General features: G+C 45.7%; 85 protein-coding genes, 2 tRNA genes and 3 pseudogenes (2 of these 90 only partly in view). 49 read left to right on the top strand and 41 right to left on the bottom strand.

The annotated features are described in order from the left end of the window. From ACYIA1_RS22680 to ACYIA1_RS22665, 4 genes are all read right to left on the bottom strand, one after another. Positions 1-1,170, bottom strand: partial view of a peptidase M26 gene (locus ACYIA1_RS22680; RefSeq protein WP_480336442.1) — the start only. Its footprint begins 1,698 nt before the window's first position; the window shows 1,170 of its 2,868 coding nt (coding positions 1-1,170); its start codon is at positions 1,168-1,170; the stop codon falls past the left edge of the window. 142 nt (positions 1,171-1,312) lie between these two features. After that, positions 1,313-4,276, bottom strand: a complete 2,964-nt coding sequence (locus ACYIA1_RS22675) for a M26 family metallopeptidase (RefSeq protein ID WP_480336440.1) — start codon at positions 4,274-4,276, stop codon at positions 1,313-1,315. A 60-nt stretch (positions 4,277-4,336) separates the two neighbouring features. Next, entirely contained in the window at positions 4,337-7,240 is a 2,904-nt protein-coding gene (locus ACYIA1_RS22670) for an autotransporter outer membrane beta-barrel domain-containing protein (protein WP_480336439.1), read from the bottom strand. A 119-nt stretch (positions 7,241-7,359) separates the two neighbouring features. Next, positions 7,360-9,069: a helix-turn-helix domain-containing protein gene (locus tag ACYIA1_RS22665; RefSeq protein ID WP_122382639.1), complete on the bottom strand. Its 1,710-nt coding sequence runs from the start codon at positions 9,067-9,069 to the stop codon at positions 7,360-7,362. A gap of 551 nt (positions 9,070-9,620) precedes the next feature. Here ACYIA1_RS22665 and ACYIA1_RS22660 point away from each other — a divergent pair. From ACYIA1_RS22660 to ACYIA1_RS22645, 4 genes and pseudogenes are all read left to right on the top strand, one after another. Next, complete coding sequence (locus tag ACYIA1_RS22660; RefSeq protein ID WP_005855923.1) at positions 9,621-11,264, top strand: diphosphate--fructose-6-phosphate 1-phosphotransferase; 1,644 nt, start codon at positions 9,621-9,623, stop codon at positions 11,262-11,264. 189 nt (positions 11,265-11,453) lie between these two features. Then, positions 11,454-11,864 (top strand): annotated as a pseudogene (locus ACYIA1_RS22655) (DUF302 domain-containing protein); the annotation flags it as partial. Between the two features lie 335 nt (positions 11,865-12,199). Next, positions 12,200-15,496, top strand: coding sequence for a SusC/RagA family TonB-linked outer membrane protein (locus tag ACYIA1_RS22650; RefSeq protein ID WP_048928306.1), 3,297 nt, complete (start codon positions 12,200-12,202; stop codon positions 15,494-15,496). A gap of 42 nt (positions 15,497-15,538) precedes the next feature. Next, positions 15,539-17,293 carry a RagB/SusD family nutrient uptake outer membrane protein gene (locus tag ACYIA1_RS22645; RefSeq protein WP_048928275.1) on the top strand — a complete coding sequence of 585 codons (1,755 nt, stop codon included), beginning with the start codon at positions 15,539-15,541 and terminating at the stop codon, positions 17,291-17,293. A gap of 574 nt (positions 17,294-17,867) precedes the next feature. Here the strand turns inward: ACYIA1_RS22645 and ACYIA1_RS22640 are convergent. Together ACYIA1_RS22640 and ACYIA1_RS22635 are read right to left on the bottom strand one after the other, a co-directional pair. Continuing rightward, positions 17,868-18,365 (bottom strand): glucosaminidase domain-containing protein, encoded by a 498-nt coding sequence (locus ACYIA1_RS22640; protein WP_008771789.1) that lies wholly within the window; start codon positions 18,363-18,365, stop codon positions 17,868-17,870. A gap of 55 nt (positions 18,366-18,420) precedes the next feature. Next, positions 18,421-18,873: an HU family DNA-binding protein gene (locus tag ACYIA1_RS22635; RefSeq protein ID WP_195600188.1), complete on the bottom strand. Its 453-nt coding sequence runs from the start codon at positions 18,871-18,873 to the stop codon at positions 18,421-18,423. Between the two features lie 141 nt (positions 18,874-19,014). Here ACYIA1_RS22635 and ACYIA1_RS22630 point away from each other — a divergent pair, with 141 nt between their 5' ends. Further along, the gene (locus ACYIA1_RS22630) at positions 19,015-19,236 is read left to right on the top strand and encodes a DUF4248 domain-containing protein (protein ID WP_034527414.1); all 222 of its coding nucleotides are present in this window, start codon (positions 19,015-19,017) and stop codon (positions 19,234-19,236) included. Between the two features lie 301 nt (positions 19,237-19,537). On the opposite strand, the gene ACYIA1_RS22625 is transcribed toward ACYIA1_RS22630, so the two are convergent. Next, complete coding sequence (locus tag ACYIA1_RS22625) at positions 19,538-21,694, bottom strand: virulence-associated E family protein (protein WP_480336435.1); 2,157 nt, start codon at positions 21,692-21,694, stop codon at positions 19,538-19,540. 119 nt (positions 21,695-21,813) lie between these two features. Beyond that, positions 21,814-22,158: a hypothetical protein gene (locus ACYIA1_RS22620; protein ID WP_048928278.1), complete on the bottom strand. Its 345-nt coding sequence runs from the start codon at positions 22,156-22,158 to the stop codon at positions 21,814-21,816. Positions 22,159-22,323: 165 nt separating this feature from the next. Between ACYIA1_RS22620 and ACYIA1_RS22615 the strand changes: the two genes are divergently transcribed. The 13 genes from ACYIA1_RS22615 (at position 22,324) to ACYIA1_RS22555 (ending at position 38,221) form a co-directional block, all read left to right on the top strand. Beyond that, on the top strand, positions 22,324-24,054 hold the full coding sequence (locus tag ACYIA1_RS22615) for an ATP-binding protein (protein ID WP_349194146.1): 1,731 nt from the start codon (positions 22,324-22,326) through the stop codon (positions 24,052-24,054). 38 nt (positions 24,055-24,092) lie between these two features. Continuing rightward, the gene (locus ACYIA1_RS22610) at positions 24,093-24,785 is read left to right on the top strand and encodes a hypothetical protein (RefSeq protein WP_427824777.1); all 693 of its coding nucleotides are present in this window, start codon (positions 24,093-24,095) and stop codon (positions 24,783-24,785) included. Further along, positions 24,782-27,535: a TonB-dependent receptor gene (locus tag ACYIA1_RS22605; RefSeq protein WP_480336432.1), complete on the top strand. Its 2,754-nt coding sequence runs from the start codon at positions 24,782-24,784 to the stop codon at positions 27,533-27,535. Before ACYIA1_RS22610 ends, ACYIA1_RS22605 begins: the two co-directional genes overlap by 4 nt. A gap of 12 nt (positions 27,536-27,547) precedes the next feature. Next, positions 27,548-28,708, top strand: a complete 1,161-nt coding sequence (locus ACYIA1_RS22600; RefSeq protein WP_480336430.1) for a DUF4249 domain-containing protein — start codon at positions 27,548-27,550, stop codon at positions 28,706-28,708. 10 nt (positions 28,709-28,718) lie between these two features. After that, on the top strand, positions 28,719-30,401 hold the full coding sequence (locus tag ACYIA1_RS22595; protein ID WP_122144637.1) for a hypothetical protein: 1,683 nt from the start codon (positions 28,719-28,721) through the stop codon (positions 30,399-30,401). A gap of 68 nt (positions 30,402-30,469) precedes the next feature. Next, a complete protein-coding gene (locus ACYIA1_RS22590) occupies positions 30,470-30,706 on the top strand; it encodes a hypothetical protein (RefSeq protein ID WP_005868073.1) in 237 nt (78 codons plus the stop codon). Between the two features lie 138 nt (positions 30,707-30,844). Next, the gene (locus ACYIA1_RS22585) at positions 30,845-31,003 is read left to right on the top strand and encodes a hypothetical protein (RefSeq protein ID WP_230327958.1); all 159 of its coding nucleotides are present in this window, start codon (positions 30,845-30,847) and stop codon (positions 31,001-31,003) included. A 76-nt stretch (positions 31,004-31,079) separates the two neighbouring features. Beyond that, positions 31,080-32,102 (top strand): threonine aldolase family protein, encoded by a 1,023-nt coding sequence (locus ACYIA1_RS22580; protein ID WP_005868076.1) that lies wholly within the window; start codon positions 31,080-31,082, stop codon positions 32,100-32,102. 14 nt (positions 32,103-32,116) lie between these two features. Next, on the top strand, positions 32,117-34,003 hold the full coding sequence (locus ACYIA1_RS22575; protein ID WP_480336428.1) for an endonuclease/exonuclease/phosphatase family protein: 1,887 nt from the start codon (positions 32,117-32,119) through the stop codon (positions 34,001-34,003). 8 nt (positions 34,004-34,011) lie between these two features. Next, complete coding sequence (locus ACYIA1_RS22570; RefSeq protein ID WP_347144209.1) at positions 34,012-35,337, top strand: nucleobase:cation symporter-2 family protein; 1,326 nt, start codon at positions 34,012-34,014, stop codon at positions 35,335-35,337. A 6-nt stretch (positions 35,338-35,343) separates the two neighbouring features. After that, positions 35,344-35,910, top strand: a complete 567-nt coding sequence (xpt, locus tag ACYIA1_RS22565) for a xanthine phosphoribosyltransferase (protein ID WP_005855972.1) — start codon at positions 35,344-35,346, stop codon at positions 35,908-35,910. A gap of 10 nt (positions 35,911-35,920) precedes the next feature. Continuing rightward, positions 35,921-36,334, top strand: a complete 414-nt coding sequence (locus ACYIA1_RS22560) for a PaaI family thioesterase (RefSeq protein ID WP_005855973.1) — start codon at positions 35,921-35,923, stop codon at positions 36,332-36,334. A 27-nt stretch (positions 36,335-36,361) separates the two neighbouring features. Further along, complete coding sequence (locus ACYIA1_RS22555) at positions 36,362-38,221, top strand: serine hydrolase domain-containing protein (RefSeq protein WP_158532790.1); 1,860 nt, start codon at positions 36,362-36,364, stop codon at positions 38,219-38,221. A gap of 196 nt (positions 38,222-38,417) precedes the next feature. Here ACYIA1_RS22555 and ACYIA1_RS22550 read toward each other — a convergent pair. Further along, positions 38,418-38,489 (bottom strand) — tRNA-Met (locus tag ACYIA1_RS22550). Positions 38,490-38,639: 150 nt separating this feature from the next. On the opposite strand from ACYIA1_RS22550, the gene ACYIA1_RS22545 reads away from it, so the two are divergent. From ACYIA1_RS22545 to ACYIA1_RS22515, 7 genes are all read left to right on the top strand, one after another. Continuing rightward, complete coding sequence (locus ACYIA1_RS22545) at positions 38,640-39,233, top strand: TetR/AcrR family transcriptional regulator (protein ID WP_005855975.1); 594 nt, start codon at positions 38,640-38,642, stop codon at positions 39,231-39,233. 17 nt (positions 39,234-39,250) lie between these two features. After that, positions 39,251-40,195, top strand: coding sequence for a 3-oxoacyl-ACP synthase III family protein (locus ACYIA1_RS22540; RefSeq protein ID WP_005868085.1), 945 nt, complete (start codon positions 39,251-39,253; stop codon positions 40,193-40,195). Between the two features lie 20 nt (positions 40,196-40,215). Next, complete coding sequence (gene fabG, locus ACYIA1_RS22535; protein WP_005855977.1) at positions 40,216-40,962, top strand: 3-oxoacyl-[acyl-carrier-protein] reductase; 747 nt, start codon at positions 40,216-40,218, stop codon at positions 40,960-40,962. Between the two features lies 1 nt (position 40,963). After that, complete coding sequence (locus ACYIA1_RS22530; protein ID WP_122144639.1) at positions 40,964-41,638, top strand: RluA family pseudouridine synthase; 675 nt, start codon at positions 40,964-40,966, stop codon at positions 41,636-41,638. A gap of 275 nt (positions 41,639-41,913) precedes the next feature. After that, positions 41,914-43,080: an efflux RND transporter periplasmic adaptor subunit gene (locus ACYIA1_RS22525; RefSeq protein ID WP_008778262.1), complete on the top strand. Its 1,167-nt coding sequence runs from the start codon at positions 41,914-41,916 to the stop codon at positions 43,078-43,080. After that, positions 43,077-46,241, top strand: coding sequence for an efflux RND transporter permease subunit (locus tag ACYIA1_RS22520; protein ID WP_480336423.1), 3,165 nt, complete (start codon positions 43,077-43,079; stop codon positions 46,239-46,241). Before ACYIA1_RS22525 ends, ACYIA1_RS22520 begins: the two co-directional genes overlap by 4 nt. Then, positions 46,238-47,617 carry an efflux transporter outer membrane subunit gene (locus tag ACYIA1_RS22515; protein WP_008778263.1) on the top strand — a complete coding sequence of 460 codons (1,380 nt, stop codon included), beginning with the start codon at positions 46,238-46,240 and terminating at the stop codon, positions 47,615-47,617. The genes ACYIA1_RS22520 and ACYIA1_RS22515 overlap by 4 nt, the downstream gene beginning before the upstream one ends. A 111-nt stretch (positions 47,618-47,728) precedes the next feature. Here ACYIA1_RS22515 and ACYIA1_RS22510 read toward each other — a convergent pair. The 4 genes and pseudogenes from ACYIA1_RS22510 to ACYIA1_RS22495 all read right to left on the bottom strand — a co-directional run. After that, positions 47,729-47,959, bottom strand: a pseudogene (locus ACYIA1_RS22510) (HepT-like ribonuclease domain-containing protein); the annotation flags it as partial. A 25-nt stretch (positions 47,960-47,984) separates the two neighbouring features. Further along, entirely contained in the window at positions 47,985-48,968 is a 984-nt protein-coding gene (locus tag ACYIA1_RS22505; RefSeq protein ID WP_016270043.1) for an ISAon1 family transposase, read from the bottom strand. Further along, the gene (locus tag ACYIA1_RS22500; RefSeq protein ID WP_016270338.1) at positions 48,934-49,314 is read right to left on the bottom strand and encodes an ISAon1 family transposase N-terminal region protein; all 381 of its coding nucleotides are present in this window, start codon (positions 49,312-49,314) and stop codon (positions 48,934-48,936) included. Before ACYIA1_RS22500 ends, ACYIA1_RS22505 begins: the two co-directional genes overlap by 35 nt. Positions 49,315-49,484: 170 nt before the next feature. Continuing rightward, positions 49,485-49,784, bottom strand: a complete 300-nt coding sequence (locus ACYIA1_RS22495; RefSeq protein ID WP_122144643.1) for a nucleotidyltransferase family protein — start codon at positions 49,782-49,784, stop codon at positions 49,485-49,487. A gap of 398 nt (positions 49,785-50,182) precedes the next feature. On the opposite strand from ACYIA1_RS22495, the pseudogene ACYIA1_RS22490 reads away from it, so the two are divergent. From ACYIA1_RS22490 to ACYIA1_RS22475, 4 genes and pseudogenes are all read left to right on the top strand, one after another. After that, a pseudogene (locus tag ACYIA1_RS22490) lies at positions 50,183-50,350 on the top strand (6-bladed beta-propeller); the annotation flags it as partial. Between the two features lie 50 nt (positions 50,351-50,400). After that, positions 50,401-51,333, top strand: a complete 933-nt coding sequence (gene metA, locus ACYIA1_RS22485) for a homoserine O-acetyltransferase MetA (RefSeq protein ID WP_005855991.1) — start codon at positions 50,401-50,403, stop codon at positions 51,331-51,333. Next, positions 51,334-53,178: a peptidase U32 family protein gene (locus ACYIA1_RS22480; protein ID WP_227804951.1), complete on the top strand. Its 1,845-nt coding sequence runs from the start codon at positions 51,334-51,336 to the stop codon at positions 53,176-53,178. 39 nt (positions 53,179-53,217) lie between these two features. Then, a complete protein-coding gene (locus ACYIA1_RS22475; protein WP_057326647.1) occupies positions 53,218-54,036 on the top strand; it encodes a peptidylprolyl isomerase in 819 nt (272 codons plus the stop codon). 153 nt (positions 54,037-54,189) lie between these two features. On the opposite strand, the gene ACYIA1_RS22470 is transcribed toward ACYIA1_RS22475, so the two are convergent. After that, positions 54,190-54,657 (bottom strand): WbuC family cupin fold metalloprotein, encoded by a 468-nt coding sequence (locus tag ACYIA1_RS22470; RefSeq protein WP_048928286.1) that lies wholly within the window; start codon positions 54,655-54,657, stop codon positions 54,190-54,192. A gap of 120 nt (positions 54,658-54,777) precedes the next feature. Here ACYIA1_RS22470 and ACYIA1_RS22465 point away from each other — a divergent pair, with 120 nt between their 5' ends. The 4 genes from ACYIA1_RS22465 (at position 54,778) to ACYIA1_RS22450 (ending at position 60,983) form a co-directional block, all read left to right on the top strand. Then, positions 54,778-56,235: an MBOAT family O-acyltransferase gene (locus ACYIA1_RS22465; protein ID WP_258919765.1), complete on the top strand. Its 1,458-nt coding sequence runs from the start codon at positions 54,778-54,780 to the stop codon at positions 56,233-56,235. A 5-nt stretch (positions 56,236-56,240) separates the two neighbouring features. Next, the gene (locus tag ACYIA1_RS22460; protein ID WP_121960867.1) at positions 56,241-57,149 is read left to right on the top strand and encodes a hypothetical protein; all 909 of its coding nucleotides are present in this window, start codon (positions 56,241-56,243) and stop codon (positions 57,147-57,149) included. Positions 57,150-57,193: 44 nt separating this feature from the next. Continuing rightward, positions 57,194-59,929 carry a hybrid sensor histidine kinase/response regulator transcription factor gene (locus tag ACYIA1_RS22455; RefSeq protein WP_121960866.1) on the top strand — a complete coding sequence of 912 codons (2,736 nt, stop codon included), beginning with the start codon at positions 57,194-57,196 and terminating at the stop codon, positions 59,927-59,929. A 175-nt stretch (positions 59,930-60,104) separates the two neighbouring features. Then, entirely contained in the window at positions 60,105-60,983 is an 879-nt protein-coding gene (locus ACYIA1_RS22450) for a carbohydrate kinase family protein (RefSeq protein ID WP_008771815.1), read from the top strand. Positions 60,984-61,275: 292 nt separating this feature from the next. On the opposite strand, the gene ACYIA1_RS22445 is transcribed toward ACYIA1_RS22450, so the two are convergent. After that, complete coding sequence (locus tag ACYIA1_RS22445) at positions 61,276-61,764, bottom strand: SPOR domain-containing protein (protein WP_005856008.1); 489 nt, start codon at positions 61,762-61,764, stop codon at positions 61,276-61,278. 85 nt (positions 61,765-61,849) lie between these two features. Between ACYIA1_RS22445 and dpp5 the strand changes: the two genes are divergently transcribed. Further along, entirely contained in the window at positions 61,850-63,961 is a 2,112-nt protein-coding gene (gene dpp5, locus ACYIA1_RS22440) for a dipeptidyl-peptidase Dpp5 (protein WP_172618155.1), read from the top strand. A 68-nt stretch (positions 63,962-64,029) separates the two neighbouring features. Here dpp5 and ACYIA1_RS22435 read toward each other — a convergent pair whose 3' ends face one another. Continuing rightward, positions 64,030-65,088 (bottom strand): class I fructose-bisphosphate aldolase, encoded by a 1,059-nt coding sequence (locus ACYIA1_RS22435; RefSeq protein WP_008771817.1) that lies wholly within the window; start codon positions 65,086-65,088, stop codon positions 64,030-64,032. Between the two features lie 155 nt (positions 65,089-65,243). Between ACYIA1_RS22435 and ACYIA1_RS22430 the strand changes: the two genes are divergently transcribed. Both ACYIA1_RS22430 and ACYIA1_RS22425 read left to right on the top strand, forming a co-directional pair. Next, the gene (locus ACYIA1_RS22430; protein WP_005856013.1) at positions 65,244-65,795 is read left to right on the top strand and encodes an NADH peroxidase; all 552 of its coding nucleotides are present in this window, start codon (positions 65,244-65,246) and stop codon (positions 65,793-65,795) included. A gap of 138 nt (positions 65,796-65,933) precedes the next feature. Continuing rightward, positions 65,934-66,020: transfer RNA gene (locus tag ACYIA1_RS22425), tRNA-Ser, on the top strand. A gap of 8 nt (positions 66,021-66,028) precedes the next feature. Here the strand turns inward: ACYIA1_RS22425 and ACYIA1_RS22420 are convergent. Further along, positions 66,029-66,550: a GNAT family N-acetyltransferase gene (locus tag ACYIA1_RS22420; protein WP_005868101.1), complete on the bottom strand. Its 522-nt coding sequence runs from the start codon at positions 66,548-66,550 to the stop codon at positions 66,029-66,031. A gap of 41 nt (positions 66,551-66,591) precedes the next feature. Continuing rightward, positions 66,592-68,790 (bottom strand): tetratricopeptide repeat protein, encoded by a 2,199-nt coding sequence (locus ACYIA1_RS22415; RefSeq protein ID WP_121960864.1) that lies wholly within the window; start codon positions 68,788-68,790, stop codon positions 66,592-66,594. A gap of 86 nt (positions 68,791-68,876) precedes the next feature. Between ACYIA1_RS22415 and lepA the strand changes: the two genes are divergently transcribed. Next, a complete protein-coding gene (gene lepA / locus ACYIA1_RS22410; protein ID WP_413639618.1) occupies positions 68,877-70,664 on the top strand; it encodes a translation elongation factor 4 in 1,788 nt (595 codons plus the stop codon). Between the two features lie 96 nt (positions 70,665-70,760). Here the strand turns inward: lepA and ACYIA1_RS22405 are convergent, their stop codons facing one another. Then, on the bottom strand, positions 70,761-71,600 hold the full coding sequence (locus tag ACYIA1_RS22405; protein ID WP_005856099.1) for a CvfB family protein: 840 nt from the start codon (positions 71,598-71,600) through the stop codon (positions 70,761-70,763). A gap of 196 nt (positions 71,601-71,796) precedes the next feature. Here ACYIA1_RS22405 and ACYIA1_RS22400 point away from each other — a divergent pair, with 196 nt between their 5' ends. The 5 genes from ACYIA1_RS22400 to ACYIA1_RS22380 are packed head-to-tail and all read left to right on the top strand — an operon-like array spanning position 71,797 to position 76,595. Then, positions 71,797-72,600, top strand: a complete 804-nt coding sequence (locus tag ACYIA1_RS22400; RefSeq protein WP_250788154.1) for a polysaccharide biosynthesis/export family protein — start codon at positions 71,797-71,799, stop codon at positions 72,598-72,600. Between the two features lie 7 nt (positions 72,601-72,607). Next, a complete protein-coding gene (locus ACYIA1_RS22395) occupies positions 72,608-74,218 on the top strand; it encodes a GumC family protein (protein WP_250788155.1) in 1,611 nt (536 codons plus the stop codon). A 12-nt stretch (positions 74,219-74,230) separates the two neighbouring features. Beyond that, a complete protein-coding gene (locus tag ACYIA1_RS22390; protein WP_250788156.1) occupies positions 74,231-74,833 on the top strand; it encodes an acyltransferase in 603 nt (200 codons plus the stop codon). Then, entirely contained in the window at positions 74,823-75,860 is a 1,038-nt protein-coding gene (locus ACYIA1_RS22385) for a glycosyltransferase family 4 protein (protein ID WP_250788157.1), read from the top strand. The genes ACYIA1_RS22390 and ACYIA1_RS22385 overlap by 11 nt, the downstream gene beginning before the upstream one ends. Then, complete coding sequence (locus ACYIA1_RS22380; protein WP_250788158.1) at positions 75,861-76,595, top strand: WecB/TagA/CpsF family glycosyltransferase; 735 nt, start codon at positions 75,861-75,863, stop codon at positions 76,593-76,595. A gap of 72 nt (positions 76,596-76,667) precedes the next feature. Here ACYIA1_RS22380 and ACYIA1_RS22375 read toward each other — a convergent pair whose 3' ends face one another. The 6 genes from ACYIA1_RS22375 to ACYIA1_RS22350 all read right to left on the bottom strand — a co-directional run bounded on the left by ACYIA1_RS22375 (position 76,668) and on the right by ACYIA1_RS22350 (position 86,067). Further along, positions 76,668-77,522 (bottom strand): LicD family protein, encoded by an 855-nt coding sequence (locus tag ACYIA1_RS22375; RefSeq protein ID WP_250788159.1) that lies wholly within the window; start codon positions 77,520-77,522, stop codon positions 76,668-76,670. Beyond that, a complete protein-coding gene (locus tag ACYIA1_RS22370) occupies positions 77,522-78,529 on the bottom strand; it encodes an O-antigen ligase domain-containing protein (RefSeq protein WP_413639621.1) in 1,008 nt (335 codons plus the stop codon). The genes ACYIA1_RS22375 and ACYIA1_RS22370 overlap by 1 nt, the downstream gene beginning before the upstream one ends. 686 nt (positions 78,530-79,215) lie before the next feature. Further along, positions 79,216-81,237: a glycoside hydrolase family 55 protein gene (locus tag ACYIA1_RS22365; protein WP_250788161.1), complete on the bottom strand. Its 2,022-nt coding sequence runs from the start codon at positions 81,235-81,237 to the stop codon at positions 79,216-79,218. A 639-nt stretch (positions 81,238-81,876) separates the two neighbouring features. After that, positions 81,877-83,139: an oligosaccharide flippase family protein gene (locus ACYIA1_RS22360; RefSeq protein ID WP_250788162.1), complete on the bottom strand. Its 1,263-nt coding sequence runs from the start codon at positions 83,137-83,139 to the stop codon at positions 81,877-81,879. A 17-nt stretch (positions 83,140-83,156) separates the two neighbouring features. Further along, positions 83,157-84,974, bottom strand: a complete 1,818-nt coding sequence (locus ACYIA1_RS22355) for an aminotransferase class I/II-fold pyridoxal phosphate-dependent enzyme (RefSeq protein ID WP_250788163.1) — start codon at positions 84,972-84,974, stop codon at positions 83,157-83,159. 145 nt (positions 84,975-85,119) lie between these two features. Continuing rightward, complete coding sequence (locus tag ACYIA1_RS22350) at positions 85,120-86,067, bottom strand: ornithine cyclodeaminase (protein WP_036629485.1); 948 nt, start codon at positions 86,065-86,067, stop codon at positions 85,120-85,122. 123 nt (positions 86,068-86,190) lie between these two features. Here ACYIA1_RS22350 and ACYIA1_RS22345 point away from each other — a divergent pair, with 123 nt between their 5' ends. After that, positions 86,191-87,507 (top strand): UDP-glucose dehydrogenase family protein, encoded by a 1,317-nt coding sequence (locus ACYIA1_RS22345; protein ID WP_250788164.1) that lies wholly within the window; start codon positions 86,191-86,193, stop codon positions 87,505-87,507. Between the two features lie 3 nt (positions 87,508-87,510). On the opposite strand, the gene ACYIA1_RS22340 is transcribed toward ACYIA1_RS22345, so the two are convergent. Genes ACYIA1_RS22340 through feoB form a run of 3 tightly spaced genes read right to left on the bottom strand, consistent with a single transcriptional unit; the run spans position 87,511 to position 91,495 of the window. Beyond that, positions 87,511-88,755, bottom strand: coding sequence for a metallophosphoesterase family protein (locus ACYIA1_RS22340; protein ID WP_250788165.1), 1,245 nt, complete (start codon positions 88,753-88,755; stop codon positions 87,511-87,513). A 44-nt stretch (positions 88,756-88,799) separates the two neighbouring features. Beyond that, the gene (locus tag ACYIA1_RS22335) at positions 88,800-88,955 is read right to left on the bottom strand and encodes a FeoB-associated Cys-rich membrane protein (protein WP_270616621.1); all 156 of its coding nucleotides are present in this window, start codon (positions 88,953-88,955) and stop codon (positions 88,800-88,802) included. A gap of 50 nt (positions 88,956-89,005) precedes the next feature. Beyond that, on the bottom strand, positions 89,006-91,495 hold the full coding sequence (feoB, locus tag ACYIA1_RS22330; RefSeq protein ID WP_480336417.1) for a ferrous iron transport protein B: 2,490 nt from the start codon (positions 91,493-91,495) through the stop codon (positions 89,006-89,008). 137 nt (positions 91,496-91,632) lie between these two features. On the opposite strand from feoB, the gene ACYIA1_RS22325 reads away from it, so the two are divergent. Next, complete coding sequence (locus ACYIA1_RS22325) at positions 91,633-92,118, top strand: hypothetical protein (protein WP_202194247.1); 486 nt, start codon at positions 91,633-91,635, stop codon at positions 92,116-92,118. Between the two features lie 16 nt (positions 92,119-92,134). Next, positions 92,135-92,545, top strand: a complete 411-nt coding sequence (locus tag ACYIA1_RS22320) for a 2-amino-4-hydroxy-6-hydroxymethyldihydropteridine diphosphokinase (RefSeq protein WP_121961291.1) — start codon at positions 92,135-92,137, stop codon at positions 92,543-92,545. Here the strand turns inward: ACYIA1_RS22320 and ACYIA1_RS22315 are convergent. From ACYIA1_RS22315 to ACYIA1_RS22275, 9 genes are read right to left on the bottom strand one after another with little or no spacing between them, the layout of a single operon-like run. Further along, positions 92,489-93,502 (bottom strand): class I SAM-dependent methyltransferase, encoded by a 1,014-nt coding sequence (locus ACYIA1_RS22315; protein WP_413639623.1) that lies wholly within the window; start codon positions 93,500-93,502, stop codon positions 92,489-92,491. The two genes, ACYIA1_RS22320 and ACYIA1_RS22315, sit on opposite strands and share 57 nt — an antisense overlap. Beyond that, positions 93,486-94,619: a glycosyltransferase family protein gene (locus ACYIA1_RS22310; protein WP_005868137.1), complete on the bottom strand. Its 1,134-nt coding sequence runs from the start codon at positions 94,617-94,619 to the stop codon at positions 93,486-93,488. The genes ACYIA1_RS22315 and ACYIA1_RS22310 overlap by 17 nt, the downstream gene beginning before the upstream one ends. 4 nt (positions 94,620-94,623) lie before the next feature. Further along, positions 94,624-95,859, bottom strand: coding sequence for a glycosyltransferase (locus ACYIA1_RS22305; protein ID WP_005868138.1), 1,236 nt, complete (start codon positions 95,857-95,859; stop codon positions 94,624-94,626). Positions 95,860-95,873: 14 nt separating this feature from the next. Then, positions 95,874-96,509 (bottom strand): PIG-L deacetylase family protein, encoded by a 636-nt coding sequence (locus ACYIA1_RS22300; protein WP_005868139.1) that lies wholly within the window; start codon positions 96,507-96,509, stop codon positions 95,874-95,876. A 38-nt stretch (positions 96,510-96,547) separates the two neighbouring features. Beyond that, a complete protein-coding gene (gene vimE, locus ACYIA1_RS22295; RefSeq protein ID WP_008771839.1) occupies positions 96,548-97,855 on the bottom strand; it encodes a UDP-2,3-diacetamido-2,3-dideoxy-alpha-D-glucuronate deacetylase VimE in 1,308 nt (435 codons plus the stop codon). Beyond that, a complete protein-coding gene (locus ACYIA1_RS22290; RefSeq protein ID WP_009017847.1) occupies positions 97,846-98,799 on the bottom strand; it encodes a GNAT family N-acetyltransferase in 954 nt (317 codons plus the stop codon). The genes vimE and ACYIA1_RS22290 overlap by 10 nt, the downstream gene beginning before the upstream one ends. A gap of 41 nt (positions 98,800-98,840) precedes the next feature. Next, positions 98,841-99,893 (bottom strand): recombinase RecA, encoded by a 1,053-nt coding sequence (gene recA, locus ACYIA1_RS22285; protein WP_008771841.1) that lies wholly within the window; start codon positions 99,891-99,893, stop codon positions 98,841-98,843. Between the two features lie 9 nt (positions 99,894-99,902). Beyond that, on the bottom strand, positions 99,903-100,361 hold the full coding sequence (gene bcp, locus ACYIA1_RS22280; protein ID WP_009017848.1) for a thioredoxin-dependent thiol peroxidase: 459 nt from the start codon (positions 100,359-100,361) through the stop codon (positions 99,903-99,905). Between the two features lies 1 nt (position 100,362). Further along, positions 100,363-101,556, bottom strand: a complete 1,194-nt coding sequence (locus ACYIA1_RS22275) for a saccharopine dehydrogenase family protein (RefSeq protein ID WP_005856184.1) — start codon at positions 101,554-101,556, stop codon at positions 100,363-100,365. A 195-nt stretch (positions 101,557-101,751) separates the two neighbouring features. Here ACYIA1_RS22275 and ACYIA1_RS22270 point away from each other — a divergent pair, with 195 nt between their 5' ends. Both ACYIA1_RS22270 and ACYIA1_RS22265 read left to right on the top strand, forming a co-directional pair. Beyond that, positions 101,752-104,037 carry a sensor histidine kinase gene (locus ACYIA1_RS22270; protein ID WP_048927486.1) on the top strand — a complete coding sequence of 762 codons (2,286 nt, stop codon included), beginning with the start codon at positions 101,752-101,754 and terminating at the stop codon, positions 104,035-104,037. Positions 104,038-104,043: 6 nt separating this feature from the next. After that, positions 104,044-105,231 (top strand): THUMP-like domain-containing protein, encoded by a 1,188-nt coding sequence (locus ACYIA1_RS22265; protein WP_270616620.1) that lies wholly within the window; start codon positions 104,044-104,046, stop codon positions 105,229-105,231. Between the two features lie 137 nt (positions 105,232-105,368). Here ACYIA1_RS22265 and ACYIA1_RS22260 read toward each other — a convergent pair whose 3' ends face one another. The 3 genes from ACYIA1_RS22260 to ACYIA1_RS22250 all read right to left on the bottom strand — a co-directional run bounded on the left by ACYIA1_RS22260 (position 105,369) and on the right by ACYIA1_RS22250 (position 110,906). Then, on the bottom strand, positions 105,369-106,199 hold the full coding sequence (locus ACYIA1_RS22260) for a hypothetical protein (protein ID WP_009276759.1): 831 nt from the start codon (positions 106,197-106,199) through the stop codon (positions 105,369-105,371). 34 nt (positions 106,200-106,233) lie between these two features. Next, positions 106,234-109,155 carry an ATP-binding cassette domain-containing protein gene (locus ACYIA1_RS22255; protein ID WP_122143721.1) on the bottom strand — a complete coding sequence of 974 codons (2,922 nt, stop codon included), beginning with the start codon at positions 109,153-109,155 and terminating at the stop codon, positions 106,234-106,236. 83 nt (positions 109,156-109,238) lie between these two features. Beyond that, positions 109,239-110,906 (bottom strand): putative transporter, encoded by a 1,668-nt coding sequence (locus tag ACYIA1_RS22250; protein ID WP_008771847.1) that lies wholly within the window; start codon positions 110,904-110,906, stop codon positions 109,239-109,241. A gap of 97 nt (positions 110,907-111,003) precedes the next feature. Between ACYIA1_RS22250 and ACYIA1_RS22245 the strand changes: the two genes are divergently transcribed. Together ACYIA1_RS22245 and ACYIA1_RS22240 are read left to right on the top strand one after the other, a co-directional pair. Continuing rightward, positions 111,004-111,357: a hypothetical protein gene (locus tag ACYIA1_RS22245; protein WP_044545916.1), complete on the top strand. Its 354-nt coding sequence runs from the start codon at positions 111,004-111,006 to the stop codon at positions 111,355-111,357. Between the two features lie 140 nt (positions 111,358-111,497). Then, entirely contained in the window at positions 111,498-113,804 is a 2,307-nt protein-coding gene (locus tag ACYIA1_RS22240; protein WP_250788169.1) for a TonB-dependent receptor, read from the top strand. Between the two features lie 23 nt (positions 113,805-113,827). Here ACYIA1_RS22240 and ACYIA1_RS22235 read toward each other — a convergent pair whose 3' ends face one another. Further along, positions 113,828-115,343: the 3' portion of a B12-binding domain-containing radical SAM protein gene (locus ACYIA1_RS22235; protein WP_250788170.1), read on the bottom strand. It continues 365 nt past the right edge of the window; 1,516 of the gene's 1,881 nt are visible here — the last part of the coding sequence; its start codon lies beyond the right edge, outside the window; it ends in the stop codon at positions 113,828-113,830.

Here is a 115,343-nt window from a genome sequence, read left to right as displayed (position 1 = left end):
GTGTGAGTGTGTGCCGCCTTTTACCTGCGATTTGTTCGTGCAGAGATAGACGTATAAGGAATCAGCGTAGCCGACAATTCCTCCTGCGTTCATGTAATATGCCTCTACCTTGCCTTTTTCGTTACTGGAGTTGGTGATTTGTGTTGTCGAAAGTACGTTGGCCCCGCCAAGAATACCGCCTACGGCTATAGCTCCTTGTACGGTATTATCGTCTACTTTGCATGAATCGATCCATAATTTAGTGTTTGGATCTACGGAACCTACAATTCCACCGATTCCCATACCGTCCCCTTGACTTTGGATGGTCGATGATTTTACCGTGCATCCCTTGATAAAGGTTGGATCTTGTCCGCTTCCCGATGTGACGATCGCTCCAGCTATGGCGGATACGGCACAATAGCCGGTGATGTCTGCGTTTTGGATTGTCAGGTCCATGATGACAGCCTTGTTTACGTATCCGAACAAGCTGGCGGCAATCTTGTTTGGATCTTTGAGGGTCATGTTCTTTATCGAGTATCCGTTCCCGTAATAATATCCGGTAAATGGATAAGTCGCGGATTGCCCGATCTGGTACCAATTTCCCTCCCAGCCGCATTTGTCGTTATAGCCGGTCATGTCAATATTGTTTTGTTGGGAATAACAAGTGGAAGAGGACACATATCGGTTGGATATTCCGGTTCTGATCTTATTCAAGTCATCATTTGATCCGATCAGATAAGGATCATCGGGGGTACCGGCTCCGTAAAGTTTCATATTGGAGTTATAGGTGCTTTCTATCCGGATACCATCCGGGGTTATGTTTATCTGGCAACATAATCCGAATTGGCGTTTCAGTCCGTCGATTTCCGGACAATCCGATTTCACGGTATATTCCATATAGAGTAATTGGTATTTACCCTCTTTCAGTCCCTTTTCCATGATGAAATGGGATATTCCAGAAATCCGTTGGTGCTTAGCCTTTCGTTCGATAATACTTCCGTCTGGTACCTTGATATAGAAAGCTAGTTCTCCATACGTGAAGTCCTCGGTTTCATTTGAAAACTTGATTTGATCATGAACCCCTTCATACGTATCGTTTGTATTTGGGGGTAATTCCGGTGTTATTTTATCATCCGAACATCCGGTAAGGATGATAAAGAAAAAGTATAGGAAAAAATAATTTGTCTTCATAATATAAATTTGTTTCTAGAATTATCATGCCATCCATAATATTTTCTCGGTACTTCTCAGAGAGACCTTGAAATTTACCAATCTTCCAGCTTTACGTTATAGCTATGGGAATGCTTGCTACCTTGTATAGTTTGTCAATCCTCTATGGGGCATATTTTGCGAATTGGAAATAACATTTTCCTGAATGCAAGTAGGGTAGCATTTTATTCTCCGAGTTATATGTGCCACCCAGAACCCAGACCGGTTGCCGGTTTGGATCATGATCTCCCGTGAAGTCGAATCCTTGGTAAATATTTTTATCTTCTCTGATTGGTAGAGGGATAGACGTTGCCCCAAAGTCTTTGCCTGTACCGGGCGAGATATAGATATGTGTCAGGTTCTTCTTGTTGCCGTATCCGACACCTGCGTTTCCAAAGCGGACATAGCCCCCGTTTACGGCCCGGTAACATCTCCCGTGGCTTCCGAGGTTTCCTACGATCCCTCCCCGGTAGTCGGTACCAAGCGTGCTGGTCGCTTTTTGCTGTCCGTTGATTTCTCCCATATTGTAGCAATCCAGTACGTAACTGTCGTCGTTATCGTTAGCCTTTTCTATGCTACCCACGATACCTCCAATGCCATGGCTGTCTTCTTTATCTTTCGGATAGTCTATATTTGCCCGGTTACAGCAGTAACGGACATGTGCTCCCCCTTGCTTCACATACCCCAAGATACCTCCTGCTCCATAATACTTGGCATTCCTGTTTATGGTGATATTTCCGTGGTTAACGGATTTATAAATTGTAATGGCATCCTCGGCGGCACCGGCTATACCGCCCACTCCGCATTCTTTATCTCCTGCGATACCTTGGATTACGCCGAAATTAGCTGCGTCATAAACCTCTATGTCTTTTCCTGAAGTTTTCCCTATGATACCGCCTACGTTATTTGTGGCTGATATCTTACCTAAATTCACGACTTTATTGATCTTTACGCTAGTTCCCGCTACCATACTCCCGAAAATGCCTCCGATATAATTGGATCCTGAGGAGATATTACTGTAATTTACTAGATTGGAAAACTCACAGTGGGATGAGCACGATGCTTGTCCGATAATTCCTCCTACCATAATGGCGCTATTATTCCCATTATTAAATGTTTCTGTTTTCACGCCGCAATCTGATATTTGAGTATCGCTCGCATATCCGATGATTCCTCCGACTGTACTTCTGCCGTAAATGGAAGGTTGCGTGAAGAGTCTTCTGAGGGTAGATTTATCTGCATATCCGACAATTCCTCCAACATAAGCGGCATTTTCGCGATAGGGTTTTTCCGAATTTATGTTACCCGGGAAAATCGGTCGTGGAATCTTGCTCACGATTACGTTTGCGGCATTGAATTCTGGCTTATAGGTCCCAGTCAACGTCCCATTATATAACGCTCCGATGATTCCTCCTGTGTTATTTCCTCCCTTTATTTTGATGTTGGGATTAATCACCAATATTTCCGGATCCAAAAGAATTTCTTTCCCCGGTTCTTGGTAAGATAAGGCTCCGGCTAAAGTGCCACAAATCCCTGAAGAAGCTTCAAGGGATTCATTATCCATATACAATCGTGAGGCCGGGGTAAATTGTATTTGGGTATCATCTAAAGAACCGAAAATACCTCCTATAACAGACTGCCCGGTTATCGAGGCATGAAATAAGGATTCCCTTTTAAGCTCTATCGTAAATGCATTAGCGTGTGTTTTGTGGGAATATCCGATCATTCCACCCACATAACTACCCCCTTGGATTTGAGACTGATTTGCCGGATTGGACAACTGGAAGTTCTCGATGGTGATGAGGGTACTGGTAGGGGCTTCCGACCGGATCTGACCGATTAACCCGCCGACATAGGAGCTACCTTTGATCGGCATGTCGATGGTTATGTCTTTGAAACTGGATGCCGCCTGTAAGAATGCCTCACCGATCAATCCGCCTACGTTCTGGTTACCGGATATCGGGAAATCGTTTAAGGAGGTATGTTGCAGCTTAATTTTTCTGGCATCGATTTGACCATATAATTTCCCGATCAGACCGGCCACATGATTATTCCCTCTCAAGTTTTTGAAAATCCCGTCGCTACTGATATCCTCCACTTGAATGGAAGCGTTCTCGGCCCAGCCGATCAACGCTCCGATATAAGAGCTGCCGGATTCCGAGAATGAGACGCCTAATCGCACATTCCGGATACTGATTTGTGCCAACGACTGGGCGTTGCCCTCGATATAGCCTATTAAACCGCCAACTTTATCCTTCGTGGACTTGATATTACCGTTTAAGGTTATATTCTCGATTCGTATATTCCCGTTAGCTACTCCCGCAAGCAATCCGCAGCAATTCCCCGGATACTCTATATCCGCTCCTTCTATATCAAGATTCCGGATCACTGCCCCGTCGTGTAAAATGGAGAAAAGCCCGATTGCGTCGCTTTGCTCTCCACCGTTCGTCCCGAGATAGGTTAGGTTTAGTATCTTATGGGAATCGCCGTCGTAGTTCCCCGCGAACGGGGCGCTTTTATAAGCGTTACCTTGATACAGGCAATTGGGGATAGGAGCTTTGATGTCGGCTATTTGCTTGAAGAATTGCCCGTATCCGTAATTACGGTCGTACGTGGCTAATTGAGACACGAGATAGGCGAAATCGTTGGTGGAAGTAATCAGATAAGGATTCTCTTCCGTACCTTCGCCATTCAGCATCTCGTAAATATATTTAGTATCACGTACCATACTGACCATCTTGTCACGGAATGTCAGATGATAGCTTAGTGGATAGACGCTGCCTTCTTCATCGAATTTTAACCAAAGTATATAGTCTCCATCTTCTAATACCAGATTATTGGGGATAAACATTTCACAGGAAAGAATCCCCGCGTTTTTCCGGATCTTACCTTCCATGAGCTGTATGGAGTTATCGCTCAGCGATCTCAACTGGAAAAAGATCTGTTCTCTCGTATCTTGTATGGGAGTTTTGCCTTCCGGCAAGGAGAACGTGCTTATTAGATGAGATTCTGTCTCTTGCAAGGTCGATCCGCAGTCGTTTCGTATGATGTCATCGTCCGCGCATCCGCCGAGCAAGATGATAAGCATGCATGCGCATATATTCCATATTGTTTTAGTGTATGTTTTCATGTTTGTTTGTTCGTTTATTTATAAATTAGGTTTATCAAATTGCATCTCGGATTTCTTAGGGATCGGAAAGCTACCTGTTTCGTTGGATGGTATTTCCCATTTTACATCAAAGTCCCATCCAGTAAAGGTCTTTTCCGACTTTAAGTCTTGTAAGCTGAATATGTTCATAATCACAGGATTCGGTTGCTCTACAGTGCCCAGCATGCAGTAATTCCCAAAATAAGAAACGGATGCGGGAGGTGCGAAAAGATACCAATTCTCTCCGACATTCAAATTTCTACTTACCGTTACGTTTTGATTGACAACTCCAATTATGGCATTGGCTCTTTTATTTGAGCGTCCCATATTTATACAATCGGAGATAAGGCAGCTTTGCTGAAGTTGGCCTACCAAGCCTCCGCTGCTATATTGGCCAATCTCTCCGGCGTTCAAGCATTGTGTGATAACGACGGAGTTTTCCACGAAATCATCAAGAGTGGCCGAAACCGAATTGCCGAAACTGACTAACGCTAGCGCACCTCCCATCAAGGCTACAGCGGGAACACCTTCGGGGAAAGTGATAACTGTAACAAAAAGCAAGGTTGAATTGACCGCGCAACAAACACCACTGACAACCGTATGTAGAACTTCTTCGTTTTTTTTGCTTTTAAGGATCTGTTTGGAGAGCAATCCTCTCTTATAATTCATCGCGTCACTATAAATCTGGTGGTTTGCCCCACTTTCAAACCATTCTGTTAATGCCTTTCGATTAGACATGAACCTATTTGTCATATCTTTGCTCCTCAGTTTGATGCTTGCGAACGATTGGTTATCTATTTTATTGGCCAGTTTCGTGTCCATGTCTGATTCCAACATGGCGATATCATGGGTAATGACACCTTTCAGCCTCTCTGTTTCTATAATCTCCGGATGACCGTGTGAAATAAGCCCGAATACGCTAAAACCTTCTGATAAAATATCGATATCATTTAAGACGAGGCTAAGTACTGTAAGGGCGCAGTTAACAAGGATTTCTCCGCTTTCTCCCACGATTTTAGCGAAAGGGACAAATCCGATAAGAGTAGACGCCAGCTCGAATGTGGCAAACCCCAAGGATACGCCATCCATGATCGTCCATTTCTTTGCGTCGCCTACCTCGCCGATCATACCACCGAGGTATGAGGAGCCTGATATCGGCGTGAAATTGGAACAATAGTTCATGGCAAGCGTATTCCCTGCCCTTCCTATCATACCACCGGCATATTCATGGTAGGAGGCTACTTCCCCCAGATTCGTGTTAATACCCAACGAGCCGGCAAGGATGGAACCGGCTATTCCTCCGCTATAAGAGGAGGCGATTACTTTATTGAAATTCGCCGTATTGGTGATGGAGGCCAAGGGAGCGAATCCTAAAATTCCACCAGCGAAGGATGAATTAGCCTCGATCATACCCTCATTATACGATTTATAAGCGCCAAGTTGCGCCTCACCGCATAATCCTCCTATATAACTGTCGCCGTTTATATTCCCCGAGTTCGAGCAAAAACCGATAAACGTGTTATTATAATAAGTTTTCGGCTGGGTAGTTACCAGTGTGCTTCCGATAATTCCCCCTACGCCCCTGCTTCCTTGCACCGTCCCGCTGTTTCGGCTGGAAATGATGGTGCTCAATCCGCTTCCTCCGGCGATCCCGCCCGTTCCTACATTATATATAGAATTGGCAGGAAGGTTTCCGGGAGGAGCGGTTGTGGATGCGGCACCTTTGATAGTGCCATTATTGCTACATGAATATACATAGAGCGTATCGGCGTACCCAACGATTCCTCCGGCACAATTGTAAGATGCGGTTACCTTGGTATTCCGGTTGTGGGAGTTCGTGATTTGTGTCATTGAGTACACTGTTCCTCCGCCAAGGATTCCTCCTACGGCAATCGCCCCGTTTATAGTGCAATCCTCTACCGAGCAGGAATCTATCCAGAGATTTACGTTCGGGTCTACCATGCCGGCGATCCCGCCTATGGCCATGCCGTCCGTGACTACGCCATCGCTACGGCTTTCGATGGTGGATTTTTTTACTACGCACCCTTTTATAAATGTCTTATTGATGCTTCCCCCCTTGGTGGTAACGGCTCCTACGATAGCCGATAGCGCTCCATAGCCGGTTATGGTGGCTTTCTCGATGGTGAGATTCGAGATGATGGCTTGATTTACGAAGCCGAACAAACTAGCGCCCACGGCGTTTTTATCTAACATTTTCAAATCCCGGATCGTATAGCCGTTGCCGTCATAATAGCCCGTGAAAGGATAACTGGCTGATAATCCGATCTGGTACCAGTTGCCCTCCCAGCCGCATTGGTCATTATAGTTGGCCATGCTAATGTCATTTTGTTGTTCGAAGCAGGTGTAGGAATTAACAAGGTTACCATTGTTGTGGAAGTTGAGGATCGCTTCTTGTATCTTCGCCAAATCATCGGCAGAGGTTATCCGGTACGGATCTTCCGGCGTACCGTTCCCATACAGGCCGATTCGCTCGTCACGGTTGGTTTCGGTGGAGATCCCATTCTCACTGACGGTAATGTAGCACCCCATGCCGAACTCCCCATTCCGCCCGTCAATGTCCGGGCAATCCGATTGGATGGTATATTCCATATATAGTAGCTGGTATTTACCCTCCTTCAGCCCTTTTTCCATAGTGAATAGGGAAGTCCCGGATAATCGCCGGTGCTTGGCTTTCCGTTGGATAATGTTCCCGTCGGGAGTCTTGATGTGGAAAGTCAGGTCTCCATACGTGAAATCTTCGGTTTCTTTCGTGAAACTGATCAGATCGTGTACTCCTTCATAGGTGTCCTCTGTGGAGGCCGGGATATCCGGAATGTTTTTGTCATCCGAACATCCCATCAGAATCAAAAGAAAGAAAAGGAGAAAAAAATAATTTGTCTTCATATATAGCTTGTTTTTAGGATTAACAGATATCGTTTCAATATGCGAATAGTAATCCTAAAAGCTGTCCGTGTGGCGCAAAACATTTGTCCGTGTGGCGCAAGTTTTTGAAATATAGTATTTTAATTTTCTTTTTCTTTCTCCGCAAGTTTTCGATATTCGTTAGGAGACAGGCCATAGCTCTGTCGGAAAAGGCGGTAAAATACCGAGCGGGAAGCGAACCCGGAGTCATAGCATATTTGATCGATCGAGAGGGCGGAGGGAGAGGAGAGCAGTTCGGCGGCATGCTTTAGACGAAAGTCATAAATATATTCGCGGACGGTCATATTCCCGCTGTAAGTACGTACAGCTTCCATCAAGTAGGTACGGTTGGTCCCCAAACGTTGTGCCAGATCATCCCGGTTCAAGGTGGGATCGGTGTATAGCTTTTCTTTTTCCAATAACTCGTTCAAGTTTATGAATAAACGTAATTCCCGGGAAAGATCGTTCTCGGGTATTTGCTTAATGGTTTCCACCGCCTTATTCTCCTGCCGGATCTGTTCCTGTATACGTCTGTAAAGCACTTGATTCTTTGCTTTTAGACATTGGGAATAAATGATATATCCCGCTAGCAAAAGGACAAGGAGCAAGCAACCGGTAAAGGCGGCGAACATCCAGTTCCTTGCGTATTGCCTCTCTTGGTTGAGCCGGTCTACCTCGTAAATAGTCCGTAGTTGATCCATCCGAGAGGCGATATCCAACCGGTTTACCGAGTCTTTCACCTGTATATACGTATGATAGAGCGATATACAGGACCGGGGATCTCCGGAATGAGCCAGAAGTTCCGCTTTCTTCAACAAATCGTCCATATAGAAAGATAGGTCGCCCTCATGAGCAGCTAACAGGATATCCATATCCTTGATAGCCCCTTGGTAATCTCCTGTCATTTCCCGTAATTCTCGGCGAGCTTCGTAAAAATGCTCATAGGCGTTGGCCGGGATTTGGGGATGAATAAACCGGACTGCCTCATCCAACAATCGTCTCGCCTCTTTTATTTGCCCTTTCTTTAGGAAAGAGAAGGCTTGGAGAGAGCGGGAGGTGACAGGATAATGTCCGGTAGGATCCACTTTCCCATGCTCGTCCCTCCAGTTGACGAGGGCGGCATAGCTGTTGGCGTAACGGGATATGCGTTCCGTGTCGTTTACCTTCAGGGCGGTCATGAAGAGCCATTCGTAAAGAACGGCCGAGATGTAGAGTACTTGGTTCTCGCCATTCTCGTAAGTGGGGCATATAGCGATCCCTTTTTCCAGCGAGGTGAGGGCTTGGTCGTACAAGCCGAGTTTATAATACATGCTGCCTTGTACCTGCAAGGCCATCGTCATGCCTACCGGTTGTTTAACCTGTTGCGCCGTCTCGAACATGGCTGTGGCTTCCTCACGGGCCTCGTCGAACCGTCTTTGCTTGAACAATCCGGATATATAAGTATTATAGGTGGAGAAGTAGAAACTGTATTGCTTGGCATCCAATATAAAAGGAAGGCTTTCCTGCGCCTCGATGATAGCCGAATCCACGGAGTAGAAATTAAAGAGGCATTGTATACGATTCAATCTTGATTGACAGATAGCCGGAGTATCGCACTGGTCGATAGCGTCGTTGAGCGTAGCGTCCCAGTCGGCGATATCGTTGGTGGACATGGCTATACGCATCAGTAGATCATGCTTTTCCTTACCCACGCTCGCTGCGGCCCGTTGTCGCAATGAATCTGTCGGGGGATGTCCTTGCGCTTGTATCTCGTTATGAGACGAGATCAGGCAGATAAGCGATAATAGGAGTGCAAGAGGGCTTTTTCGCATCGAATTTTGTGATTAACTAACGTTAATAGAAGGTGTAAATATACGAAGTCTTTTGTGATAATTAGGTGCAAGTTGATGAATAGTTTACTCTATTGTGCCATTGAAGTAGCCTACAGAGTAAACGGATTAAAAAAATACAATAAAGCATTTGTTTGAAATGGTTTATAACTGGCTTATAATTAGATGGATATAAATTATGATGGAGATTTGAGTAAAACACGTACATGTTTTCGAAAAAACACGACCGTGTTTCTTGAAAATTACGTACGTGTTTTTGGAAAAACACGACCGTGTAAAAAATAGTCAAGTAAAATATACAGTAAGCTACCTGTTTTCTCGTGTTCACTTCATGGTGACACACCCTCTTCTTGTTGAAGGTTGATCGGTTATAATGATGAGGGCAAGTTTACCAGTGATTTCCCGGAAGTTTTTTTCGATGCTATTTTGAATGAACATATCCCCCTTCTCTTTTATTAATACGGATTTTTTTCCTTATATTCGCGTCACTTTTGAACACGTATCAAATAATTTCTAAATAAATCAATTAAGAAATGACAAAGAGTGCATTACAAATCGCAAGAGCAGCTTACCAACCGAAGGTACCCGCTGCGTTGAAAGGTGCAGTGAAAGCCGTTGACGGCGAGTATACTCAATCAGTAGCCGATCAGGAAGAAATCAAGAAATTGTTCCCGAACACTTACGGAATGCCGATCGTTACATTCGAGAAGAGTAACGAGGAGAAGGCTATGCCTGTCATGAACGTTGGTGTGATCCTTTCCGGTGGTCAGGCTCCCGGTGGTCACAACGTGATCGCTGGTTTGTTCGACGGTATCAAGGCTCACAACGCAGATTCTCGTCTGTATGGTTTCATCTTGGGCCCGGGCGGTTTGATCGATCATAAATATATGGAATTGACGGCTGATATTATCGACGAGTACCGTAACACGGGTGGCTTCGATATGATCGGTTCCGGTCGTACGAAATTAGAGACGAAAGAGCAATTCGATAAAGGTCTTCAGATCTTGAAAGAGCTTGATATCAAGGCTTTGGTTATTATCGGTGGTGACGATTCTAACACGAACGCTTGCGTATTGGCCGAGTATTACAAGGCTATCGGCGCCGGCGTACAGGTAATCGGTTGCCCGAAGACGATCGACGGTGACTTGAAGAACGCCCAGATCGAGACCTCTTTCGGTTTCGACACGGCTTGTAAGGTCTACTCCGAGGTAATCGGTAACATCCAACGTGACTGTAACTCCGCCCAGAAATACTGGCACTTCATCAAATTGATGGGTCGCTCCGCTTCTCATATCGCTTTGGAGTGCGCTTTGCAGACTCAACCGAACGTTTGTATCATCTCCGAGGAGGTTGAGGAGAAGAATATGTCTTTGGACGATATCGTTACTTACGTGGCTGGTATCGTGGCTAAGCGTGCCGCCGAGGGTAACAACTTCGGTACGGTATTGATCCCTGAGGGCTTGATCGAGTTCGTTCCGGCTATGAAGCGCTTGATTGCCGAGTTGAACGACTTCTTGGCTAAGCACGATGCTGAGTTCAAGATGATCAAGAAGAGCGAGCAACGTGCTTATATCATCAGCAAGTTGACGAAGGAGAACTCTGATCTGTACGCTTCTCTTCCGGAGGGCGTAGCTCGTCAGCTGTCTTTGGACCGTGACCCGCACGGAAACGTACAGGTTTCTTTGATCGAGACCGAGAAGTTATTGTCCGAGATGGTTGGCAAGAAATTGGCTGAGTGGAAAGCCGAGGGCAAGTACGTAGGCAAGTTCGCCGCACAACACCACTTCTTCGGTTACGAGGGTCGTTGCGCCGCTCCTTCTAACTACGACGCAGACTACTGCTACTCTTTGGGTTACACGGCATCTTGCTTGATCGCCGCCGGTAAGACGGGTTATATGTCTTCCGTACGTAACACGACCGCTCCCGCTGATCAATGGATCGCCGGTGGTATCCCTGTTACTATGATGATGAACATGGAGAAACGTCATGGCGAGATGAAGCCGGTTATCCAGAAGGCTTTGGTTAAGCTTGACGGCGCTCCTTTCAAGGCATTCGCCGCAAACCGTGACGAGTGGGCTTTGACTACTAGCTACGTATACCCGGGCCCGATCCAGTACTTCGGTCCGACGGAGGTTTGCGACCAGCCGACTAAGACTTTGCAGTTGGAGCAAGCTTAATACAGACTTATACATTATATAATATATAAGCTAGGGAGGATGTCATTTATTTGGCATCCTCTTTTTATTTACATACATTTGCCACGAGATCTTAAACCTAAAAATAAATCTTTATAACACATGGATTCCATGAACAAGAAAATCACCTATCTATTGCTCCTTTTGATGCTGATACCTGTCGGCTCGTTCGCCAAGGAGAAAAAGAATCGTTTGATGGAAAAAGCGGTAAGCCCGTTTAGCGTGGATGAGACGATGCGGCGGATCGAGGAGATCATCAAGTCTCAAGGAGGTTCCGTGTTCGCCCTGTTCGATCATGGGCGAAACGCTAGCGAGGTAGGGATGGAGCTGCCTCCGAATAAGGTGATCGTCTTCGGCTCGCCGAAGGTCGGGACTTTATTGATGCGGCAAGATCCGTCCATTTCCTTGGAGCTGCCGCTACGTATCTCCGTTTGGGAAGATGCGGACGGCAAGGTTTGGGTCGGTTCCCCGAATCTGGAGACGATCGCCTCCGAATACGGGATGGAAAACAGCGGTGTCATCGAGAAGATGCAAGAGGCCGTAACGAATATCGTGAGTAAATCGATAGCCGGCAGCCGGTAAAACGGCGTCCTCTTTTGTTTTATAGGGGGCTATCGGCTCATTATTCGGGGTAGATATTGATGATTCGGTAAAAAAAGTTTGTGGAATTTAAGAATAGATGATATATTTTAAACATGCGTTTTAACATATCGCCACTTTCTGTGGCATTGTCTTTTTGTTTACAAAGATGCCCCTTTTTCGATATTCAATGCTTGTTTGCGTGCGCGTATGTTCAGGAAAAATAAAGGAATGTGGAAAAAATAGGCATAATATTGTTTTTTATGAAATAATAAATTATATTTGCGCCAGTATCCGAAGAGTGGATACGAATATTAATGTTAACCTATTTTTGTGTTATGATGAACAAACAGTTGGCTTTTGTTAAAGGTGGGCTGGGTTTGGCACTTTGTTTCTTGATGGTCGGTGCGGGCGTGACCCCTCCAATCCACGCGTCCAACGCGAATGTGTCCATTTCCCAACAAGCTAAGAAAGTTACCGGTACGGTAACTGACGCAAAGGGTGAACCCCTTTTGGGTGTGAATGTTGTAGTAAAAGGTACTACAAACGGTACGATTACCGACCTTGACGGTAAGTATTCCTTGGAAGTTGAGCCCAACTCCATTTTAGTCGTTTCCTACATTGGTTATGTATCTCAGCAAATTCCTGCTTCGGGCAGTGTGGTAAATGTTACCTTGAAAGAAGATACCCAGAACCTTGACGAGGTTATCGTGGTAGGTTACGGTACGCAGCAGAAGAAGGACATCACTGGTTCTGTGGCGGTAGTCGATACGAAAGAGTTGCTGGCCTCTTCGGGATCTTCTGCGGCTCAGCAGTTGCAAGGTAAAGCTGCAGGTGTGTATGTGGGACAATCTGGTTCACCGGGTTCGGCCACGATGGTTCGTATTCGTGGTATTAACTCAGTTAATGACAATGGCCCGTTGTATGTAATTGATGGTGTTTCTACTCGTAACCAAAACATGAGTAGCTTGAACCCGAACGATATTGAAAGCATGCAGGTGTTAAAAGATGCCTCTGCTGCGGCTATTTATGGTGCGCAGGCAGCGAATGGAGTTATCTTGATCACTACGAAGAAGGGTACTAAATCAGGACAGCCGAAAGTTACCTATGACGGTTATATCGGTATGCAAAAAACGACAAAGAGGTATGAGGTGCTGAACTCTGCGGATCGTTTGGCATTGGAATGGGAGTCACAGCAGAACTCTTATACGATTCGTGGCGTAGATGAAGTCCCGGAACATCCTCAGTTCGGAAAGGGGCCAAAGCCAATCATTCCGAATTATCTGACAACAAATGGAGCACAAGGAAGTCAGAATATTAATATGGATGATTATAGTTATCCCGATAACCAAATCGTACCTTTCTCAGATACGGATTGGTGGGACGCTGTTGATCGTACGGCTTTGATGCAAAACCATCAGATAGGCTTATCCGGAGGTACAGAGAAGGGAACATACAATGTAAGTGCGAACTACTTTAAGCAAGATGGTACGGTTATTGATTCTTATTACCAGAGATATCAAGTACGTGCGAATACATCGTTTAATATTCGCCCATGGTTACGTGCGGGGGAGAATATGACCTATGCGTTTTCTAAAGATAATGGTTTGCAGGCTGCTGCCGCAGAATCTAGCGCATATTCTTGGACTTATAGAGCCTCTCCTTGGGTTCCTGTACGTGATACACATGGTAATTATGCGGGTTCAAAGATAACAGGTACTGGTAATTTCCAGAATCCTGTGGCGATTCAAGAAAGAAACAAAGATAATTATTGGACGAACAGTCGTATCTTCGGTAACTTGTGGGCTGAGGCGGATTTGTTTAAAGGCTTGACATTCCGTACGAACTTTGGTCTAGATTATACGAATAATTATTCTTATCGTATGGATAAGAAAAATCTAGAGTTCTCTGAAAGCCCTGGTACCAATAATCTAGAGGAGATATCTGGCTTCAATTTTCGTTGGGTTTGGACGAATACTTTGACTTATAGCACTGTCTTTAAGGATGTTCATAAGTTGAACGTTTTGTTGGGTACAGAGGCTATTCGTGACGGTATAGGACGTAAGATGACGGGACAGCGTTTCGGTTATCTAATGGAAGACAACATGAATACATGGGTATTGAATATGGGAGAGAACGATGCGCGTCGTAGGGCTGAATCTGAATATAAGGGAGAGTTTGCTCTATTCGGAATGTTTGCACGTGTGGATTATTCTTTTGCAGACAAATACTTAATTACGGGTATCGTGCGTCGTGATGGTGTATCTCGTTTCGCTAAAGCGAATCGTTATGGTGTGTTCCCCTCCGTATCTTTAGGATGGCGTATTTCTGAGGAGTCATTTATGGAAAACACAAAGGATTGGTTGGATGACTTGAAGTTGCGTGTAGGGTATGGACAAACAGGTAACTCCGAGATGAGTCGTAAGACTAACTATGCGTTTGAGTACGCAACAAAACCGACAAACACGAATTATGACCTGGGTGCTTCTAACTCTGGATCAATGGTTGGATTCCGTTTGGATAAATATGGTAATGAGGATACGAAATGGGAAGCTACAGAGATGACAAATGTTGGTCTTGATGCCAGTTTTTTGAATGGGAAGTTTGGATTAGGTTTTGAGTGGTACTACAAGAAGACTTCGGATATGTTAATCGAGGCGGCTTATTCTGGATTGGCAGGTAGCGAGATAGGCAAGCCATATTTAAATTATGGTGATATGAAGAATACCGGTTGGGATCTGACATTTAATTATAGAGATTCTAAAGGTGATTGGGGCTGGGATATCGGCGTAAATGCTTCCGCTTATAAGAATGAGGTTTTAAAGCTGTCTAATACGGACGATTTCTTTATCGGCAAAGCCGGTGCTCGTTTTGAGGGTGAACATGTTACTCGTACAACGAAAGGACAACCTATATCTTCTTTCTTTGGCTATAATATAATTGGTTTCTATGAGTCTGCTGATGATGTTAAGAACTCACCACTGCCTTATGGTATAAGCAGTAAAGAAGAGTTGAAACCAGAGCAGATGGTTGGTAAGTTCAAGTTCGAGGATCGCAATGGCGATGGTAAAGTTAATGGTGAAGATCGTACGTTCATCGGTAGTCCTCATCCAGACTTGATCTTGAGTTTAAATGCTTCCGCTACATGGAAGAACTGGGATTTCACGATGTTTTGGTATTCTACGATTGGAAATGACATATTTAATAACACAAAGTACTTTACGGATTTCCCATTGTTTGGGGGAAACCGTTCTACTCGTATGAGAGATTTGTCGTGGAGGCCAGGTGCGGATAACTCAAAGGCGATATTACCAATCCTTGACTCAAAGGACTCTTGGAGTGGTGCAGTTCCTAGTTCATATTACGTAGAGGATGGCTCGTTCTTGAGATTGAAGAATGTGGTATTGGGCTATACCTTCCCGAAATCTTTGTTGCAAAAAGCCACTATCTCTAATTTACGTGTATATATACAAGCAGAGAACTTGTTGACGATTAGTGGATATAGCGGTTTGGATCCAGAGTTTACGAATGCTGATGTAGGCGAAGGCAATGGAGCAGATTTGAGACGTGGTATTGATATGGGTGGTTGGCCGACTACTTTGAGATTGTTGTTTGGGGTGAATTTCGCTTTCTGATAAAAAGTGAAACATATGAAAACTAGAATAAAATATAGAATTATGAAACAAAAATATATAGCTTTATTAGCTTGTGCATCTTTGTTGACTTTAGGGGCTTGTGGAGAAGACTTCCTATATAAAGCTCCGCAAGGTGCGATTGATAAAGAGGCGTTGACGAATGCTAATGGTGTGGACTTGCTGGTAACGAATGCTTACGCTAACTTGACGGAGAATGGTTGGGGAGCTTCCGTTTTCAACTGGACATTTGGTGGAATGTACGGTGGCGATGCTAACAAAGGATCTGACGGTAATGACCAGTCTATCTTGAATACGATGGAAATGTACAATATGCTTCCTTCCAATGGATACCTAAATGAGAAATGGGAATGGGTGTATAAAGGAGCGAAACGTGTGAATAATACATTGCAGATCATTCCGGCGGTTACAGATATGCCCGAGAACGTTAAAAATACTCGTGTTGGTGAGTTGAAATTTCTTCGTGCCTTATTTTATTTTGAAGGTATCAAGGTGTTTGGTCCTATGATTCCGTGGGTGGATGAGACAATTGAAGAAAACAATCCTTTGGTGCATAATGACAAGGACATTTATCAAAATGTGCTTACAGATATAGATGATGCGATCTCTAAACTCCCGGAAACCCAAGATATGGTGGGACGTGTAAATATCTGGGCGGCTAAGGCTTTGAAAGCGAAGATTTTAATGCAGAAAGGGGATATGGCTTCTGCTAAACCTATTTTGAAAGAGGTTATTGAGAGTGGTAAGACTTCTAATGGATTAGCCTATGGCCTAGAGAATGATATGAACGCAAATTTTGATTCTTTTAGAGATAATGGTAAAGAATCTATCTTTGCTATTCAATTCTCTGTGGATGCTAATGATAATGGTAATTCAGGGATGTCTTTGTGCTATCCTCATGGTGGCTCTGGTAATCCCGGAGGCTGTTGTGGATTTTATCAGCCGTCTAGTGAGTTGGCTAACTCTTTCAAGGTTGATGCGAATGGCCTGCCATTATTGGATAATTCGTATCGTGCGGGTAAGCCTGTTTCTTATCGTAACAGTAGTACAAATCCAGAGGATCCTATTGCTTTGAATAATGATGAGATTGCGGTGGATCCTCGTTTGGATTTCGCTATCGGACGTTTTGGTATTCCTTATAAGGATTGGGGTACCCCTAAGAATGGATGGGTACGTGATGCTGCAAACGGTGGTATTTATTTGCCGAAGAAACATGTATATTCAAAGGCGGAAGAAGATGCGGGCTTGGCCAGTGGAGGGTTCAGCGGAGGTTGGGCTCCGGGTTCTGCGATGAATTTGCAATATTTGAGCTTGCGTGATTGTATTTTGATGTATGCAGAGTGTTTGGCTAACGATGGTCAGTTGGCAGAAGCTATGTCTCAAGTGAACAAAATCCGTGTTCGTGCAGGTTTGGACGTGAATATTATCAAGAAAGATGGTAAACCAGCCGCTAATTATAAAATCGCTGAGTATCCCTCGTCTCACGCTGCTTTCTCTGATAAGAATACCTGTATCAAGGCTGTTCGTATGGAACGTAAGCTTGAGTTAGCGATGGAGGGACAACGTTGGTTTGACTTGCAACGTTGGGGTGGTGATTATATGGCTAAGACTCTTAAGGAATATGTAGACTTTGAGAAGGGTTATTTGGCTAAATTCTCTACGGCTTCTTATTTGCCAGCGGCTAAGGTAATGTTCCCTATTCCTGATCAGCAAATTTCGACCATGGGTAACGACGAGAGCGGTCAGCCGTACTTGGTACAGCCAGCTCCTTGGAAATAATTTTGCTTGGTTCAAAGAGCATAATGATTAGGTTATGTTCTTTGAAGGATGTTATTTCAAGGGGGTGGTAGAGGATACATCTATCCAAATCAGTATAACTGCGGTATTAATTTGTATGATGCCGGATCTTATCGTTTATCTTGTATAATAACGATTAATGGCGTTAAAACAGAATCTGCTACTTATATTACAGTGACACCGTGATGATTTTTTAGTGTCTGAATTTAAAGGGGGTGTGTCATTTTTGACACACCCCCTTTCTGTTGTTCAGCCCCAGTACTTCAAGAGGTACCCTGCGCACCCCGCTATAAGGAGGGTGTAGCCGGAGATACCCAGCCAGTCCGCCCCGGGGGGCGGTGGGGAGGAGGGGTGCCGTCGTGGCGGAAGAGCGTCAGCGAGGCGCCGATCGCCGCTAGCGTCACCTCCGTCTCCCGCATGAGGAGGGAGAGGAGGGCTAGCAGGAGAAGGAGCAGCGCCGGTAGCGTCTGTCGTTTCGGGAACAGGGGGATGCTGCGGGAAGATGACCCGGAGGAGCGCCGTGAGGCAACGGAGGATGAGTTCAAGGTATTTCATTTTAGTTGACAGTTGATGATAGGGGCGGCATCTGCCCGCCCTTTGGATTAACGATTGATAGTTGCGAGCTGATTTTTCGGCAAAGCTGGACGATCAGCTTACGATAGGCTTCCCGGTTGTCGCCGTTCACCTCGCTGATGTAGGGGCTGTAGGCGATCTCCTTGGCGAAGGCCGTAGGGTTGGCGCTCATGTCGGCCGCCCGGGGATAGGCCGAGCGAAGCAGGCGGCAGTAATCCATGAACGAGCACTTATCGTCCGGGTAGATCCGGAAACGTAGCGAGCGGGGCGACAGCTCCGTCCACCGGCCGGTCCACCATACGTTGGGCAACCCGTAGGCCGTGATGCCGAAAAAGTTATGATACTCCCGGCAGAGCGTACTCTCGCCCCAACCCGTCTCGATGGCCGCCTGTGCCAAGATCACCACCGGATCGATCCGGAACGCCCGCCCGGCCTCCCCAGCCAGCGGAGCGTATTCACGTATAAAAACAGAAATCTCCATACCACTTAATTTTCAATTTTCAATTTTCAATTTTCAATTCTCAATTTTCAATTCCCTAAATCTCGTCCGGGCTCTCGGAATCGCCCCCGCCCGGGGTCACCTCTCCGTTCGAGTACTCGGTGTACTCACGGAGCTTGGCCGTCAGCTTGAGCGAGGCGCTGGAGAGGTTGCCCGTGGCACGGGCACGAAGGCGTACGCCGATGATATTGCCTTGCGTGGAGAAATCCTCCGGCGTGACGGCCCCCTTCGAGCGGATGCCCACGCTGAAGATGCCGAGGTCGTCTATCTTCACGTTCTTGCCGTCCATCAGCAGCTCCTTGATACAATTTACCATGTCCTTCAGCATGCCGTGGATGGCGCCGGTGGAGAAGGGGGTGTTGTGGGTGGACATGTGCTCGGCCAAGGCGGCGATGTCTACCGTCTCCTCGCATACGGCACGGGCGTACCACTTGTTGAAGGTTGTCTCGTTCTTCTCGTTCTTGTTTTGATACTTCTTGTAGCGGATCATAATGTGTTGTTTTTTAATGTTGATACAAAGATACGGCAGGGCATGGGGGCTTTGTCGCTTTGGGTGACTTAGGGTGATTTCGGGTGAATTATTTCTCCGGAAAATGATGGATATATGCCAGAGATTCACTATCTTTAGGATATGGAAACGACATTCAAGATACGAGCATACGGGCGGATGGAGCTGGCCGAGGTCTACCTGCCCGACCTGCATCCCCGCTCGGCCCACCGCAAGCTGCAACATTGGATAACGATCTATCCCGGCCTGCCCGGTCGCCTCCGCTCGCTGGGTTATCACGAGGGCGAGCGGGTCTATTCGCCCGCCATGGTGCGGGCCATCATCGAGTCGCTCGGCGAGCCGTGAGAGCCGGATGGTATCCGGGTGGAATAGGGGCGCTAAGTCAATGGAAAGCGAGACGGATTCCATTGACTTAGCGACCGTATCTCATTGGTTTTCCGGTCATGTTTCTTAATCCCGACGAATATCGGTACCGGGGTTAGGGCGCAAAAGGCGCATCTTTACGTGCCTATATAAAACTTTTCTTGTAAATATATTTTTTCATCACACTGCTATAGTGTGATATATATTTATCTTTTTGTAAAATGTTTTTCCAGACACTGTTTTTTGCGCCTTTTGCGCCCTGCTCATTTTAGAAAGTCAGTTTTTATTCCGGCTTATCTTCTTGACCCTTAAAGATATCATTCTCCTTTTGGGCTCTATCCTCTTCCTCTTGCCTAGGGCGCAAAAAATTGGCTTTTACCTGTTCCGAGGTGATCTCGGCGACCTCAAACAGTAGTTTTCCTCTAGTTTTCGTGAGCTTAAAACCATGTTTTTTCAGCACCTTGCTCAACGTAACTATATTAGAACGTGTCGGCGTGATACGTGTAAATACACTTAGTTTCGTCATAATATCGCTCGCCGTAAGATACTGTGGCGTGTCGAAACGCTCCGGTTTGCGGAAATAGGTGAAGAACAATTCCTCCTCGGGGCTTCGCTGGCGGAAGGTCTCGTTGTTCTCGTTGATCTTCCGGATGTCTTCGCCGGAGAACCAGTATTTCTCGCCCCGGCGGAAGAGGGCGAGGGCTTGGGCGTAGATGTCGGCGTGTTGCACGGGCGACTGGTAATCGATCCGTGTGGCCTCGAAGCAGAGGAAGCGGCGAGACTCGTTATCGTCCGGCAGCGATTGCAAGTCGTTCACCGTGGCGGCGAAGGAGGCGTGGCGTATCTGCGTCTCGGCATAGTGTCCGTACGGGCGGCGCAGGTAGATGACCCCTGTGGAGGTGAGCGCCTTGAGGCGGTTCAGATCGGCGTAGCTCTGGCCGGACATCTCGTCGATGACGATCAAGAGGCAGTCCACCATCATCTGCGGGAAACCCTTGCTATACGGATTGACATTGCCCGTGAAAAGATAGTCCCGCAGCTCGGGCGGCACGAGGTTCCGCAGCCACGAGGTCTTGCCCAGCCCCTGCCCGCCGGCCAGCAGCAGGATGGTATGGTTTTCCACGCCTAGCTCCATGGAGCCGGCCACTTGCGCGATAAGCCAGCGCTTGAGGCAACCCCGCCAGAAGGCGGGCCGGGTGGTGTCCACGGTATCGGCCAGCTGCCCGATCCAGTCCGTCACCCCGTCCCACGGGGCCAGCCCCTCGAAATACGAGCGGAAAGGGTGGAACGTCTCGCTGAAGTCCGACATCAGTATGGCCCGGATGTCGTTATGCGAGCAGTAGTGGCCGTCCTTCAGGAGACTCCGCCAGAGCGAGTTCACCCAGTAGTCGGTCACCGGCTTGAAGACCGGCTTTTGGCCGTTCCGCTTTTTCTTCGAGGCCACCTCCACGTACCCCCTCACGCCGTTCTTGCGGGTGAGGAAACGCTCGGATATATAGGCCTCCACGGCGACCACGTCCAGCGGGCCCCCGCCCTTTTTCCGGGAGGTGGCGGCGCTCGTCTCGGCGGCGTGCTCCTCCACGTGGCTGTAGGCGCTCTCGATGGCGGCGAGGCGTTCCTCCGCCGGCAAGTCGGCGAAGGCGGTAGCGGCGTAAGCCTCCATCTCGGCCCGCTTCACGCCCAGCCGGTTCGCCCGTGCGGCCATGACGAAGATGAAGTTATTACGGTTGCCCTCGGCGTAGGCGCCTTTCCGCTCGGCGGTCCGGCGTGCCTTCTCCAGTGGCGAGGCCACCTTCCTTTCCTTCGCCCCGGGAGCCGTCTCGCTAACCTCCTCCTTCCAAGTAAGGGGTAGCGGGGCGAGGCCCTCCGGTAGCTCGCCGGTACCCTCCAGCCAAGGGCGGTAGGCAGGCGAGAAGTATAGGGCGGGATCGTCCGATACGAAGCAAAGCCGCCCGATGTCGCTGCCCGAGGTATCCAGCTCCACGCCGAGCCGGGCGGTGTACCAACGGCTCATGGCCTCGTAGACCCTCCGGTGATTGCCCGGCGTGGCGGTCTCGTCCGTGGCGGCGTAGGCGATGAGTTTCGCCCCGTCGCCGCTGGGACTGCGGAAATACGCCACGGTGTAGGGCGCTTCCGTGGCGAGCGGGGTGATACGCTCCAGCTCCCGTTCCCCTACGTGGTCGATGTCGAGTACCACCAATTGGTTATAGCGGGTGATGTGAGGGTCGAGGCGTTTCCCGGAGTAGGTGGCCTGTGGGGTGAAAGCGGGCAGTTTTTTCTTTAGTTTGGCGGCCAGTTCCTTATCGCCCGACGCTAGCGCCTCCCGCGTCTCGTCGATGAACTGCTTGTACGTTCCTCTTTGGATGTTTTCCAGTACGCCCGCTAGCGAGGCGTCTCCCTTGTATCGTCCGAAAAGGGCGAATAATGATGTGTTTATCATACTATGTTTTTAAGTGATAAAAAAAGAGCCAGTGTCTCTGGCTTGATGCCGCTAAGGTAGGGAGGCGCTTTGGGACGCCTCCCAAGTTTTAACTTTTGTTGTGAAAAACGGGAAGCTTGTTATTCATGCGCTTTCCCGTATTCCTCCTGCGCCGTCGAGAGGATGCTCCGGAAGCTCCTTGGCTCCGGGCAGCCGTTGGGGTGTATCTCGAACACCTCGTCCAGCGCCCGTATCATGGCTTCCCGGTTCGTCTGTCCGTTCACCCGGAACCGCGGGTCATTGAGGATGGGCAGCGTCAGCCGCACGAAGTCTTTCACGGAGCCCGTGTAGATGATCTTCTCCCGTTTAACCAGATCCTCCTCCGGCTGGTAGTCTTTAAACAACTTATGCGCCCCTTTCGCGTCTTTTTTCAAGTCCACCCATGCCTTTTGGGCATTTTCCAGACTATCCAGCAGCTTTCTCACGCTTGTTTCCGCTTCCCGGAAACTGATTTTTTTTCATATATGATTAATTGTTAAAGTTAAAAACATCGCAAAGGTACATTATCCGCGTGATAATTCCTCGGAAGTTGTTGCTTTGCCGGATATATATGCTTATATTTGTAATTACTCATAAAAACAAAGATCGCTATGATAATAAAGAAGATTCCTTACGGACTGACGGATTTTGAGAGGATTAGGAAAGAGCCGTATTATTATGTGGATAAGACTCATTATATCGAGTGGTTGGAGGAATCTGCCAATTTCTTCTTCTTGATCCGCCCGAGGCGTTTCGGAAAATCTTTGTTTATCAACATGCTTAGATGGTATTATGATATCTATAGGCGGGATCGTTTCAAGGAAATCTTCGAGGGGCTGTATATCGGTTCGCATCCTACGGCGGAGCAAGGGAAATACCTTGTGCTCGATTTTAATTTCGCCGGCGTGAATCCGGACCCGGACCGGTTGCTGGCCTCGTTCAATGATAATTGCTCGATGCGTTTCGATCTTTTCGCCGGGCTTTACGGACATATGTTCAATCCCGGTTTCGCCAGTGAATTGAAAAGACTCAAGAACGCGGACGAGAAATTGAACTACCTGATCGGGCAGGCTACGTTACTGGATCTTCCGATCTACCTGTTCATCGATGAGTATGATAATTTCACGAACGCCATACTCGCCAATGTGGGGAATGAGCATTACCGTAAATTGACACATGGCACGGGGTTCTTCCGCTATTTCTTTAATAAGCTGAAAGAAGGTGCCACGGGAAACGGACCGATCAAGCGTATGTTCATCACGGGAGTCTCTCCGGTCACCATGGATGACGTGACAAGTGGATTCAATATCGGTGCCAATATGAGCACCGATCCCCGGTTTAACGGGATTATCGGGTTTAGCGAGCGGGAGGTACGTGATATGTTGTCTTATTATAAAGACGTGGATATGCTGGCCGGAGAGGTAGATGAGGTGATCGGCGTGATGAAGCCATGGTACGATAATTACTGTTTCTCGAGAGATTCGCTCCACGAGCCGATGTATAACTCGGATATGGTGCTGTATTTCCTGAATCATTATCTTCCGTTGAGAAAAGTTCCGGAGAACATGATCGATAACAACATCCGTACGGATTATAACAAGCTCCGTCATTTGATTCGCTTGGACAAGAAAATGGGCATGAACGCCTCTATCATCCAAGACATCGTGACGAATGGCGAGACCATAGGTACCATCAAGACGGCTTTCCCCGCCGAGGATCTGGCGAAACCGGATAATTTTAAGAGCCTGCTCTATTATTTCGGGCTGCTTACCATACGGGGTACTAAATGGGGGAGTACCCTATTGGCGATCCCTAACTTGACGGTTCGTGAGCAGTTGTACTCCTATTTGGTGGAGGCTTACCGGAGCGCCGATTTATTTTCCCTCGAGATGGATCGGCTGGGGATGCTCGTGGCTAGCATGGCCTATGAGGGAAACTGGAAACCTGTCTTTGAGTACTTCGCCTCTGAATTGAAGCGACAAAGCTCTATCCGTGAGTTTATCGAGGGTGAGGCGCACGTAAAGGGCTTTTTGTTGGCTTACTTGGGCTTGACCCGTACTTATATAATTCATCCGGAGTATGAGGCGAATAAGGGATATGCGGACTTCTACATGATGCCCGATTTGTTGCATCAACCGGAAATCGTCTATAGTTATATCGTAGAGGTAAAATATGCCCGTCGTGACGCCTCCACCCCGGAGATAGAATCGCTGAGGACTGAGGCTGCCGGGCAATTGAAACGTTATGCCGAAGATCCTAAAGTGAGAGAGACGAAGGGAAATACGAAACTTCGCTTGATAACACTGATATTTAAAGGCTGGGATTTGGTGGCTTGTGATTGAATGCCTATATTTGGCATGAAACTTTAAATCTGTATCTTATGAGAAAGCTTCTGGGGTTTTTATGCGTATGTGCGTTGGCTATCGTTACGGCTAGGGCACAAGATGCGGTGGATGACTATGTCTCTTCCGCCGCCGGCCAATCCGTGATCTACCATGGGAAGGAGCAATTAAAATATCCCACCTCGATAAGAAATCACCCCTATTTGAAGAGCGAGAAATACGTACCCGGGGATCTTAGCTTCGAAGGCATTCTCTACAAGGGCGTGAAAATGCGCTTAGACCTGTACAAGAATGAGTTATTACTGTTCTCTCCGGACAATCGCTATAATATCGTCTTGCCGAGCGATCGGGTAGACTACGCAGAGTTTCATGGGTACGATATCTTCTACAGGTATCCGGACGAGCGGTCGGGCAACTTGCCGGAAGGTTATTACCTACGGTTGTATGAAGGGAAGTGTACCGTGCTGGGGAAATGGTCTTGTATATTATCTAAAACGATAAAAGATATGCAGGTCGATGAATCCTTCGATCAGTCCGTAAAATATTATATCCGGAAGGAGGGTGTTTACTATACCGTGAGGAGCAAAGGCTCCGTGTTGAAGGTCCTCAAGTCCAAGAAAAAAGAGCTGGCCCGGTATATCAAGCGGCGAAAGCTGGATTTCAAGCACGCTCCCGAGGAAGCCATCGTAGCCGTGGTGAGACAGTATGAACAGTTAAACGAGATCCCATGAGAAAGAGCCTATATATCGGTATGGTAATGTGCCTGCTGTCCGGCTGGACGGCGAGGGCGCAGCGGACGGTCGATCTGGATTTCCGGCAAGTAACCTTAAATGTCGTGTTCGACGCTATCGAGCGGCAGACCGGACAGCCCGTCTACCGGCAACCCTTGGAGACGGACTCCATGGTCGTTAGCGTACACAGTGAGAAGGAAGAGCCCTTGGTGGCGTTGCGGCGTGCGTTGGAGGGGACTCCCTTCCAAGTATCCTCGTATGGCGGCGCCTTCTTTGTATTGAGAGATAACACCTTGATGACCTCCCTGCCCGAGAACTTCTTCCTGCGGGAGAAGCGGAGAGAGGGCGATGGCGACGAGGAAGGCTCCGGTATCTCCCTGATGGCGGGCCGGAAGCAGCAGAAGGCTACCTCGGAGAACAAGGTCTACGAGATCGGCGACGCCTCGGGCAAGGCGGCGGACCGGGTCACGGTGACCGGTAATATCAGCGATTTCAAGACCGGTGAGCCGATGGTGGGCGTGGCCGTGTTCGTGAAGGACCCGATGATCGGGGCTACTACCGACGCTTACGGCTATTATACGCTGCGCCTCCCTCCCGGACGACACGAGCTGTACATACAAGGCATGGGCATGAAGGACACCCGGCGGCAGATCATGCTCCATTCCGACGGCAAGCTGGATATCGAGCTGGAGGAACAGGTCTACACCTTGAAGGAGGTCACGATCTCCTCCGAGAAGATCGCCAACGTGCGGAATACGACGATGGGCGTGGAACGCCTGAAGGTGAAGGATATAAAGAATATCCCGATGGCGTTCGGTGAGGTGGATATCATGAAGGTAGTCATGTCGCTCCCCGGCGTGAAGGCGGTGGGCGAGGCCTCTAGCGGCTTTAACGTGAGGGGCGGGGCGACGGACCAGAACTTGATCCTCTTCAACGACGGGACGGTCTATAACCCGACCCACCTGTTCGGCTTCTTCTCCGTCTTCAACCCCGACGTGGTGAAGGACATGGAGCTGTACAAGAGCAGCATCCCCGCCAAGTATGGCGGACGTATCTCCTCGGTACTCGACATCAACAGCCGGGAGGGTAACAAGAAGGAGTTCAAGGGATCGGCGAGCATCGGCTTGCTGACCAGCCGCCTTACCTTGGAGGGGCCTCTCTTCTCCGAGAAGACCTCCTTTATCGTGGGCGGACGTACCACTTACTCGGACTGGATCTTGAAGAAACTCCCCGAGAAGAGCGGCTATAAGGATGGCAACGCCGGTTTTTACGACCTGAACGCCACGATTAACCATAAGTTCGACGAGCGGAACAACCTCTATCTGAATGGCTACTATAGCCACGACCGTTTCCGCTTTAACGTGGATGAGCGGTATGCCTACGAGAATGCCAACACCTCGGTGAAATGGAGGCATATCTTCTCGGATCGTTTCACGGGAGTCCTCACTGCCGGCTACGACCATTATGGCTACAATACCCGTAATACGGATAACCCGGTGAATGCTTATTCCCTCGCTTTCCGTATCGACCAGATGTACGGGAAGATGGACTTCACGCATTACCTAAGCGATAAGCATACGCTGGATTTCGGTGCCAGCTCGCTGTTTTACGACTTGGAGCCGGGGAAATACCTTCCCTATGGAGGGGAGTCGTTGGTGAAGGAGGACCGGATGGAGAAGGAGAAAGCGGTGGAGTCCGCTATCTATGTGGGCGATCGTTGGGATATCACCTCCCAACTCTCCTTGAACGTGGGGGTCCGTTATTCCATGTTTAACGTATTGGGGCCCCGTACCTATAATCTCTATGCCGACGACCAACTGCCTTCCTTGGCTACCGTGACGGGTACGGTGGATAAGACCGGGGCGTTCAAGACTTACCACGGGCCGGAGTTCCGGGTGTCCGCCCGTTATGCCTTTACCGAGGACTTCTCCGTGAAGGCCGGCTTTAATACGATGCGCCAGAATATCCATAAGCTATCCAATACGACGATCATGTCGCCCACGGATACGTGGAAGTTGAGCGACGCTAACATCAAGCCGCAGACGGGTATGCAAGTGGCCGCCGGGCTATACCGGAATTTCTTGAACAATACGATCGAGGTCTCCTTGGAGGGATATTACAAGACGATGAAGGATTACCTAGATTACCGGAACGGCGCCGAGCTGCTGATGAACCACCACATCGAGACGGACGTGCTGAGGACCGAGGGGCGTGCCTATGGCGTGGAGCTGATGGTGAAGAAAACGCAAGGGAAGTTGAACGGCTGGGTAAGCTATACCTACTCTCGCACGCAACTGCGGCAGAACGATCCGATGATCGTGAATCCCGTGAACAATGGGGATTGGTACGCCGCCGATTTCGATAAGCCGCACGACTTGAAGTTCGTGGGTAACTATAAGTTCACGCATCGTTTCAGCTTCTCGCTGAATTGCGACTATAGCACGGGACGGCCGATCACCTTGCCGGTATCGAAGTATCATTACGGGGGCGGTGAGTTTGTCTACTATTCGGACCGTAATCAATACCGCATCCCGGACTTTTTCCGGATGGACGCCTCGTTCAACATCGAGCCGAGCCACCACCTGACGTTGCTCACGCATAGCACGATCTCTTTCGGAGTCTATAACCTGACGGGGCGAAAGAACGCCTACTCGGTGTATTATATATCGGAGAACGGGAAATTAAAGGGATATAAGATGGCGATATTCGGGGTGCCTATCCCGTTTGTCTCTTATAATATTAAATTTTAGGGGGGAGTTGAGATGAGGAAAGAAGCGAAGATAAAAGATTCTATAAAAGGCTTTCATTGGTGGCTGGGGGCTTTGCTGTTGTTATTGTCCGCCTGTGTCACGGATTACGAGCCGAAGGGCTTGGAGCAGGTACGGGATTTGTTGGTCGTGGATGGTATCATCACGAATGGCGAGACTACGATAAAGCTCCGAAGAAGCGTGGGCCTGACCGACGATTTCACGGAGGATGAGTTCGTGAATAACGCCAAGGTGGTGGTGGAGCGTGAGGATGGAGCTGTTTTCACTTGCGCTAATTCTTCCGGGAAGGGAGAGTATAAGGTGGATATGGGAGAGCTGGACCCGGGTAGCCGGTACCGGCTACATATCTCGCTGGATGGGCTGGAGTATGAGTCGGACTATCTGGGACCGGAGATAACGCCTCCGATCGACTCTCTCTCCTTGCTGAAGAAGGGGCCGGGAGAGGAGGTCCGTCTCTGTGTGTCTACGCATAATGCCCCGGATCGATCCTCTTATTTCCGCTGGATGTATAAGGAGAATTGGGAGGTGAAGGCGGAGATCTTCATGGCTGCCGAGAAAATGGGTAATACGGTCGTAATATATGATTTACTTACATCGAATAATTGGTATTATTGCTGGGGGAAGGACAGCTCGAAGGTGATCTCCCTAGGCAGTTCCGATAGGCTGACGCAGAACGTGATCGCTAACAAAAGTATCGCCTCGTATCATCCCAGCGATCGCCGTTTCTCGATGTTGTATCATGCGGAGGTGGAACAATATGCGTTGCACCGGGAGGCTTACGACTACTATTTTAATTTGCAGAAGAACATAGAGGAGTCTGGTAGCTTGTTTGCCCCTATTTCTTCCGAGATGAAAGGGAATATCCGCTGCGTGACGGACCCGGAGGTTCCGGTGATCGGTTTCGTGGAAGTAGCGACAGTGACTCGCCTCAAGCGTTTCTTTCCGGAGATAGAGAAGGTATATGAGGCCGAGGTTACGGGCTGCGCAAGCACGATCGTACAGGGATCGGAATATGATAATAATCCGGATTATGGATATGTTTCCTATAATCCGATGAATGCGGCGAGTAATACGTATGCGCTGAAACGTTGTATGGATTGCGGCCGTTTTGGTTCGAAACAGAAGCCCTCTTGGTGGCCTACCAGTCATTTATAATTTAGTTGCTATGGAGAAGTCTATGATAAAACAATGTATCTTGTCGCTCCTCTGCCTCTTATGGGCGGGGCAAACGGTTCTCGCAGGGGAATTGCGAGAGCGGGTTTATCTGCAAACGGATAAGCAATTTTATCTGTCGGGCGAGCTTGTATGGATGAAATTCATTGCCACGGATTTGGACCAACGGTTGTCCGACGTGAGCAAGGTCGGGTATGTGGAGCTTCTGGATAGCGCCTCGGCGGTCGTGCAAGCCCGACTCGTGCTGGAGAAGGGGGTAGGGAATGGTTGCCTGCAATTGCCGTCTACCTTGCCGACCGGAAACTATCGGCTGGTGGCCTATACCCGTTATATGCGGAACGAGGGGGAGGAGGTCTTCTTTGAGAAGCCGCTGACGGTGGTGAACACCTTCGTGACGAATGAGGCCCTGCTGACGGATACTTTATTGCCCGCTTACTCTTTTACGAGGCGAGAGGGCCCGGTTTCCGTATCGCCGGACCGTATGACCTATGATACCCGTTCAGGGGGGGAGATCCGGATAAACGGCCTGCCCCCGGATCTACAGACCCTATCGGTCTCTATCGCCGGGATTGACTTGTATAAACCTTCCGCCCGGAGCGGTATCGTTGATTGGAAACAAAGCATGCCTACTACGGGATCATCGCCTGCCGATCGTAAATTCTTGGCGGAATACGAGGGGCCGATCCTGACGGGGAAAGTGATCGATCTGTCTACGGGCGAACCTTCGTCTAAGGAGGCGGTGAGGCCTTTATTGGGCTTTTCCGGGGGGGAGATCCGCCTTTTCGGGGGGCAACTGGGCGCTGCCGGGGAGGTGACTTTCTTTACGAAACACATATCCGGGACGCACGAGATCGTGACGGTGGCTTTATCCCCTTCCTCCTCTCGCTACCGGGTGGACATCGAATCTCCTTACGCTACGCATCCGGAGAAGGAACTTCCCGCCTTGAGATTGAATCCCGCTTGGCAAGATGAGTTGGTGAAGCGGAGCGTGGGGCTACAGGTGTTGCATGCTTACCGGTCTGATTCCTTGGTTCGGGAAAAAGCGGAGAAGCCTTGGTTCCAGTGGCAACCGGATTGGAGTTATCTTTTGGATGAGTACACCCGTTTCACGACGATGGAGGAAGTCGTGATCGAGTTTATCCCCGGCCTCCGCTTCCGTAAGATGGATGGGGTTCGCCGGTTGGCGGTCCTGACCGAGGAGCGGATCGGGTATACGATCGGTAACTCATTGGTTTTATTGGATGGTATCCCTATCACCGATCACGAGATCATTTTTAAGTACGATCCCCTAAAAATCCGGAAGATCGATGTGTATAAAGGTAAGTACGTATTCGGTGGGCAGATATTCGACGGTATCGCCTCCTTCTCCTCTTATGAGCATAATTACCCGGGTCTGGTAGTCGATAACTCCACCCAGTTCTTTGATTATGAGGGCACGCAAGCCCAGCGCATCTTCTATATGCCCGCTTACCGGACAGAGGCCGAGAAGCGATCTCCTGTTCCGGATTTCCGCCATACCTTACTTTGGCGACCCGATATCCGGACAGCCGGCGAGTCCTCTATATCCATCCCCTTTACCACCTCCGACCTGACCGGTGATTTCACCATCACCATCGAAGGCCTGACCCAAACCGGCGAGGCCCTCTACGCGACGGAACAATTTCAGGTAAAATAGCGTGCGATATGGATTATTCTATTTATCTTTGTAACCTTACTATGGGAAATTAAATCGGATTGAAGATTATGGGAACATTGGAATTGAAATTATCATTGATACAACGGCTCAGTCTCATAAATGATGATGATTTGTTACATCGTATCAAGAGCTTGATTGATAGGATGGAGGAAAGGCAAGCCCTTCGCTTCTCGCCGGAAGTAAAGGTTGCCATAAAGCATGCGCGAGAAGATATCTCGGAGGGGCGTTTTATTGAAGATGAAGGACTGGATAGATATATGGAGCGATGGGTAAACGAAAGTTGATTTGGTCTCAATCAGCTTTGAATGATATGACCGAAATTTTTGACTATTATAATAAACGTAATAAGAGTAAAACGTACAGCACTAAATTATTAGGAGAGTTTAGGGCGATAATGCGTTTAATCCTTGTCTTCTCCTCGTATGGGGATCAAGACAGAGGATGAGAATATCCGTTATGTGCTATCTGGTAACTATGCCTTATTTTATGAAATCAAGTCTTGTACAATAGAGGTCTTGATTGTTTGGGATTGCAGACAAAGTCCCGGGCGGTTGGAGATGTGCATCCGTCAACGTCGTTGATATGAAATAAAAACAATTCAAGATATCCTCATTCTCATCTTAAATCCGTACTTTTGGCGAAAAATCAGATTTGAAGATGAGAAGTTTCGCTAGTGACAACAATTCCGGCGTGCATCCCCGGGTAATGGATGCGATCATCAAGGCAAATGATAATCATGCGGTTGGATATGGTGATGATCCTTGGACAGAGGCCGCTACGAGTAAGATACAAGAAGTGTTCGGCAAGGATGCTTCTCCTTTTTTCGTGTTTAACGGGACGGGGGCGAACTCCGTGGCCCTGCAAGCCGTAACCCGTCCGTTTAATAGCATCCTGTGCGCCGAGACCGCCCATATCAACGTAGACGAATGTGGAGCCCCCGCACGGATGACCGGTTGCGCCATCGTCACGATCCCTACGACGGACGGTAAGCTGACACCGGAATTGATCCGTCCCCATCTGAAGAACTTCGGGGTTTGCCACCATTCGCAACCCAAGGCCGTTTATATCTCCCAAGTATCGGAATTAGGTACGATCTATACGATAGAGGAAGTGAAAGCGATCGCCGATCTCTTACATTCGTACGATATGTATCTGCATATGGACGGAGCCCGCTTGGCGAACGCCTGCGCTTACCTGAATTGCACGATGCGCCAAGTGACCGTAGACGCAGGCGTGGATATCTTGAGCTTCGGAGGCACGAAAAACGGTATGATGATGGGAGAGGCCGTGGTCTCGTTCCGCCCGGAGATCACGGAGAACCTGCGATTTTACCGGAAGCAATCCGCTCAGCTAGCCTCGAAGCTACGTTATCTCTCCGCCCAGTTCATCCCTTATCTGGAAAATAACCTCTGGTTGGAGAACGCCATGAAAGCGAATATCAGTGCCGCCAAGCTAGCGGACGTGCTACGACAATACCCGGAGATTCATTTTACGCAGAAGATCGAGTCCAACCAGCTCTTCTTCACGATCCCTGCCGAGGCGTTGAGGAAGTTGCAAGATAAATATTTCTTCTATATGTGGAACGAGGAGATCAACGAGGCCCGTCTCGTTACCTCTTGGGATACTTCCGGCGAGGATATCGCTGAGTTCGAGCAGTCATTGAAAGAGATATTCGGTTAAGGTATAGATATAAAATGAATATAAACATTAGATCGAATCCTATGAGGAAATGGTTTATTTGGGCGATCGTTATGATCGGATGTTTGCCCATAAATAAGGCATTGGCACAGCAAAGCGGCGATGCCGAGCGGAATACGTTGCGTATCATGAGCTATAATATCCGCAACGGAAGGGGCATGGATGAGGTGACGGACCTCGGGCGTATAGCGGAGGCTATACGTAAGGTAGCCCCCGATGTAGTCGCCGTACAGGAGGTAGATAGCGTGACCGGAAGAAGCGGCGGGATCGACGTGCTCCGGACACTGGGAGAACGCACCCTGATGTTCCCTACCTACGCCCCGGCCATCGACTTTGATGGCGGTAAATACGGAGTAGGTATGCTGAGCAAGGAGAAGCCGGTGAGCTACCGCTATATCGCCCTTCCCGGACGGGAGGAGGAACGGGTCTTGCTATGGGTCGAGTTTGAGAGATATATCTTCTGCTGCACGCACCTTTCCTTGACGCCGGAAGACCGGATGCTCTCCTTGCCGATCCTTCGGCGGGAAGCCGCTTTCGCGCATAAACCCCTGTTTATCGCCGGGGATTGGAACGCTACGGCGCATTCCCCCTTTATCACGGAAATCAGCAAGGATTTTCTACTGTTGAGCAATCCTAAACAGGCTACCTTCCCGGCTTCCACGCCGGATAGCTGTTTGGACTATATAGCGGGCTATGTAAAGAATGGACAGCCCTTTACCCGTTTGTCCGCATGGGTTCCCGAAGAGGCGGTGGCATCGGATCATCGCCCGGTCGTAACGGAGGTTCGTCTGAAGGCTAAGCCGGAAGAGATCTTTTATGCGGCACCCTATCTGCAAAATCCTACGGAGGGCGGCATAACGGTGATGTGGCAGACCCATGTCCCTACGTATAGTTGGGTAGAATACGGTACGGACACGCTGAATTTGAAGAAGGCCCGCACCATCGTGGACGGTCAAGTGATATGCAACGGCTTGCATAATAAGATCCGGCTGACGGACCTACGACCGGGGCAAACCTATTACTACCGGGTATGCTCGCAGGAAATCATGCTTTACCAAGCCTATAAGAAAGAGTTTGGCGAGACGGCGGTATCCCCGTTCTACACCTTCACGCTCCCTTCCGCATCCCAAAAGGATTTCACGGCCTTGATCTTTAACGACCTGCATAAGCATATCCCGACCCTAGACGCCTTATACGGGCAAGTGCGTGATATCCCTTATGATTTCGTGGTATTTAACGGGGATTGTATAGACGATCCCGCCAATGAGAAAGAAGCTTTGTATCATTTGGCTTATTTATGCGGGAAGGTGGGCGCCAGTCATGTACCCGCTTTCTTCCTTAGAGGCAACCACGAGATACGCAACGCTTACTCGATCGGCCTGCGTGCCTTGTTTGACTATGTGGGCGATAAGACGTATGGGGCGTTCAACTGGGGAGATACCCGTTTCGTCATGCTGGATTGCGGCGAGGATAAACCGGATAGCACATGGGTGTATTATGGCCTGAACGATTTCACCGGTCTCCGGAAAGATCAAGTGAATTTCCTCTCGAAAGAATTGAGCGGCAAGGAGTTTAAGCAAGCCTCGAAGCGGGTTTTATTGAACCATATCCCTATCTACGGAAACGGGGATGCCTATGAGCCTTGTCCGGAGCTTTGGGGAAGCCTGTTGGCGAAAGCCCCTTTCAACGTGAATATATCCGCCCATACGCATCAATACGCCTTCCACCCGAAAGACTCGTTGGGAAACAACTTCCCGGTGATCGTAGGCGGGGGTTATAAGCTCGATTCGGCTACGGTGATGGTATTGCGGAAGAAAGGAGACGAGATGAGTCTGCGAGTGTTGAACGCAAAAGGGGAGACCTTATTAGACTTGAAACTATAAGAGACAGGATGAATACGGATTTGATTTACGGGATCGATGACCGTCCGCCTTTGAAAGAGACGCTTTTTGCCGCCATCCAGCATCTGCTGGCTATTTTCGTGGCGATCATAACACCTCCCTTGATTATCGCCGGGGCGCTGAAACTGGATCTGGAGACGACCGGTTTCTTGGTTTCCATGGCCCTATTCGCCTCCGGGGTATCCACATTCGTTCAATGTCGTAAATTAGGACCGGTCGGGGCGGGGCTGCTATGTATCCAAGGAACCAGCTTCTCGTTTATCGGCCCGATTATCACGGCTGGTTTGGCGGGAGGGCTTCCCCTTATTTTCGGCGTTTGTATCGCCGCCTCTCCGGTAGAGATGATCGTGAGCCGTACTTTTAAGTATCTGCGCTCGGTGATTACTCCCTTGGTATCGGGTATCGTGGTGTTGCTCATCGGCTTGAGCTTGATCAAGGTAGGAGTGGTCGCTTGCGGTGGTGGGTATACGGCTATGGATAACGGTACGTTCGGTAGTTTGCGTAATATCGGGGTAGCTGTGTGCGTCTTGTTGAGTGTCTTGTTCTTCAATCGTTGTAAGAACAAGTACTTGCGGATGAGTTCCATCGTGCTAGGGTTGTGTATCGGTTACGCGATCGCTTTCGCCATGGGGATGGTGGATATGGAGGCTGTCTCCTTGCAAAACCTGAGAGGGTTTAATATCCCGGTTCCTTTCAAATATGGATTGGATTTTAATATCTCTTCATTCGTGGCGATCGCATTGATCTATCTGATCACGGCGATCGAGGCTACGGGGGATATTACGGCCAACTCGATGATATCGGGGAAATCGATCGTGGGAGAAGGCTACCTGAGGCGAGTCTCCGGTGGGGTGTTGGCGGATGGGGTGAACTCGTTTATCTCCGGAATTTTCAACTCTTTCCCGAACTCTATCTTCGCCCAAAATAACGGGATTATCCAGCTGACGGGAGTCGCCAGCCGGTACGTAGGGTATTATATAGCGGGTATGCTGATCCTGTTGGGTTTATTCCCGGTTGTCGGCGTTATCTTCTCCTTGATGCCCGATCCGGTGCTGGGAGGGGCTACCCTGCTGATGTTCGGTACGGTGGCGGCAGCAGGTATCCGTATTATCGCCGCCCAAGATATCAACCGGAAGGCCACGTTGGTGTTGGCGGTTAGTTTGTCCTTGGGGTTGGGGGTGGAGCTGATGCCGGATATTCTAGGGGCCGCTCCTCAAGTGATCCGTGGCATTTTCTCCTCCGGCATAACGACGGGTGGCTTGACGGCCATTCTGGCGAATTTATTTATACGTGTAAAAGAAGATCAAACAGAATAACAAATTATGGAATTATTGAAGCAACGCATCTTGCAAGACGGCCGCTGTTATCCCGGCGGTATCCTTAAAGTGGATAGTTTTATCAACCATCAAATGGACCCGATGTTGATGTATAAGATCGCCGAGGAATTTATCCGTCGTTTTCAAGATCGTAAGATAAACAAGATCGTGACCATCGAGGCGAGCGGTATCGCCCCGGCCATTATGGTGGGTTATATCATGCAGTTGCCGGTGGTCTTCGTAAAGAAGAAGAAACCGAAGACGATGGAGAACATGCTCTCTACCGTGGTCCATTCCTTCACGAAGGATCGTGACTATACGGTATGTATCAGCAATAACTTCTTAACCCCGGAGGATCATATCCTGTTTATCGATGATTTCTTGGCTTACGGAAACGCCGCCATGGGAATGGTCGAGTTGGCGGAGCAATCGGGAGCCGTGATTGAGGGTATGGGTTTTATTATAGAGAAGGCGTTTCAAGATGGCGGGAATCTGCTGCGTGAAAAGGGCATACGTGTGGAGAGCCTCGCCATTATCGATAATCTGGATGATTGTAAGATAACGGTTCGTTAATAGAAAAGATATGGATGAGAGAATAAAAGAAAAGTTGATTAACCGTGCGAAGACGAATCCTTATGTGAATTTTCTGGGGATCGACTTCACGGTTATCGAGGAAGGTCGTGTGGAGGCGCATATGCCCTTGCATGACGAGCAGAGACAATATAGCGGCGTGACGCATGGGGGTGTCTTGGCTGCTTTGGCGGATACGATCGCCGGTTTCGCCGCCTATACGATGACCCCGCTGGAGAAAGACGTGCTGACGGCAGAGTTGAAAATGTCTTTCTTACGGGCCGCTTGGGGTAATGAGCTGATCGCCAAGGGTACCGTGATCAAGGCGGGACGGAATATACATTTTTGTGAGTGCGAGATTTATTGCGACGATAAGTTGGTGAGCAAATCTTCCGGCACCTTTTGTGTGGTCCATCCCCAAGTATAGAAAAGATGTTACTTATTTATCAATATCATGAAGACTTCAAATGTAAAAAGAATCCTTTGCGGCTGCCTGTTGTTCGCCGCTACGTGGCCGGCATTCAGCCAGCCTGCCACGAATCCCCGCCTGATCATCCGTGCGGATGACATGGGGTCGTTCCGTTCCGCCAATATAGCGTGTATGGAAGGGTATAAGAATGGGGTGGAGACCTGTATAGAGGTTATGGTTGTCACCTCGTGGTTCCCCGAGGCCGCCCGACTGTTGAGGGAGAACCCGGGGATAGATGTCGGGCTTCACCTGACGCTGACCAGCGAATGGGATAACGTGAAATGGCGTCCGCTGACGCATTGTCCCAGCTTGACCGATAGCAATGGCTATTTCTTGCCGATGATGTCTCCGAATCCCGCCTACCCGGGTCTGGCCATTCTGGAGAATACATGGAGCTTGGCCGAGATCGAGCAGGAGGCCCGGGCCCAGATAGAGATGGCCTTGAAGAACATTCCCCAGATCAGCCATATCTCCGGCCATATGGGATCGACCGGTTTCGATCCGGAGGTGGTGAAGCTGATGCGCCGCTTGTCCGAGGAATATCATCTGCCGGTCGTGGATCGGGTAGAGGCGATGCAGGAATACGATTTCACCTATTCCGGGTATGATGGAGCCTCCAAGACCCCGGCCGAGAAGGAGGCCAGTTTCATCCGGATGTTGGATAAGCTGGAACCCGGTAAACGCTATATGTTCTTGGATCACCCGGCCTTGGATAACGAGGAGATGAAAACCGTCGGGCATATCGGCTACGAGAACGTGGCGATGGACCGTCAAGGCGTGACCGATCTTTTTACCAGTCCGAAGGTGAAGCAAGCCTTGAAGGATAAGAACATAGACTTGATCAGCTATAACGACCTGACCAAGGAACTCCCTCGTGCGGAAGCCTCGAAAGCCTTGGATAAGGCGTTTGGCAATTATCTGCGGGCGGTGAAAAAGGCGGATCAAGACTTGCATAGTATCATGATCCTCCAGCATGGAAAGGTCGTAAAGGAGCAATGGCTGGGTGAGGGCGACCGCCATACGCCGCACGTCTTGAACTCCGTTAGCAAGACCTTTACGGCTACGGCTATCGGTTTCGCCGTCGCGGAGGGTAAATTGAAGGTCACGGACAAGGTGATCTCCTTCTTCCCCGACCAATTACCGGCCGAGGTAAGCCCTTGCTTGAAAGAGCTGGAGATACGTCACCTATTGACCATGTCCTCCGGCCATGATGTCGATCCCACCGCTTTAGTACGGCAGAAGGGGAACGAGAAGGCCGATTGGGCAAAGCTCTTCCTCTCGGCGCCGTTGGTACATAAACCGGGAACCTATTTCGTATACAACAGCCTCGGCACGTATATGCTTTCCGCTATCATCCAGAAGGTGACGGGGGAGAAGGTGATCAATTATCTCTATCCCCGTCTGTTCCGTCCGCTGGGTATCGTCGGCGCTACTTGGGAAGAGAGTCCCCAAGGCGTCAATTGCGGTGGTTGGGGTTTGTATCTCAAGACCGAGGATCTAGCGAAAATGGGTCAGTTTTTCCTGCAAAAGGGAAAATGGAACGATAAGCAATTGCTCCCCGAAAGCTGGATAGAGGAAGCCACCACCTCCAAGATAGCCTCTTTGCCCGCCGGTATGAGACCGGAGAACTTGAAGATGAAGCCGAAAGATAGCGACTGGTTACAAGGCTACGGTTACCAGATGTGGCGTTGCCGCCATAACGCCGTTCGTGCCGATGGAGCCAATGGACAATACATTATTATATTGCCCGAGCAAGATGCGGTAATCGCCATGACCGCGAATATCGGCGATATGCAGGCCGAGATCAACTTGATATGGAAATATATCTTGCCTGCCTTGAGATAGGAACTGTAGGCCCTACGTCCGGGAAACCAATAAGAGGCCCCGGACGTAAGCCTATGTGACTTGTTGGGCGTAAGCGAATGGTTTACGGTATGTAAGTCAATGGATTACGGGAAAAACTCAATGATTCCCACCCCGTAAACCATTGGGTTACAAAAAAAGAAAAGCCTTCTGGTCTATGACCAGAAGGCTTTTTTAGTTGCGGAGGCAAGACTCGAACTTACGACCTTTGGGTTATGAGCCCAACGAGCTACCACTGCTCCACTCCGCGATATAGTTGCTATCATTTCTTGATTGCGAGTGCAAAGGTAGGGATATTTTCTTACAAAACAAATTTATTGCAAGTTTTTTTTAATATACTTGGTAGATACGATCTTTTTTAAGTACTTTGCGCACAGTTTTAATCAAAATGTGCAATACAATGCCGATGACAGTTTCTAAAACACGTGACATGTTGGTGGATGTGGCCAGACAATTGTTTGCCCGCATGGGGGTTGATAACACAACGATGAACGATATTGCACAGGCATCTCGTAAGGGGAGACGTACGCTTTATACGTATTTCAAAAGCAAGAACGAGATCTATTTGGCGGTAGTGGAGTCGGAGCTGGACCAGCTTCATAAGATGCTGGTGGACGTGGCCAGTAAGGATCTGCCGGCGGACGAGAAGCTGCTGACGTTTATCTATAGCCGCTTGGACGCTGTAAAGGCGTTGGTGTTTCGGAACGGTACGTTGCGGGCTACCTTCTTCCGTGATATATGGCGGGTGGAGAAGGTACGTAAGAGCTTCGACCTTCGGGAAGTGGAGATCATAAAGGGAATATTGGACGATGGCGTGAAGGAGGGTATATTCAGCATGCCGGACACGGACATTACCGCCCTCGTGCTCCATCATGCCTTGAAAGGGCTGGAGGTGCCCTATATCCGGGGGATCATGGGTGATAATATCAGCCAGCGGATTAAACGTAGAGACAATGTGATGAATTTAATATTCAACGGAATAAAGATTAAGTAAATCAAAGACACTAAGGAATGTTTATTAATGCGACAGGGTTTTATGTGCCTGAAGAACGGGTAGATAACCAACATTTTCTTGAATTGAGCGGGTTGACAAGTGAGTGGATTGAGCAACGGACGGGAATTCATACCCGCTCGAAAGCGAAAGAGGGGGAGAATATCAATACCATGAGCCTTGAGGCCGTGAAGGACGCTCTTCCCAAATTGCCTTACGATATCACGGAGGTAGACTTGATCGTCTCCGCTTCGTATTCTCCTTATGATACGGTTGCGACGGCCGCGCATACGGTTCAACATGAGTATACTATCGCTGACGCGAAAGCTTTATATCTATCCTCGGCTTGTTCTTCTTTCTTGAACGCCTTGGAGGTTGTGGAGGGATATTTCGCCATGGGGAAGGCTTCCAAGGCTTTGGTGCTTTCCGCTGATAAGAACTCCGCTTATTATAATGAGACAGACCCGAAGGCGGGCCATTTATGGGGTGATGCCGCTGCCGCTTTCTTTATCTCCAAGGAGCGGATCGGTGAGGGCGACGCTGAGATCGTAGAGGTCTACACGCAAGGTCTCGGCCATTTGTCGAAAGCGATGGAGGCGGTTCACTTGCGTCCTCGTGACGGCGGTATCTTGATGCCGGAGGGGCGTGACGTATTTATCCAAGCTTGTACCTATATGCCTAAGAATGTCCTTCATTTGTTGGAGAAGAACGGTTATACGCTGGATAACCTTACTTATTTCATCGGCCATCAGGCGAATATGCGTATCATGGCGAATATCGCCAAGCAATTGAACTTGCCGGACGAGAAATTTTTGCACAATATCGAGGAGCTGGGAAATACGGGTTCCGTAAGCTCGGCCTTGGTATATGCCCAGAACGATAAGAATTTCAAGAAAGACGACTTGATCGCTATCACGGTATTCGGCGGTGGCTATTCGACGGGAGCTTGCTTGATTAAACATTGATATTAAAAAATTTGAGTAATATGAAACTATTAGAAGGTAAAGTGGCTGTCGTAACGGGTGCCGCTCGTGGTATTGGTAAGGCTATCGCCTTGAAGTTCGCCCAAGAGGGCGCTAACATCGCTTTCACGGATCTAGTGATCGATGAGAATGGCTTGGCTACACAGGCCGAGATCGAGGCCTTGGGCGTGAAGGCGAAAGGATACGCTTCTAACGCCGCTAACTTTGAAGAGACTCATAACGTGGTGGCCGAGATCGTGAAGGATTTCGGACGTATCGATATCTTGGTGAACAACGCCGGTATCACGAAAGACGGCTTGATGATGCGTATGAGCGAGGGACAATGGGACGCTGTGTTGAACGTGAACTTGAAGTCCGCTTTCAACTTTATCCATGCTTGTACCCCGGTCATGATGAAGCAACGTGCGGGTAGCATTATCAATATGTCTTCTGTCGTAGGTGTTCATGGCAACGCCGGACAAGCGAACTACTCCGCTTCCAAGGCCGGTATGATCGGCTTGGCTAAGTCTGTCGCTCAGGAGTTGGGTTCTCGTGGCATCCGTGCGAACGCTATCGCCCCGGGATTCATCATCACGGATATGACCGCTCAGCTGTCTGACGAGGTACGTGCCGAGTGGTGCAAGAAGATTCCTTTGCGCCGTGGTGGAACGGTCGAGGATGTGGCTAATATCGCTACCTTCTTGGCTTCGGATATGTCTTCTTATGTATCCGGACAGGTTATTCAGGTTGACGGCGGTATGAACATGTAATATGGAGGTTATTTACGAGGATAATCATATTATAGCGGTAGATAAGACCTGCCGTGAGATCGTGCAAGGCGACAAGACGGGGGATAAGCCTCTCTCGGAGATGCTGAAGGTATGGCTGAAGGAGAAGTATTGCAAGCCCGGGAATGTCTTTGTCGGTGTCACGCACCGTCTGGATCGTCCGGTGAGCGGGGTCGTGATTTTCGCCAAGACGAGCAAGGCCCTCTCTCGCTTGAACGAGATGTTTCGTGTCGGTGAGGTGCGCAAGACGTATTGGGCGATCGTCAAGAACCGTCCCCCGCAGGATGAGGGTGAGTTGGTGGATTGGCTGGTGCGGAACGAGAAGCAAAATAAGAGTTACGCTTACGATACCGAGCGGCCGAATGCCAAGAAAGCCATCCTGCGTTATAAATTGATCGCCCATTCGGATAATTATTATCTGTTGGAGATCGATTTGAAGACGGGGCGGCACCATCAGATCCGCTGTCAGTTGGCGAAGATGGGATGTCCGATCAAGGGAGATCTGAAATATGGTTTCGATCGTTCCAATAAGGATGGAGGCATTAGCTTGCACGCACGTAGTGCGGAGTTTATCCATCCGGTTTCAAAAGAGAACGTGCGAATTGTCGCTCCCGTACCGGACGATAATTTGTGGAAAGCGTTGTCGGTTGATCAATAAGATAATAGATGAAGATCTGGTATCTGTGAAATCCTTTCGGATGGAAAAAGCATTTCATTCGAAGGGATTTTTATTTTTAAGTGTAGACTTTCCCGGCTGGTTGTGGATTTATTCCCCAGTTGGATATGCCCTAATTTTAGTATAAATGTTAACATAAACGCTATACGGTTTGTTATTAAGTGAAGTAACGTTAATTATCGATGTCCTCGAGAAAAATGGAATGATTCTTTCTTTCTTAAATGACAAATGTGACATAAGTAATTTATATAGGTAGAATGAGCAAGAAAAGATTGGCAAAAGTACAGGTTATCTTGATAGCCCTTGTAGTAGCGATGACGGGTTGCCACCATAAGGAAGAGCAGCAATTGCCCATCGTGATCGTAGACAAACCCTCAAAAGAAGACGTGCAGATTTATGGTGAGTACGTGGGACGTATCCGTGCCGCCAGCTTTGTCGAGGTACATGCCCGTGTGGAGGGATTCCTAGAGAAAATGTTGTTTGAGGAAGGTAAACGGGTGAAGCAGAATGAGCCCCTGTTTATGATTAATCCCGATAAATATCGTGCTAGGGTAGAGAAGGCGAAAGCCCAACTGAAGAAAAGCCAAGCCCAAGCGGCCAAGGCCCGGCGTGATGTGGAACGCCTGAAACCGTTGTACGAGCAACACGCCGCCAGCCAGCTGGATTTGGATAACGCCACGGCCGCTCTGGAAGACGCCGAGGCGAATATCGCCATGAGCAAGGCGGATCTGGATCAAGCGGAGATGGAGTTGAGCTATACGGTAGTGACCTCGCCGCTGTCCGGGTATATCAGTGAGCGTTTCGTGGATGTGGGCGCTTTGGTGGGCCCGGGTGTCAATTCGAAATTGGCGGCTGTCGTGAAGAGCGACACGGTATTGGTCGATTTTAAGATGACCGCCTTGGATTACCTGCGTGCCGAGCGTCGTAACGTGAAGTTTGGCGAGCGGGATACGACCCGTTCGTGGCAGCCTACCGTGACGGTTACCTTAGCGGACGACTCTGAATACCCGGTAAAAGGTATCGTGGACTTCGCCGATCCGCTGGTGGACCCGAAGACCGGTACGTTTGGCGTTCGTGCGGAACTATCCAACCCGAACCAGAAATTATTGCCCGGACAGTTCACGAAAGTGAAGCTCCTGCTGGATGTCCGAGAGCGTTCGATCGTCGTTCCCCGGAAAGCGCTCTCGATTGAGAAAGGAGGTGCGTTCATCTATATCATCCGTAGGGACGATATCGCCGAGAAGCGTTTCGTGCAGACCGGCCCGGAGATCGGCAACAAGGTCGTGATCGAACGAGGCTTGGGCGAGAACGAGCGAGTAGTGGTAGAGGGTTATCATAAATTGGTACCGGGCGTGAAGGTACATGCGGTAGAGGCCGGCGACGAGAAGGCTATCCAAGCGCTTAGAGAGGAGGAAGAACAATGAAACCGGGATTCTTTATAGACCGTCCTGTCTTTTCGACCGTCTTATCGATCCTGATCGTGATTGTCGGAATCATCGGACTGGCATTGTTGCCTGTGGACCAGTATCCGCAGATTACGCCCCCCGTGGTGAAGATCAGCGCCACGTATCCGGGAGCGAGCGCCCTGACAGTGTCTCAAGCGGTCGCTACCCCAATCGAGCAGGAGCTGAACGGTACGCCCGGCATGATTTATATGCAAAGTAGTAGCTCGAACTCGGGTAGCTTGAATATTACGGTGACCTTCGATGTATCCGCCGATGCGGACTTGGCGGCTGTCGAGATCCAGAACCGTGTGAAACTGGCCGAGAGTCGTTTGCCCGCCGAGGTGATCCAGAATGGTATCACGATCGAGAAGCAGGCACCCAGCCAGCTGATGACCTTGAGCTTGATGTCCGACGATCCGAAGTTCGACGAGATTTATCTGAGTAACTTCGCCACGATCAACGTGTTGGACGTATTGCGCCGTATCCCGGGCGTAGGCCGTGTATCGAATATCGGTAGCCGTTATTACGGTATGCAGATCTGGGTATATCCGGATCGGTTGGCTAATATGGGATTGACGGTAAAGGACTTGCAGGATGCCTTGAAAGACCAGAACCGGGAATCGGCGGCGGGCGAGCTGGGTAAGCAACCTGTGCTGGACGTGGATGTCACCTTGCCTATCACGGCCCCGGGACGTTTGTCCACCGTGAAGGAGTTTGAGGATATCGTGGTGCGGGCGAACCCGGATGGCTCGATCGTCCGGATGAGCGACGTGGCCCGGGTATCGCTGGAGGCTTCCTCGTATTCTACGGAGAGTGGGATCAACGGGAAGAACGCCGCTATCTTGGGTATCTATATGTTGCCGGGAGCGAACGCTCTGGAGGTCGCCACGAAGGTGAAAGAGGCGATGAAGGATATCAGCAAGAACTTCCCGGAGGGCTTGGAGTATAATTTCCCGTTCGATATGACGGAGTATATCTCCCAATCCGTGCATGAGGTGTATAAGACCTTGTTCGAGGCCCTCTTCTTGGTCGTTCTCGTGGTGTTCCTCTCGTTGCAGAATTGGCGTGCGGCCTTGATCCCGACGATCGCTGTCCCGATCTCCTTGATCGGAACGTTCGGTTTTATGTTGATCTTCGGCTTCTCGTTGAATATGCTTACCTTGCTGGGATTGATCTTGGCGATCGGTATCGTGGTGGACGACGCTATCGTGGTGGTGGAGAACGTGGAGCGTATCATGGCCGAGGAGCGTGTGACCGCCCGTGAGGCTACGCATAAGGCGATGCGGGAATTATCCGGCGCCTTGATCGCTACCTCCATGGTATTGGCCGCCGTGTTCGTGCCGGTGAGTTTCTTGGGAGGTATCACGGGGCAGTTGTACCGTCAGTTCTCCGTCACGATCGTGGTTTCCGTGTTGCTGTCCACGGTAGTGGCCTTGACGTTGAGCCCGGCGATGTGCGCCATCATCTTGCGTCCGTCTCATAAGAAGAAAGCGTTTATTTTCCGTAAGATCAATCTGTGGTTGGCGAAAGGAAATAAGAAATATACGAAGTTGTTGCGTATCTCCATCGCTAATCCCCGCCGTATCTTGGCAGGGTTTGGGATGGTACTGGTGGCTATCTTCGTCTTGAACCGGGTGTTGCCTACCAGCTTTATCCCGGAGGAGGATCAAGGGTTCTTCACTGTAGAGCTGGAGATGCCCGAGGGTACTACCTTGGAGCGTACACGTGCCGTGACAGACCGTGCGATCGAGTTCCTCGACCATCATCCGGCCGTGGCCTACGTGCAGAACGTAACCGGTAGCAGTCCCCGTGTCGGTACGAACCAAGGGCGTGCCACGCTGACGGTGATCCTGAAACCGTGGGAAGAGCGTAAATCCTCCGGCATGAAGGTAGAGGACGTGATGGCCGATGCCCGCCGGGAATTCTATTATTACCCCGAGGCTAAGTCGTACGTGAACCGTCCGCCGGTAATCCCGGGCTTGGGCGAGAGCGGTGGCTTGGAGATGCAGTTGGAGGCTAGGGGAGACGCTAGCTGGGATAATCTGGTAAGCGCCACGGATACCTTCCTGTATTACGCCTCGCAGGCGCCGGAGCTTCAAGGCGTATCTTCCGCCATGCAGAGCGAGATCCCGCAGTTGTATTTCGACGTGGATCGTGACCGGGCGAAGTTCCTCGGCATCCCTTTGTCCGATATCTTCTCGACCATGAAAGCTTATCTGGGCTCTGTGTACGTGAACGACTTCAATATGTTCAACCGTATTTACCGTGTATATATCCAAGCGGAGGCGCCTTACCGGGCTACCCGGGATAATCTGGACTTGTTCTTCGTGCGCAGCAAGGACGGGGCGATGGTTCCCTTGACCGCCTTGGGCACGACCCAATATACGACTGGCCCGGGAACGATCAAGCGTTTCAATATGTTCACCACGGCCTTGATCAACGCTGTAGCCGCCCCGGGATATAGTACGGGCGAGGCGATGGCGGCGATGGAACGGATCGCTAGGGAGCATCTGCCCGAGAATATCGGTCTGGAGTGGAGCGGTCTTTCCTATCAGGAGAAACAGGCCGGCGGGCAGACGGGATTTGTCTTGGCGTTGGTATTCTTGTTTGTCTTCTTGTTCTTGGCGGCTCAGTATGAGAGCTGGATCGTGCCGATCGCCGTATTGCTTTCCTTGCCGGTCGCCACGTTGGGTGCCTACTTGGGTATCTGGGTGACGGGGTTGGAGAACGATATCTATTTCCAGATCGGTCTGGTAACCCTGATCGGTTTGGCGGCGAAGAACGCTATCTTGATCGTCGAGTTCGCCAAGGTACAGGTGGATAACGGGGTAGATGTGGTGAAAGCCGCTATCCATGCCGCCCAGATGCGTTTCCGCCCGATCTTGATGACCTCGTTGGCTTTCGTGTTGGGTATGCTTCCGATGGTGTTGGCTAGCGGGCCGGGCTCAGCTTCCCGCCATAGTATCGGTACGGGCGTGTTCTTCGGTATGCTGGTGGCGATTACGGTAGGTATCGTGTTGGTTCCCTTCTTCTTCGTCTTGATCTATAAGATAAAGGGAAAGATGCGGATGGAACGTATCGCTCAAAAGAAAGAAGTGGTAACCTCTATTTTAAAGAGACACAAAAACGGAAAATTATGATGACAAAGAATTTCTATATAGCCGCTTTCGTCGTTTCTATGCTGGCGTTCTCTTCCTGCAAGATCGGAAAGCGGTACGCACGTCCGGAGTTGAACCTGCCGGACCGGATCGAGGCTTATACGGATACGACCGATACGGCGTCCGTGGAGAATATCCCTTGGGAGAGCCTTTACGCCGATGAGACCTTGAAAGATTTGATCAAAAAGGCTCTGGATAATAATAAGGATATGAAGATCGCCGCCGCCAAGGTGAAGGAGATGATCGCCGCCAAACGGATCTCTTTCGCGAATATGCTGCCGGAGGTGGGTGCGAATATCTATGCGCAAAAGGAACGCTTGAACTATGGAGGGGATGATCCGAAGCCCGATCCGGAGTTTGGGGCGAAGTTGACTTTGTCTTGGGAATTGGATTTATGGGGTAACCTCCGCTGGGCGAACGAGGCTACCATCGCTTCCTATATGCAGACCGTGGAGGGGCAGCGTGCCTTGCGATTGACCATCATCGCCGAGGTAGCCGCCAATTATTATCAACTTTGCGCCTTGGACCAAGAGTTGTCGATCGTACAACAAACCTTGGACGCACGTCGTGAGGGTGTCCGCTTGGCGAAGCTTCGCTATGAGGGCGGACTTACTTCCGAGACGGCTTACAACCAAGCCCAAGTGGAGTTGGCCCGTACCGAGACCTTGATCCCCTCGCTGGAGCGTCAGATCAAGATCAAGGAAAGCGACCTCAGCATGTTGTTGGGCGAGTATACGGATGATATCCCCCGTGGTCTTTCCTTGAGCGACCAGCACTTGCCGGATGCCTTACCGATCGGCTTACCGTCTTCTTTGCTGGAGCGCCGACCGGACATGCGTCAAGCGGAGTTTAAGCTTCGGGCGGCGAACGCTCAGGTAGGTGTGGCGCAAACGGACTTATTCCCGAAGATCCGTTTGACAAGTAATTACGGTTTCGAGAGCGATGAGTTAAGCAGCATCTTGAAGAGTCCGGCTGGTTTTATCGCCGGAAGCCTGTTGCAGCCGATCTTCGCCATGGGGAAGAACAAGGCGAAAGTGAAAGCGGCGAAGGCTCGTTACGAGCAAGAGGTCTATAGTTACGAGAAGAGCGTATTAGGCGCTTTCAAGGAGGTGAACAACGCTATCGTGACCGTCCGCAAGGTGAAGGAGATCCGTGCTTCCCGCATGAATCTGGAAGCCTCCGCCAGTAAATATCTGGAACTCGCCCAATTGCAATACATCAACGGTGTCATCAGCTACATGGACGTATTGGATGCCCAGCGTGGTTTGCTGGACGCCCAGATCGGTTTGAACAATGCCGTGCTGGATGAGTTGCTGTCGGTGGTATACCTGTATAAGGCTTTAGGGGGAGGGTTTTGATAGCGCATCCTCCTCATAGAGGAAACTATCTCAATGGAATATGCCCCGTAAATCAATGGAATCTATTTCGTATTCCACTGATTTACGGGGCATATTTTACTTGTTTTATAATTATGTATCAAGTAAAATATCAACCTCTTGCCTTAATAAAGGCAGATGGTTGACAACGATACTCCAAAGAATATCAACAGATAGACTGTCATAACCATGTATAATGTAGTTTCGGGCATCTACTATCTTTCGGGAATTGGTGATCGCTATTGTCGGAGACGTTTTTAATATCCGGTTCATGGCCTCTCCGATAATCTCGATATTTCTTTCTATTGCCCGTCTAAGACGTAAGGGCTCACCCGATAAACCTGGGGGATTAAGCATACAGCTTTGTAAGTCTGAAAAGAAAGAATTTTATATCCGTTACTCCTCTTAAAGCAGCTCTAAACGCCTTAATTTTAGCATTAAAAGACTCTGCAAATGCATTAGTTGCCCTGTTTACAAAGAAGTTCAAGACTTCATCATAGTGCTCGTAAAGTGTGGCGGCAATAACATTGAAACTCTTAAAGCCAGAGTCGTCCACTTTGTTGTACCATCGTGCAAGCGAGAGTCTTGCTGCATCTTTGACGGTATTCTTGGAAAATATCATTCTTAGGGAATGTGTAAGCGAATAGGCTTCTTTAAGATCAGGATACGTTTCAAAGAGCACCTCAGCTCTTTGTCTCTGACTTTCCGTCCATTTGTCGGCAGATTTAAAAAGCAGATATCTGCTGCGAGCCAACAACTGCTTGTGGGTATCACCATTTGCAAGCACAATTGGAGTGTATGCTTCGCCCAGGCATTTGGCTTCTTCCCTGGCATCCGTGTCTGCTTGAATGGCATCCCATCTATGCGCGATACGCATCTCCTGCAAGGCATCACATGCAAGTTTCTGTATATGAAAGCGGTCTATGGTACGCATTGCATTCGGGAAACAGCGTCTGGCTATAAGTCGCATGGAATTCGACATATCCATTGTTATCTCCTTAACCAACAGTCTCTTGTCCTCGTCAATGCGCATAAGTGCTTCCGTGACAGCATCTGCCGCCACACCCTTTACAATAGCAATGATGGTACCTTTACCTCCACGTGAAGATCTGTTGCTTACTATAGTGTACAGCTCACCGTTGCTTGGAGCCGTTTCGTCAATGCAGATGCTTTCACCAATGTTCTCTGGAAAGACAAGCCAGTCTTCTGCATGTGAGAGTTCTGACCATTCACGATAGCCGCTGAGCACTTCCTTGTATTGCTTTTCAAACGTATCCCCGTTTATGTGATAATAGCGGTCAAGCGAACGGGAGGTCGTAGGAATCGTCTCCATACACTCCTTTTAAAAAAGCCGCAAACTCCTTGGAGTAGCGGGTTTCTTCAGCCTTCAGGTCGTAAGAGTCGGAGAAGTATCGGTTATTCTGCTTGTCATACCATTTGCGTCTTCTGACAATTAGGTCAACACCTTTATCGCGGATTGGAAAGTCACGTATAGTTACGGCTTCACAGAACCCTTTGGATTCAATCTCTGGGTTCTCTTTATATTCAGCCTTAACCGATTCATCAAGATAGATGCGGATAAGGGATGCCTCTTCTTCTACACGTACTACTTCAAAATTTGAAAGTATCTCTGATGGCAGAATCAACTGTGCCAATGCTAATAGTCCTTGATTGTTCATGGTACAAAGGTGCAAATTTTCTATAGAATTAAAGAATTTTCCCCCTGATTTATCGGGTGAGCCGACGTAAGTCTTTGCAGAAGTTTTCAAATAGCTTGGGCTGATCATCGAAAAAACTTTCGATCTCGTCAATCGCCGTAGCTATATCTTGTAAATGCTTTTTGATGAAGTTATCCATAGATTAACATCTTTGTGGTATCAATATTTTCCTTGAGATAAGGATTATGGATCGCTTGTTCTTCCAGCAAGTCTACTTCTCTTTCGAAAAGACTCTCCAAGGCATATTTCAAGTCAAAGAAATTAGAGAAGTAATCATCTACGTTGGTCTTGTCAAAATCGACTACCAGATCTATGTCGCTTTGCTCATTAAAGCGATTGGTAAGGACAGAGCCGAAAGCAAATAGCTTTTTTACTTTATGTCGTTTACATAAAGCGATGATCGCTGGAAGATAATTGCCGGGAAAGTTCATGCCTATATATCCTTTTATTAATCTGTTCAACGCTCCAAATATAATGAAAAATCTCATTACTCTACCTATTAAGAGCAAATTCTATCAAGATATGGGTCTGGATATGTTTTGGGTGCGGTTTCTCTTTCCCGTGGTATGCGCCGTTTATTTCGTCTTACCATCGTTGAGAGTCCGTAACTTATTCCTGCTTTGTTATTGCTGACAAGTACGGTTATCACTTACTTGGCTGCTCGTGGAATCGGGCATTTTCCGGATCACTGGAAAAAACGTGCTTGCTTGGTGATGAGCTTGATTCTACGGAGCCATCTTGCGATACGGTTTATGCAGACCGTAAAGAAAGAGTTGAACTTGGCGATGATGGATACCTACTCGCCAACCTCGTGGACGAGATTTTCGACCTCACGGTCTTCAATAACGACGAGATCGCCTTCACGTGGCGGATAAATACCCCCGAACTTGTCGAGGCCTATCAAGAAGGACACCTCAAAGGCAAGTTAAAGGAGATCGCCGCGGGTATGCACGAGGAGGACAACCCCGTGATCATGGTGGCGAAGTATAAGCGATAATGAGAAAATTCTCATTATCTTTGCGCTCATATAATAATCAGAGATAGAAAATGCCATTAAATTTACAAAAGAACTTACCGGCTATCGAGCTGCTGAAGAAGGAACATATCTTTGTGATGGATTCCTTGCGTGCGTCGGAGCAGGATATCCGCCCCCTTCGGGTAGTCGTATTGAATTTGATGCCCCTTAAGATAACGACCGAGACGGACTTGGTTCGCCTCCTCAGTAATACACCCCTGCAAGTGGAACTTGATTTTATGAAGATCAAGGGACATACGCCGAAGAATACGCCCATCGAGCATATGCAGGAATTTTATAAGGATTTCGATGAGATGGCGGATGATTTCTACGACGGGATGATCGTGACGGGCGCTCCCGTGGAGCAGATGCCTTTCGAGGAAGTTAGTTATTGGGAGGAGATCACGCAGATATTCGATTGGGCCCGTACGCATGTTACCTCCACGCTCTATATCTGCTGGGCGGCGCAAGCGGGGCTATACCATTTCTATGGGGTGCCTAAATATGATTTGCCGGCCAAGATGTTCGGAGTCTTCCGTCATTCGCTCCGGGAACCGTTTGTTCCGATCTTCCGGGGGTTCGATGACGAGTTCTTCGTGCCTCATAGCCGTCATACCGAGATTCGCCGGGAGGATATCATGAAGGTGCCCGAGCTCACCTTATTGTCCGAGAGCGAGGAATCCGGCGTCTATATGGCGATGGCTCGTGGCGGACGGGAATTCTTCATCACCGGTCATTCCGAGTATTCGCCCTATACGCTGAATGATGAGTATATGCGTGATTTGGGGAAGGGATTGCCCATCAACAAGCCTCGTAATTATTACCGGAATAACGATCCGGCGCAAGGCCCGGTGGTACGTTGGCGGGGGCACGCGAACCTGCTGTTCACCAATTGGCTGAACTATTACGTATACCAAGAGACCCCGTTCCGCCGGGAAGATATTAAAAAACTAGGAAGCTTGTAAATGAGAAAAGAACCCCGTTCGATAGAACTGTTATCTCCCGCTAAGGATCTGATTTGCGGTAGGGAGGCGATTAACCATGGCGCCGATGCCGTGTATATCGGTGCCCCGAAGTTCGGAGCCCGTGCCGCCGCCGGTAATACGCTGGACGATATACGGCAGCTTTGCGATTACGCCCATCTCTATTCGGCTCGTATTTACGTGGCCTTGAACACTATCTTGAAAGAAGAGGAGCTGGCAGAGGCCGAGCAAATGATCTGGCAACTTTACGAGGCCGGGGCGGATGCCTTGATCGTTCAAGACATGGGTATCACCCAGTTGAACCTTCCGCCTATCCCCTTGCACGCCAGTACGCAAACGGATAACCGTACGCCGGAGAAGGTGAGATTCCTGCAAGAGGTAGGTTTCACGCAAGTCGTATTGGCGAGGGAGCTATCGCTGAACCAGATACGGGAGATCGCCGAGCGAACGACCGTGCCTCTGGAGGTCTTCGTGCACGGGGCGCTGTGCGTAAGCTATAGCGGCCAGTGTTACCTGAGCGCCGCCTTGAGCGGACGAAGCGCCAACCGGGGGGAATGCGCCCAGTATTGCCGCCTGCCTTATAGCTTGATCGACGCGGACGGGAAGGAGATCGTATCGGGTAAGCATCTCTTATCCTTGAAGGACATGAACCGGGGCGAATACTTGGAGGAGTTGTTGGATGCCGGTGTCTCTTCCTTGAAGATCGAGGGTCGTTTGAAGGATGTATCTTACGTGAAGAACGTAACGGCTTGGTACCGGAAGAAACTGGACGCTATCTTGGCCCGTCGGCCGGAATACCGTCGTGCCTCGGCCGGGCATAGCACTTACACGTTCGAACCTGTGGCGGAGAAAAGCTTCAACCGGGGTTTCACGCCTTTCTTATGGAAGGAGCGTACGAAGGATATCACCAGCTTTGATACGCCTAAGTCCTTGGGGGAGCCGGTGGGTACGGTGAAAGAACTGAAAGGAAACTCTTTCACGATCGCCGGACTGAAACAATTGAATAATGGCGACGGGCTTACCTTCTTCAACGAGAAAGGGGAGTTGGAGGGCTTCCGAGTAAACCGTGTGGAGGCGAACCGGATCTTTACGCTGGATCGCCCGGCGATCCGTCCGAAGATGCCTTTGTACCGGAATTTCGATCAAGAGTTTGATAAACTGCTATCCAAGCCATCCGCCGAGCGGAAGCTCTCTGTCCGGATGGAATTTCAAGATAACGCTTTTGGCTTCACGTTAAGTATGACAGACGAGACAGGAGCCCGTATCATGCTTACCCAGCCGTTCGAGAAAGAACCGGCCCGGCGGGATCAGGCGGAGAATATCCGTACCCAGCTCTCTAAGTTGGGAAATACGCCTTTTGAGGCGGTGGAGGTCACCGTGGCGATGTCCGATAACTGGTTTGTCCCTTCTTCTTTATTGGCCGAGATGCGTAGGCAAGGGGTGGAGAGGCTTATCTCTACCCGGCGTATTCGTTACCGCAGGGAAGAGGCTCGTCCGGTAAAGCCGTGTGTAGGCGAGGCAACGGAAATCCCTTTCCCCGAGAAACGTCTGACTTATTTAGGGAATGTCTCCAATAGCAAGGCTGGTGCCTTTTATAAGGCACATGGCGTGACTGCCGTGGAAGACGCTTTCGAGTTGTCTCCCCGGAAGGATGTCCCTTTGATGTTCACGAAACATTGCCTGCGGTACAGTATGGGATGGTGCCCTACCTACCAGAAGCAGAAGTCTCCCTATAAAGAGCCTTACTTCCTGCGCTATAAGGAGACGCTCTTGCGTTTGCGCTTCGACTGCAAGAATTGCCAGATGTTGATCTATGCGGAGGAATAACCGGCTTTGTAACTACTTAATCCGATAAATAAAACAGGTATGAAACGACAAATTTTCTCGCTGTTCCTGCTCTTGCTCACGTTGGTAGCTTGTGGGGATAAGCCTTTGGACCCGAATAAACCCGTATATGTGAAAATCAAGACGACGATGGGAGACGTCACCGTCCTGCTATACGACGATACGCCTCTTCACCGGGATAACTTCATAAAGCTCTGCCAGTCGAACGAGTATGAGGGTATGCTTTTCCACCGTGTTATCAAGGAGTTTGTCGTGCAAGGTGGTGATCCGGAGAGTAAGGCGCATGAGCCGGGTGCCTTGTATGGGGATGGCGATGGTGGTTATACCGTTCCCGCTGAGATATTACCCAATCATTTTAATAAGAAAGGCGCTTTGATCGACGCGAAAGAGATCGATGCCGTGAATCCGGAACGTGCCTCCGCCGGTACGCAGTTCTGTTTTGTGCAAGGGAAAGTCTTGGACGACAAGGAGCTTGCGGAGAAAGAGGCTCGTATCAATGAGATCCGCCGCAACTGGTTGTACTATAAATTCCGGGATGAGCTGAAAAAGCAAGATCCTTCCTTGGCCGCCGATTCCTTGGAGAATGAGTTACATGCCCGTGCGTCCATCTTGGTGGAAGATACGTTGGCGGTATTAGGCCCGGTAGTGATCCCGGCCGAACGGCGTGAGATTTATAAGACGATCGGTGGCGTTCCGCATCTGGATGGCTCGGTAACGATCTTTGGCGAGGTAGTGGAAGGCCTCGATATCGTAGAGAAGATCTCCGTGGTAAAGACGGATAAGAACGATCGTCCTTTACACGACGTGATGATTAAATCGACGAAGGTTTTCCAGAAATAATAACAATGCCTATTATAAGGAGGTAACGATGCCCATTGTAAACTCCTTATAATGGGCATCGTAAACACTTTAGAATGGGCATTGTTAAAACTATCGTATAGCTCTTGTTATACGAGGCTGATCGCTAGCTTGTTATACTAAAAGTATCATCGATCATATTTGGCTCTCGAGCCATTCCAGATACTTCTTTACTCCCTTCGTATCTTCCGCCTCGGGGCTCCAAGGCGCTAGGTTCTCCGGTGCTAGCGGCGCAAACGGCCCTTGCTTTATCTCATAAATAACCGATCCGGATTCCAGTACCAGAAGCCCGTGCCATGTTCCGGCCTTGATCTCCGCTCCATAAGCGCCTTCCTTTGGATTCAGTATCGTTTTCTCCGTGATATTCCCTTCCTCGTCAAACAAGAATACCGCTACCTTCCCACGTAGCAACAAGAAGATCTCGTCTTTCGCCGGATTTAAATGCCGGTGCGGACGCAAATACGTACCGGGCTCCATGGCATTCAGTAACCGATTGATCGGATCATCCAATCTCTCATGGAAATTATAGTTCATTCGCAGGCGGGGAGACTGCAAGGCTTTGGCCTGGGTCTCGTCGAGTAATTGTTCGTTGATTATCTTCATCTTTGTATCTTATTGTATTTCTGAGCCACGAATATACGAAATATTTATTGGTCAATGCTTGATATTCCTTATCTTTGCGCCTTGATGATACATATTCTTGAGTCTGAAAATTAAATATTTATGTTATTTAATTCCATAGAGTTCCTTATATTCCTGCCATTGGTTTTCTTTGGTTACTGGTTTGTTTTCAAGTCTTTGCGGTGGCAAAATCTATTTGTGGTAGCTGTTAGTTACCTGTTCTACGGATGGTGGGACTGGCGCTTTTTGCTGCTGATCCTGTTTACGTCGTTATGCAGTTACTTGAGTGGAGTCTATTTGGAGAAATGCGCTGGCAACCGGTCGGTCCAAAAGTGGATAAGTGCCGGCAATATTTTACTGAACCTTTCGATCTTGGGTGTGTTTAAGTACTTTGATTTTTTTACCGAGAATTTGGTAAATGTCCTTCACCTATTGGGCTGGGATGCCGATTACGTGACGTTGAATATCTTACTCCCTGTCGGGATCAGCTTTTATACGTTTCAGGCTTTGAGCTATACGATTGATGTTTACCAAGGTAAAATCAAGGCGACTCATGATATCGTGGCATTCTTCGCTTATATCAGTTTCTTCCCCCAATTAGTGGCGGGCCCGATAGAACGGGCTACTCATTTGTTGCCTCAGTTTCTCCGGCCTCGTAATTTCGATTGTGATCTGGCGTTGGATGGTATACGCCAGATGCTTTGGGGATTTTTCAAGAAAGTGGTGGTTGCCGATAACTGCGCTTTGTTCGTGAACGGTGTGTTTGAGAATTACCAGACGTTGGATGGGAGTACCTTGTTTCTGGGGGCTTTCTTCTTTACGATACAGATTTACGGTGATTTTTCCGGATACTCGGATATAGCGATCGGCTGTGCCCGGTTATTTGGCATAGACCTTATGCAGAACTTTAAGTATCCTTATTTCTCTCGGGATATAGCGGAGTTTTGGCGGCGTTGGCATATATCGTTGACGACTTGGTTCCGGGATTATATCTATATACCGCTAGGGGGGAGCCGGGCCGGAAAATGGAAGAGCTTCCGGAATACCCTTGTTATTTTCTTGGTAAGTGGATTCTGGCATGGGGCTAACTGGACGTTTGTGGCATGGGGAGCGTATCATGCGTTGTTGTTTCTGCCATTGCTATTGTTGGGTCAAAATAGGAGGTATAGAGATTCCGTGGCGGAAAACAGTTTCCTTCCCTCTGTGAAGGAATTGACACAGATGGGAGTTACGTTTCTACTGGTCTTATTGGGATGGATTCTGTTCCGGTCGGAAGATATATCTCAAGCGGCTGTGTACCTCGAGCGGATGTTCAATGCCTCATTATTCTCGGCTCCTCAACTTGTGGGCTTGGGATTCGGGCAACTCCTGCTGAAGAAATGTTTCTTTTTCACGGCTCTTATGTTCGTCGTGGAATGGATCGGCCGAAAACAGGCGCATGGGTTGATGATAGAGGACCTGAGCCTTCCGGTTCGGTATGTTATCTATACGGTATTGCTGATTATCATCTATGGTTTCGACGCCAGTAATCCACAAGGTTTCATTTATTTTCAATTCTGATAAGTATGAGAAGGTTCTTTATAGCTATATTCCGGTATTTAGGGGTGGTAGGATGTTTAGGGTTGCTTAGTTGTCTGTTGATCCGCTCCTATTTTCATATAAGCGTACCCAGCCTCAAGAGTGATCCGGAAGTAGAGGTATTGATTTTGGGAGATTCCCATCCTTTACATTCGATATCCGCCGATATGCTGGGGAAATCGAGGAATGACGCTAAATCCAGTGAGAATTATTTCAATACCTATATCGATTTATGCTTGAAAGCGCCTTACCTTCCCCATTTGAAAACCGTGATATTGGGGTTTGGTTATCACACGTTTACCGTGGCCGATGATTCCTATCAGGATGAGTTTCCTGCCTATATGTCTATTTATCCCCATCTGAAGGAGCGGGAGGATTTGCGACCCTTGGTACAGGAGGCTGTTTCGCCGGTAACCCGTAAGGAGGTCATGTATTCATATGAGTTTGGCGTTCCGTTCAAGAATTGCGTAGCTGAGATTAAAAGGAATGTGATCGAGCGTATTTTCACAGGGGCGACCGGGGGAACACTAGACGTTATTATCGATCGTCATTACTATGATGATAAGGGTGCTTATTTATTGCCATCCTCATTTCAACAAGAGATGTTGGGGCGAATCGTAGAGGAATGTAAGAAGCGGGATCTGTCTCTTATTTTGTACAATGCCCCTGTTTCCACGGAATATATGGAACGGGTTCCTCCGAGTTATCGAGAATTGACGGATTCTTTGGCTCGGGAATACGTGGATGATAAAACGGTCTTTTATTTAAATTATACGGCTGTATCGCTACCTGATTCTTGCTATAGGGACGCTGATCATTTGAATGAAATCGGTATCCATAGATTTACCCCGTTGTTAAAAGATACCTTGACTTGTTTGGGGGTAATTTCGGAATAGTTTTCGTATATTTGTAGAATAAACGATCGAATTAAATATACCACATGAAAGGAAACCCGCTTTATATCCTGCTTTGGCTATCCCTTATTCTTTGCTTTGCCTGTTCGCCCGGTAAAAAAGAAAAGAAATATGTCATCGGTGTATCTCAATGCTCGATGACGGATATTTGGCGTCAATCCATGATACGTGATATGGAAGTAGAGGCTTTAAATCATCCGGAGATCGAGCTGGTCGTAATGGATGCTAGTCAGGATAATGATACTCAGATCAGCCAGATAAAAGGTTTTATCAAGAAAAAGGTGGATTTGCTGATTATATCGTCGAATGAGACCGAGCCTGTTACGCCTGTCGCTGTTGAGGCGTACAGGGCTGGTATTCCCACTATCATATTGGACCGGAAAATTAATAGCGATGAATATACGACGTATATTGGAGCGGATAATTACGAGATCGGTCGCTCGATCGGAATGTACGTCAGCTCCTTGATCAAGAAGGAGACAACGATTTTAGAGATATGGGGGCGGAGAGGCTCTTCCTCCGCTACAGAAAGACATCAAGGTTTTGTCGATGCGATGTCTATTGATCCGAATGTGAAGATCCGGGAGTTGGATGGGTATTGGTACAGGAAGAATGCCTATGAGGAAGTCTTGAAGCTGGATTCCATAGAGGATGTCGATATCGTTTTCGCTCATAATGATATGATGGCCTTAGGGGCCCGTGAGGCGATTGAGGAGCGAGATTCGTCGCTGGTGGGGCACGTGGAATTTATAGGCGTGGATGGACTCTTGGGAGGAGGCTTGGGCGTGGAGGCGGTTGCGCAGGGTAAGTTGGATGCCTCTTTTTATTATCCGACAGGTGGTGGGGTGGCTATTAAGGTAGCTTGGCAGATCTTAAGCGGACAAGCTTATACGAAAAAGTATGCGTTAAGCACCGCTATGATCGATAAGACCAACGCCGGTACCCTTTATTTACAATCAGACCGGTTGGCAGAATATCAACGCCAGATCGAGAAACAGCGTGCGAATTTGTCGCAATTGCTCTCGAAATATAACTTTCTTTATAGTTCCTTGATTATTATCTTGATATTGGCGCTTTTATTGGGTGGTTCTGCTATTTACATGGTTTATATTAATCGTAAAGTGCGCCAGAATAATCTTTTGTTGAATGAGAGAAATCGTTTGGTACAACAACAGAAAGAGGAACTCTCGGTAGCAAACCAGCGCATCGAGCAAGTCACGACACAGAAATTGCAGTTCTTTACGAATGTATCTCACGAGATAAAGACTCCTTTAACCTTGATTCTCGGGCCTCTGAACAAGATGGCGCAAGATGCCCCGGCAGGCGCTTTCGCGGATGATATCCGCATCGTTAAGAAGAATGCGGAACGCTTGAAACGTGTGATCGACCAATTGCTGGATTTCCGGAAGATAGAGAATAATAAGATGGGATTGCGGGTTATTAAGATGGATTTGGTCTTTTTAATCCAAGAGGTGAAATCTTATTTTAATAATCTGGCCCAGAGTAAGCGAATTGATTATACCTTCCTGCATGAAATGGATTCTCTTTTTGTTTGGGTGGATACGGACAAGATGGAGAAGATATTAACGAACTTGCTCTCGAACGCCTTTAAGTTTACCCCGGAGCAGGGGAAGATTACGATTCGTTTGCGGGAGGAGGAGACGGAGGTTGTCTTATCGGTGGAAGATAATGGAGAGGGTATTCCCCCGGAAAACCTAGCCTCCGTATTCGAGCGCTTTTTTACAAGCGGGCAAAGCTATGCTCCGGGAACGGGTATCGGACTGCATTTGACACGGGAATTTGTCCTTATGCATAAAGGCTCGATCCACGTGGAAAGCGAGCAAGGCGAACGGACAGTGTTTACCGTTCAGATCCCGAAAGGTAAATCTCATTTTGATGAATCTTGTGTCTTTCTGTCGAATGCGACGGAATCGTCCTCTGGTGTAGCGCATTTGGATATATCCCAAGTTCAAGAAACGTTGAATAAGAAATATGATTATACGATCTTGATCGTTGAGGATGATTGGGATATTCGCGCTTATTTACAGCATGAGTTGTCCGGGAATTTTAATGTACTTGTAGCGGAGAATGGTGCCAAGGCCTTGGATATTCTATTGAAGGAAAATGTATCACTGGTCGTCAGTGACGTGATGATGCCGGAGATGAATGGCTTCGAGCTTTGCCGCCGGGTTAAGTCGGATATGGCCCTCAGTCATATCCCGGTAATCTTGCTTACGGCTCTTTCGGATGACAGTCAACGCTTGTATGGATTTGAGGGGGGAGCGGATGAGTATATCCAGAAACCGTTCAATATCGAGATCGTGAAATTACGTATCATTAAGTTGTTGGAAGAACGTAATCGTTTGCGGGAGGTTTTCTTGAAAGAGTCTCAATCGCCTGCGGGACTTTCCATCGAGACAAAAGGGAAGGTGGAGAGTCTGGATGATTTGTTTATGCGTAAGTTTATCGCTTTAATAGAGGAGAATTATAGCGATCCCGATTTCAGTATAGAGAAAGGCAGTGAGAAACTGGGCCTGTCTCGTGTGCATTTATATCGAAAGGTGAAGGAGTTGTCCGGGATTACCCCTACGGACTTTTTGCGTAACTATCGTTTGAAAAAGGCATCCGCCCTATTGAAGCAGCGATCCGGAACGATTAGCGAGGTTGCTTATGCCACGGGATTCGGCTCGCCGGCCTATTTCTCCAAATGCTTTAAGGCGGTTTATAATATAACGCCAACCGAGTTTATAGAGTCTTTGTAAGGATGCTGCTAGTACAGATGTTACATGCGGGTAACGTCTGTTATTGTCCCTTGGAAATAAATCTTTTATGTAACTTGTGTGATTTATCTTGTAGCTATAGTTATCGTTGTATTTATAACGATGATATACTTTTGCGGTGTCGATAAGTACGAAAGTTGTTTTTAATAGAAAGACCATGGAACAGGTGACTGAATCAAGACGTAAACCAATTGTCGTTGGGATTGGAGAATTATTATGGGATATGCTTCCTTCCGGGAAAAAGGCTGGGGGTGCCCCGATTAATTTTGTCTATCATGCGTCTTGCCTAGGTGCTGAGGGATATGCTATCAGCGCTGTCGGAGATGATGAGTTGGGTAAAGAGATCGTTGATGAGTTGGATAAGAATCATATCCAGCATTTGATCGAGAAAGTGCCTTACCCGACGGGAACCGTTCAGGTAGAGTTACGAGAAGGTATCCCTACTTATACGATTCATGAGCGAGTGGCTTGGGATCATATATCGCCTACATCCGATGCGATTGATTTGGCGGAGAAAGCGGACGCTATTTGTTTCGGTACATTAGCCCAGCGTTCCCGTCAGTCCCGGGAGACAATACAAGCGATCTCGTCGTTTGCGCCGAAAGACGCTTATCGTTTGCTGGATATCAATCTTCGCCAGCGATACTATGATAAGGAGTTGATCGAGGAGTCTTTGTACTTAGCGAATGTGCTGAAGGTAAATGATGAGGAGTTCGATGTACTTCGGGATTTGTTCGGTTTAGAGGGAACCGAGAGGGATATCGCTTTATGGTTTATTGAGAAGTATGACCTTCGGATATTTGCCTTGACTGCGGGGAGTTCCCATAGTACTATTTATACGAGGGAGGAGACTTCTACTTTGCCAACGCCGGAGGTCACGGTGGCGGATACGGTCGGGGCGGGGGATGCTTTTTCGGGGGCTCTAATCATTTCGCTCTTAAAGGGGAAGTCCTTAAGCGAGGCCCATCATTTCGCTGTAAAGACAGCGGCTTTTGTTTGTACGAAAGAAGGTGCGTGGCCTGTTTATGAAGAGTAATTCGTTTATATCATATGTGTTTAGATGTTTTGAGTTTATACAATTTCGAATAGGTATTACGTTTTTAAGGTAAAAAGGTTGTTAGGATATAAGAAGAGAAAGGCAAAAAGAAAAAGATGGTTTTTGTTTTAGGTTAAGTTAGATTAGATTGGTGAAAAGTGGCTCGGCTGTTGAAGTCGGGCTATTTTTATGTCCTTATGTTTCCTTCAAATAGAATGGTCTCGATAACCTGCAAGATTCTTCTTACAGGCTAACGAGACCTTCTGCTTTTATCTTTTCTGATAGCTTACAATTAATAAGCTCTCTCCAATAACCAAGCGTCTTGGAAGTTAGGAGCGTATTTCGCCTTGATGGCGTCACGGCTATCGGCGGCGTCCGCTTTATTGTCGAAACTAGCGACGATCACACGCAACATACCTTGCTCGTTCTCGCCCAACACTGCGTTATAGCCATCATTCTGCATACGTTCTTTTAATGCGTAAGCGTTTGTCTTATTCTTGAAACTACCGACAACAACGCTATAACGTTTCAGACGGCTAGCGTCCTCGCCTTGAGCGGCGTTGATTTTTTCCGTACGAGTGGTAGCCGTAGAGGTTCTGGGTTTTGAGACAGGAGCGACCTCAACAACTTCTTCCTCTTGTTCTACAACCTCAACAGGAGCCGTCGACTCTTTTTCTTTGGCCTGTTCGTAAGCAGCCTTGTACGCGCTCTGTTTAGGTTTACATGAGCCGAGTGCTAATACCATACATACAGCGGCTCCAAATAACCAAATCTTATTCATACTGTTCAGTTCTTATAATTAGTAACGCGAAGATATAAATTATATTTAGTACTTTCGCACTCAAATTGTAATATATTATAACGGCATGAATAAATCTATCGGAACAATGATTATGGCAACATCTCTACTGTTAGGTGCTTGCAATCCGGCTACGGATGTGAACGTGAAGGAGACCGGTGATAAGAACCTTATCGGGAAGTCGGACATCCGGATCAAAGACGGTCGCATGACCCCGGAAGCTTTGTGGGCCATGGGACGTATCGGCGGTATGAACGTATCTCCGGACGGGAAAAAAGTGGTGTATACGGTGGCGTATTATAGCGTACCGGAAAACAAGAGCAACCGTGAGGTCTTCGTGATGAACGCTGACGGATCGGATAATAAGCAAATCACGAAAACCGGATTCGCTGAGAACGAGGCCGTATGGATCAAAGGAGGAACCAAGATCGCTTTCTTATGTAACGAGAGTGGTAGCAGCCAGCTTTGGGAGATGAATCCGGATGGGACGGACCGTAAGCGACTTTCCGATTATGACAAGGATATCGAGGGTTTCGCTTTCTCTCCCGATGAGAAAAAGGTCTTGTTTATCTCGCAAGTGAAAACCGTGAACAGTACCGCTGATAAATATCCGGATTTGGATAAGGCGACAGGTGTTATCATTACGGATTTAATGTACAAGCATTGGGATGAGTGGGTGACTACCGCTCCGCATCCTTTTGTCGCCGATTTCGATGGCAAATCGATCAGCAATCCTGTGGATGTAATGGAGGGCGAGTTGTTTGAGAGCCCGATGAAGCCGTTTGGCGGTATCGAGCAATTGGCTTGGAACACTACCTCGGACAAGATTGCCTATACCAGCCGCAAAAAGACGGGTAAAGAATATGCGATCTCCACGAATTCGGATATTTATGTATATGATCTGAATACGAAGCAAACGACCAATATAACGGAAGAGAACAAGGGATATGATACGAATCCCACCTATTCTCCGGACGGAAAGAGTATCGCTTGGCTAAGTATGGAACGTGATGGTTACGAGGCGGATCAAAATCGCTTGATGGTAATGAATCTGGAGACGGGTGAGAAAACATTCGTAAGCAAGGATTTTGACTCCAACGTGGATTCTTATTGCTGGAGCGCTGATTGCAAGCGTATCTATTTCACGGGCGTTTGGCATGGCGAGTCGCAGGTTTATCAGATAGACTTGGCGAATGGCAATAAGATTACCCCGCTGACCGAAGGTATGTACGATTACGCCTCTGTCGCTCTTCTGGGCGATAAGCTGATCGCTCAACGTCATTCCATGAGCATGGGAGACGAGATCTATTCGATCGATTTGACAGGGGATCATACGGTAACTCAACTTACGTTCGAAAACAAACATATTTACGACCAGCTTACGATGGGTAAGGTAGAGGAACGTTGGATGAAGACGACGGATGGCAAGCAGATGCTAACGTGGGTTATCTATCCGCCTCAGTTCGATCCGAATAAGAAGTATCCTACCTTGTTGTTCTGTGAGGGTGGCCCGCAAAGCCCTGTGAGCCAGTTCTGGTCTTACCGCTGGAATTTCCAGATCATGGCGGCTAATGACTATATTATCGTGGCACCGAACCGTCGGGGTCTTCCCGGATTTGGCTTGGAATGGAATGAGGCTGTCAGCGGCGATTATGGCGGACAATGCATGAAAGACTATTTCACTGCTATTGACGAGGTAGCCAAGGAACCGTATGTAAATAAGGATCGCTTGGGTTGTGTAGGCGCTAGCTTCGGTGGATTCTCCGTATATTGGTTGGCAGGTCATCATGATAAACGTTTCAAGGCGTTTATCGCCCACGATGGTATCTTTAATATGGAAATGCAGTATCTGGAAACGGAAGAGATGTGGTTCGCCAATTGGGATATGGGTGGAGCGTACTGGGAAAAGCAGAACGCTACGGCTCAACATACTTTCGCGAACTCCCCGCATAAGTTCGTGGACAAATGGGATACGCCTATCCTTTGTATCCATGGAGAGAAGGATTACCGGATCTTGGCTAATCAAGGAATGGCAGCGTTTAACGCCGCGGTTCTTCGGGGGGTACCGGCCGAGTTGCTGATTTATCCGGATGAGAACCATTGGGTATTGAAGCCCCAGAATGGCGTTCTATGGCAACGCACATTCTTTGAGTGGTTGGATATGTGGTTGAAGAAATAAAATTTGAAGGCCGTCCCCAAAGTATATAGCTTTGATGGACGGCCTTCTTTTCTCAACGCAATAACAAACTAAGCGATAGTAATATCCTTATCCAAATAAATATCTTGAATTGAATGAAGTAACTCCACGCCGTCTTTCATCGGACGTTGGAACGCCTTTCTTCCGCTAATCAGCCCCATGCCACCCGCACGTTTGTTTATGACAGCGGTGACGACAGCGTCTTTAAGATCTGAGGCGCCATGAGATTCCCCACCGGAGTTGATAAGCCCGACACGTCCCATATAATTATTAGCAACTTGGTAACGGCAGAGGTCGATCGGATGTTCTGTCGTTAACTCTGTGTACATCTTTTGATCGATCTTCCCGAAATTGATAGCGGTGAAACCTCCGTTGTTCTCCGGTAGCTTCTGCTTGATGATATCGGCCTTGATCGTGACGCCAAGGTGATTAGCCTGTCCGGTCAAATCGGCTGCCGCGGAATAGTCGATGCCATCCTTTTTAAAAGAGCTGTTTCGTAAATAGCACCATAATACGGTCGCCATACCTAGTTCATGGGCATACTCGAATGCGTCGGCAATCTCGACTAGCTGACGTCGGCTTTGCTCTGATCCGAAATAGATCGTGGCCCCTACAGCTACGGCGCCCATATTCCATGCTTCCTTCACCGTGCCGAATAAGATTTGATTGTAAGAATTCGGATAAGTAAGAAGCTCATTATGATTTAGTTTTACCAAGAATGGAATCTTATGGGCATATTTTCGTGCGACTGACCCTAGTATGCCGAACGTAGAAGCGACTGCGTTGCAACCACCCTCGATCGCTAATTTTACGATATTCTCCGGATCGAAATAAATGGGGTTTGGAGCGAAGGAAGACCCTGCGGTATGCTCGATATCTTGATCTACCGGGAGGATAGAAACATATCCGGTGTTAGCTAATCTTCCGTGCCCCAACAAGGTTTGCAGACTATTGAGAGTCTGTATGTTTCTATCTGAATTGACCCACACATCGTCCACGCAAGTGGGTGATGGAAGATGAAGCAGCGATTTATCAATAGTCTTACATACGTGATTTAAATAATAATCACTTTTGTCTCCTAATAAACTAATAATCTTAGATGTATCCATATAAATAAATATTTACTTAGTAAACAATCACTGTCAAAAATAAGTTCCATAGTTTTTATCGATTAACACATAGAATTAATCTATCGATGAATTATGGTAGTATCGGATAGTTTAGTTAATTTTGTGCCATACAACCAATAAAAATTTTGCGATATATGAAAAAGAAATGGATTTGCACAGTATGTGGTTATGTACACGAAGGTGATGAGGCTCCTGAGTTCTGCCCTCAATGTAAACAACCGAAAAGCAAATTTAAGGAATTAGTAGAGACAGAAGGTGCGTTGCAGTTCGTTGACGAACATGTACTAGGTGTTGCTAAAGGTGTAGACCCAGTGATTTTGGAAGGTCTGAACGCTCACTTTATGGGAGAATGTACCGAAGTTGGTATGTATTTGGCCATGAGCCGTCAAGCAGACCGTGAGGGTTATCCTGAGGTAGCTGAGGCATTCAAGCGTTACGCTTGGGAAGAGGCTGAGCACGCTGCTAAGTTTGCGGAGCTTCTTGGTGACGTTGTTTGGGATACGAAGACTAACTTGAAAAAGCGTATGGAAGCTGAGGCTGGCGCATGCGAGGACAAGAAACGTATCGCTACATTGGCTAAACAACAGAATTTGGATGCGATCCATGATACCGTACATGAGATGTGCAAAGACGAGGCACGTCATGGCAAAGGATTTGAAGGTTTATATAATCGTTATTTCAAGTAATTTAGAGGTATTAGTTATATGTTTTAAAGAGGGGCGTTCTGTGAAGAATGCCCTTTTTTGTATTTGATAAAGTAATTTTAGCCTTTCAAGAGAATAACGATACTATATTTTATGTACTTTTGTACACGTCAACCACAAGGAAAGATGCCGGAGTGGTCGAACGGGCCGCACTCGAAATGCGGTGAGCGGGTAACCGCTCCCTGGGTTCGAATCCCAGTCTTTCCGCTTGATAACTATAACTTATTCACGCAGAATACTAAATGAAGCATATCGATATTGCGATAATGTTTTATGAAATTTGCGATTTCCCTCATATCGTTTCTTAGTGCTACTTTTTGAGAGGGGATATTTGTGTCCCGTATGATGGAGTATACTTTGTCGAAGTTAAGGATATTGAAGGCGTATTCCTTACAAGCTATGGCGGCTTCGGTAGCATAACCTTTATGCCAGTATTCCGCCCTAAGCAAATAACCGATCTCCGGAACCTGTTGACCATTGAATTCTTGATAGGTGAGACCACATTGACCGATAAGCTCTCCGCTGTCTTTCTCTATCATCCCCCATAAACCAAAACCATCGTTTTGATACCTCCTTAATTGCTTATCAAGCCATTCTTGTACCTCTTTTTTACTGAACGCTCCCTCGTAAGCGTACATTACAATCGGATCTTGTAAAAGCTTACAGATATTATTAAAATCATCTTGTTTTAATTCCCTTAATAGGAGTCGCTTTGTCTCTAATATCATCTCTTTCATACGATATTTCTTTTTGTCTTCTCAAATTGTTGGATGACTAGTTAGAATATATCGCTCAAGGAATACCGGAGTTGATCCATCATCAACGGCACTTCCGCCTCCTCGATTCCCGCTACAAGAAGATCGGGAATATCTTGATTGAACTGCTCTTGGAACTTCGAGAAATCACCGGACTCTTTCTCCACGGCTTTTTTATAAAAAGCAAGCGCTCCCTTGATATTCTGTAATGCCCATTCCGTATGTCCCGCATTCAAGAAATCTTGGGTGTTGGGTTGATTATCCATGATCTTTTTGTAATAATTACGGGCCTGATCGTATTTACCGGTCAAGAAAGAACACCAAGCTATTGGACGCCAAGCCTTCGTACTTTTATTGTCCAGATAATCTACCTTGAAATAATATTTCAGCGCCTCATTATAATTCTTGAGTTCAAGATGGCAGTGGCCGATACATATTTGGATCGATAAATCATCCGGATTGAAAGCCTCGTAACGATGATAGTATTTCAACGCTTCTTCCGGTTGCTTTAAGGTACGGTAACAACCGGCGATCCGGCGAATAACCCATTTACTGTCTGGATTGATAAGATCCGCATGTAAATAAGCCTCCAAGGCGCCTTGTATATCGCCATTCATTTGTTTGCAGTAACCGATTTTCTGGAATAAGATATCACTTTCTTGATTTGCGTCGGATAAGCGATTGTAGATCGTGAGTGCGTCAAGGAAGTAATTCTTCCGGAGATAATACTCCGCTATAGTTGTCAAACTTTCCTCATCACTGACGTAAGGCTGCAAAATTGGCAGGTTATGAAAGTCTAGCGCAGATGTAAATATGTCATCAAAATCCAGATGTCCCGGATAAAGTTTGAAGAAACGATACAAGTCCTGTATGTACTGTCCGGATATGATTTCCAGTTTTCCCCGTTTACTGATTAATTCCTCCTTTGTTTGCTGAATCATCTCGGAGGCTTGACTACCAAACTGTCCCATCATCATTTGACGGGCTTGATCCGGCAATTGCATCATACTGAAATATAAGGAATATTTATCGGAATTACACATGAATGCCGCAAGAGTCATGGAATCTAGCATATCCTTTTCCGTTTGATTCTTGCTCAACTGATTGCCAAAAGCGGAATGCTCGGTCGTGAATGGCATGAACCAGTTACCCAGTTCCCGGAAAAAGGGGAAATGCTTTAGATGCACGAAAGTAGAGTGCATTACGTCCGCGCCTTCTTGTTGCAGTTCGCTGAACTCCTCCATTTTCTTCCCTAAGGAACTGTTCGATAACATATTCTGCCACTCCGGATTCATCTCGTTTCCGAGAAGTTCCGGATTGATATCCTTTAAGTTTATCTTTTGACTGATTTTAGGGCCTAGCTTGATCATCTCCGGAATGATCTCGTCTTGTAGCTTACGGGTGATCTTCTCTGTCTCACGGGCTAGGATAAAACGAAGGGTAATCGTGCGGATCGCTTTCGTGAAATTAGGAAATCCCTCGGATAAAGCCGCTAGTCGATCCGCTATCTGCGGATATAACGCCGTACGTTTCCTATAGGTATAGAGCGTCAAGAGAATCCCGATCAACGCGCGGTAACGAATCTCATCTTCTTGGAGATTGGCCGCATCGAATAATAATAGCAGTTTCTCCTTATCGAAAGCGGCTTGCAATCCCAACATTAATGCCGATACGATTTGGCTACCGATGATAAAAGGCAACTCTTGGTCATTCAATAGGTTCCTGATGGAGGCTATTTCTTCCTTATTGAGAGGATTCGAGGTCCAGATCTTATTGAATAATAGGATCGTGGCGGATTCGATTTGCTGCTGCTCCGTGATGGTTCCGGTCGGAGTCTCTATCTTCACCAGAGAGGCGTTTCTCAAGACCTTGTGGAGCTGGTCATAGTTGGTAAGCTCCTTTTGCATCATTCGCCTACGGCTATAATAGGAGAGAGGCGAATCTACCGATAAGGCCTTGTGCTTCACTATATCCGCGAACTCATAGCTGGATGCGATCAAGTTGTTGTATATCTGGTCTTGCATCGGATCTTTAGCCCCCTCGATCCGGTATCGCAACATATATTTATAAGTATCTTGTAGCTCGTTCAACCTGTCTTGGAATGAGTACTCACGTATTCCCGCTATTAGACTTTGGAGAAAATCGAACGCGTTCTTTAGCTCCTTTTCGTCTAATGAACCGATAATTCGGTTGTATGCTTTATTTATTTCTTGTATTGTCATATACTATTAACAACAAATGGTATGCCAAAAGTATAGTATTTAGGCTAAATTTCCTATCTTCGCGTACCTAAAAATAAATTTAGCAGATGAAGAATATCCGCAATTTCTGTATTATTGCTCATATTGACCATGGGAAAAGTACCTTGGCAGACCGTTTGCTTGAGTATACCAAGACAGTAGAAGGTAAAGACATGCAAGCTCAAGTCCTTGACGACATGGATTTAGAGCGTGAGCGTGGTATTACGATCAAGAGCCATGCGATCCAGATGAAGTATAATTATAAGGGTGAAGAATATATACTGAACCTGATCGATACTCCGGGGCACGTGGACTTCTCGTATGAGGTTTCCCGTTCTATCGCCGCCTGCGAGGGTGCGTTGCTGATCGTGGATGCGGCCCAAGGTATTCAGGCGCAAACCATCTCTAACCTGTATATGGCGATAGAGAATGACTTAGAGATTATTCCGGTGATGAACAAGATCGACCTGCCTAGCGCCATGCCGGAGGAGGTAGAGGACCAGATCGTGGAACTGTTGGGCTGCCCTCGTGAGGATATCTTACGGGCGAGCGGAAAGACAGGTGAGGGAGTGACTGAGATCTTGAATACGATCGTGGAGAAGGTCCCGGCCCCGAAAGGTGATCCGGAGGCCCCGTTGCAGTGTCTGATTTTTGACTCCGTTTTTAATCCGTTCCGTGGTATTATCGCTTACTTCAAGGTGGTAAACGGCGTGATCCGTAAAGGTGACCATGTGAAGTTTATCGCTACAGGAAAAGAGTATGACGCCGACGAGGTAGGTATATTGAAATTAGATATGTGCCCCCGTGAGGAGATCCGGACGGGAGACGTAGGATATATCATTTCCGGTATCAAGACGTCCCGGGAGGTGCGTGTCGGTGATACGATCACTCATGTGTCTCGCCCGGCTAAAGACGCGATCGCCGGTTTTGAGGAGGTGAAGCCGATGGTCTTCGCCGGTGTCTATCCAATTGATAGCGAGGATTTCGAGAACCTTCGTGCGTCATTGGAGAAATTGCAGTTGAACGACGCTTCCTTGACTTTCCAGCCGGAGAGTTCCGCCGCGTTGGGTTTTGGGTTCCGTTGCGGTTTCTTGGGCTTGTTGCATATGGAGATTGTTCAGGAGCGTTTGGATCGTGAGTTCAATATGGATGTGATAACCACTGTACCGAACGTTTCTTATATCGTGCATACAAAGAAAGGGGAGGAGATCGAGGTACATAATCCGGGAGGCTTGCCGGACCCGACCTTGATTGATCATATCGACGAGCCGTTTATCCGTGCTTCCGTGATCACGAACACTACCTATATCGGCCCGATCATGACACTCTGTCTGGGTAAGCGTGGCGTCCTGCTTAAGCAAGAATATATTTCAGGTGATCGTGTCGAGATTCATTATGACTTGCCGTTGGGCGAGATCGTAATCGACTTTTATGATAAATTGAAGAGTATTTCAAAAGGGTACGCTTCCTTCGATTATCATTTACATGATTTCCGTCCTAGTAAATTAGTTAAATTAGATATCCTGTTGAACGGTGAGCCGGTAGACGCCTTGTCTACATTGACGCACGTGGATAATAGCGTTACTTTCGGACGTCGTATGTGCGAGAAACTGAAAGAGTTGATCCCCCGTCAGCAATTCGATATCGCTATCCAAGCGGCGATAGGCGCAAAGATCATCGCTCGTGAGACGATCAAGGCTGTCCGTAAAGACGTGACGGCGAAATGTTATGGAGGCGATATCTCCCGTAAGCGTAAATTGCTGGAAAAACAGAAAGAGGGAAAGAAACGAATGAAGCAGATCGGTACGGTAGAAGTTCCGCAAAAAGCGTTCTTGGCCGTATTGAAGCTGGATTAGAAAGTCAATGGAATCCGTTCGCTAACTCAATGGATTTATAAAGAAAAGTCAATGGATTCTGTAACGGATTCCATTGACTTTTTTTATATAAATGGGTCACTTCTCGTTCACGAGCCGTATCCCGCCATCTTCCAGCGTGATAAGATGTTGCTTATAGAGTGCCCCGATCGCTTGTTTGAAAGCTTTCTTGCTACAGCGGAATAAGGAATAGATCACGTCCGGATCGCTCTTGTCGTGTACCGGGATGTATCCCCCTTGTGTTTTCATCGCTTCCAGAATGACGCCGGCGATCCCCTCTACCTTTTGGTAGCCTTGCGGCGTTAGGCTTACGTCTATCTTATCATCCTCACGTACCTCTTTTATATAGCCTTTCAGATGCTCACCTTTCTCAAGACGCTGGAATACCTCATTATAATAGATCAATCCCCAATGCTGGTTATTGATGATCACCTTATAGCCAAGATCCGTCTCATCGGCTACCAATAACTGAACCTCTTGATTCTGCTCGTAATCGATAGGGGTATTGTTCAAGAACTTCTCGATACGTGCGGATGCCATGATACGTCCTGTCACATGATCCAACCGGACGTAGACTAAGTACCATTTTCCCTCTCTCATCGGCATTTTCTGCTCCTTGAAAGGAACGAGCAAATCTTTCATGATACCCCATTCCAGAAATGCGCCGGCATTATTCACGTCTTTTACCTCCATGAACTGGAACTCCCCGACCGTTGCCAGAGGACGTGCGGTAGTAGCGATCAACCTCCCTTCATTATCATGATAAATAAACACCTCGACCTCATCCCCGGGTTTCACGTTTTTAGGTACGTAACGAGTCGGCAACAAGATCTCCACCCCGTTACCTCCATCCAGATAAACCCCGAAGTCAAGGTCTTTCACTATTTTCAGCGTGTTGTATTTTCCTATCTCAACCATATGTTTTTGTTTTGTCACAAACTTACGCAATAATCATGAAAAAGCGGTAAAAACAACTATAATTTTGATTTAGCATGCAGCAATATCTAGACAATTGCATCGTTATAGAAGTATCTTTATACTTGTGGTCCTTTTGAGACCTCATGTTCAAACTAAAAAACGTATATTTGCACCTTATTTGAAGAAAACAAAGATTATGAGAGTGAAATTAGTATCAGTAGTGGCATTGTTTGTCTTATTGTTAGGGGCTTGTTCTGTTCCTAAAGATGTGGTTTATTTCCAAGGAGTGGATGCCTTGACCCCCGAACAGGTGAGTAAGATGAATCAAGCTTATACCTCGAAGATTTGCCCTGATGACTTACTTACGATAACTGTTACGGCATGGGATCCGACAGTCGTTACTCCCTTTAATCCCCCTGTATATGCTTATGCGACTCAAGGTGAGACTACGACGGTTTCTTCCGGTCAATTAAGAACGTATTTGGTTGATCAGGAAGGTGACATAAATTTCCCTGTTTTGGGAAAGATCCATGTGGCGGGATTGACTAAGCAACAGTTAAGTGATAAAATGCAAGAAATGATCTCCCCTTATGTGAAAGATGCATTGGTTAATGTACAGATTGTTAATTATAAGGTCACGGTGATGGGTGAGGTTTCTCGGCCGGGTGCGATTTCCGTGAAAAATGATCGTCTTTCAATTTTAGATGCTATAGGCCAAGTCGGTGATTTGACAATTAACGCGAACCGTAAGAACATTTTGGTTATACGAGATAATAATGGAGAAAAGGAATTTGCTCGTTTGGATATTACCGAGCCGGATATATTTACTTCCCCCTATTATTATCTTCAACAAAATGATGTTGTTTATGTGGAACCGAATAATGCGAAGAAGAGAAACGCCCGTTATAGTCAAGCCCAACAATATAGTATAACCGTGTTCTCCTCAATTTTGAGCGCAGTATCTGTGATAACGACTGTTATATTGGCTATTACTAAATAATAATTAGATGATGGAAGTGAAAGACAACGAAACAATCGGACTTAAAAGTATTATCGTAAGATATCTATTGCAATGGAAATTATTTTTAGGGGTATTCCTGTTTTCTATAATCCCTGCGGTTTTATATCTGATTTATTACCCTCGTACATATGAGATGATGGCCCGTATCCAGATTCAGGAAGATAAAGACCTTGGAGGAGGTAGTTTTGGATTGGGAGAGGCCGCTGGGTTGATGAAATCTTTTGGGTTGGGGGGCGGTTCTTCTAGTGTTATTAATATAGAGGATGAGTTAATGATGTTAACATCGAATAAGTTACTCCGTGATATGGTATTGGATTTGGGAGTGAATGTGGAATACTCTGAGCCTTATTCTTTTGGATATCGATTGTATGAAGAGTCTCCTTTTAAGATGACAACGGATTCTATAACAAATCTGCGATTAGATGAGGATGTGGAGTTCTCCGTATCGATGTCTAATGGGAAGATTGAAGTTTTGGCTGAAACTAAAAGTATGGGAAAGAAACATTTTAATTTCAGTTCTCTTCCTGCCTCTATGGAGCTACCTAAGGGTATGTTTACTCTATCGTTTAATCAAGGAAAGGAAAATATTACATCTGCGAAATTGGATATTATTTATCATCCGGCAGGATGGATAGCCGAGAAGTTAGAGGAAGAATTTACTATAGAGGAAAATTCTAAGAGTTCGAATGTGATAGAGTTGGGATGTATGGATTATGAGCGGCAAAGAGGTTTGGATATGTTGAATACCTTGATTTTGCTATATAATCGACAAGCGGATATGTATAAAAAGAGTGAGGCTCGTAAAACATTGTCTTTTTTAGATGGGCGTATTCAAAATGTTATATCTGAATTAGCGGATGTGGAAAATCAAATTGAAGCCTATAAGAGTAAGAATAAGCTTATGGATGGAGAACATGATGTCCAGTTCTATGTGGATCAAATGAAAGATCTTCAAATAAAATTGATAGAACTTGAGGCACAAGTCAATGTGGTAGGGATGATGGATGCTTTCATAAAAGATCCTGCTAATAAGTATAATCTAGTCCCTGTTCTTTTGACTGCTCAAGAGGGAGAGAAAGGAAGCCCTTTAACATCTTATAATGAAGTGTTGCTAGAACGAGCTCGAGTGATCCAGAACTCAAGTATAAATAATCCTTTGGTTGGAACATTGACGAAACAAGCAGATGAGCTTCGTCAGAGTGTTTTTCAAACTATCAATAATGCTCAAAAAGGGCTTCAGGTTTCTATCGCAGATGTGAAATCAAAAGAACAATTGATTTATGATAAGATGAATAATTACCCTATTGCAGAGCGCCATTATGTAGAGTTGAAGCGTCAACAAGAAATAATACAGGGTGTTTACCTTATCTTATTACAAAAGAGAGAAGAAACAGCCTTAATTTTAGGTCAAGCTAGGGAAAAAGCACGTATATTGGATAGTGCCTATGTTAAAAGTAAACCTATCGCTCCGCGTAAATTATATGCGGCTATTGGAATGTTAATATTTACATTGGTTATTCCTCTTGGATATTTATTTATTAAAGAACAATATTATTCATTACGGGATGAATATAAAAGAGTAAGTTCGAAAAAGTAAAAAGGATCTCTTATGCGTCTAATAGGTTTTTTTATATATAATTTAAGCTATTTTGTACGAGGTTGCTTGAATCGTTTTGTTTCGTTTTTTTATAAACGTTTAATGATGCGGTGTGGGACTCATGTTCGCTTTGCTTCTCTATCCTCTTTGATTACATATAAAAATGTCTCTATAGGTAATGATGTCTATTTAGGTCCTCATGCAATTATACTTGCTACAGAAAGTAAGGTGTTTATTGGCAATAAAGTTTTATTTGGTCCCCGTGTGACATTAATTGGTGGGGATCATCGAATAACGGATGTCGGACGTTTCATTTATGATGTACAAGATAAATTACCCGGGGATGATTTGGATATCCATATCGATGATGATGTGTGGGTAGGGTCTAATGCAACGATTTTGAAGGGTGTGACTGTGGGAAGAGGAGCTGTGGTTGCTGCTGGAGCCTTAGTCATAAAAGATGTGCCTCCTTATGCTATTGTAGGAGGGGTTCCTTCTAAGATACTCAAGTTTCGTTGGGATATTGATACAATATTAGAACATGAACGTAAGTTATATGCTGAGGCAAAGCGTTTCAGTAAGGATGAATTAATTAGGCATAGAGATGAAAACTAAAAGGGTGTTGTTTTTAGCTACTTCAAGGAAGACACGTGGAGGAGTTACGGCAGTTGTCAGAGCCTATGAACAATTTCCCTTTTGGACTAACTATCAGGTTCGTTGGATCGAAACTCATATTGATCGGAATTTAGTCTGGAAGTTTTTATATGCTTTTATTGCTTTTTTGAAATATATCGTTTGTGTGTGGAAATATGATTTGATTCATATTCATACAAGTGAGCTTCCGTCGGTGAAGCGTAAATACCCTTTTTTTAAAATAGCGAAGTTCTTAGGGAAAAAAGTTGTTATTCATTTACACATAGGTAACCAAGTTGATGAAAAGGCTGGAAATAAACTTTACCAAAAGATGTTTCAAGGGGCTGATGCTGTTATCGTATTATCTCAATCTATCCGTCAAAAGGTAGAACTTTTATTTGGTCTGGAAGGTAAAGTGTATGTGATTTATAACCCTTGCCCAATTGTTCCTTCAGTGAAATATACAGATCAATATAAAGAAATTATATTTGCGGGAACATTGAATTATAATAAGGGGTATTCTGTTTTAATCTATGCTTTTGCTCGAATTGCAGCCTCTTATCCGGATTGGAAACTAAATATAGCTGGTAATGGGGAGTTAGCAGAAGCAAAGCAGCTTGCCGTTGATTGTCAAATAGAGAGCCAAGTGAATTTTTTAGGATGGGTGAGAGATGGGGCTAAGGATTTGCTATTTCGTCGAGCATCAATCTTCTGTTTAGCCAGTTATGCGGAAGGATTTCCTATGGCGGTATTGGATGCTTGGGCATATGGCTTACCGGTGATTTCTACTCCAGTGGGAGGTTTACCGGATGTTTTGTTTAATGAAAAAAATGTTTTGTTTTTTGAACCGGGGGATATAGAAGGGTTAGCTCGTCAATTAGATCGTTTGTTAGCGAGTCAGGAACTGCGTTATCAGTTGGGGGAAAGCTCGTTGAATCTATCAAAAGGCTTGTTTAACATGAATGAAATCAATAAGCAAATTGATTCTCTCTATAAAAAATTATTGTAATTGATAAAAGAAATGCGTAAAATACCATTATCTTATTATACAATCGCTGGAGATTATGTGTTCAATTCTATTCCAGAAGAACGTATAACAGTGAATACGATTAATGCTTATTCTTGGGTGATGGCGGATAAGGATCTTCTTTTTCGTCAGTCGTTGATAGAAAGTGATTATTTATTACCGGATGGCATAGCGGTTGTTTGGGCTGCACGTTTCTTGAAGAAGGAGCGCATCCAGAAGATTGCGGGAGCAGATTTACATCAGATGGTCCTAGAGACATTGGAAAGACAAAGTGGGAAATGTTTTTATTTGGGGGCTTCGGAGGCAACGCTCTCAAAAATAAAGGAACGTTTGTCTTATGAATACCCTCATATAGAAGTGTCTACTTATAGTCCTCCGTTTAAGGCTACTTTCTCAGAAGAGGATAATCAAGAGATGATAAGGCTAGTCAATGACTTTGCTCCAGATGCTTTATTTGTCGGAATGACAGCCCCTAAACAAGAGAAATGGATTTTTGAGAATCATAAGGCTTTAAATGCTCATATTACCTGTGGGATTGGTGCAGTGTTTGATTTTTATGCTGGAACAAAAAAACGTCCTTCCCGTTGGATGATTAATATGGGACTAGAGTGGCTCGGTCGTTTGATTAGTGATCCGAAACGTCTTTGGAGGCGATATATTATTTATAATCCAGTTTTTGTTTGGAAAATCTTAAGGCTGCGCTTTCTCAAATCTTGATATGTTAAAAATATTAGACTAGTACTACCTCCGATTGAAAGGCGCTAAGATTTTCAATCGGAGGTGTTATTTTTATAATATAGGCTTTAATAAAGCTGCGTGTTGCTGAATTCGTTTTTCAGGAGGAGGTGGTGTCATATATGTCTTTCCATATAGTTGAGATAGATAAGCATCAGCATTTTGTGGTCCAAGGAATGTATACCCTTCAAAAATATATTCTTTTAGAGGGAAGATTTCATTATAATTGAAATACCGTCTCCAAGGTGTGTCAAAGCCATGTCCGATCAGACATTGTTCTCCTAGATATAGATTATTATGGATATATCTTCTGGACTGTCGCAAATATCTTTTTGTTAAGGCCCTCAATATGGGGTTTAAGTAAGAAACAAATCTTTTTACGGTTGAATTTTTCTTGTCTAATTCAGCATCTAGCCCTTTGCACAAATAGAAGAAATATGACTTATGTCTTTGTTCTTTTTTGAATATCGTTGGATTTAAATGATAACGGTCTGCAGGGAAAATGTCTATAAATAATCCCATGTTATACTGTTTATTTTCTATTCCATTTGAAATAATCAAACTATTCTTATCTCTTATTTTGCAAGGTAAGGCCAAATAATCGTAAAAGGGATCCGTTTCTCTTGTTTGTAGAAATAAGTCTTTGGGTAACTCCGTTTGAGCTATAGTTAAAAACTTCTCATAATCTTCCCTTATAATACAAATGTCTAAATCATCATCCCAAGGGATAAATCCTTGATGACGTATGGCTCCTAGTAGTGTTCCAGAACACATCCAATATTTTAAATTATGCTGCCTGCATATATGATCAATAATTTTAAACATGCGCAACATAACCAGTTGTGCTTGTCGGAGAGTTGTTTCTCCAGATTGCCGATTATCGGGAAAAAGTTTATTGTAGTCAGTCATTATTTTATTTTATTGATTGTTTTATCTTGGATAATATCATTTTCTTGTTCTTTAAAGGAGATAGATTGTTCTTTTTGATTTGCGGCAACTAGCCCTAGAAAAACCATCATAAATAGACCTCTGTTACTAGTGAACGATGCGTCTGCTATATTTTCGATAAGCAGGAAGCCTATGATAAGACATGTTATCGTTAATAATTTAGAGTCGTTCGTGATTTTACTGTATGTGATGGATTTCATGATGATATATATCCAAAAGAGGATAAAAAGAATGATTCCTGCAAAACCGAATTGAGCCAATGAAGGATAATAGGTGTCCGCAATGAATTTATTGTACGATTTGCTTAGTCCCCAAACAGAATCAATGCCATATTTACTATAAATGTTTGAATAAAATACGGCGGAAGTGTGTGTGCCGAAACTAGCTAGACCAGATCCAAAAGGAATGTAATCAAGTAATATGAGAAAAGATGTCGCATAAAGAACAAATCGGGCTAAAAGATCTTTTTCACTAGCATCACCGTCTTCTGTGAATCCTTGTATGAAATAGAGATCTATCTTTTCTCTGGCCACGAATATTATAGCAGCTAATAATATTATACAAGCCATTACGTTTCGGAAATTTATTTTAAGATTCTCTATTTTCCCTAAATAGAAAACAGTGAATATCGCTAGTGCAAAAAATCCATAGAATTTTGATCGTCCGGAGGAGATACCTATAGCTAGCATCGCTAAAAAAAGTAATTTGTCTTTTAGCGTGTATTCGCTGCAATATAAATAGGTTAAGGCTAATGCGGTAATTAATGCCGCATAACAAGATGGATGACCAATTATGTGGAAAAATATTCTCACATTATAAAATCCGATAATTCCTAAAGGTAGAAATAAGCACCATAGTAAAAGGCATAGGTCTTGTAATATCTTTTTTTGTTTTTTATTAAACTTGGGCATTAATTGGTAAGTACAGAAAAATGCAAGATATGGTTTCATTTGTATGATCAAATCCATACATATTGCTTTTATTGAGTTGCTACCAATATAAATGGAGTAACAAACGTAGAAAAGAAAAATTCCAAGTACCAATAAGAAAAATTTATTGATAGGCCAATCTTTAGAGAGAAACATATTCCTAAAAAATAGAACTAGTAAAAGAAGACCGCATACTTCGTCTGCAGAATTAAATCCTATGATATCATAAAAAACAATACCAGAGAGTAATGTGATCACAAAAAGATAATAAAAATATTTATTAGTGAATTCTTGTAATGTCATAATGATGTTATAATCCTTTCAAGTTTGCAAATATACAATTTTTTTTTCAAAATGAAGTCTAAATAACTGATAATTGTAATTGTAAGCTAGTTAAAGTGCTGTTTTCACGGATGTAGAAATGTATTGGATGTTTGCATTTCGAATTTATGTATCATAGCTATGATCTCTCAGTCTGAACTTTCAAGAAGTTACTTGGTATGATAAGAGAGCCTGTGAAATTGAATTAAACAGTTTGATCGGATTCTATCTATAATAAGCTGTCAAAAAGGACAATGTAGTTTGTCCCTTTGACAACTTTAAATATTTTTGATTAGGCCTTCTCAAAAACTTACGTTCTTAGTGGATATTGTCCTCTTTCATACAGGTTGCTATTTCTGTTTGTAAAAGATTTCTTGTGAAACTTGGAACTTTCAACTAAGTTTTTATTTAGCAATCCAACTTCCATTAATACGTATCCATAAAGTTGGAGTGCCATTTCCCATATTATAGATGATGTCACCATCAGTCCAAGTACCTACAATAGGATAAGAGGTGCTTCTGCAAATAATATTGTCTCCTAAGAACTGTATTGCTCCATTCGGGATAACCCCAACTTGCTTTTCTTGATTTCCAGTTTTCCACTCAAATCCACATATTGAATTTCCATTGTCATACAGGTGCTTACAGCCACATAAAGGAACATCGCAGTATTCAAAGCTACTACTAGTTCCTTTTGTCCTAAAAATACGTATAAATGTGTGGTATCCAAAAGTATCACCTCCGAAAAGAGTAATTAGAACTCCAAATTTGGATATATTCTCAACAGTAAATGTGGAAGATATTGGGGTTGTTAACTTTCTGGTTTTATCCCAAACTATATTTGCGGTATAAGAATAGGTGCCAGGATCTTTGTGCCAATCAACATGGCTATTGGTTGCACCACTCATTGTTAAGTTCTTGGTGGATATAGCATGATCTTGGATTACGCTAAAGCCAGTCGTTAAGGCTCCTCTGTTTGAAAGTAAATAACTGTGATTATTAAATTTATCAATAGGGGATGATGACACATCATTATTACATATTTCCATTCCATATGGAGCGGATCTATTTATCCAATCTCTTTCTACCCAATGCCTGAAAGAATTTTTTATACTGATATTTACTTTTCCATCTGTTTGTAAATCATATCTTTTTATGTTCCTCGGTTGTGTTTTATTTTCATCTTCATATTCATTTTCATAATAAGCAAAAACTATGTTTTCTAAAGATATGTTAGAAATATCATAATTATTAGCAGTTGGATCTTGTATGTTAATACTAGGTACAGCACCTTTTTCAAAATAGCAACTTGATATTATGGCTGAACTACACATTATTTGTAATTGAGTTTCTTTTCCTTCACAATGATTTGCTTGAAAAATTACTCCTTTGGAATTCTTTATAAGAATATTGGCATTTATTATATTGTCACATATCTCTGCTCCTAAACTCTGATTCAAAGCCAATCCCCCTAAGAAATGTTGAATATTATTTGTGTCAATCCATTTGCCATTTGGTTGTATCATATTATATTTAAATAAAAGAGCATCTCCCATGCCTTGTAAATCAAAAGCATATAGATCTTGAGTATGTGTGACATATTCTGTACTAAAATGACAATGAGTAATGGATTTTCCATCGGAATAATTCTGATGTGTTGATGCTACGGCTTGAACAAATCCTTTCCATCGACAATATTGTATATTTATACAACCTGCAAATAAGACACCGCGTAAATTCTTAATGCTAGAATTAAGATTACAGAAGTAAATATCACTTATCTCTGTATGATACTCAGTATAAGCATATTCCCATGTCCCATTTTCAGGACTGTCTCCACTTACATTTACTTTTACTAAGAAATTACCGGAAAAACTTAATCCACTATTAGGTCTTGGAGATATAATAGTACCTTGATTTAGATAATCATTTTGACTTATATTTTTTGTGTCTTTATATGTATATGCTTTTTCACCTCGTAGGATTATCCCTACTTTAACGTTAATAGTTTTATTTATGTAATATTGACCTCTGGGTAAGAAGACTTCTCCGACCCTTTTAAATTGTATCGCTTTATTGATGGCATCTGAAGAATCTGTATTTTCGTCATTGTTCTTGGCTCCAAACCATTGTGGGTAAGCTCTATCCATAATCCAAGAACCATCCAATTGTATTTCCTTTTCAAAAATTAGGCTGATAGGTGCGATTATATGTGTATTGTTACCTTTTAATGTTCTTGTGATATTGGAGACATTGCTTGCTATTTTACCTCCAGCAAAAATAAGTGTAATATTTTCGGACAATGTAATATTGCCTGTCAATGATTTTGTTGTTGTAATTACATACGTTTGATTGGGACTGAACGAGCTAGGATTAAATTCTGGCCAACTATTGTTCACTGCTGTTAGAATAGATTTAGTAGACATAATCGTTGATTTTTAAATTTATATTAATGCATAAATATAGTATTATTTAAATTCAAAATTAGATATACTTGGTTAATAATATGCAATTCTGGTTTTTATTCTTTTTATCTATTGGAGGAATAAAAAAGTTTTGCAAGCGACATATATGTATAAAATCTTTTTTAAGTTGTTCGGATAAATAGTGAAGAGGTCTTTCCCTTAGGTAGATTATATATGATGCGAGATCCATGGCACGAGAAGAACTGTGAAATCCATATCATAGGAGGTTGCTAGGATGGGTAGCAAATCTACTGGAATAAGGCTTGGCAAGCGAATAACTAATCACTTCCCAACTGGTACGCTTACGACTACCCTCAGCCGTAAGCTTGTGGCTTGACAAACCGTAAGTTGTTCACTTGATAAGCCATGAGCCGATTGTTTGAGCTTCTTGTATTAGATTAATAATCAGTGTGTCTTGTGCATATGTATATGTATTGATAGGGCTAAAAAGAACGCATATTTGGCTCTGTCAATCGTTTTTCTATTTTGTAGTTGATCTGTTGGAAGATTGTCGGTGCGCTAATCTTCTCGATAATGCGGTAAATAATCCTTAAAAAACTTTACTAGGCACATATAGTAGTGCCTAGCGATAGTTGTATTTTAAATATGTGAAATGTAAGAATCCTTAAAAAGTTGAAATCGCTGTACTCCCCATATTCTGAAAGAAATCAAAAGCGTTTCGGAGAAGACAACTATGATCGCTACGGTTGTTGGTATAAGAGCATTACAGAAATACAAGATAATTAATCCAGTTATATGCATTACGGAAGTGAAAACAACTGTCCAGTTCGTAAATAATGGGTGCCCCATGGCTGCAAGGAATGGGTATCCGAGAAGCATTGATGGTATAGTGACAAAACAAGCGCATATAAGAATTCGGAATACCTCAAGAATGTTTGGATTTGCGGTTCCATAGACAATTTGAAGTACATAAGCTGATAATAGAAGTGCTGCTGTTACACAAAACAAATTGGCAAATGTGATACGGTAGAATATCCTTTTGAAAAAAACGACATCACGACTTTTCGCTATATGCGGGAATAATATGCCCGTGAATGGGGATAATAGCTGATTGTATGCTTGGTATAACTTTTCTGCCGCTGAATAATATCCTACTGCCGTATTTCCACAAATAAGGCCTAAAAGGAATGAATTGCTAGTTGTAAATAAAGAGGTAGAAGCCCTCGATAGAAAATAGGTAGAGCTGTCTTTTAAGGAACTTCGGATCTGATTGATGGGAGTGATATACCATCTCATTCCCATTTTAAAATATACGATAAATAAGCTTACGATTCCAGCTAATATGAATCCAACACTATAACATACGGGTACATATATATAATCTTCAGGTTCTCGTATGAAAATGAAAAATGGTATGAAGCTTAAAGATTTTGCCACAATATTAAAAACTGTGATGTATTTCATGTTCTCCATGCCCTGAAAGAACCACATAGGAAACATGACATTTCCCATGATAATGCCAAAATAGAAGAGATAGAATGTTGATTCCATTTTGAATTTATCAAAACATGAGATCAAAATTAATAATATAGCTAAACTAATTCCACATAGGATAAAACGCCCGATCATGGCGCTATTTAAATAAGAGTTTATTTTTTGTAGATCGTTCCTGTGCTCAGATATGAACTTTGTAGCAGAGAGGTTAAATCCGAAATCGGTGAACATCACAAAGTACTGCATCAATGAGTAACCGAAAGTGACTAATCCCCATCTTTCTACTCCCAATACCCTGAATAGAAATGGAAAAGATAATAGCGGTAATAAATAATTCACTCCTTGGAGCAATGCCAAGGAGATGAAATTTATAACCATAGGGTTCTTAAGTTTCTTTCTTATTTCCATATAATATATTGGATTTCTTATTCATTCAATGATTTTAATGCTTCTGTTAGCTTATCATTGTCCTCCTTGTTTCGGATAGCGATTCGGATATATTGTTTTCCTTCGAACCCGGCTTTTGTTCCACAATTTTTTATCAAAATATTATTTCTCGACAATAAAAAGCTACAAAGTTCCTCCGATGTGTAAGTATCGGTTACTTCACATAAGAAATAATTTGCGGCGGAAGGAATAACCCTAAGATATGAGACTGCCTGTAGATTCTGGAAGAAACGCTCTCTTTCGTTTAAGAATTTATGGCAGGCTTTGTCGTAGTCATCACTGTATTTCACGAAAATCTGCATATAAAATTCAGCGAAGGAGTTGATGTTCCAAATCGATATGTCTTTTTTCAACGCTTTTATGAGATCTTTGTTTCCCGACGCTAAGAAACCTAATCGTAATCCGGGAACGCCGTATGACTTTGATATGCTCTTAATGACAATCAAATGTGGATATTTGTTTAAAAGCTCTTTATCTAACAGGGAAAGTTTATTTTCAGGATTTGCGAAATCAAGGAAAGATTCATCTATGATTAAACGAATCCCTTTTCGTTCGGACCATTCGACTAGCGCAAATATCTCATTTTTAGATAATAAATTTCCTGATGGGTTATCAGGGTTAATTATCAAAAGTTGCTCAATCGGTTTGTTATCAAAGAAAGATATAATGTCTAAAGCAGTATAAGAGAAGTCTCGGTTGCTGGGAGTATAATACACCAGCTGCTTAGGGGCCAAACGGTTCGGGTATTCCTCGAATGTTGGTAATATAACTCCTGTGGTATACTTAGAGGTCATACGCATATAACCACTGATTAACTCGGCCGCTCCGTTTCCTACGATGATTTGTTCGGAGGATATTCCCGCATAACGGGCGGCTAGTTGAGCGTTTTCTTGCATACCAGAAGGATATTCGGTGAGGAGAGTATCGAAATTAGCTTTCATTTCTTCCTTCAATCGGGTATTTGGGAAATAAGGGTTGACGAGATAGCAGAAATCCAATAACATAGGGAAACGCCAGTATCCACCATAACGTTTGCCGTATAAAGATAAAGCTTGCTTGCCTTCCGAAAATAAGGCTTCCGCATTATTTAAGTCCTGTTGGTCATCTATCTCATACCATTTTTCGGTTGTAATCGTCAAGGCCTTTAAATCCGGTCTGTCTAATAAGGATATTACCTTTAGAACTTGTTCGTAGTATTCATTATTACCGAGGGCTTTACAATAAGCTTCCAAGAACGGAATATACTTATTAGTGGAAAATTCCTTACTGAATTTATATATATTTACGGTCTTGTAATAAGACTCCTTTTGGCAAAATTGAAACGCTTTCTTTGAGATGAAGTTCAATATATTGTTATCCTCATCCAGCCGTACGACGGTACCATCCATCCAACTTTGGTATTTGGCAACTACTACCAAATTTGGATAGGGATGGTTTATCAATTTGCTGAGAATGGAGTTCTCAAAAATTAGATCGGATTCAAGTAGAATTGTCTCGTCCTCCACCAGATAGTTTTTAGCGAGATATAGCGAGTATATATTATTTGTTTTATCATATACATTGTTCTCTACATAAAGAACAGGAGTGTTGTTTATCTTATCTCCGATAAGCTCACGTACCTTTTCCCCTTTATAACCTATCACGATAATTATACGTTTCAGGGATAGAGCTTCCAGTTGTTTAAGCATACGTTCGATTAAGGTTTGATTATGTACCTTAATCATGCATTTTGTGTTGTTTTTTGTCAACTCTTTAAGGCGTTTGCCCATGCCTGCCGCTAATATGATCGCTTGCATATCTTATTCTTTTTTAATTGTATAAACAAATACCCCTGTCGATTTTACTGTCAAAATATCAATTTGACTGTACATAATCGAGAAGGGGTTGTCATCTATAAGATGATTCTATTATCTAAAACGCTGCATATAATGTAAACCGATATCATATCCAGAATTTTGATACCTCTCTTTCTATCTTAATCTCTGGAGATTGCGCAGATAAACTATCATAAATTTTACTTGCGAATAGAATATCATGTAGACCAAGACCTATATTGTAACTTAATATCCGTTCATGGTCATTTTCTCTGCCAGCCGTTCTACCTGATAAAACGTCTTCTAGCTCGGCATATTGTTTGAATTGGGAAAAATAACGGAACCCCTTCACATGATCGGTATCATCGCCATATACCTTGTCGAAAAAGAGATCGCAATTTTGAAATCCTCTCGTATGTATCGGCACGACTAGGCATCCTTCTTTAAATAGGTCATTTTTCGGACAGATCAAGGTGCTTGCGTCTGTTATACAACTGATAATAACATCTGAGTTGGATATGAGATTCTCTATATTGTCTATGATCGAGAATGTAACATTGGGATAAGCCCCGAATCTCTCTATAAAGGAATCCGCTTGATCCTTATATTTTAATAGCTGAACTGTATGATGCGTATTTTTTTGGCTATCAAGTAAACATAACATAGTTGCTCTAGCTGTATTTCCTAAGCCGATGAAACTGTAAGTAGTGGCATCGGTCGCTTTTAATGTTTGGATAGCGAGAGTGGCGACAGCTCCTGTACGCATAGCGGTTATCCAATCTCCACCCAATAGGGCTAATAGTTCTCCCGTATTGGAATCATAGAGTAGGATATCGCTTCCTAAAGCAGGTATGCCACCTACAATACGATGAACCACCTTGATTCCAAACCTAGAGAATTCTTGGGGTAAGAGGCAGGGCATGGAAGTGAAAAAGTCATTACCTTGGGGGTGTACACTTATTTTTGCGGGTAATTGAGCCTTGTTTTTTATAGAGAAACTTTCTTTCGCCCAATCTACACAGGTCGCAGGCGTAATTCCTAAATCCTTAATCTGATTTTCAGAGATAATTTTCATATTGACTTCCTTTTTTAGTTCATGCTTATGCCAAAAAAGCTTCCAAAGTTATGTATAATTCTTGAAATAGTCTTACTTTTGTATCTCTTTTAAATGCACTATAAACATAAGTAATAGATATATATGAAAATAGCGATTGTAGGTACAGGCTATGTCGGGCTGGTAACGGGTACTTGTTTTGCGGAAATGGGGACTGAGGTCTTTTGTGTGGACGTGGATAAGGTAAAGATTGAGAATCTAAAGAAAGGCATAGTTCCTATCTATGAACCGGGGCTAGACGATATGGTGGCACGCAATTCCCAAGCTGGTCGTCTTCATTTTATGACTGATTTAAAAGAATGTTTGAATGAGGTCGAGGTACTGTTTTGTGCGGTTGGTACACCTCCCGATGAGGATGGTAGCGCAGACTTGAAGTATGTGCTTGAGGTTGCCCGTACGGTAGGACGCTATATGAATAAATATATCTTGGTTGTTACGAAAAGTACGGTTCCGGTAGGCACTGCCCAGAAAATCAAGAAAGCGATCAAGGAGGAACAAGCCTTGCGAGATGTGAGTATTGAATTTGATATCGCTTCTAATCCTGAATTCTTGAAAGAAGGTGCGGCTATCAAGGATTTTATGAGTCCAGACCGGGTTGTTGTTGGGGTTGAGTCTGATCGTGCTCAGAAGTTGATGGCGAAATTGTATCGTCCTTTTTTGTTAAATAATTTCCGTGTAATCTTCATGGATGTGCCATCTGCGGAGATGACAAAATATGCGGCGAACGCTATGTTGGCTACTCGCATCAGTTTTATGAATGATATTGCCAATTTGTGTGAGATAGTTGGGGCGGATGTTAATATGGTACGTAAAGGAATCGGTACGGATGCCCGTATAGGTAGTCGTTTCTTATATGCGGGTTGTGGATACGGTGGGTCTTGTTTTCCTAAAGACGTTAAGGCGCTTGTGAAGACCGCAGCCAACAGTGGTTACCAAATGCGTATTCTAGAAGCGGTGGAAGCCGTAAACGAGGAGCAGAAATCGATATTGTTCCGTAAATTAATGAAACATTTTAGAGGAGATATACAAGGTAAACGAATTGCTTTATGGGGATTAGCATTTAAGCCGGAAACGGATGATATGCGAGAGGCTCCTTCGCTAGTCTTAATCAAAAAGTTGAAAGAAGCTGGATGTGTAGTTTCCGCCTATGATCCGGTTGCAATGCCCGAGGCTCAAAGACGTTTACCTGTGGGGGTGATTTCATATGGCAAAGATATTTATGAGACCGTGATAGATGCAAACGCTCTGTTGCTTGTTACGGAATGGAAAGAGTTTCGTATGCCCTCTTGGTCTGTTATCAAGAAATTGATGTCCACGCCTTTAATTTTAGACGGACGTAATATTTATGACAAGACAGAGTTAGAGGAAGCCGGCTTTATCTATCATTGTATAGGTCGGTAAATTTTAATTATACGAGATTGTATGAATCTCCGGATAGTTACGATCATTAGAAGGTTTATAGGCACCGAAATAGGTGATGTAAATCTTCTTTTCTTTTGTATCTACGGCATAGATACAAAAACTGTTACTTGATAGGCTATCTTCTTCACGTATGACCCTGTTGTATACCACGCCTTTTTCACTTGGAGCTTGATTGGTACAAAGGATCATTTTTTGTGGAACGAGTTCCGCACTTTCGTTTTCTAATCCAGTCACGTCAAAATAGGCGTTGCAGTGGATATGTCCACCTAGATAGCAGATAAATTCTCCTTTACTATCGCTGAAATCAGCCTTGATATTGATGGGTTCTAGGTTGAATTGATTTGGATATACTTTCTCTAATGAGGAGCGAGTACGAAAAGCTTCGATGATTTCGGGGATCATATTCCACGAATGAACGTAATCCCCATCACATAAATAGGTATTATAATTCGCATTATAAGGTTGAAAAGGAAAATGAGTTAGAATAATGATGCTATGATGATTAGTCATTTGTTCTTTTAAAGCTATATTAATTAGCCAGCTAATTTGTTGTTGGGAAAAATAGGCATAAGTTAAAGTATTGTATTGAGAAGCAGGTTGATCCAACATGTCAAGGGCAATGAAGCGGATAGTACCTCCTTGAGGGTTTGGCAGATCTGAATAATAATAATTTTCGGAATGTTTGCGATTCTTTGAATAGTTATTGTTGGCAAATAATATTTCGTTGATCTCGTTCTTATATAAGAAAGTGCTGCCTATCTCTTCCTCGGAATTGCTGTCATGATTTCCTGTACAAATAAAAGTGGGAATATGGTTTTCATCATAAAGATGATGAATAAATGAACGCATACTTTCTTTCGCTTTCTTTTTCTTATCAAAGGAAATAAAATCACCTGTAGCGGTTATCGCATTGATTCGCAGTTCTTGTTGATTGGCGAATTGGATGGATTGTCGTAGATTTATAGGTAACTCGTAATTATTGCTCGGAGACCAAGAGGATAAATGAGAATCCGAAATATGGACGATCTTAAAACGTTCATAACTTCCACTATCTGTTTTATTGTACATGATTTTCGCTAGTCTCTGAGCTGCGAGCTTATTGTTTTCCCAATAAAAAGGTTCATTCTCTCCGCTACGCAAGTTGAGGTTTTTCCAATCATCTTTACAGCCTACTGATAAGATCAGCAGGATAAAAAGGGCATATATTTGTAAGGTCGTGTTATTCATAACCTATGTTGTATTAGAATAACGCGAATATAAAAAATATTTTGTTATTCCTTCATTCTAAACTCTTTTTTCAACGAACACCCACTACACCCGCTGCAAGGATCACTGGATTTCGGTTTCGTAAGCATTCGATAAACCTTATATGCGATATATCCGATAACCGAGATACCAATAACGCAAACTGCTATATCTTGCCACATACCTATAAATTTACCTCCTATATATAACTAAATAAAACATAGGAAAGTTCTTAGCTGAATAAACCCACAAAGAAATTCCCCGTTTGATAAACAATGAAAGAAACGATCCATGCTAGGACACAAGTATAAATGATAACGAATATACCCCATTTCCATGAGCCAGACTCGTTGACAATAGCCGATATAGTTGCTATGCACGGAAAATAAATCAAGACGAAAAGCATTAAGCTAATCGCTATGAGCGGTGTGAATACCAAATTACCTTCTGCGTTACGGTCTTGCTTCAAACGCTCCGACAGGGCTTGGCTGTCATCATCGGCATTCCCCGTGTATAATACGCTTAACGTGCTGACAACAACTTCTTTCGCCGCCATACCGGTAAGTAGGCTTACACTCATTTTCCAATCGAATCCTAAAGGAGCCAAGATCGGTTGAATCGTCTGGCCGATACGCCCGATATACGAATTTTGTTGGTGGTCGATTGCCTTCAAGCGTTCTAACTCCTCTATCTTATCTGTTTTTTCTTGAGAATCCAACTCCGTATTTTCGATCTCCGCTATCTGGCGATCAAACTGATCTCCGCTCTCCGAATGTCTGGGGAAATACCCAAGGAACCAGATGATGATAGAAGCGACCAAGATGATACCTCCCATCTTGTGCAAGTATTGTTTCGCTTTCTCCCACATATGGATCATGATGGATTTGCCGGTAGGCATCCGATAGGGGGGGAGTTCCATTACGAAAGGAACATCCTCCTCGTTAAACAGGAAGCGTTTGAAAAGACGGGCCATGATAACTGCCAGCAAGATTCCGGATACATATAAAGCTAATAACACAAAGCTGGCGTTCTTCGGGAAAAACGCCCCGGTCAGCAATACATAAACCGGCAGGCGGGCGCTACAGCTCATCAACGGATTTACCAACATCGTTATCATCCGGCTATTACGGCTCTCTATCGTACGGGAGGCCATGATAGCAGGAACATTACAACCGAATCCCATCACTAAAGGGATGAACGACTTTCCATGCAGTCCCATCTTATGCATGATCTTATCCATGATAAAAGCCGCACGTGCCATATATCCGGAGTCTTCCATGAACGATATGAACATATACAGAATCAAGATATTCGGCAGGAACACGATAACACCTCCCACGCCACCGATGATACCATCCACGAGAAGATCCTTCAAAGGTCCTTCCGACATATGGCTGCGCACGAAATTACCGATCACCTCGACCAATGCCTCTATCCATTCCATCGGATAGCCTCCCAAACGGAAAGTGGCCTCGAACATGATCCACATGAATAGGATAAAGATAGGGAAGCCTAAGACTTTATGCGTGACGAATAGATCGATGATCTGCGTACTCGTTGCCTCTTTGATCGTATTTTGTTCGTAAGTCTCACGCAACGCTCCGGAAATAAAGCCATAGCGTGCGTTCGTGAATGCGGTCTCACAATCCTCTTGCAATAACTTTTCTATTAGGGCTGTATTACGGTCTCTTTCTTGGAAGATCGTTTCGGCACCGGGCAGCGTTTTTATAAATGTCTCTATCTCCCGGTCTCCCTCTAATAGCTTGATAGATAGATAGCGCTTTGACAAGCTTTTGGGTATATCCACGCTATTTTTCAAGGTCTTCCTAACGTTGCTGATCCCTTTCTCTAAAGACTCTCCGTAATTAATATGGATATGACGGATGACAGGATCTTCTTCTTCGTATACCTTGATTACACGGTTAAACAAATCCTCTATGCCAAAGCCTGTTTTACTTACGGTTGGGATAATCGGTGCCCCGATCATTTTCGCTAAGGACTCATGATCGAATTTATTACCATGGCGTTCCAGCTCATCATACATGTTTAAGGCGATTACCATGCGAACGTCCATATCGATCAGTTGGGCGGTCAAATATAGGTTTCGCTCCAGATTGGATGCGTCGATAACATTGATCACCACGTCCGGTTGCTCTTCATTCAAATGCTTGCGCACGTATAATTCTTCCGGCGTGTAAGCGGATAGGGAGTAAGTACCCGGTAAATCCACGATGCGGAATGTATAGCCATTCTGTTGGAAGGTTCCTTCCTTGGCATCTACGGTCACGCCGCTATAGTTACCCACATGCTCATGTGCTCCGGACGCGAAATTGAAAAGAGAGGTCTTTCCGCAGTTCGGATTACCAACCAAGGCTACGTTAATTGTTTTTCCTTTATGTAATGCGATGGCTTGCAATTCATTGCCGGAAGGCAGGATAAAAGAGTCTGCGCTCCTCTTCGTATCTTGTACCGAGGTAGCTTGTTCCTTCTCGAAATCCGCCGCGCTAACGACTTCGATCAATACGGCGTCCGAGCGTCGCAATGAGACATCATATCCCATTACACGATAGTGAATAGGGTCTTTGAGCGGAGCGTTTTGTATAACGATCACTTCTTTCCCTCTGATAAATCCCATCTCGATAATGCGTTTGCGGAAAGCTCCGCGACCCATTACCTTTACTATAACACCTTTATCGCCTGTGCGAAGTTCTGATAATCTCATGTCCTATTAAATGTTACGCAAAGGTAGCTTGAAAACTTCGTACCACCAATACCAACTAATAGGTATTTTTTTATTTCCATGGGTTGTTTTTCGAGTATTTTATGTATGTTTGTGCCACAAATTTCAACTTTAGACAAATGAAACTACGAATTACTTTGTTCGCTACCTTATTGGTTCTTCTGTCTGCTTATTTTACAGGCTGTAAAAAAGAATTGAAGGATTTCTCTTTTAGTTATAGTATGGAAAGTGTAGATAACTACAAACTAATGGTTCTGTTTGATAGTGACAAGACATTCCGTATCGAGGAGTATAATTATTATATGGATAATTTCGCCAAGAAACGAGATCCTAAAATTATGGAGGGGACATTGACTGACGAGGAGTTCGCTTCTTTAAAACCGATTCTGCAAAAATGTAATTTCTTTAAGATGAAAGACTCTTATGGCTTTGAGGAGGAGACGAACCGGGATTTAGGGGATATCATGTATCAGGTTTCATTTACCACGGAAGGTAAGGAGAAATTTATCTCTATCCGTAATAGCGATACCGGACAATTTTCCGCTTCTTTCGTGAAGTTGATCGGTTTTATCAATACATTCTTGAATAATCATAAGAATGACTAAACGCTTTTAGCCGGAGATGGAGAATAAACGAAACCGGGTTCTATTGTGCTTAGGCTCTAATTGGGATAAAGAGAAAAATATGGAGCGCGCGGCGGAGATGCTGCGTGCTCATTTTGTTTTTATACAGTTTTCTCAGCCAGTTTATACGGAACCGATCGATTGTCCATTATCAACTACATTTTTGAATCGAGTGGCTGTTTTGTATAGCGAGGAGAGTCCGGCGCGAATAAAGGATGTCTTGAAAGATATAGAATGCTGCATCGGCCGTAAGCCGGAAGATAAATCTTGTGGGCATGTGCCGATAGATATTGATTTATTGCAGTGGAACGACCAAATCTTGAAAGCTGAGGACTTGACCCGTGAATATGTTCTAGATGGCATCTGCTCGCTCCTTGCCGCAGGAGAGAATGATGAATGGTGCCAATAGAAAACCAAAGGAGCCGCTGTTGCGGATCAATGCGTTGATACCTTTGCATATCAAGGAAAGAACTGGGTTGTTTCGGTCTGCGTTATAAAATCCTTTCTCTACTTTAAGCTTGAACTGGTAGGGTGCCAATAAGTCTTCATAAGTCTGTATGGGAAGGATTCGTTCGGCCCAATTACCTGTAGCCGGGTCGCAAGTATTGTATGGGTCTTCCGGGCTTGGTAAACTCTTTTTCTCGATCGCTTTTTGGATATCGGGATAGGTCAAGCCTCTAGTCTTCCGGGCCCATGTCTCTACTTCTTTTGGGGAGAAAGCCGGGCAAAGTTTCGTTATGAATTGCTCTCGTAATGTATAATAGTTGGGGGATTCCAAAGATCCACTTTCGCATCCGACCATCATCTTATGTAACCGTTGTTGGACATACGGGTTGAATGGTGTAGAGGCTGTCGTGAATAGTAGATACATGGAATCGTTTATATGGATTAAATCCTTGAAGAACAAAGATAAATCATAGACATGCTCTATCAGGTCCGTAGCGATTAAAAGTTGGGGGTAGACTTTGTTCCTTGCGCACCAGTCCGCAAGAACATCTGAATCTCCATGGAGTATGATATCGGGGCCTACTCCTATTATTTGTTTCAATAGCTGGATCGTCTCCACGGAAGATGGGTTAAGATCAATATAAATAACTTGTCCTATTCCTATGGATTTCGCCAGAATACTAAGGAAGCCGGTTCCTCCTCCATAATCGATTAGCATGACATCGGAGATAGGGGTTTGTATCGCTTGAAGTCCTCTTTGTAGGCAATCTGCGTATATATGCATGAAATAGCTTAACGCCGGCTTTAAGTTGCCGATGTATCGCTTATTATAATCGCTGATCGGTAATTTATTATAGTCGATCGCTTTCAAACGTTCGGTTAATGTATGTAATAAATCACTTCTATTCTCTTTCATCATATATCATCTTGTATAAACGTATCCCCTGATCTTCATTAGAAAAAGCAGGGAACAATAATTGTTTTCGTTTATCTATCACCTCTTTATCTATAGGTAGGGCCATTAATTGTTCGCAAGCCCGTATCATCTCATCCGGCGTATCGGCGATATGGCATAAAGGATCTAATCCGCTACCCGCTAGCATGAGATGATTGACAATCGTATGCCTTCCGGCGAATAAGCTGTTCAAAAGCTTTAGTTTTAGGCCGGTATCTTGAAATGTGATTAGCATATGAATTTGTGCGTTGTGGATCAATGCGTCCATACGTTCCTTACTGGGATTTGCTTCTACTTTTATATGTGGGTAAGGAGCGGCTGCCTCTCGTATCAAACGGGTCGGGTTCATGCCCGCTATTATGCAGGTATGTTTTAATTGGCTGAAAACATGCTTGGTGAGAAATAACACGGCTCGTTCATTCTCGATAACGGATAACTTGCCATGATATAAAATATAATCGGATTTTCCCGGTTCGGCCGTAATCCGGTTATTCTCGTGGAAACAAGGAACGAACTCGATCCTTTGATTGGGAAATTGTTTTCGTAAATAGTCTGCGTCTGTCGTGGATACGGCGATTATCAGATTTGCGTACCGTGCTACTTTCTGATAGGCTTGGAAGCGCATGGCCTCGATCTTGAAAAAGGCATTGCGAACCAATCCTTTGCCAGACTTTGCCAAGTGGCGATAATAATCGTGCTCGATATTGCACTCCCGGAATATCTTCATCCGGTTTCTTAAACGGGGATCGTCCATATAATAGCAGGAGTGGAGGCCCTCAAATAAGATCGGGTAATCATTTTGTAAAAGATTCTCGATCAAGCGATGATCTTTACGGCTATATACATTGTAAGGGAGCCATGTTAAATTAGCGATTACCCCGGTACGGCGTTTATAATAGAAAACCTTGTCGCAAATGCTTTCTAATTCCGGTGCATGCGGACGTTCATATTCGAAACAATGTAATATGAGTTTCACGCCGCAAGCACGCAAGGCTTCCAGTTTATAATACACATCAATAACCCCTCCGTAATTGGCGGGATAAGGTATATTGAACGATACTATGTTGAGGTATTTATCCATCTGCTTAAATTTCCTCAAATATACGCGCAAATTGGCTAGCTTGTTCTTTCCGGGAATAATTCGATAGCTTATCCCGATTGACGGGCGAGGTCGTATATCCTTTTTCCTGCCATTCCTCATAGTAATGTTTCAAGAAATCGTACACCTCGTCTACCCGGGTTGCGGCCAGTCCGGAATGGGTCTCCTTGATGGCTTCGGCGAGGTAGGCCTCGTCACTTTGTACGCATAAGATGGGTTTTTCTACCGCAAGCGATTCAAAGAACTTAGTTGTCATGAAGCCTTTTGGACCAGACGTGTCAAACTTATTCGTCAAGGAAAGCAGCACCGAGCTTTTGTTCAAGATGAGGGGAATATCGGATGCCGGTACATACTCATGGTAATCCATGAAAGATTGCACCCCATGTCGTTCGGCCTCTTGGCGGATGATGGAGCGGGACTCTTGATCGGTATACCATACAACTCGAAAAGTTTCGGGGATAATGACCTTGTCCTCCGTAAGACGGGCGATGGCTGCAAATAATAACTCCGGATTTCGGATCGCTAAACTTAACAACCGTCCGGTATAGGTAATGATAAACCGGGAGGTCTTGATTTGTTGCGGATAGAACAACTCAGGATCGAATCCATTATAAATCAGTCTTACGTTGGGATTATATTGTTTGAGTACCTCCACATGCCAAGGCGATACGGTCGTGACACAATCCGCTACCTCCAAAGCGTTATTTCGCTTTCTAAGTAACCGTTTGCGAAATCGCTTTGTGATGAATGCGTCTAACCATGAAAATGTATGGAATTTATGCGATATATATTCGTTGGAGGCGTATTGCTCGATAATATCTCGTAAATCCACGACGAAAGGGAGGTTGGTATGGATCGCTAACGTCTTGGCGGCGGTTAAAGGAAAGGTGCGGTATGTGCTACACAATATCCCCTTGTATTGGTTGGTCTTTATTAAGGGGATGCATGCGTTGATTATTCTCATGTCTTTATAACCAAACAAGATGTCTAGAAACATGACCCACATCCATTCGATATGCTTTGAGATCTTTCCTGATGCTTTGTAGTAGCGGACGCAATACACGTCCGCATACCCCGTAAGGAATTCGAATGTATTGTCTTCTATGTATTCTGTCACTACGGTAACTTCCCATCCCATGCGTGTCAAATATTTGCATAGATATCCCATTCTGGGGGCGAAAGCGGGTGGGAACATATCACATATGATAAGAAGTTTATTCATGGATTCAATCAGTGTTATAAGAATAGACGAACGACTTCAAACGCTTCCGCATAGGTACATCCCGCTTGGACACCCCGTGCTCTCGCTAATGAATAGATAAAGTCCTTGGATAGATAATCTCTCGCTCCTTGCGATTTATAGGCTTTCAATGATTCTACCTTTGCGTCGATATGGCGCTCTTCCAGCCTTACAAAACATTGTGTATTGAATGTCAGGTTGTTCCAGATTAACTCATAACCTAATATATTCGTGTTTTTGAACGCCCGTAGACCCTCTTGGGCGATCGTCGTATGATCTTGGTGGATGTCGTGCAAGCTAGGGATGAAGACTAGGTCAAAATCGGATACTTTTTTCAGGCGTATTAACTCCTCTAATATCTCTTGTCTTGCGTATCCCAGTTTTCTTACTTCGTAATTGTATATGATTAGGTTTTCCGGTTCTATACCTAAGGTCTGGGTCGCTTGCTTGACCTCTGTCTTCAAGATATCTTTCGGAAAACCCTCGGGAACCGATTGCTGTGCGGTGGAGAAAGCCACATAGGTCACTTTTTTACCATCTTCTATCAGGCGTGAGATAGTTCCCCCCAACCCAAGTTCCCCATCATCCGTATGAGGGGCGAGGACTAAAATATTTTTACAATTAGTAATCATTCTTTCTGATTTATTTGAATACAGGGATTTTATTGTTTTCACTGCTTCGCTAATTCTTTTAATAGCTGGGCGTATAATTTACGTAAATAACTTCCGGACCCTTCTTGTACGGAGTCATTATGCCATAGTAAAACCAATTCACCTCCTACATTATTTACTTGTTCCACTAAATTCCGGCAATAGGTTAAAGCCCTGTCAAAATCCAGTCCCATATATTTCTCCTCCTCTAGGGTACAATCCATTATAATAAGCGGATGTAGTCGGAGAGGAGATAGCCGGCGGGTGATCGGATTGATCCAACGAACCGGGTAGCAAGTCCCTAACCGGAATCCGGAGACATCGGCGTACCCCATGGTGAAATCGTCCGTAACCCCAGCAGCCTCTATTTGGTCCATATCTTCCGGTTCCCGGATTGCCAAGAAATGATGACGGTTGAACCGAACATTTTTACCGATATGATCTTCCAGACCGGTTTTCTCTTTCCGGATAAGGCTGGGAGTCGTACCCGCTTGGTAGCTACTATGCAAACCAATAGTTACATTATGCTCTAAAGCACTTTTTATCAATTTACGAATATCTTTATTCCTCAAATCGTAATGAGGTTTGTCGTGCTTGGCTTTCCCCCCGTTCCGGATAAATAGGATAGGGTGACATTGTTCCTTCCCGATCAAGTCCTGAAGGATACTATTCTGGCGGAAAAACCAAGGGAAGGTATAAAACGGGTCTTTCTCAAGGGAACCGAATTTACCTTGAAAGGATTTATATAAACCTCTTCTATCTCTAATAGACCGTATCAAACCTTTCCACGAACGATATAGAGTCGGAGAATCTACGTCGTGCGTGAGGTAGATCTTCCGGATTTGCTTTTTTACCTCGGGTACACGTAACCGGGATTGGCGCAGCCAACGATGAAGCAGCATGCGATATTCATCCACGATCGGACGATGCAGGAAACCGGCCCGGTAGGGTAAGGACTCTTTACCGGGAAATCTTCCATGCTCATCCCGAAGTCCACGCCGTACCATCTCCTCGTATCTGGAAATGAGAAAATAAGTACTTGCGATGATATCGGCATGAACCACCCATGTATCTCTTATCCATTCCTCTTTCGGCGAGCCGAATAACAAGGGGATACCTTGAACCTCTTGCAAGGGGAGTTCCGGTAAGGAAGCGGGAGTCCCGTATGTTTGTCCATCAAAGAAGCCGGATGGAATAATAACGACGTTATATCGGTCGAATTTATTGGGATCAGCCGTGTACCCGATCGTTTCCACCAGTTCGCTAGGGACATCATCTCCTACAAGAAAACGTATTATATAATGTAAAGTGCGATTTTTCATACCCATTTGCTTAGTTTAATGCGTGCTCTGTCTAATAAACTCAATTTCCCCCTAGATATTGTGAAAAATGGGGTTTGGATAGCTCCGAACTCGCGGAAGAAACGTTCTACTCCGGGTAGCATAGACCCTTCGAAATCAAATACCGTCGTAAATTGAGAAACGAAATGAAGACATTCCCACAGGACGTAGCTTTGCGCTCCGGAACCTCTATAGGCCGGATTTCCTCCTCCTGCGAGATAGTAAGCCGATCGATCTTGCCATACGATGAAAGCGGCCGCATGTAAATGGCCTTGCTCGTCATAACCTCCCCATAAATCACCTTGTCCTCTTTGCCGGCAAGTGGCGATCAAGTCTTTCAGTACATTCGTGTCTTCCTTGATTCGTACATGCTGGCGATCAAATGTTTGGGCTTGTACAGCTAGGAACTCATTCAAAGGAATCCCTTTTTTTACGGATATATGGTATTTATTCTGCGCTTTCGCAATATTTCGCCGGATATTGGGGCTCATATTCTCCCATACCGCTTGATGATCCCGGATATTTTTTAATAAATAGGTATAACGTGTCGTTTGGTTATATCCCGCCCAATAAAACGGAAGCCAATCCGTAATGTCATAATTGAAATTTTGCAGGAAGTGCGGATAGCGTTTTAGTTCTTCCGTGAATTGTTTGCATAGTTCTTGACGTCGTCCTAACTCGGTCGTATATTTCGTGTCGGAGGAACTTGCGGCGAACCAAGGGCCCATCGTTTGGGTGTAAGAAGGCATTGAGACAATATCGGAATGGGGGATGTAAAGGGGGAGGGTTGCCTGTATCCTTCCCTTTTGTTCTATAAGCAAGACATCCCATTTTTTTTCTCCGCAAACCGTATCCAACCACCAGTCATGTGAGAAGATCGGTATATTTTTTTCAGTATTGCAAAGTAAACGATATTTGTCTTTATTACTCATTACAATTTCGTATAGGGGCGGGGTTTGCCCGCCCCCGCAAATTACTTGTTGGCTTTTAATGCCTCAAATATTAATTCGGATAATTCGTCTGCCAATTCGGGATTGTCCTCGACACATTGTTTTGCCGCATCACGACCCTGTCCCAATTTGGTATCGTTGTAGCTGTACCATGAACCGCTCTTCTTGATGATATTCAGTTCAGAACCAAGATCGATGATCTCTCCGGAACGGGAAATACCTTGACCGAACATGATATCGAACTCTGCCTTGCGGAATGGAGGGGCCACCTTGTTTTTTATAACTTTCACACGCACTTGGTTTCCCTTGATCTCGTCACCATCTTTCAGCTTTCCAATACTACGGATATCCAAACGGACAGAAGCATAGAATTTCAATGCGTTACCACCTGTCGTCGTTTCAGGGTTTCCGAACATTACACCGATCTTATCACGCAATTGGTTGATGAAGATACAGGTCGTATTCGTCTTATTGATTGCGGCCGTCAACTTACGAAGGGCTTGCGACATTAGACGAGCTTGCAGACCCATCTTGCTGTCTCCCATATCGCCCTCAATCTCGGCTTTAGGAGTCAATGCGGCTACGGAGTCGATAACAATGATATCTACGGCGGATGAACGGATCAATTGCTCGGCTATTTCCAAGGCCTGCTCACCGTTATCCGGCTGGGAGATCCATAGGTTCTCTACATCAACGCCTAGCTTCTCGGCATAGAAACGGTCAAAAGCATGCTCCGCATCGATAAATGCGGCGATACCTCCTTTTTTCTGCGCCTCGGCGATCGCATGGATCGCTATCGTTGTCTTACCGGAAGATTCCGGACCATAGATCTCGACGATACGTCCTTTCGGATATCCACCTACGCCCAGCGCTGCGTTTAAAGCGATAGAGCCTGTCGGTATCACCTCGATATCCTCGATGCTTTCATCGCCCAGTTTCATGATCGAACCTTTTCCGTAGTTCTTCTCGATTTTATCCATTGCCGCACGTAAAGCTTTTAGCTTATCCGTGTTAGCGGCTGGTTTACCACCTTCTTCTTTCGCTTTTTCTTCGAACAAATTTTCTTCTTTTGCCATATGTGTCCCTTATAAATTAAGGATTTGATTTGCATGGTCTTTTGTCTTCACCTCTTTCGGCCCGATGATATTGGTAACAATACCTTCCTCGTTAATGATAAAGGTGGTCCGGAGAGTCCCCATGTATGAACGTCCGTACATTTTTTTCTCAGCCCACACACCAAACTGTTCTTGTAAGGCCGTGTCTGTGTCCGCTATTAAACGGAAAGGTAAGTTTTGCTTTTGTATAAAGCCTTGATGCGATTTGGCGCTATCTTTACTTACTCCGATGATCTCGAAGCCTTTCGCTTGTAAGGCTTGATAGCCGTCACGTAAGCTGCATGCTTCCGCCGTGCAACCGCTCGTATTATCTTTCGGATAAAAATAGAGCGCTACTTTTTTCCCTTTATAGTCACTCATCTTTACCTCTTTACCGTCTTGATCGGTTCCCAAAAACTCGGGAACCTTATCGCCTATTTGTATTGCCATATTACAATTCTAAGTCAATGTTAAACAATTCATGCCAAGGCAAACCTTGCTCATTTAGCTCTTTCATGAATGGGTCCGGATTGAATTCCTCCACATTCCATACACCCGGTTTCTTCCAAATGCCTTGCATAAATAATTTGGCGCCGATCATGGCGGGAACACCGGTGGTATAACTAACACCTTGCGCTCCTGTCTCTAGATAAGCGGCATGGTGGCTACAGTTGTTGTATACGTAATAAGTTAATTCCTTACCGTCCTTGATACCACGGATGCGGCAACCGATGGAAGTCTCGCCAGTATAATTCTCTCCCAGATCACCCGGGTTCGGCAGTACGGCTTTTAAGAATTGGATCGGAACGATTTCCTGCCCGTTGTAAAGGATCGGGTCGATACGAGCCATACCGATATTTTGGATGACACGTAGATGAGTCAAGTATTCCTGTCCGAAAGTCATCCAGAAACGAGCCCGTTTGAGGGTCGGGAAGTTTTTGGTCAAACTTTCCAATTCCTCGTGATACATCAAATACGATTCTTTCGGTCCTACATTCGGATAATTCAAGGCTTTATGTACGCTTAACGGATCGGTCTCCTTCCATTCCCCATCCTCGAAATATTTGCCACGTTGAGTAATCTCACGGATATTGATTTCCGGATTGAAATTGGTAGCGAATGCCTTATGGTGATCTCCTGCGTTGCAGTCTACGATATCCAGATAGTGTATCTCGTCGAAATGATGCTTTGCCGCATAGGCTGTATATACGCCGGTAACCCCCGGATCGAAACCACATCCCAAGATAGCGGTAAGACCGGCTTTCTCGAAACGATCTTTATAGGCCCATTGCCAGCTGTATTGATATTTGGCTTCATCAAGCGGTTCGTAGTTGGCCGTATCTAAATAGCTAACACCGTATTCCAGACAAGCATCCATGATATGCAAATCTTGATAAGGTAAGGCCAGATTTACCACCAAATCCGGTTTGAAGGCGTTAAACAAGGCAACAAGCTCTTGCACGTTGTCTGCGTCTACCTGTGCGGTTTGCACTTTCACGTTCTTGATATCGGCGGCGATCTTGTCGCATTTACTTTTCGTACGGCTAGCTACCATGATATCCGTGAAGACATCCGCATTCATCGCTATTTTCTTAACAGCAACGGTACTTACGCCCCCTGCACCAATAACTAATACTCTTCCCATTTACTAATAGAATTAATCTTGTTAATATACAGTTTACAAGGTTTTCAACCAATGGACAAATATACGGCTTTTCCTTGACAATCCCTATATATTTATTCATTTTAGAACGGAAGAGGGAAAAGAAAGATACAGCTAATGAATGTGAATAATGAAAATAGTCGTACTTTTGTCACATTTACTGTTTAAAGTTTGGACATGAGATTCTTAAATAATGTCGGGGGTGTTTTTTTTCTGCTTTTATTAGCGTTGGGGTGTAAACCTGAGGCGAAGCGGAGCCGTGTGCTTGTGATCCAATCTTTTCGGTGGGATGATAAGAACTATCTGGAATTAAACTCAGATATCCGGAAAGAGCTGGGAAAAAATCGGGTGAATGCGGACATCCGTACGTTTTATCTCGACTGCGAGTGTTATATGGCTGAGGAGGAAGAGGAACGGATGTATAACTTTATCGATACGATCCGTCTTTGGAAGCCCGACATCATATTGGTGAATGATGATCAGGCTACCTATACGTTGATGAAATGCGGCCATCCTTTTGTAAAGAAAGTTCCGGTTGTTTTCTCTGGCGTCAATTTCCCTAATTGGGATTTGCTGGAAGAATATCCGAATGTAACAGGTAGCTGGGATAAGATTGATTATGAGGAGAACCTTCGTTTGATCGATCGGCAAATGGGAAAGTCTCGCATTTATATCAATTATGATAAGACCTCCTTAGGGCAGTTGGCTTTCCGGGAGTTGATAAAAGCGGTCGATACGAGCCGGTATGTGTTGGATTATAATCAATTGGCTTTCCAATTAAATGATCCGGACTTTAAGGTGGATTCCATGATGTTTAGAACCGAGATGAGAATGAAGGCGATACGTCCTTCGAAAAATATAATCCATTTCATGCCTTTTCGTAAAGCCAATGGGGAGTTTTTATTGAGTAATATTAATGGTACCTATCCTTATTGCGTATTTTTCAATATCCGTTATGACTATACATCCGCAGGCTTGTCTAAGATGTTCGTGACTCCTTCATTTACGGCAGTGCGGGAAATCTTTAATATAAACGTGGAAGTTCTGGGAGGCTATTTTTGCTCGAACCGCATACAAGCGGCGGAACAGGCTAGGTTGGCGGCTAAAATTCTTTCCGGTACGCCTGTCTCTTCCGTTCCGATCGTAGAGAGTCCCAAAGAGTATCTGTATGATTGGGTAGAGATGCAACGTTTAGGTATTTCAAAGGAAGAGGTCCCTACTAATGTTCATGTCATAAATATGCCTATTTCCGAACGGTATAAGATAGAGGTTTTTATCGCCTCTTCCTTGGGTGTGATCTTATTGTTGGCATTGATCGGTTATTTGTTTTATCTCTATTGGCGGGAAGCAAGACGAAGGAAAGAGGTGCTCGCTAATTTAAAGCAGGAGAAAGAGCATCTTTCTTTAGCGTTGGAAGGGGGTAATATATTCGCTTGGAAATTACAGTCTGGAACTTTCCGATTTGACAATGAGTTCTTTAGTTATGTGAATATTTCTCCCCGGGAAATTCCTTTGGATGAGCTGTACGAGATGACTCATCCGGACGACAGGCAGAGTTTGCGATCCTTAATTGATTTCATTTGTACGGGTACAATCTCTCATCATATCCTTCAATATCGTTGCGATTTTAACGGGAAAGGTTACCAATGGTGGGAATTTCGTTACGGAAGCTTAGAGGATGCGAATGATGGGTATGTAATCAATGGCTTATGTTTGAATATCCAAAATATCAAGGATACGGAGGAGGTATTGATCTCTGCGAGGGAAAAAGCCGAGGAGTCGGATCGGATGAAGTCGGCTTTCTTGGCGAATATGAGCCATGAGATCCGTACGCCGCTGAATGCGATTGTCGGTTTCTCGAATTTAATGAACTCGGAAGAGGTCTTGGAGCCGGAAGAGCGTGAGCAGTTCGTGAAGTTGATTAATACGAACTCCGACTTACTATTGAAACTGATCAATGATATTTTAGATCTTTCCCGTATGGAATCCGGAAAGATGAGTTTTGTTTTCGATCGCCATGATTTGAATGTCTTGATCAATGAAATCTATTGTACTTTCCAGTTGATGATGCCCGAGGGGGTAGAGCTACGCATGCGTGTCCCCGAGATCCCGGTGGTTGTGGCGGTAGATCCTTATCGGCTGAAACAAGTATTGTCTAATTTTATCAATAATGCCATCAAGTTCACGACTTCGGGCTATATAGAAGTTGGATACTATTTCTGTACGAAAGGCGACTGCCTTCATATCTATGTAGAAGACACTGGTATCGGCATCCCTGAGGAGAAACAGAAGCAAGTCTTTGATCGTTTTTGCAAATTGGATGAGTTTGCGCAAGGCACCGGACTCGGACTGGCGATTTGCCAAGTGATAGCGCAGCGTTTCGGCGGTGAGATACAATTGAAGTCAGAATATGGTAAAGGTAGCCGTTTTACGCTAACTTTGCCTAAAGAACGTATAGGTTGACAAAGCATGGAACAAATAGAGGAACTTTCACGATTTATCAAGGAACATGCGTCGGATGATTTGAATCGTCTGTTGCTTTCCGCCTCTCGTTATCCGGGGATCGATATCCCTTTCGTGGTGGATCAATTAAAATCTCGGCGGCAGATCAAGGATAAACTACCTTCATGGTATCAAAACGATCGACTGGTTTTTCCGGCGAAGATAGCGGCGGAGCAATGTTCCTCGGAACAGACTGCCTTGTACAAACAGAGGTTGGTAGATCCACAGGCACATGTATGTGATTTGACTGGTGGATTGGGGATCGATAGCTATTTCTTCTCCCGGAAAGTACGGCAGGTTACCTATATCGAACGCTTTTCAGCTTATTGCGAGGCGGCTATCCATAATTTCAAGGTGCTAGACGTTGGTAACGTAACGGTATTGAATGGTGATTCTACGGAGTTGATAGATAAGATCGATGGAATAGATGTGTTTTATATCGATCCGGCTCGTAGGGGAGAGGGGAATAAGCGGGTTTTTGCGCTGCAAGATTGCGAGCCGGATTTGACAAAGTTGGTTCCTGTCTTGTTTGGTCATGCCTCTAAGGTGATCGCTAAATTATCTCCGATGGCGGATATTCATATGACGTTGGATTTGCTTCCGGATGTGACAGCCATACAGGTGCTTTCGGTGAAAAATGAATGTAAGGAGCTTTTGTTTGTGTTGGAGCGAGGCTCGAAAGGCGGGAGTCCTCAAATCTGTTGCGTGAATTTCACTTCGGAGGAAGAGCCGGAATTGTTTGTGTTCTCATTGGTGGAAGAACGGGAAGCTGTCGCTTCCATCCGTGGAGAAGTCAAGCGTTATTTATACGAACCGAACGCTTCCATCTTGAAGGCGGGTGCGTTTAAAGCGGTCGCCACTCGTTTTGGATTGAATAAATTGCATGTCAGCAGTCATTTATATACGTCGGATGAGGTTGTCCCTAGTTTTCCGGGACGTTCTTTTGTGGTAGACGAAGTGATCCCCTTTACGAATAAACAATGTAAGACCTTGTCGAGGCAGATTCCCCAAGCGAATATCACAGTCCGTAATTTCCCCCTCTCGGTGGATGAGTTACGTAAGCGAACTAAAATTGCGGATGGAGGAACTATCTATCTTTTCGCTACTACTCTGGAAAATGGGGATAAGGTACTTATCAAAACTCATAAGATATAGGATACTGCATGGGCGTTGCAGTGTTACTGCATAGGTGCTGCAGTACTATTGCTAGACCTGTTGCAGTGATATCCGAAGGGATATAAAAAAAGTGTATGATGTTATCACCATACACTTTTTATGATATGAGGTTTATATTACTTCAATAGATTCGCACGCATTTCCTCAATCTTAGCTTTTGACTCACGAGCCGTATTTATGGTTGCTACCATTCCGCTTAACGGAGCGATTGTAGTTCCTAATTGCTCCAAGTCAGGATAATATTTAGCTAAGTCGGCTGTGATCTGCTGGATGATACCGATACGTTTTTCCATATTCTCGCTCAAACCGGCGGAAATAGCGTCGCCTTTAACAACCAAGCCCGGGTTTGCGTATACAATGGCATATTCTACAGCCATGCCCCCTAACAACTCAAGCTCAACGTCAGCCTTATCATTTTCCATCATAGCGTCGATCAATTTGTTTTCTTGGTTTTTCATGAATTTGCTTAACTCCTCTTTGCTGGCGTTAGCGGGAGCGGACTCTTTCATGATGTCGATAGCGAATGGAATGTCCAGATCCGTAGTCAATTTAACCAATACGTTCTCGATATCTGTAGTCGGCTTTTTCATAGCCTTCAATACGTTCAAGTCTGCGAAGTAGATACCGCAAGCACGTGCTTTCTGGGCTTGTGTGTTCAATTCGGAAACCTTGCTGACCGGCAACATAAAATCAGTATTAGCGACAGAGATCGTAACCTCGCCGGTAGATACTTTGTAAGGCAACTCCGAATCCGGCATATCTTTCAAGAAACGAGTAACCTCGTCTTTCAACTCGGCAGTAAGCAGACCTTTAGATACTTCTCCTGCGATAGCTGCTTCTTCCTCTACTTTTTGCTCAGCGGCGTCTTGTTTTTTACTGCTGTTGCAAGATACCATTCCAAATGTAATCGCTGCTATGGTTAGCAGGCTAACAAAACTCTTTTTCATGTTATTCTTTATTTTTAGATTATATATTTTGTCATTAATCGCTCCCTTTGTTTAAATACTTGCCGGGAAACTCTGCGAAGATAGATATAATTACCAATAAAGCAAAGATTCCTAACATTAATAAATTAAATGTAAAAGTAGAAAATGTATAACCGGCGAATTTTTTCTCATGACTATAGAAAGGCGCACGTCCCCAATTATTGTCCGGTTCCAGATAAATCTGCCCGATTTTAGGATAGATCCGGTTGTGAGCCTCCTTATAGAATTGGGTACTGGTTGAGTTAAGTACCAGTTCCTCAATGGCCGAGTTATGGTGCTCTTTTTTCAAGGTGTTCAACCATTCGGAGCCATGTTCTTGAATGACCTCTTTCCGTTTTTTCTCTAATAACGCCGTGAAATTATCGCTACGGGTATGCAGGGCTTTTTCCACTTTATCCATATAGCTCTCGTAACTCTCTTTGGACGTATAGGGGGCGATACGGGCGGCACGGGATAGTACGGCCAGTTCGTTGTGGATCGTCCGGGTGTTTTCTTCCCGTTTATTCGGGATCAGGTTGAGGCTGTTTATGAGGCTGCGCACCTCGTCGGCATGGACATTCCGGTAATATTGCGCTAGGAACTTTTCTTTTTCGACCGTGAAAAATAGGCGGTTGTAGCTGTTGTTCCGGAATTGTTCCGTAACCAACGCCTCGAATGCCCAACGTGAGGGGATAACCTCACCGATAAGGGGCACTATGTTCCGGCTGGATGCGCTCCTGCTCAAATCGTCGAACTTGACAACTAAGCCGCAAAGTAAAATCTGCGGGATTAAAAGCAGCGGTATCGTTATATAGATCGCTACGATCGAGTTTAAAGATTGCGATAGTATCAAACCTGTCAGGTTGGCGAGGAATGAGGTTGCCCATAGCGTGATCCACCAAGTAAGGAACATCTCGCTTCCGATGCCTATCAATAAATTTCCTACCACTATGAATAGCAAACTTTGGATCGCTGAGATACAAAGCAGGTAGAACATCTTTGACGAGAGATAACTGCCTCGGCTCAATCGCAAGAATCGTTCTCGCTTTAGGAGCGTCCGGTCCTTGATGATCTCTTCGGCGCTGATGCTTAATCCCGTGAAAGTAGCGACAATCACCGCCATGAAAATGTAGGATACCAGATTTTTGTTCGCCAGCAAAGAATACCCGTCATCGGGTACGAAGCGGGTGAGCAGGGCCACGATCACCGCCAATAAAGGAGTCTCCAGTAAGGCGATGCACAAATACTGCTTATTGGTCAGCTTGGTTTTTATGTTTCTTTCCAAGAAGATACAGAATTGCTTCCAGATCGAGGGCTTCTGCTGATGATTCGGGGGCAGGGGGGTAGGCTTAACCTCTTGGAACTTCGGGCGGGAAGCTACATATAACTCATGCCATTCTTTTGAAGTTATCTTCCGGATGTTTGTCTGGTTTCCGCTATCGTCTATCTTTTTTGCGTCGATAATAGTTAGGATTAATTCTGGATTGATATTTCCACAAGTGCCGCACACGCTGATATCCTGATCGGTGTAATTGGCGATCCGTTTGAAATAAGTGATCGCCTCGATCGGGTTACCGTCGTAAATCGGGTAACCGCCGGTATCTAATAACCACAGGCGATCGAACAACTTATAGATCTCGGACGAAGGTTGATGGATATTGACAACCACGAGCCGTCCCCGGTGCGTTTGTTCCTTTAACAGCATGATGACCTTCTCGGAGTCGGTGGACGAGAGGCCGGAGGTTGGCTCGTCCAAATAAAGGATCGCCGGCTCACGGATAAGTTCCAGTGCTATATTTAAACGTTTACGCTGCCCTCCGCTGATCGTTTTCCGGATTGGAGACCCGACGGCCAAATCCCGGATCTTGCTCAGATCCAAATCCTCCAGTATCGTATTGACACGATCCTCGATCTCCTTTTCGGTCAGGTTCGCGAAACAAAGGCGGGCGGTATACCATAGATTTTGGAATACGGTCAGCTCCTCGATCAGCAAGTCATCCTGAGGCACGAAACCGATCAATTGCTTGCATTCCGGATCACTCAGCGGATGTCCGTTCAAGCATACACTTCCCTCACCGGGGATAATATTCCCATTTAAGATGCTTAACAAGGTAGACTTACCAACGCCGCTTCCTCCCATGATGGCTACCAACTGGCCGGATTCAAGGTTGAAAGAGAAATTGTGCATACCGTTCTCGCTATTTTTGAAGCTGAACTCGATATCCCTCCCGGTTAATAAAATACGTTCCTTATGCTCATTCTGATTGAATACATCGAGGACATCACTATAATAAACCGGCAAGAATAGCGGGCTTTTGATTACGCTGCTACGTTGCCAGCCATAGAAGATACCGGAAGTAAGCGGGATATCGTTCATGAATACCCGTCCGCTGCCTTGGTAGATAAAGACCATTCGGTCGAACCGGGTCAGTCTCAACACCCGTATCTCGCCCTCCAACCCCCTTCTGTAGATATGGTTGACGTCTTTATCGCTATCATCAGCGTTGATCGTAAGTATGGAGGGGGATTTTTTACCGACAACAAAGGCGTATAGATTGTCGAAGGTATCCGTGTCGATATTAAATATCGTAGCGATCTTATGGAAAATGGCTAAGTTCTCGTTCAATCCTTCATTGTTGCCATGGGCGAACTCCATGAAACGGAGAAGAAGCAATAGCTGGTCTTCCGCAATCAATTTGGGCTTGAGCTGGTTGCATACGTTGATAATAACACTCTCTCTATCGATATCGAAGTCCGGATCATCGTAAACACTTTGTATCTCATCAAATAGCTCCATATATTCTTTATGGGAGCGGATACCAAAGTGACTGGTTAAGTAAGAATTGACGGCCTGACGCGCTTGGTCACTTTCTATTTTTGCCAACGAAGCAAATATAGCGAACAAGTTCAGTAGCCCATTGAGTATAGTTTCATTCATTCATCAAAGTATTGTTTCAAATGTCTTGCAAAGATAAGGTAAGTGAAACAAAAAACAGGTCGAATGTTAGACTTTTTAAGCAGTCAAGTGAATAACATGATCAATAATTGGGCAGAAATCACCCGGATGAACATGGATAACGGGTAAACCGTAGCGTAAGATACGGAAGGCTCGTCACCCTCGACGGTCGTATTGGCATAACTCAAGGCCATCGGATTGGCCATGCTTCCGCATAGCATACCTATGTTGTGGGCGTAATCTAGCTTGAAGAATTGCGAGGCGATGAACCCGACGATCAAGACCGGTACGATCGTCAATAGGAAACCGAGGCCGATCCATAACAATCCTTCGGCACGGAAGACGGTCTCGAAGAAATGAGCTCCGGAGTCGATTCCCAGTCCCGCCAGATAGATCACTATACCAAACTGCCGCATCATCAGGTTCGCGCTCTGGGTGGTATAAGTCGTTAGGTGGAAACGGGGGCCGAACGCACCCATCAAGATTCCAACGATGATCGGTCCTCCGGCGATACCCAGCTTGATGGGGGTACTCATTCCCGGTATGGCAATTGGGATCGCCCCGATTAATACGCCCAGCGTAAGTCCTACGAATATGGCAAGCAGGTTGGGGTTATCCAGCCGTTTCAGCTCGTCTCCCAAGATCTTACCCACGTTATTCACGGAATTGGCCTCGCCTACGATCGTTAGTTTATCCCCGATCTGTAGACGGAGGTCACGGGAGGCCACCAGATCGATACCCGCACGGTTCACTCGGGTGATGTTGATCCCGTATAGGTTGCGGAGCCGGAGCGAACCTAGCTTTACCCCGTTTACCCGGTTGCGGGTTACGACGATACGGCGGGAGATCAATTGGCTGTCGATAGCGTTCCAGTCAATATCTTCCTTATTCCAGTCCGTAGTCTCTTGTTCTCCGAAAAGTACCTTGATGGATTCGACATCCGCCTTTACGGATATGATAAGCAAATGGTCTTTTTCCTTTAAGATGGTTTCAGAGGTAGGGATCGTCACCTTTCCGTTCCTCCAGAGGCGGGAGATCACGAAATGTTTCTCTGTCAATTTCATGACTTGCTGGATGCTCTTATTGTAAATAGAGGGGTTTAATACCTGAAATTCCGCTACGTTTGTTGTCGTGTCTTGCTCCTTATGCGTGTTCTGTGTCTTTTTAGCGAATAAGGACCTCAAGATGATAATAGCGAGAATTACGCCTACGACACCTAATGGATAAGCTACGGCACAGGCCAGAGCCATATCCGTTACGTTCCTCGTATTTTCCGGATCCATCTGTAAGAGCGCTTGCTGGGCGGCACCTAGGGCCGGGGTATTCGTTACGGCACCGGATAGCAACCCTACCATAACGGGGACGGAGATTCCTGTTATCCAATGAAACACCAACGTCAAAATCAGTCCTAAAGCGATCACCCCTAATCCCATCGTATTCATTTCCACCCCGCCTTTTTTTAGGGAAGAGAAGAAACCGGGACCTACTTGCAATCCCAAGGTATATACGAAAACGATAAGCCCGAAGTTCTGGGCGAAGTTCAGCATGTCCTTATTTACGGTAATGCCCAGATGCCCTGCCATAATACCGGCGAAGAATACAAAAGTAATGCCTAATGAAATGCCGAATATCTTTAGCCGCCCTAAATACACACCAACCGCCGCCACGATAGAAATGACAGCCACGGCCTGTATCATCGAGGGTTCTGCAAGCGTCTCAAGTAACCAATTCATAAGAGTTTCTTTTTTGCTTTAGAAGCGCGAAAATACATAAAACAAAGCAATTAAAAAAATTGTAGTATCTTTGCCCACGAAATAACGATGATACAGGGTGAGGGAAACGATGGTTAAATATATAAAGTGGTTGCTGCCGGTACTTTTTATCGCATATTATAGCAGCGTCTCGCTTTTTACGCACGTCCATGTGGAGCATGGTACGACCATCGTGCATGCGCACCCTTTCAAGAAGACGGCGGACGGTACTTGCCATCATCATGCCTCTCTGGCGGAGATACAGTTGTTTCATATGCTCTCGTCTATTCATGCGATGGACGGGGCGATCCATCCGTTTCGTTTGCATTTCTATTCATCACAGATATCCCATCTTTCCGAGTCTCCGGTCTATCCGGATTATGTCGCTTCCGTTGAGGGAGTGCGATACCTGCGGGCTCCCCCGGTTGTTTGATTACATATCCAGAAATCAATATCCGTTTGTAGAGGTGGGGCAGGCCCTATCTCTATATCGGGCATTGGGCGTGCGGTAATTTATGCCGTTGATTCAAATATTGTATTTATCTAAATATTCAAACAACTATTAATCAAGCAATGAATAAGTTTATTACACTTATACTATGCCTGTGCTGTATCTTTACGTCAGCGTGGGCAGAGGGAGACGATCATGTTTCCTTGAATCCTTCCGACGCTAATATCGTAGGTCATATCCTCGATAAGAAAACAGGAGAGCATCTCTCTTTTATCAATGTCTATCTCCACGGTACGACAATCGGTACGACTACCGACGCTACCGGTCATTATTATATGAAAAATCTTCCCGAGGGGAAATACACCTTGGTCATGAAGTCTATCGGTTATAAGACCGAGGAGAAGACGGTGACTCTTAAGAAAGGGAAAACCTTGGAGATTAATTTCAATGCCGAGGAAGACGCTGTCTCCTTGGACGGAGTTGTCGTATCGGCAAACCGTAACGAGACGACCCGCCGTCTGGCTCCTTCCTTGGTAAACGTGCTCGACTCTAAGGTGTTCGAGACCACACACGCCACTTCCTTGGCCGACGGCTTGAATTTCCAGCCCGGCGTGCGTGTGGAGAATAACTGCCAGAATTGCGGTTTCCAACAAGTGCGTATCAATGGTCTGGAAGGCCCTTATACCCAGATCTTGGTGGATAGCCGGCCGATCTTCAGCGCCCTGACCGGCGTATATGGCTTGGAGCAGATCCCGGCGAATATGATCGAGCGGGTGGAGGTGATGCGCGGAGGAGGCTCGGCCTTGTTCGGCTCGTCCGCTATCGCCGGTACGATCAATATCATCACGAAGGAGCCGATGCGCAACTCTGCCCAGATCGCCCATTCGTTGACGATGATCGGGGGAAGCCGCCCAGATAACAATACCACCGTGAACGCCTCGTTGGTGACGGACGATCATAAGGCGGGTATCTACCTCTTCGGGCAGGGCCGTCACCGCGCCTCTTACGACCATGATGGCGACGGCTACTCAGAGCTTGGTAAGTTGGAGGCGAAGACCCTCGGATTCCGTTCCTACCTAAAGACCAGCAATTACTCCAAGCTCACTTTCGAGTACCATAACATCAGCGAGTTCCGCCGGGGCGGTAATTTATTGGATCTTCCGCCTCACGAGACGGATATCACCGAGCAGACCGACCACCAGATCAACGGGGGAGGCCTGAAATTCGATCTTTTCTCTCGTGACTATCATCATCGGCTGAATGTGTACACCTCCACCCAGCATACGAAACGCCAGAGTTATTACGGCGCCGGAAAAGACCCGAACGCCTATGGTAACACGACGGACATGACCTTTATCGGTGGCGCCCAATACTCCTACGAATGGGACAAATGCCTTTTTATGCCCGCTACCTTTACGGGAGGTGCCGAGTATAGCTACGATGATTTGCAGGACGAGATGCTTGGTTATAACCGTACGATCGCCCAGACCGTGCATATCGGTAGTGCTTTTGCCCAGAACGAGTGGAAGAATGATCGTTGGAGTTTCTTGATCGGTGGCCGTTTGGATAAGCATAATATGATGGATCACGTGATCTTTAGCCCTCGTGCGAACGTGCGTTTCAATCCGACGAAGGATATCAACCTGCGTATGTCGTACTCCAGCGGTTTCCGGGCTCCTCAAGCGTTCGACGAGGATTTGCATATCACCGCCGTGGGTGGCGACGTGGCGATCATCCAGATCTCCCCGGACTTGAAGGAGGAGAATTCGCAGAGCGTGAGTGCTTCCGTAGATTTCTATCATCGCTTCGGCCCGGTTCAGGTGAATTTCTTGGTGGAAGGTTTCTATACGGATTTGCGGAACGTGTTTATCTTGGAGGAGATCGGCCGTGACGAGGATAATAACCTGCTGATGGAACGCCGTAACGGAAAGGGTGCCCGTGTGATGGGTATCAATCTGGAGGGTAAGATGGCCTATTCTTGGATGCAGATACAGGCGGGCGCTACCTTGCAACGGAGCCGTTACAAGGAGGCGGAGCAATGGAGCGAGAATCCGAATATCACTCCGCAGAAGAAGATGTTCCGCTCTCCGGACGTATATGGTTATTTCACTTCTACCTTCACGCCGGTCAAGCGTTTCTCCGCTTCCTTGACGGGTACATATACGGGAAGTATGTTGGTGCAGCACTTGGCGGGTTATATCCCGGAAGATCGTGAGGAGAAGACTCGTGATTTCTTCGACTTGAATCTCAAGCTGGCTTATGACTTCCCGATCTTCAAGTCCGTGACTTTACAGGTAAATGCTGGAGTCCAGAATATCTTCGACTCCTATCAAGATGATTTCGACAAGGGAGCGCACCGGGATGCCGGGTATATCTATGGCCCGGGGATTCCCAGAAGTTATTTCGTGGGGTGTAAGATCAGTTATTAAATACTCGGCGAGCCTCCGCGGGGCTATTCCTCCACTATTCTCTCTATATAATTTGGCGGCAGGGTGGTGCGTGGCACTTTCATGCCGCCAAACCATTTATGCAAAGGCAAATCGAAACCAGTTCCATTCATGTAATTATAGAGGGAAACGCGAAGCCCCTCGCTGAAAAGCTCCGGATCGCAGCCGGATAGCGCCTCGAACTGTACGTCATTACGGGCGAATCCGCCAAAGGGAGGCTCCGTGACACGGCAACTGTACTCGGCGGGGTGCAACCCCACAGGGCTATGCGCTGTCATGGCGAAACGATGCCAAAATCCGGATTGAATCAGCCCAAGCTCAAACATTTGCCGGACCGTTTCTAAGGAATCTATGGTTTCTTGAGCGGTTTGGGTCGGGAAACCATACATCAAATAGGCATGGACCATGATGCCTGCCCCGGTAAAGTTGTTGGCGACCCGTGCCACTTGAGCCACTGTCACCCCTTTATTTATCAGCTTCAGGAGTCGGGGAGAGGCTACTTCCAGACCTCCCGACACGGCGATGCAGCCACTTCGTTGGAGAAGGTCGCATAGCTCCTCGGTATAGCTTTTCTCAAAACGGATATTTCCCCACCACACGACGGTCAGCCTGCGGCGGATGATCTCCTGCGCCATTTCCCGTAGCAAGGCGGGTGGGGCGGCCTCGTCCACGAAATGGAAACCGATCTCGCCGGTTTGCTCGATCAAGCGCTCCATACGGTCTACCAAGGTCTTGGCCGTATTCGGCTCATACCGTTTGATGTAATCTAGCGAACCGTCGCAGAAGGCGCATTTCCCCCAGTAGCAACCGTGTGCCAAGGTCAGTTTGTTCCAGCGGCCGTCGCTCCAAAGCTTGTGCATCGGGTTGGCCATTTCCATGACAGAGATGTATTTGTCCAGTGGCAAGCCTTCGTAATCCGGGAATCCGGTCTCGTTTTGCCGGCAAGCGGGATAAGCGGGGTTGTCTTGATAAACGACCCGGCTGCCGCTCTCGTCCAAGGAGAAGGTGCGTACCAGTTCCTCTTTGGGGATCGCCCCGTCCAGATAGCGCAACGTTTGGTAAAGCGGGTCCTCTCCATCATCCAGCAAGAGGTAATCGATGTATTTGAAGAAGCGGGTATCCGTGATGGAGCGAAGTTCCGTATTCACGAAACCGCCTCCCATAAGGATCGGGATATCGGGATGTGCCTGCCGTAGCCATTGGGCGAGCCGGAGGGAACTGAATAAATTCCCCGGGAAAGGTACGCTGAAAGCGATCGCCTTAGGCTTGCTCTCGGCGATGTGCTTTTCCAATAGCGGTTGCGTCAGGCGGTCGATAAAGCCGAAAGTTTTTTGGAGGGCTTCCTCGATCTCGTCGAAGGAGGAGGCGCAGCGGCCTAGATGCTCGGCATATCGGCTGAAACCGAAATCCGGGTCGATCGTTTCCCGGATCAAGTCGCAGAGATCCTCCAGATACAAGGTTGCCAGATAACGGGCTTTATCCCGTAATCCCGAAGTACCGAACGCCCATTCCAGCTCCTCC

It is taken from the genome of Parabacteroides sp. KHUB-02 (genome assembly GCF_056640955.1).
Note: the sequence above shows the minus strand (reverse complement) of the source record. Positions and strands in the feature narration are given on the sequence as shown.

Excerpts from the sequence above, each read along its gene's own strand:
- ACYIA1_RS22470 (WP_048928286.1), bottom strand. The coding sequence starts at position 54,657 with ATGAAGATAATCAACGAACAATTACTCGACGAGACCCAGGCCAAAGCC.
- ACYIA1_RS22520 (WP_480336423.1), top strand. The coding sequence starts at position 43,077 with ATGAAACCGGGATTCTTTATAGACCGTCCTGTCTTTTCGACCGTCTTA.
- ACYIA1_RS22595 (WP_122144637.1), top strand. The coding sequence starts at position 28,719 with ATGGAGAAGTCTATGATAAAACAATGTATCTTGTCGCTCCTCTGCCTC.
- ACYIA1_RS22390 (WP_250788156.1), top strand. The coding sequence starts at position 74,231 with ATGCGTCTAATAGGTTTTTTTATATATAATTTAAGCTATTTTGTACGA.
- ACYIA1_RS22600 (WP_480336430.1), top strand. The coding sequence starts at position 27,548 with ATGAGGAAAGAAGCGAAGATAAAAGATTCTATAAAAGGCTTTCATTGG.
- ACYIA1_RS22500 (WP_016270338.1), bottom strand. The coding sequence starts at position 49,314 with ATGAACAATCAAGGACTATTAGCATTGGCACAGTTGATTCTGCCATCA.
- vimE (WP_008771839.1), bottom strand. The coding sequence starts at position 97,855 with ATGGGTATGAAAAATCGCACTTTACATTATATAATACGTTTTCTTGTA.
- ACYIA1_RS22630 (WP_034527414.1), top strand. The coding sequence starts at position 19,015 with ATGGAAACGACATTCAAGATACGAGCATACGGGCGGATGGAGCTGGCC.
- ACYIA1_RS22415 (WP_121960864.1), bottom strand. The coding sequence starts at position 68,790 with ATGACAATACAAGAAATAAATAAAGCATACAACCGAATTATCGGTTCA.
- ACYIA1_RS22610 (WP_427824777.1), top strand. The coding sequence starts at position 24,093 with ATGAGAAAGCTTCTGGGGTTTTTATGCGTATGTGCGTTGGCTATCGTT.
- ACYIA1_RS22355 (WP_250788163.1), bottom strand. The coding sequence starts at position 84,974 with ATGCAAGCGATCATATTAGCGGCAGGCATGGGCAAACGCCTTAAAGAG.
- ACYIA1_RS22265 (WP_270616620.1), top strand. The coding sequence starts at position 104,044 with ATGGAACAAATAGAGGAACTTTCACGATTTATCAAGGAACATGCGTCG.
- ACYIA1_RS22400 (WP_250788154.1), top strand. The coding sequence starts at position 71,797 with ATGAGAGTGAAATTAGTATCAGTAGTGGCATTGTTTGTCTTATTGTTA.
- ACYIA1_RS22580 (WP_005868076.1), top strand. The coding sequence starts at position 31,080 with ATGAGAAGTTTCGCTAGTGACAACAATTCCGGCGTGCATCCCCGGGTA.
- recA (WP_008771841.1), bottom strand. The coding sequence starts at position 99,893 with ATGGCAAAAGAAGAAAATTTGTTCGAAGAAAAAGCGAAAGAAGAAGGT.
- ACYIA1_RS22300 (WP_005868139.1), bottom strand. The coding sequence starts at position 96,509 with ATGATTACTAATTGTAAAAATATTTTAGTCCTCGCCCCTCATACGGAT.
- lepA (WP_413639618.1), top strand. The coding sequence starts at position 68,877 with ATGAAGAATATCCGCAATTTCTGTATTATTGCTCATATTGACCATGGG.
- ACYIA1_RS22350 (WP_036629485.1), bottom strand. The coding sequence starts at position 86,067 with ATGAAAATTATCTCTGAAAATCAGATTAAGGATTTAGGAATTACGCCT.
- ACYIA1_RS22310 (WP_005868137.1), bottom strand. The coding sequence starts at position 94,619 with ATGGATAAATACCTCAACATAGTATCGTTCAATATACCTTATCCCGCC.
- ACYIA1_RS22495 (WP_122144643.1), bottom strand. The coding sequence starts at position 49,784 with ATGAACTTTCCCGGCAATTATCTTCCAGCGATCATCGCTTTATGTAAA.
- ACYIA1_RS22505 (WP_016270043.1), bottom strand. The coding sequence starts at position 48,968 with ATGGAGACGATTCCTACGACCTCCCGTTCGCTTGACCGCTATTATCAC.
- xpt (WP_005855972.1), top strand. The coding sequence starts at position 35,344 with ATGGAATTATTGAAGCAACGCATCTTGCAAGACGGCCGCTGTTATCCC.
- bcp (WP_009017848.1), bottom strand. The coding sequence starts at position 100,361 with ATGGCAATACAAATAGGCGATAAGGTTCCCGAGTTTTTGGGAACCGAT.
- ACYIA1_RS22665 (WP_122382639.1), bottom strand. The coding sequence starts at position 9,069 with ATGCGAAAAAGCCCTCTTGCACTCCTATTATCGCTTATCTGCCTGATC.
- ACYIA1_RS22545 (WP_005855975.1), top strand. The coding sequence starts at position 38,640 with ATGCCGATGACAGTTTCTAAAACACGTGACATGTTGGTGGATGTGGCC.
- ACYIA1_RS22305 (WP_005868138.1), bottom strand. The coding sequence starts at position 95,859 with ATGAATAAACTTCTTATCATATGTGATATGTTCCCACCCGCTTTCGCC.
- ACYIA1_RS22615 (WP_349194146.1), top strand. The coding sequence starts at position 22,324 with ATGATAATAAAGAAGATTCCTTACGGACTGACGGATTTTGAGAGGATT.
- ACYIA1_RS22555 (WP_158532790.1), top strand. The coding sequence starts at position 36,362 with ATGAAGACTTCAAATGTAAAAAGAATCCTTTGCGGCTGCCTGTTGTTC.
- ACYIA1_RS22340 (WP_250788165.1), bottom strand. The coding sequence starts at position 88,755 with ATGAATAACACGACCTTACAAATATATGCCCTTTTTATCCTGCTGATC.
- ACYIA1_RS22315 (WP_413639623.1), bottom strand. The coding sequence starts at position 93,502 with ATGATGAAAGAGAATAGAAGTGATTTATTACATACATTAACCGAACGT.
- feoB (WP_480336417.1), bottom strand. The coding sequence starts at position 91,495 with ATGAGATTATCAGAACTTCGCACAGGCGATAAAGGTGTTATAGTAAAG.
- ACYIA1_RS22585 (WP_230327958.1), top strand. The coding sequence starts at position 30,845 with ATGGGGATCAAGACAGAGGATGAGAATATCCGTTATGTGCTATCTGGT.
- ACYIA1_RS22320 (WP_121961291.1), top strand. The coding sequence starts at position 92,135 with ATGGAGAATAAACGAAACCGGGTTCTATTGTGCTTAGGCTCTAATTGG.
- ACYIA1_RS22435 (WP_008771817.1), bottom strand. The coding sequence starts at position 65,088 with ATGGATACATCTAAGATTATTAGTTTATTAGGAGACAAAAGTGATTAT.
- ACYIA1_RS22465 (WP_258919765.1), top strand. The coding sequence starts at position 54,778 with ATGTTATTTAATTCCATAGAGTTCCTTATATTCCTGCCATTGGTTTTC.
- ACYIA1_RS22675 (WP_480336440.1), bottom strand. The coding sequence starts at position 4,276 with ATGCTTATCATCTTGCTCGGCGGATGCGCGGACGATGACATCATACGA.
- ACYIA1_RS22455 (WP_121960866.1), top strand. The coding sequence starts at position 57,194 with ATGAAAGGAAACCCGCTTTATATCCTGCTTTGGCTATCCCTTATTCTT.
- ACYIA1_RS22525 (WP_008778262.1), top strand. The coding sequence starts at position 41,914 with ATGAGCAAGAAAAGATTGGCAAAAGTACAGGTTATCTTGATAGCCCTT.
- ACYIA1_RS22260 (WP_009276759.1), bottom strand. The coding sequence starts at position 106,199 with ATGAAAAAGAGTTTTGTTAGCCTGCTAACCATAGCAGCGATTACATTT.
- ACYIA1_RS22275 (WP_005856184.1), bottom strand. The coding sequence starts at position 101,556 with ATGGGAAGAGTATTAGTTATTGGTGCAGGGGGCGTAAGTACCGTTGCT.
- ACYIA1_RS22430 (WP_005856013.1), top strand. The coding sequence starts at position 65,244 with ATGAAAAAGAAATGGATTTGCACAGTATGTGGTTATGTACACGAAGGT.
- ACYIA1_RS22635 (WP_195600188.1), bottom strand. The coding sequence starts at position 18,873 with ATGATCCGCTACAAGAAGTATCAAAACAAGAACGAGAAGAACGAGACA.
- ACYIA1_RS22460 (WP_121960867.1), top strand. The coding sequence starts at position 56,241 with ATGAGAAGGTTCTTTATAGCTATATTCCGGTATTTAGGGGTGGTAGGA.
- ACYIA1_RS22575 (WP_480336428.1), top strand. The coding sequence starts at position 32,117 with ATGAATATAAACATTAGATCGAATCCTATGAGGAAATGGTTTATTTGG.
- ACYIA1_RS22475 (WP_057326647.1), top strand. The coding sequence starts at position 53,218 with ATGAAACGACAAATTTTCTCGCTGTTCCTGCTCTTGCTCACGTTGGTA.
- ACYIA1_RS22625 (WP_480336435.1), bottom strand. The coding sequence starts at position 21,694 with ATGATAAACACATCATTATTCGCCCTTTTCGGACGATACAAGGGAGAC.
- ACYIA1_RS22360 (WP_250788162.1), bottom strand. The coding sequence starts at position 83,139 with ATGGAAATAAGAAAGAAACTTAAGAACCCTATGGTTATAAATTTCATC.
- ACYIA1_RS22640 (WP_008771789.1), bottom strand. The coding sequence starts at position 18,365 with ATGGAGATTTCTGTTTTTATACGTGAATACGCTCCGCTGGCTGGGGAG.
- ACYIA1_RS22660 (WP_005855923.1), top strand. The coding sequence starts at position 9,621 with ATGACAAAGAGTGCATTACAAATCGCAAGAGCAGCTTACCAACCGAAG.
- ACYIA1_RS22375 (WP_250788159.1), bottom strand. The coding sequence starts at position 77,522 with ATGACTGACTACAATAAACTTTTTCCCGATAATCGGCAATCTGGAGAA.
- ACYIA1_RS22335 (WP_270616621.1), bottom strand. The coding sequence starts at position 88,955 with ATGTGGCAAGATATAGCAGTTTGCGTTATTGGTATCTCGGTTATCGGA.
- ACYIA1_RS22270 (WP_048927486.1), top strand. The coding sequence starts at position 101,752 with ATGAGATTCTTAAATAATGTCGGGGGTGTTTTTTTTCTGCTTTTATTA.
- ACYIA1_RS22480 (WP_227804951.1), top strand. The coding sequence starts at position 51,334 with ATGAGAAAAGAACCCCGTTCGATAGAACTGTTATCTCCCGCTAAGGAT.
- ACYIA1_RS22250 (WP_008771847.1), bottom strand. The coding sequence starts at position 110,906 with ATGAATTGGTTACTTGAGACGCTTGCAGAACCCTCGATGATACAGGCC.
- ACYIA1_RS22395 (WP_250788155.1), top strand. The coding sequence starts at position 72,608 with ATGATGGAAGTGAAAGACAACGAAACAATCGGACTTAAAAGTATTATC.
- ACYIA1_RS22540 (WP_005868085.1), top strand. The coding sequence starts at position 39,251 with ATGTTTATTAATGCGACAGGGTTTTATGTGCCTGAAGAACGGGTAGAT.
- ACYIA1_RS22365 (WP_250788161.1), bottom strand. The coding sequence starts at position 81,237 with ATGTCTACTAAATCTATTCTAACAGCAGTGAACAATAGTTGGCCAGAA.
- metA (WP_005855991.1), top strand. The coding sequence starts at position 50,401 with ATGCCATTAAATTTACAAAAGAACTTACCGGCTATCGAGCTGCTGAAG.
- ACYIA1_RS22650 (WP_048928306.1), top strand. The coding sequence starts at position 12,200 with ATGATGAACAAACAGTTGGCTTTTGTTAAAGGTGGGCTGGGTTTGGCA.
- ACYIA1_RS22570 (WP_347144209.1), top strand. The coding sequence starts at position 34,012 with ATGAATACGGATTTGATTTACGGGATCGATGACCGTCCGCCTTTGAAA.
- ACYIA1_RS22325 (WP_202194247.1), top strand. The coding sequence starts at position 91,633 with ATGAAACTACGAATTACTTTGTTCGCTACCTTATTGGTTCTTCTGTCT.
- ACYIA1_RS22530 (WP_122144639.1), top strand. The coding sequence starts at position 40,964 with ATGGAGGTTATTTACGAGGATAATCATATTATAGCGGTAGATAAGACC.
- ACYIA1_RS22240 (WP_250788169.1), top strand. The coding sequence starts at position 111,498 with ATGAATAAGTTTATTACACTTATACTATGCCTGTGCTGTATCTTTACG.
- ACYIA1_RS22420 (WP_005868101.1), bottom strand. The coding sequence starts at position 66,550 with ATGAAAGAGATGATATTAGAGACAAAGCGACTCCTATTAAGGGAATTA.
- ACYIA1_RS22515 (WP_008778263.1), top strand. The coding sequence starts at position 46,238 with ATGATGACAAAGAATTTCTATATAGCCGCTTTCGTCGTTTCTATGCTG.
- ACYIA1_RS22450 (WP_008771815.1), top strand. The coding sequence starts at position 60,105 with ATGGAACAGGTGACTGAATCAAGACGTAAACCAATTGTCGTTGGGATT.
- ACYIA1_RS22255 (WP_122143721.1), bottom strand. The coding sequence starts at position 109,155 with ATGAATGAAACTATACTCAATGGGCTACTGAACTTGTTCGCTATATTT.
- fabG (WP_005855977.1), top strand. The coding sequence starts at position 40,216 with ATGAAACTATTAGAAGGTAAAGTGGCTGTCGTAACGGGTGCCGCTCGT.
- ACYIA1_RS22345 (WP_250788164.1), top strand. The coding sequence starts at position 86,191 with ATGAAAATAGCGATTGTAGGTACAGGCTATGTCGGGCTGGTAACGGGT.
- ACYIA1_RS22670 (WP_480336439.1), bottom strand. The coding sequence starts at position 7,240 with ATGAAGACAAATTATTTTTTTCTCCTTTTCTTTCTTTTGATTCTGATG.
- ACYIA1_RS22385 (WP_250788157.1), top strand. The coding sequence starts at position 74,823 with ATGAAAACTAAAAGGGTGTTGTTTTTAGCTACTTCAAGGAAGACACGT.
- ACYIA1_RS22405 (WP_005856099.1), bottom strand. The coding sequence starts at position 71,600 with ATGGTTGAGATAGGAAAATACAACACGCTGAAAATAGTGAAAGACCTT.
- ACYIA1_RS22560 (WP_005855973.1), top strand. The coding sequence starts at position 35,921 with ATGGATGAGAGAATAAAAGAAAAGTTGATTAACCGTGCGAAGACGAAT.
- ACYIA1_RS22645 (WP_048928275.1), top strand. The coding sequence starts at position 15,539 with ATGAAACAAAAATATATAGCTTTATTAGCTTGTGCATCTTTGTTGACT.
- ACYIA1_RS22445 (WP_005856008.1), bottom strand. The coding sequence starts at position 61,764 with ATGAATAAGATTTGGTTATTTGGAGCCGCTGTATGTATGGTATTAGCA.
- ACYIA1_RS22590 (WP_005868073.1), top strand. The coding sequence starts at position 30,470 with ATGGGAACATTGGAATTGAAATTATCATTGATACAACGGCTCAGTCTC.
- ACYIA1_RS22290 (WP_009017847.1), bottom strand. The coding sequence starts at position 98,799 with ATGAGTAATAAAGACAAATATCGTTTACTTTGCAATACTGAAAAAAAT.
- dpp5 (WP_172618155.1), top strand. The coding sequence starts at position 61,850 with ATGAATAAATCTATCGGAACAATGATTATGGCAACATCTCTACTGTTA.
- ACYIA1_RS22370 (WP_413639621.1), bottom strand. The coding sequence starts at position 78,529 with ATGGATTTGATCATACAAATGAAACCATATCTTGCATTTTTCTGTACT.
- ACYIA1_RS22605 (WP_480336432.1), top strand. The coding sequence starts at position 24,782 with ATGAGAAAGAGCCTATATATCGGTATGGTAATGTGCCTGCTGTCCGGC.